The 112,036-nt window shown below is 60.2% G+C and carries 107 protein-coding genes, 1 tRNA gene and 1 pseudogene (2 of these 109 running past the window's edge); 60 read left to right on the forward strand and 49 right to left on the reverse strand.

Annotation, left to right across the window (positions count from 1 at the left end):
* The 3 genes from AB4Z13_RS17510 to rcdA all read left to right on the forward strand — a co-directional run.
* On the forward strand, nt 1–1,248 hold the 3' portion of the coding sequence (locus tag AB4Z13_RS17510) for an MFS transporter (protein WP_113320874.1). 33 nt of this gene lie to the left of the window's left edge; only the last 1,248 of its 1,281 coding nucleotides appear in the window; its start codon lies off the left edge, out of view; the stop codon is at nt 1,246–1,248.
* Nucleotides 1,249–1,370: 122 nt separating this feature from the next.
* Nucleotides 1,371–1,562, forward strand: a complete 192-nt coding sequence (locus AB4Z13_RS17515) for a DUF1192 domain-containing protein (protein WP_037103740.1) — start codon at nt 1,371–1,373, stop codon at nt 1,560–1,562.
* Nucleotides 1,563–1,936: 374 nt separating this feature from the next.
* Nucleotides 1,937–2,452 (forward strand): protease adaptor protein RcdA, encoded by a 516-nt coding sequence (gene rcdA, locus AB4Z13_RS17520; RefSeq protein ID WP_037103737.1) that lies wholly within the window; start codon nt 1,937–1,939, stop codon nt 2,450–2,452.
* Between the two features lie 135 nt (nt 2,453–2,587).
* On the opposite strand, the gene rpmE is transcribed toward rcdA, so the two are convergent.
* The gene (gene rpmE, locus AB4Z13_RS17525) at nt 2,588–2,809 is read right to left on the reverse strand and encodes a 50S ribosomal protein L31 (RefSeq protein WP_007826526.1); all 222 of its coding nucleotides are present in this window, start codon (nt 2,807–2,809) and stop codon (nt 2,588–2,590) included.
* Nucleotides 2,810–3,002: 193 nt separating this feature from the next.
* On the opposite strand from rpmE, the gene AB4Z13_RS17530 reads away from it, so the two are divergent.
* The 5 genes from AB4Z13_RS17530 (at nt 3,003) to AB4Z13_RS17550 (ending at nt 8,109) form a co-directional block, all read left to right on the forward strand.
* The gene (locus AB4Z13_RS17530) at nt 3,003–4,805 is read left to right on the forward strand and encodes an ABC transporter transmembrane domain-containing protein (protein WP_442206384.1); all 1,803 of its coding nucleotides are present in this window, start codon (nt 3,003–3,005) and stop codon (nt 4,803–4,805) included.
* A 135-nt stretch (nt 4,806–4,940) separates the two neighbouring features.
* On the forward strand, nt 4,941–5,930 hold the full coding sequence (locus AB4Z13_RS17535; protein WP_113320876.1) for a tripartite tricarboxylate transporter substrate binding protein: 990 nt from the start codon (nt 4,941–4,943) through the stop codon (nt 5,928–5,930).
* A 158-nt stretch (nt 5,931–6,088) separates the two neighbouring features.
* Nucleotides 6,089–6,277 carry a YegP family protein gene (locus AB4Z13_RS17540; protein WP_113320877.1) on the forward strand — a complete coding sequence of 63 codons (189 nt, stop codon included), beginning with the start codon at nt 6,089–6,091 and terminating at the stop codon, nt 6,275–6,277.
* A gap of 232 nt (nt 6,278–6,509) precedes the next feature.
* Nucleotides 6,510–6,851: a YciI family protein gene (locus tag AB4Z13_RS17545; RefSeq protein WP_113320878.1), complete on the forward strand. Its 342-nt coding sequence runs from the start codon at nt 6,510–6,512 to the stop codon at nt 6,849–6,851.
* A 7-nt stretch (nt 6,852–6,858) separates the two neighbouring features.
* On the forward strand, nt 6,859–8,109 hold the full coding sequence (locus AB4Z13_RS17550) for a DUF6596 domain-containing protein (RefSeq protein ID WP_113320879.1): 1,251 nt from the start codon (nt 6,859–6,861) through the stop codon (nt 8,107–8,109).
* On the opposite strand, the gene AB4Z13_RS17555 is transcribed toward AB4Z13_RS17550, so the two are convergent.
* The 3 genes from AB4Z13_RS17555 to AB4Z13_RS17565 all read right to left on the reverse strand — a co-directional run bounded on the left by AB4Z13_RS17555 (nt 8,090) and on the right by AB4Z13_RS17565 (nt 11,135).
* Nucleotides 8,090–9,118, reverse strand: a complete 1,029-nt coding sequence (locus AB4Z13_RS17555; RefSeq protein ID WP_113320880.1) for a peptidoglycan -binding protein — start codon at nt 9,116–9,118, stop codon at nt 8,090–8,092. The two genes, AB4Z13_RS17550 and AB4Z13_RS17555, sit on opposite strands and share 20 nt — an antisense overlap.
* A gap of 3 nt (nt 9,119–9,121) precedes the next feature.
* Nucleotides 9,122–10,222, reverse strand: coding sequence for a MotA/TolQ/ExbB proton channel family protein (locus tag AB4Z13_RS17560; protein WP_113320881.1), 1,101 nt, complete (start codon nt 10,220–10,222; stop codon nt 9,122–9,124).
* A gap of 112 nt (nt 10,223–10,334) precedes the next feature.
* Complete coding sequence (locus tag AB4Z13_RS17565) at nt 10,335–11,135, reverse strand: inositol monophosphatase family protein (RefSeq protein WP_113320882.1); 801 nt, start codon at nt 11,133–11,135, stop codon at nt 10,335–10,337.
* Nucleotides 11,136–11,347: 212 nt separating this feature from the next.
* On the opposite strand from AB4Z13_RS17565, the gene AB4Z13_RS17570 reads away from it, so the two are divergent.
* Nucleotides 11,348–11,926: a TetR/AcrR family transcriptional regulator gene (locus AB4Z13_RS17570; RefSeq protein ID WP_113320883.1), complete on the forward strand. Its 579-nt coding sequence runs from the start codon at nt 11,348–11,350 to the stop codon at nt 11,924–11,926.
* Between the two features lie 73 nt (nt 11,927–11,999).
* Entirely contained in the window at nt 12,000–12,740 is a 741-nt protein-coding gene (locus AB4Z13_RS17575; RefSeq protein WP_113320884.1) for a 3-oxoacyl-ACP reductase family protein, read from the forward strand.
* Between the two features lie 59 nt (nt 12,741–12,799).
* On the opposite strand, the gene AB4Z13_RS17580 is transcribed toward AB4Z13_RS17575, so the two are convergent.
* The 11 genes from AB4Z13_RS17580 to AB4Z13_RS17630 all read right to left on the reverse strand — a co-directional run bounded on the left by AB4Z13_RS17580 (nt 12,800) and on the right by AB4Z13_RS17630 (nt 26,769).
* A complete protein-coding gene (locus AB4Z13_RS17580) occupies nt 12,800–13,897 on the reverse strand; it encodes a protein-glutamate methylesterase/protein-glutamine glutaminase (RefSeq protein ID WP_310383529.1) in 1,098 nt (365 codons plus the stop codon).
* A gap of 9 nt (nt 13,898–13,906) precedes the next feature.
* The gene (locus AB4Z13_RS17585; protein ID WP_113320886.1) at nt 13,907–14,761 is read right to left on the reverse strand and encodes a CheR family methyltransferase; all 855 of its coding nucleotides are present in this window, start codon (nt 14,759–14,761) and stop codon (nt 13,907–13,909) included.
* Between the two features lie 33 nt (nt 14,762–14,794).
* Nucleotides 14,795–15,271 (reverse strand): chemotaxis protein CheW, encoded by a 477-nt coding sequence (locus AB4Z13_RS17590; RefSeq protein WP_113320887.1) that lies wholly within the window; start codon nt 15,269–15,271, stop codon nt 14,795–14,797.
* A gap of 76 nt (nt 15,272–15,347) precedes the next feature.
* Nucleotides 15,348–17,168 (reverse strand): methyl-accepting chemotaxis protein, encoded by a 1,821-nt coding sequence (locus AB4Z13_RS17595; RefSeq protein ID WP_113320888.1) that lies wholly within the window; start codon nt 17,166–17,168, stop codon nt 15,348–15,350.
* A 170-nt stretch (nt 17,169–17,338) separates the two neighbouring features.
* Entirely contained in the window at nt 17,339–19,402 is a 2,064-nt protein-coding gene (locus AB4Z13_RS17600; RefSeq protein WP_442206385.1) for a HAMP domain-containing methyl-accepting chemotaxis protein, read from the reverse strand.
* A gap of 200 nt (nt 19,403–19,602) precedes the next feature.
* Nucleotides 19,603–21,540, reverse strand: a complete 1,938-nt coding sequence (locus tag AB4Z13_RS17605) for a HAMP domain-containing methyl-accepting chemotaxis protein (protein ID WP_442206386.1) — start codon at nt 21,538–21,540, stop codon at nt 19,603–19,605.
* A 225-nt stretch (nt 21,541–21,765) separates the two neighbouring features.
* A complete protein-coding gene (locus tag AB4Z13_RS17610) occupies nt 21,766–23,478 on the reverse strand; it encodes a methyl-accepting chemotaxis protein (protein WP_113320891.1) in 1,713 nt (570 codons plus the stop codon).
* 30 nt (nt 23,479–23,508) lie between these two features.
* Nucleotides 23,509–24,018 carry a chemotaxis protein CheW gene (locus AB4Z13_RS17615; protein ID WP_113320892.1) on the reverse strand — a complete coding sequence of 170 codons (510 nt, stop codon included), beginning with the start codon at nt 24,016–24,018 and terminating at the stop codon, nt 23,509–23,511.
* Complete coding sequence (locus AB4Z13_RS17620) at nt 24,015–26,078, reverse strand: chemotaxis protein CheA (protein ID WP_442206387.1); 2,064 nt, start codon at nt 26,076–26,078, stop codon at nt 24,015–24,017. Before AB4Z13_RS17620 ends, AB4Z13_RS17615 begins: the two co-directional genes overlap by 4 nt.
* Entirely contained in the window at nt 26,075–26,443 is a 369-nt protein-coding gene (locus AB4Z13_RS17625) for a response regulator (RefSeq protein ID WP_112544064.1), read from the reverse strand. Before AB4Z13_RS17625 ends, AB4Z13_RS17620 begins: the two co-directional genes overlap by 4 nt.
* Complete coding sequence (locus AB4Z13_RS17630) at nt 26,440–26,769, reverse strand: STAS domain-containing protein (protein ID WP_113320973.1); 330 nt, start codon at nt 26,767–26,769, stop codon at nt 26,440–26,442. The genes AB4Z13_RS17625 and AB4Z13_RS17630 overlap by 4 nt, the downstream gene beginning before the upstream one ends.
* A gap of 343 nt (nt 26,770–27,112) precedes the next feature.
* On the opposite strand from AB4Z13_RS17630, the gene AB4Z13_RS17635 reads away from it, so the two are divergent.
* A complete protein-coding gene (locus AB4Z13_RS17635) occupies nt 27,113–28,858 on the forward strand; it encodes a chemotaxis protein (protein ID WP_113320894.1) in 1,746 nt (581 codons plus the stop codon).
* Between the two features lie 12 nt (nt 28,859–28,870).
* On the opposite strand, the gene AB4Z13_RS17640 is transcribed toward AB4Z13_RS17635, so the two are convergent.
* Both AB4Z13_RS17640 and AB4Z13_RS17645 read right to left on the reverse strand, forming a co-directional pair.
* A complete protein-coding gene (locus AB4Z13_RS17640) occupies nt 28,871–29,950 on the reverse strand; it encodes a tetratricopeptide repeat protein (RefSeq protein WP_113320895.1) in 1,080 nt (359 codons plus the stop codon).
* Between the two features lie 10 nt (nt 29,951–29,960).
* Complete coding sequence (locus AB4Z13_RS17645; RefSeq protein ID WP_113320896.1) at nt 29,961–30,614, reverse strand: thiamine phosphate synthase; 654 nt, start codon at nt 30,612–30,614, stop codon at nt 29,961–29,963.
* Between the two features lie 108 nt (nt 30,615–30,722).
* Between AB4Z13_RS17645 and AB4Z13_RS17650 the strand changes: the two genes are divergently transcribed.
* A complete protein-coding gene (locus AB4Z13_RS17650) occupies nt 30,723–31,487 on the forward strand; it encodes a sulfite exporter TauE/SafE family protein (RefSeq protein WP_442206388.1) in 765 nt (254 codons plus the stop codon).
* Between the two features lie 65 nt (nt 31,488–31,552).
* The gene (locus tag AB4Z13_RS17655; protein WP_025669780.1) at nt 31,553–31,813 is read left to right on the forward strand and encodes an ArsR/SmtB family transcription factor; all 261 of its coding nucleotides are present in this window, start codon (nt 31,553–31,555) and stop codon (nt 31,811–31,813) included.
* Between the two features lie 154 nt (nt 31,814–31,967).
* On the opposite strand, the gene AB4Z13_RS17660 is transcribed toward AB4Z13_RS17655, so the two are convergent.
* Nucleotides 31,968–32,141 carry a YdcH family protein gene (locus AB4Z13_RS17660; protein ID WP_007826474.1) on the reverse strand — a complete coding sequence of 58 codons (174 nt, stop codon included), beginning with the start codon at nt 32,139–32,141 and terminating at the stop codon, nt 31,968–31,970.
* A 230-nt stretch (nt 32,142–32,371) separates the two neighbouring features.
* Here AB4Z13_RS17660 and AB4Z13_RS17665 point away from each other — a divergent pair, with 230 nt between their 5' ends.
* The 6 genes from AB4Z13_RS17665 (at nt 32,372) to AB4Z13_RS17690 (ending at nt 36,298) form a co-directional block, all read left to right on the forward strand.
* Nucleotides 32,372–32,575: a YdcH family protein gene (locus AB4Z13_RS17665; protein ID WP_007826473.1), complete on the forward strand. Its 204-nt coding sequence runs from the start codon at nt 32,372–32,374 to the stop codon at nt 32,573–32,575.
* A 16-nt stretch (nt 32,576–32,591) separates the two neighbouring features.
* Entirely contained in the window at nt 32,592–33,086 is a 495-nt protein-coding gene (purE, locus tag AB4Z13_RS17670; protein ID WP_162728560.1) for a 5-(carboxyamino)imidazole ribonucleotide mutase, read from the forward strand.
* Nucleotides 33,083–34,150, forward strand: coding sequence for a 5-(carboxyamino)imidazole ribonucleotide synthase (locus AB4Z13_RS17675; RefSeq protein ID WP_442206487.1), 1,068 nt, complete (start codon nt 33,083–33,085; stop codon nt 34,148–34,150). Before purE ends, AB4Z13_RS17675 begins: the two co-directional genes overlap by 4 nt.
* A 177-nt stretch (nt 34,151–34,327) precedes the next feature.
* Nucleotides 34,328–34,453: a type B 50S ribosomal protein L36 gene (gene ykgO / locus AB4Z13_RS17680; RefSeq protein ID WP_007826467.1), complete on the forward strand. Its 126-nt coding sequence runs from the start codon at nt 34,328–34,330 to the stop codon at nt 34,451–34,453.
* 99 nt (nt 34,454–34,552) lie between these two features.
* Nucleotides 34,553–35,170, forward strand: a complete 618-nt coding sequence (locus tag AB4Z13_RS17685) for a hypothetical protein (RefSeq protein ID WP_442206389.1) — start codon at nt 34,553–34,555, stop codon at nt 35,168–35,170.
* A 78-nt stretch (nt 35,171–35,248) separates the two neighbouring features.
* Complete coding sequence (locus AB4Z13_RS17690; protein ID WP_442206390.1) at nt 35,249–36,298, forward strand: alpha/beta fold hydrolase; 1,050 nt, start codon at nt 35,249–35,251, stop codon at nt 36,296–36,298.
* On the opposite strand, the gene AB4Z13_RS17695 is transcribed toward AB4Z13_RS17690, so the two are convergent.
* Together AB4Z13_RS17695 and AB4Z13_RS17700 are read right to left on the reverse strand one after the other, a co-directional pair.
* A complete protein-coding gene (locus AB4Z13_RS17695; RefSeq protein WP_442206391.1) occupies nt 36,250–37,053 on the reverse strand; it encodes an SDR family oxidoreductase in 804 nt (267 codons plus the stop codon). The genes AB4Z13_RS17690 and AB4Z13_RS17695 overlap by 49 nt on opposite strands.
* On the reverse strand, nt 37,050–37,379 hold the full coding sequence (locus tag AB4Z13_RS17700; protein ID WP_439016524.1) for a nuclear transport factor 2 family protein: 330 nt from the start codon (nt 37,377–37,379) through the stop codon (nt 37,050–37,052). The genes AB4Z13_RS17695 and AB4Z13_RS17700 overlap by 4 nt, the downstream gene beginning before the upstream one ends.
* A gap of 106 nt (nt 37,380–37,485) precedes the next feature.
* On the opposite strand from AB4Z13_RS17700, the gene AB4Z13_RS17705 reads away from it, so the two are divergent.
* A complete protein-coding gene (locus AB4Z13_RS17705) occupies nt 37,486–37,851 on the forward strand; it encodes a winged helix-turn-helix transcriptional regulator (RefSeq protein ID WP_439016525.1) in 366 nt (121 codons plus the stop codon).
* A gap of 4 nt (nt 37,852–37,855) precedes the next feature.
* Here AB4Z13_RS17705 and AB4Z13_RS17710 read toward each other — a convergent pair whose 3' ends face one another.
* Nucleotides 37,856–38,572 (reverse strand): SDR family oxidoreductase, encoded by a 717-nt coding sequence (locus tag AB4Z13_RS17710; protein ID WP_442206392.1) that lies wholly within the window; start codon nt 38,570–38,572, stop codon nt 37,856–37,858.
* A 114-nt stretch (nt 38,573–38,686) separates the two neighbouring features.
* On the opposite strand from AB4Z13_RS17710, the gene AB4Z13_RS17715 reads away from it, so the two are divergent.
* Nucleotides 38,687–39,541 (forward strand): helix-turn-helix transcriptional regulator, encoded by an 855-nt coding sequence (locus AB4Z13_RS17715; RefSeq protein ID WP_442206393.1) that lies wholly within the window; start codon nt 38,687–38,689, stop codon nt 39,539–39,541.
* 62 nt (nt 39,542–39,603) lie between these two features.
* A complete protein-coding gene (gene ggt, locus AB4Z13_RS17720; protein ID WP_113320904.1) occupies nt 39,604–41,346 on the forward strand; it encodes a gamma-glutamyltransferase in 1,743 nt (580 codons plus the stop codon).
* 8 nt (nt 41,347–41,354) lie between these two features.
* Here ggt and AB4Z13_RS17725 read toward each other — a convergent pair whose 3' ends face one another.
* On the reverse strand, nt 41,355–42,062 hold the full coding sequence (locus AB4Z13_RS17725; RefSeq protein WP_113320905.1) for a hypothetical protein: 708 nt from the start codon (nt 42,060–42,062) through the stop codon (nt 41,355–41,357).
* Between the two features lie 149 nt (nt 42,063–42,211).
* On the opposite strand from AB4Z13_RS17725, the gene AB4Z13_RS17730 reads away from it, so the two are divergent.
* The 3 genes from AB4Z13_RS17730 to AB4Z13_RS17740 all read left to right on the forward strand — a co-directional run bounded on the left by AB4Z13_RS17730 (nt 42,212) and on the right by AB4Z13_RS17740 (nt 45,475).
* Complete coding sequence (locus AB4Z13_RS17730) at nt 42,212–43,270, forward strand: helix-turn-helix domain-containing protein (protein ID WP_442206394.1); 1,059 nt, start codon at nt 42,212–42,214, stop codon at nt 43,268–43,270.
* 69 nt (nt 43,271–43,339) lie between these two features.
* Nucleotides 43,340–44,314, forward strand: a complete 975-nt coding sequence (locus tag AB4Z13_RS17735) for a threonine ammonia-lyase (RefSeq protein ID WP_442206395.1) — start codon at nt 43,340–43,342, stop codon at nt 44,312–44,314.
* Between the two features lie 132 nt (nt 44,315–44,446).
* A complete protein-coding gene (locus tag AB4Z13_RS17740; protein ID WP_442206396.1) occupies nt 44,447–45,475 on the forward strand; it encodes an alpha/beta hydrolase family protein in 1,029 nt (342 codons plus the stop codon).
* Between the two features lie 54 nt (nt 45,476–45,529).
* On the opposite strand, the gene AB4Z13_RS17745 is transcribed toward AB4Z13_RS17740, so the two are convergent.
* Nucleotides 45,530–46,327 (reverse strand): SDR family NAD(P)-dependent oxidoreductase, encoded by a 798-nt coding sequence (locus tag AB4Z13_RS17745; protein ID WP_442206397.1) that lies wholly within the window; start codon nt 46,325–46,327, stop codon nt 45,530–45,532.
* 128 nt (nt 46,328–46,455) lie between these two features.
* Between AB4Z13_RS17745 and AB4Z13_RS17750 the strand changes: the two genes are divergently transcribed.
* Entirely contained in the window at nt 46,456–47,400 is a 945-nt protein-coding gene (locus tag AB4Z13_RS17750; RefSeq protein ID WP_442206488.1) for a GlxA family transcriptional regulator, read from the forward strand.
* Nucleotides 47,401–47,434: 34 nt separating this feature from the next.
* Here the strand turns inward: AB4Z13_RS17750 and AB4Z13_RS17755 are convergent, their stop codons facing one another.
* Nucleotides 47,435–48,241 carry a phytanoyl-CoA dioxygenase family protein gene (locus AB4Z13_RS17755; protein WP_442206398.1) on the reverse strand — a complete coding sequence of 269 codons (807 nt, stop codon included), beginning with the start codon at nt 48,239–48,241 and terminating at the stop codon, nt 47,435–47,437.
* Between the two features lie 227 nt (nt 48,242–48,468).
* Nucleotides 48,469–49,401 carry a LysR substrate-binding domain-containing protein gene (locus AB4Z13_RS17760; protein ID WP_442206399.1) on the reverse strand — a complete coding sequence of 311 codons (933 nt, stop codon included), beginning with the start codon at nt 49,399–49,401 and terminating at the stop codon, nt 48,469–48,471.
* A gap of 107 nt (nt 49,402–49,508) precedes the next feature.
* On the opposite strand from AB4Z13_RS17760, the gene AB4Z13_RS17765 reads away from it, so the two are divergent.
* The 3 genes from AB4Z13_RS17765 to AB4Z13_RS17775 are packed head-to-tail and all read left to right on the forward strand — an operon-like array spanning nt 49,509 to nt 50,871.
* On the forward strand, nt 49,509–49,928 hold the full coding sequence (locus tag AB4Z13_RS17765; RefSeq protein WP_113320911.1) for a tautomerase family protein: 420 nt from the start codon (nt 49,509–49,511) through the stop codon (nt 49,926–49,928).
* Entirely contained in the window at nt 49,925–50,323 is a 399-nt protein-coding gene (locus AB4Z13_RS17770) for a cupin domain-containing protein (protein ID WP_442206400.1), read from the forward strand. The genes AB4Z13_RS17765 and AB4Z13_RS17770 overlap by 4 nt, the downstream gene beginning before the upstream one ends.
* Nucleotides 50,320–50,871, forward strand: coding sequence for a DUF4865 family protein (locus tag AB4Z13_RS17775; protein WP_113320913.1), 552 nt, complete (start codon nt 50,320–50,322; stop codon nt 50,869–50,871). The genes AB4Z13_RS17770 and AB4Z13_RS17775 overlap by 4 nt, the downstream gene beginning before the upstream one ends.
* Before the next feature lie 80 nt (nt 50,872–50,951).
* Here AB4Z13_RS17775 and pyk read toward each other — a convergent pair whose 3' ends face one another.
* Nucleotides 50,952–52,391, reverse strand: a complete 1,440-nt coding sequence (pyk, locus tag AB4Z13_RS17780) for a pyruvate kinase (RefSeq protein ID WP_007822873.1) — start codon at nt 52,389–52,391, stop codon at nt 50,952–50,954.
* Nucleotides 52,391–52,864: a DUF1036 domain-containing protein gene (locus AB4Z13_RS17785; protein ID WP_037103631.1), complete on the reverse strand. Its 474-nt coding sequence runs from the start codon at nt 52,862–52,864 to the stop codon at nt 52,391–52,393. Before AB4Z13_RS17785 ends, pyk begins: the two co-directional genes overlap by 1 nt.
* Before the next feature lie 214 nt (nt 52,865–53,078).
* Between AB4Z13_RS17785 and AB4Z13_RS17790 the strand changes: the two genes are divergently transcribed.
* From AB4Z13_RS17790 to AB4Z13_RS17800, 3 genes are all read left to right on the forward strand, one after another.
* Entirely contained in the window at nt 53,079–53,867 is a 789-nt protein-coding gene (locus tag AB4Z13_RS17790) for an N-formylglutamate amidohydrolase (protein ID WP_442206489.1), read from the forward strand.
* Between the two features lie 18 nt (nt 53,868–53,885).
* On the forward strand, nt 53,886–54,191 hold the full coding sequence (locus tag AB4Z13_RS17795; RefSeq protein WP_439016537.1) for a DUF1244 domain-containing protein: 306 nt from the start codon (nt 53,886–53,888) through the stop codon (nt 54,189–54,191).
* A 90-nt stretch (nt 54,192–54,281) separates the two neighbouring features.
* Nucleotides 54,282–54,545: a DUF2312 domain-containing protein gene (locus AB4Z13_RS17800; protein ID WP_007822869.1), complete on the forward strand. Its 264-nt coding sequence runs from the start codon at nt 54,282–54,284 to the stop codon at nt 54,543–54,545.
* A 156-nt stretch (nt 54,546–54,701) separates the two neighbouring features.
* On the opposite strand, the gene AB4Z13_RS17805 is transcribed toward AB4Z13_RS17800, so the two are convergent.
* Nucleotides 54,702–56,579, reverse strand: a complete 1,878-nt coding sequence (locus AB4Z13_RS17805; RefSeq protein ID WP_113320978.1) for a DUF882 domain-containing protein — start codon at nt 56,577–56,579, stop codon at nt 54,702–54,704.
* Between the two features lie 179 nt (nt 56,580–56,758).
* Nucleotides 56,759–58,303 (reverse strand): sigma-54-dependent transcriptional regulator, encoded by a 1,545-nt coding sequence (locus AB4Z13_RS17810; RefSeq protein WP_113320915.1) that lies wholly within the window; start codon nt 58,301–58,303, stop codon nt 56,759–56,761.
* A gap of 311 nt (nt 58,304–58,614) precedes the next feature.
* On the opposite strand from AB4Z13_RS17810, the gene AB4Z13_RS17815 reads away from it, so the two are divergent.
* The 13 genes from AB4Z13_RS17815 (at nt 58,615) to AB4Z13_RS17875 (ending at nt 71,191) form a co-directional block, all read left to right on the forward strand.
* Nucleotides 58,615–60,468: a M3 family oligoendopeptidase gene (locus AB4Z13_RS17815; RefSeq protein ID WP_442206401.1), complete on the forward strand. Its 1,854-nt coding sequence runs from the start codon at nt 58,615–58,617 to the stop codon at nt 60,466–60,468.
* 33 nt (nt 60,469–60,501) lie between these two features.
* Nucleotides 60,502–61,662: an aminodeoxychorismate synthase component I gene (locus AB4Z13_RS17820; RefSeq protein WP_113320917.1), complete on the forward strand. Its 1,161-nt coding sequence runs from the start codon at nt 60,502–60,504 to the stop codon at nt 61,660–61,662.
* Nucleotides 61,659–62,288, forward strand: coding sequence for an aminotransferase class IV family protein (locus tag AB4Z13_RS17825; protein WP_442206402.1), 630 nt, complete (start codon nt 61,659–61,661; stop codon nt 62,286–62,288). The genes AB4Z13_RS17820 and AB4Z13_RS17825 overlap by 4 nt, the downstream gene beginning before the upstream one ends.
* A 2-nt stretch (nt 62,289–62,290) precedes the next feature.
* A complete protein-coding gene (locus AB4Z13_RS17830) occupies nt 62,291–62,575 on the forward strand; it encodes a YciI family protein (protein WP_310383605.1) in 285 nt (94 codons plus the stop codon).
* A 47-nt stretch (nt 62,576–62,622) separates the two neighbouring features.
* Nucleotides 62,623–63,480 (forward strand): heme-dependent oxidative N-demethylase family protein, encoded by an 858-nt coding sequence (locus AB4Z13_RS17835; protein ID WP_442206403.1) that lies wholly within the window; start codon nt 62,623–62,625, stop codon nt 63,478–63,480.
* A gap of 131 nt (nt 63,481–63,611) precedes the next feature.
* Nucleotides 63,612–65,057 carry a homospermidine synthase gene (locus AB4Z13_RS17840; protein ID WP_029868533.1) on the forward strand — a complete coding sequence of 482 codons (1,446 nt, stop codon included), beginning with the start codon at nt 63,612–63,614 and terminating at the stop codon, nt 65,055–65,057.
* A gap of 173 nt (nt 65,058–65,230) precedes the next feature.
* Entirely contained in the window at nt 65,231–65,599 is a 369-nt protein-coding gene (omp10, locus tag AB4Z13_RS17845) for an outer membrane lipoprotein Omp10 (protein WP_442206404.1), read from the forward strand.
* A gap of 30 nt (nt 65,600–65,629) precedes the next feature.
* Complete coding sequence (locus AB4Z13_RS17850; RefSeq protein WP_442206405.1) at nt 65,630–65,950, forward strand: hypothetical protein; 321 nt, start codon at nt 65,630–65,632, stop codon at nt 65,948–65,950.
* A 177-nt stretch (nt 65,951–66,127) separates the two neighbouring features.
* Nucleotides 66,128–68,047, forward strand: coding sequence for a 5'-nucleotidase C-terminal domain-containing protein (locus AB4Z13_RS17855; protein WP_442206406.1), 1,920 nt, complete (start codon nt 66,128–66,130; stop codon nt 68,045–68,047).
* Between the two features lie 126 nt (nt 68,048–68,173).
* A complete protein-coding gene (gene hemH / locus AB4Z13_RS17860) occupies nt 68,174–69,205 on the forward strand; it encodes a ferrochelatase (protein ID WP_442206407.1) in 1,032 nt (343 codons plus the stop codon).
* A 157-nt stretch (nt 69,206–69,362) separates the two neighbouring features.
* Nucleotides 69,363–69,626: a hypothetical protein gene (locus AB4Z13_RS17865; protein ID WP_442206408.1), complete on the forward strand. Its 264-nt coding sequence runs from the start codon at nt 69,363–69,365 to the stop codon at nt 69,624–69,626.
* An 83-nt stretch (nt 69,627–69,709) separates the two neighbouring features.
* On the forward strand, nt 69,710–70,732 hold the full coding sequence (locus tag AB4Z13_RS17870; RefSeq protein WP_442206409.1) for an SPFH domain-containing protein: 1,023 nt from the start codon (nt 69,710–69,712) through the stop codon (nt 70,730–70,732).
* Between the two features lie 3 nt (nt 70,733–70,735).
* Nucleotides 70,736–71,191 (forward strand): NfeD family protein, encoded by a 456-nt coding sequence (locus AB4Z13_RS17875; RefSeq protein ID WP_113320927.1) that lies wholly within the window; start codon nt 70,736–70,738, stop codon nt 71,189–71,191.
* Here AB4Z13_RS17875 and AB4Z13_RS17880 read toward each other — a convergent pair whose 3' ends face one another.
* Nucleotides 71,192–72,187 (reverse strand): KpsF/GutQ family sugar-phosphate isomerase, encoded by a 996-nt coding sequence (locus AB4Z13_RS17880; RefSeq protein ID WP_113320928.1) that lies wholly within the window; start codon nt 72,185–72,187, stop codon nt 71,192–71,194.
* Between the two features lie 143 nt (nt 72,188–72,330).
* Between AB4Z13_RS17880 and AB4Z13_RS17885 the strand changes: the two genes are divergently transcribed.
* The gene (locus AB4Z13_RS17885) at nt 72,331–73,863 is read left to right on the forward strand and encodes an outer membrane beta-barrel protein (protein ID WP_442206410.1); all 1,533 of its coding nucleotides are present in this window, start codon (nt 72,331–72,333) and stop codon (nt 73,861–73,863) included.
* A gap of 6 nt (nt 73,864–73,869) precedes the next feature.
* Here the strand turns inward: AB4Z13_RS17885 and galU are convergent, their stop codons facing one another.
* On the reverse strand, nt 73,870–74,757 hold the full coding sequence (gene galU, locus AB4Z13_RS17890; protein WP_310383622.1) for a UTP--glucose-1-phosphate uridylyltransferase GalU: 888 nt from the start codon (nt 74,755–74,757) through the stop codon (nt 73,870–73,872).
* Nucleotides 74,758–74,961: 204 nt separating this feature from the next.
* Between galU and AB4Z13_RS17895 the strand changes: the two genes are divergently transcribed.
* Complete coding sequence (locus AB4Z13_RS17895) at nt 74,962–76,185, forward strand: lytic murein transglycosylase (RefSeq protein WP_310383624.1); 1,224 nt, start codon at nt 74,962–74,964, stop codon at nt 76,183–76,185.
* Between the two features lie 192 nt (nt 76,186–76,377).
* On the forward strand, nt 76,378–77,589 hold the full coding sequence (locus AB4Z13_RS17900) for an SGNH/GDSL hydrolase family protein (protein WP_442206411.1): 1,212 nt from the start codon (nt 76,378–76,380) through the stop codon (nt 77,587–77,589).
* Between the two features lie 96 nt (nt 77,590–77,685).
* Here the strand turns inward: AB4Z13_RS17900 and AB4Z13_RS17905 are convergent, their stop codons facing one another.
* The 3 genes from AB4Z13_RS17905 to gltB all read right to left on the reverse strand — a co-directional run bounded on the left by AB4Z13_RS17905 (nt 77,686) and on the right by gltB (nt 84,987).
* A complete protein-coding gene (locus AB4Z13_RS17905; RefSeq protein WP_442206412.1) occupies nt 77,686–78,327 on the reverse strand; it encodes a hypothetical protein in 642 nt (213 codons plus the stop codon).
* 257 nt (nt 78,328–78,584) lie between these two features.
* Nucleotides 78,585–80,039, reverse strand: coding sequence for a glutamate synthase subunit beta (locus AB4Z13_RS17910; protein WP_442206413.1), 1,455 nt, complete (start codon nt 80,037–80,039; stop codon nt 78,585–78,587).
* Between the two features lie 223 nt (nt 80,040–80,262).
* Entirely contained in the window at nt 80,263–84,987 is a 4,725-nt protein-coding gene (gene gltB, locus AB4Z13_RS17915) for a glutamate synthase large subunit (protein WP_113320932.1), read from the reverse strand.
* A gap of 544 nt (nt 84,988–85,531) precedes the next feature.
* On the opposite strand from gltB, the gene AB4Z13_RS17920 reads away from it, so the two are divergent.
* A complete protein-coding gene (locus AB4Z13_RS17920; protein ID WP_113320933.1) occupies nt 85,532–86,584 on the forward strand; it encodes a threonine aldolase family protein in 1,053 nt (350 codons plus the stop codon).
* Nucleotides 86,585–86,650: 66 nt separating this feature from the next.
* Here AB4Z13_RS17920 and AB4Z13_RS17925 read toward each other — a convergent pair whose 3' ends face one another.
* Nucleotides 86,651–87,505, reverse strand: coding sequence for a LysR family transcriptional regulator (locus AB4Z13_RS17925; RefSeq protein ID WP_113320934.1), 855 nt, complete (start codon nt 87,503–87,505; stop codon nt 86,651–86,653).
* A 51-nt stretch (nt 87,506–87,556) separates the two neighbouring features.
* On the opposite strand from AB4Z13_RS17925, the pseudogene AB4Z13_RS17930 reads away from it, so the two are divergent.
* A pseudogene (locus tag AB4Z13_RS17930) lies at nt 87,557–88,604 on the forward strand (bile acid:sodium symporter family protein).
* A 71-nt stretch (nt 88,605–88,675) separates the two neighbouring features.
* Here AB4Z13_RS17930 and AB4Z13_RS17935 read toward each other — a convergent pair.
* Both AB4Z13_RS17935 and AB4Z13_RS17940 read right to left on the reverse strand, forming a co-directional pair.
* Nucleotides 88,676–89,146, reverse strand: a complete 471-nt coding sequence (locus AB4Z13_RS17935; RefSeq protein WP_007822816.1) for an Hsp20 family protein — start codon at nt 89,144–89,146, stop codon at nt 88,676–88,678.
* A 325-nt stretch (nt 89,147–89,471) separates the two neighbouring features.
* Nucleotides 89,472–89,996: a hypothetical protein gene (locus AB4Z13_RS17940; RefSeq protein ID WP_439016559.1), complete on the reverse strand. Its 525-nt coding sequence runs from the start codon at nt 89,994–89,996 to the stop codon at nt 89,472–89,474.
* 237 nt (nt 89,997–90,233) lie between these two features.
* Between AB4Z13_RS17940 and AB4Z13_RS17945 the strand changes: the two genes are divergently transcribed.
* Complete coding sequence (locus AB4Z13_RS17945) at nt 90,234–91,205, forward strand: alpha/beta hydrolase (RefSeq protein ID WP_113320937.1); 972 nt, start codon at nt 90,234–90,236, stop codon at nt 91,203–91,205.
* A 105-nt stretch (nt 91,206–91,310) separates the two neighbouring features.
* Here AB4Z13_RS17945 and hisN read toward each other — a convergent pair whose 3' ends face one another.
* Together hisN and AB4Z13_RS17955 are read right to left on the reverse strand one after the other, a co-directional pair.
* A complete protein-coding gene (hisN, locus tag AB4Z13_RS17950; RefSeq protein WP_113320938.1) occupies nt 91,311–92,084 on the reverse strand; it encodes a histidinol-phosphatase in 774 nt (257 codons plus the stop codon).
* Nucleotides 92,085–92,334: 250 nt separating this feature from the next.
* Nucleotides 92,335–93,216, reverse strand: coding sequence for an N-formylglutamate amidohydrolase (locus AB4Z13_RS17955; RefSeq protein ID WP_113320939.1), 882 nt, complete (start codon nt 93,214–93,216; stop codon nt 92,335–92,337).
* A 190-nt stretch (nt 93,217–93,406) separates the two neighbouring features.
* Here AB4Z13_RS17955 and cpdR1 point away from each other — a divergent pair, with 190 nt between their 5' ends.
* The 3 genes from cpdR1 (at nt 93,407) to AB4Z13_RS17970 (ending at nt 94,628) form a co-directional block, all read left to right on the forward strand.
* The gene (gene cpdR1 / locus AB4Z13_RS17960; RefSeq protein WP_003542883.1) at nt 93,407–93,769 is read left to right on the forward strand and encodes a response regulator CpdR1; all 363 of its coding nucleotides are present in this window, start codon (nt 93,407–93,409) and stop codon (nt 93,767–93,769) included.
* Nucleotides 93,770–93,853: 84 nt separating this feature from the next.
* Nucleotides 93,854–93,928, forward strand: a tRNA-Val gene (locus AB4Z13_RS17965).
* A gap of 223 nt (nt 93,929–94,151) precedes the next feature.
* Entirely contained in the window at nt 94,152–94,628 is a 477-nt protein-coding gene (locus AB4Z13_RS17970) for a hypothetical protein (protein ID WP_007822806.1), read from the forward strand.
* Between the two features lie 34 nt (nt 94,629–94,662).
* On the opposite strand, the gene AB4Z13_RS17975 is transcribed toward AB4Z13_RS17970, so the two are convergent.
* The 3 genes from AB4Z13_RS17975 to AB4Z13_RS17985 form a co-directional block, all read right to left on the reverse strand.
* Nucleotides 94,663–95,376 carry a hypothetical protein gene (locus AB4Z13_RS17975; RefSeq protein ID WP_113320940.1) on the reverse strand — a complete coding sequence of 238 codons (714 nt, stop codon included), beginning with the start codon at nt 95,374–95,376 and terminating at the stop codon, nt 94,663–94,665.
* 157 nt (nt 95,377–95,533) lie between these two features.
* A complete protein-coding gene (locus tag AB4Z13_RS17980) occupies nt 95,534–95,710 on the reverse strand; it encodes a hypothetical protein (RefSeq protein WP_310383652.1) in 177 nt (58 codons plus the stop codon).
* Between the two features lie 38 nt (nt 95,711–95,748).
* A complete protein-coding gene (locus tag AB4Z13_RS17985) occupies nt 95,749–95,988 on the reverse strand; it encodes a hypothetical protein (RefSeq protein WP_037103557.1) in 240 nt (79 codons plus the stop codon).
* Between the two features lie 372 nt (nt 95,989–96,360).
* Between AB4Z13_RS17985 and AB4Z13_RS17990 the strand changes: the two genes are divergently transcribed.
* Nucleotides 96,361–97,455, forward strand: coding sequence for a DUF475 domain-containing protein (locus tag AB4Z13_RS17990; RefSeq protein ID WP_442206414.1), 1,095 nt, complete (start codon nt 96,361–96,363; stop codon nt 97,453–97,455).
* A 128-nt stretch (nt 97,456–97,583) separates the two neighbouring features.
* On the opposite strand, the gene AB4Z13_RS17995 is transcribed toward AB4Z13_RS17990, so the two are convergent.
* The 5 genes from AB4Z13_RS17995 to AB4Z13_RS18015 all read right to left on the reverse strand — a co-directional run bounded on the left by AB4Z13_RS17995 (nt 97,584) and on the right by AB4Z13_RS18015 (nt 103,156).
* Nucleotides 97,584–97,754, reverse strand: a complete 171-nt coding sequence (locus AB4Z13_RS17995; RefSeq protein ID WP_439016566.1) for a hypothetical protein — start codon at nt 97,752–97,754, stop codon at nt 97,584–97,586.
* A 177-nt stretch (nt 97,755–97,931) separates the two neighbouring features.
* Nucleotides 97,932–99,839 carry a methyl-accepting chemotaxis protein gene (locus AB4Z13_RS18000; RefSeq protein WP_442206415.1) on the reverse strand — a complete coding sequence of 636 codons (1,908 nt, stop codon included), beginning with the start codon at nt 99,837–99,839 and terminating at the stop codon, nt 97,932–97,934.
* A 274-nt stretch (nt 99,840–100,113) separates the two neighbouring features.
* A complete protein-coding gene (locus tag AB4Z13_RS18005) occupies nt 100,114–101,631 on the reverse strand; it encodes a tripartite tricarboxylate transporter permease (RefSeq protein WP_442206416.1) in 1,518 nt (505 codons plus the stop codon).
* 92 nt (nt 101,632–101,723) lie between these two features.
* Complete coding sequence (locus AB4Z13_RS18010; RefSeq protein WP_037103549.1) at nt 101,724–102,215, reverse strand: tripartite tricarboxylate transporter TctB family protein; 492 nt, start codon at nt 102,213–102,215, stop codon at nt 101,724–101,726.
* Nucleotides 102,212–103,156, reverse strand: a complete 945-nt coding sequence (locus AB4Z13_RS18015) for a Bug family tripartite tricarboxylate transporter substrate binding protein (RefSeq protein WP_037103547.1) — start codon at nt 103,154–103,156, stop codon at nt 102,212–102,214. The genes AB4Z13_RS18010 and AB4Z13_RS18015 overlap by 4 nt, the downstream gene beginning before the upstream one ends.
* Nucleotides 103,157–103,483: 327 nt before the next feature.
* On the opposite strand from AB4Z13_RS18015, the gene AB4Z13_RS18020 reads away from it, so the two are divergent.
* Together AB4Z13_RS18020 and AB4Z13_RS18025 are read left to right on the forward strand one after the other, a co-directional pair.
* Complete coding sequence (locus tag AB4Z13_RS18020; RefSeq protein ID WP_113320944.1) at nt 103,484–104,164, forward strand: winged helix-turn-helix transcriptional regulator; 681 nt, start codon at nt 103,484–103,486, stop codon at nt 104,162–104,164.
* A gap of 192 nt (nt 104,165–104,356) precedes the next feature.
* The gene (locus AB4Z13_RS18025; RefSeq protein ID WP_113320945.1) at nt 104,357–105,190 is read left to right on the forward strand and encodes a class I SAM-dependent methyltransferase; all 834 of its coding nucleotides are present in this window, start codon (nt 104,357–104,359) and stop codon (nt 105,188–105,190) included.
* A 179-nt stretch (nt 105,191–105,369) separates the two neighbouring features.
* On the opposite strand, the gene AB4Z13_RS18030 is transcribed toward AB4Z13_RS18025, so the two are convergent.
* Both AB4Z13_RS18030 and AB4Z13_RS18035 read right to left on the reverse strand, forming a co-directional pair.
* Entirely contained in the window at nt 105,370–106,434 is a 1,065-nt protein-coding gene (locus AB4Z13_RS18030) for an ABC transporter substrate-binding protein (protein ID WP_442206417.1), read from the reverse strand.
* Between the two features lie 68 nt (nt 106,435–106,502).
* Entirely contained in the window at nt 106,503–107,015 is a 513-nt protein-coding gene (locus AB4Z13_RS18035; protein ID WP_310383667.1) for a GNAT family N-acetyltransferase, read from the reverse strand.
* A gap of 233 nt (nt 107,016–107,248) precedes the next feature.
* On the opposite strand from AB4Z13_RS18035, the gene AB4Z13_RS18040 reads away from it, so the two are divergent.
* The 3 genes from AB4Z13_RS18040 to AB4Z13_RS18050 form a co-directional block, all read left to right on the forward strand.
* Nucleotides 107,249–107,926, forward strand: a complete 678-nt coding sequence (locus AB4Z13_RS18040) for a response regulator transcription factor (RefSeq protein WP_113320947.1) — start codon at nt 107,249–107,251, stop codon at nt 107,924–107,926.
* Nucleotides 107,923–109,305, forward strand: a complete 1,383-nt coding sequence (locus tag AB4Z13_RS18045; RefSeq protein WP_113320948.1) for a sensor histidine kinase — start codon at nt 107,923–107,925, stop codon at nt 109,303–109,305. Before AB4Z13_RS18040 ends, AB4Z13_RS18045 begins: the two co-directional genes overlap by 4 nt.
* A 107-nt stretch (nt 109,306–109,412) precedes the next feature.
* Nucleotides 109,413–112,036 carry the 5' portion of a transglutaminase family protein gene (locus AB4Z13_RS18050; protein ID WP_442206418.1) on the forward strand. The gene runs 703 nt beyond the window's last position, so 2,624 of the gene's 3,327 nt are visible here — the first part of the coding sequence; it begins with the start codon at nt 109,413–109,415; its stop codon lies off the right edge, out of view.

Below are 112,036 nucleotides of genomic sequence, written 5' to 3' on the forward strand. Positions count from 1 at the left end.
CTCTTTGGCACGCTCTTCCTTTTCATGGGCAACGGACTGCAGGGCATTCTGCTTCCCGTACGCGGAAATCTCGAAGGTTATGCAACGACCACACTGGGCCTGCTCGGCACCTCCTGGGCGGCGGGCTTCGTCATCGGCTGCCTTGTCGCCCCGAAGATGGTGCGCCGCGTCGGCCATGTACGCGCCTTCTCCGGCTTCATTGCCATTATCGCCATCATCGCGCTGGTCAGCGGCATCATTATCGACCCGGTCTGGTGGGTCATCCTGCGCGCTGTCACCGGCTTCTCAACCGCTGGCACCTCGATGATCATCGAAAGCTGGCTGAACGAGCGGGCGAACAATGAAAGCCGCGGTGCGATCTTCTCGCTCTATATCGGCATCACCCTTCTTGGCGTCGTGGGCGGCCAGTTGATGATCCCGCTGGAAGACGTGCGCACACCAGTGCTCTTCATGATCTGCGGCATCTTTTACTGCATCGCCATGCTGCCGACGACGCTCTCGACCGCCGCTTCGCCGCAGCCACTGAAAGCGGTGAAACTCGATCTGCCTGCGCTCTATCGCAATTCGCCCGTCTCCTGCCTTGGCATCCTGCTCGTCGGCATCGCCAACGGTGCCTACGGTACACTCGGCGCCGTCTTCGGCGCGGGTGCCGGCCTCTCCGACACCTCGATTGCGGTGATGATGAGTGCCACCATCTTTGCCGGTGCCATCATGCAGCTTCCGGCTGGGCGCCTCTCCGACCGCATCGACCGCCGTTATGTGCTGGCGGCCATGTCAGCCATCGCAGCGCTCGCCGGCCTCCTGATCTTCGTGCTGCACCCCTCGTCCCCTGTCTTCCTGATCGGCCTCGTCATCCTCTACGGCGCCGTCGCCAATACGCTCTATCCGATCGCCGTCGCCCATGCGAACGACTTTGCCGCATCGGAGGATTTCGTAAAGGTCTCGGGCGGCCTGCTGCTTCTTTACGGCATCGGCACCGTCATCGGTCCGACGATCGGCGGTCCGGTCATGTCGATCATCAGCCCGCATGCGCTCTTCCTGGTGACGGCGCTCGCCCATCTTCTGATCACCGGCTATGCCATCGTCAGGAGCCGTATTCGCGCAGCCATTCCGGCAAGCGACCGCGATGCCTACACGACGATCCCGACAGCAACATCTCCTACGCTCACGCCGCAAAGCATGTCGCTTGCCGATCGCGGCTCCAACAAGTCTCCCGAAACCGGCGATCCTGCTGTAAAGTTCGGCTGACGAACTGACGCATGTTGCGCAAACTGTGCAGCGGTTTTGCGATAACGACATGCCGGAAACGGAGACTTAAAGCGTGGAGGCGAATCTGAAAGATCGCGACACGGTTTAAAGGAGGAGCGACAATGAGCTTGATGGATGACGACAGGCCTCAGAAGAAGACTGCACACGAGATCGGCTCCGATCTCTCCCTGCTTTCGGTGGACGAGCTGAAGGCGCGCGTGGAACTCTTGAAAGCCGAGATCGCGCGGCTCGAAGCCGAGGCGACCAAGAAGGCTTCCGGCAGATTAGCCGCCGAAAGCCTTTTCCGATCATAAGACTGTGAACGAGCAACTATTGCTTCGAAATTACTTTCGTTAAGTCTTAAATTGGAACGACATTAATAAAAAATTAAGCTTTATAAGATATTACTCAAGCTGTTCAGATCCTTCTGAACCTCAGACAGTTTTCCAAGCGGTGAATTGGTCTGATTTTTCTCCCTGTTTTACCTTGAGAGCCGCTTTTGCGGCTCTTCTTTTTTGCGCTGCCTTAGACCTTTCCACGAAACTGTGGAGATTAACCTTTTCTTAAGAAACGGCTTGCGCAATTAGGCTAAAGATACCATCTTGAAATCATAAAGACCGGCCTGGGAAACTTTTCCGCGGAAACCGGCGTTACCTGATAGTAGATGCGTGCAACAGGGATTCTTTCGATGTCGGAACTTGGATTGAATACAATCAGTTTTGCGGGCCGCGCTGCCGCATCCTCGCAGTTCAAGACGCTGTATGCAGAGGGCATGTCGCTGGTCGAAGAAACCGCATCCTACCTCGACGGCCAGGGCCGCGCAGCCGCTAAGGTGCTGCCGCGCATGGCCTCGGTCCTTTACGCGGCTGAATCGATGCGCCTGACCACCCGTCTCATGCAGATGGCTTCCTGGCTGCTCCTGCAGCGCGCCGTCAACAATGGCGAAATGTCCCGCGATCAGGTTCTGGCAGAGAAGAATAAGGTTCGGCTCGACGGCTTTAATGTCGACCGCAACGCTCCGGGCTGGGGTGACCTGCCGGAATCCTTCCGCGATCTCGTAGAGCGCTCGCTCCGCCTGCAGAACCGCATCGCCTTGCTCGACCGCGAAATCTATCGCCCGACAGAAGCTGCGATCGTTCCTGATAACCAGAACAGCGTCCAGGCTCAGCTTTCCCTGCTGCAGACGGCCTTCGGCAACAACTGATCTTGCATCATAGAATTTCATGAAGCCGGCCGCGGCAACGCGGCCGGTTTTTTGTTTGCTCACCGGTATAGGCCCGGAAAACAAAAAGCCCGGCACAAGGCCGGGCTTTTGAATATTCCGCCAAGCGGAAGCGAATTAGAGGCCGAGGCCGCCGAAACGCTTGTTGAACTTCGAAACACGACCGCCGCGGTCCATCAGCTGCTGGTTACCGCCGGTCCAGGCCGGGTGCGACTTGGAGTCGATTTCGAGGTTCATGACAGCGCCTTCCGAACCCCAGGTCGAGCGGGTTTCGTACTCGGTGCCATCGGTCATGACTACCTTGATGACGTGGTAGTCGGGATGGATGCCTTCCTTCATGACAATCTTCCTGCGATGCCGGGGTTCAATTTGCCGCAGACAGTTGCGGGGAAAGAACCGATTGAATAAATGAAGCCGCAGTCGTGAAGGCTACGGCTTCCCATTAGGATGCGGTGCCTATACATGAAGGGCGCCGGGATAACAAGGGCCAAGGAGCCGCAATACGCGGTCTTTGAGGGCGATCGGAGACGATTTGGCAGAGCAGGCAGAGCTTGGGGAAAAGAAGTCGCGTTCGCTAAGGCCGCTCGGCAGGTTGACACCTTATGTGGCGCGTTATCGCGGCCTAGTCGCGGGCGCTCTGGTTTCGCTGGCGCTCGCCGCCGTCACATCGCTTGCTATACCGCTTGCCGTGCGCCGCATGATCGACCACGGCTTCACCCAGGCCGATGGTACCTTCATCAACAGCTACTTTGCCATACTGATGATCATGGCCATCGTGCTCGCCGTCGCCAGCGCTCTTCGCTATTATTTCGTCATTACCATCGGCGAACGCATCGTTGCGGATCTGCGCCGTGACGTCTTTGCGCATGTCACACGGCTCTCACCCTCGTTCTTCGACGTCAACCAGTCGGGCGAGATCGTCTCGCGGCTGACGGCCGACACCACGCAAATCAAATCCGCCGTCGGCGCCACGGCTTCCGTGGCGCTCCGCAACCTGATCCTCTGTATCGGTGCGCTCGGTATGATGATCATCACCTCGCCGAAGCTCTCGAGCCTCGTCATCGTCGCAATCCCGATCATCGTCTTTCCGCTGGTCGCCGGCGGACGATCGGTGCGCAAGCGCTCCCGCGCGGCACAGGATATGCTGGCAGAGGCCTCCGCCTTCGCTAATGAGACGATCGCTGCAACCCGCACCGTGCAGGCCTTCAACGCCGAAACCGCCGCAGCGGACCGTTACGGCTCGGCTGTCGAATCCGCCTATCAGGCCGCACGTTCCGCCGTCTCCTCCCGCGCCCTGCTGACAGGCATCGCCATTACCCTGATCTTCGGCAGCGTGGTCGCCGTTCTCTGGTTTGGCGCCCATAGTGTCCTCGCCGGCACGCTTTCGGCCGGCACGCTCGGGCAGTTTTTGCTCTATGCGGTCATCGCAGCCGGCTCGCTCGGTGCGCTCTCGGAAGTCTGGGGCGAGCTTTCGCAGGCAGCAGGTGCAGCTGACCGCCTGACTGAGCTTCTCGACGAAGTCTCGCCGATCACCGCCCCCGCAAATCCGCAGCCACTGCCCTCGCCTGCCCAGGGCCGCGTGGAATTCGACGGCGTGCACTTCGCCTATCCGTCTCGTCCAGGCAAATCGGCCCTGCACGGACTGGATTTCACGGTGCTGCCAGGAGAAACGGTGGCAATCGTCGGTGCATCCGGCGCCGGCAAGAGCACGGTCTTCTCGCTGCTGCTGCGCTTCTACGATCCGCAACAGGGTAGCGTGAAGATCGACGGTATCGACGCCCGCCAGGCAGATCCGGACGCCTTGCGACAGCGCATTGCTATCGTACCGCAGGATGTCACCATCTTCGTCGCCTCGATCCACGACAACATCGCTTTCGGTGTTCAAGGCGCCACGCGCGAGCAGGTACGCACCGCTGCGATCGCGGCCCAGGCCGATGAGTTCATTAATCGGCTGGACAAAGGCTACGATACACAGGTCGGCGAACGCGGCATCACGCTGTCCGGTGGCCAGCGCCAGCGCATCGCCATCGCCCGCGCGATCCTGAAGAACACACCTATCCTGCTTCTGGACGAAGCGACCTCGGCCCTTGACGCTGAGAGCGAAACGCTTGTGCAGAGGGCGCTTGACGGGCTTATGCATGGCCGCACTACGATTGTCATCGCCCACCGTCTCGCCACTGTTCTCAAGGCCGACCGCATTCTCGTCATGGATCAGGGCCGTGTCGTCGAGGAAGGCACACATCAGAGCCTGATCCGGCACGGCGGCATCTATGCAAAGCTCGCCAGCCTGCAATTCGATGCAGCCAACGAGGATGTGCTGGCAGCCGCCAAATAGCTGCCTCATACGTCATCGCGACTAAAGTCTGATCGCATAGCTCCCCGGACGCGGTTGCCTTTGCGGCAACCTGCCCTAACCTCCCTATGCCCGAGGTAGGGCCCTTGCTGTTGAAATCTGTGGGAGGAGATTCGAATGGCGCTTTCTGATATTACCCGTCGCATGAGCCTGGCGCTCGGCCTTGGCCTGCTCGCAGCCGCCACAGGCACGGCCGCATCGGCTCAGAGCTTTCCTGACCGATCCATAACCATGATCGTGCCTTTCGCGGCCGGAGGCTCGACCGATGTCGTCGCACGTATCGTCGCGCAGAAAATGTCCGAAGATCTCGGCCAGCAGGTCATCGTGCAGAATGTTGCGGGAGCCGGCGGCAATCTCGGCGCTGACAACGTCGCGCGTGCTGCGCCGGACGGCTATACGATCCTGATGGGCACTGTCGCCACCCACGCGCTCAATCCGCTGATCCTGAAATCGACGCCTTATGATGCCGAGAAGGATTTCGCGCCGATCTCGTTGCTCGTGGTCGTTCCGAATGTGCTGGTCGTCAATCCGGAACTGCCCGCAAAGAACGTGCAGGAATTGATCGCGCTGCTGAAGGCCGATCCGGACAAATACAGTTACGCCTCATCCGGCAACGGCACGCCGCTGCATCTTTCCGGCGAACTTTTTAAAAGCATGGCGGGCGTGAATATGCAGCATATTCCCTACAAGGGCGCTGGACCGGCACTGAACGACGTCATCGGCAATCAGGTGCCGATCATGTTCGACAACCTGCCCTCGTCGTCTAGCCACATCAAGGCCGGCACGCTGCGGGCACTCGCCGTAACGACCGCCGAACGCGCGTCATCCTTCCCTGATATTCCGACCATCGCGGAATCCGGTATCCCGGGATACGAGACCTATACGTGGAATGCGCTCTTTGCACCGGCCAATACGCCGGCCGATGTGATCACCCGCCTCAACGCCTCCGCCAAGAAGGCGCTGACCGATCCGGCCGTTGCCGAGCGGATGAAGGAATTCAGCGCAACGATCGTCGGCTCCACGCCGGAAGAACTCGGCGCCCACGTGAAGGCCGAGCTTGCGAAATGGAAACCGGTCGTGGACGGCGCCCATATCCAGATGGAATGAGCACCAGCGTGCCGTTAGCCCCTTCTCCCGCGCCCGATCCAACCGGCGGCAATTGGACATCATGCAATTGAATTCTAATTAAGGTAGTGGAAAAGCTCGCAATTCTGGGCTAGCTTTCGGAAGGCTGATGCATGATTTCAGCTTACCAGGAGGGATCCATGTACAGATTTGAAGTTTACAAGGATAAGGCCGGTGAATTCCGCTTCCGCTTCAAGGCGTCGAACGGCGAGACCATGTTCTCGTCCGAAGGCTACAAGGCGAAGGCATCCGCAATGAACGCCATCGAATCCATCAAGAAGAATTCGCCTGGCGCTGAGGTAGTGGATCAGACAAAGGCGGAAGCCTGACTGGAAGCGGAGGCGGCATTAGTCGCCTCCAGCACTTTCCGCTCAGCGTATTTTTCGCACGCATTTCCATCTGATCGATTTTTTTCGACCGCAATGTCGAAATGAGGACGACTGAGACCTCATTGTTTCGGAACGGCTTGAGGCCGCGCCACCGGAGCATTGCAGCATGGGCGAATTCGGCTTTAGATGCTGTCTGCCCGGTCAAACGCCCCTAGAGGATCAGGAGTTTCCGATGCAATACGCACTTATCATCCGTGAATCCGCAGAAGACTTCGTCCGCCGCAGCGACCCTGCCTACCGCGACGGCTGGACGGCCTATACCAAGGCACTGGTGCAAGCCGGGATCTTGACCGCTGGTGCCGGCCTGACCCCGCCTGAGACAGGCACGATCGTGCGTCGCAAGGGCGAGAACCATGATGTACAGGATGGACCCTACCCAGAAGGTAAGGAATCGCTCGGCGGTTTCTACGTGATCGACGTGCCCGATCTCGATACGGCGCTCGAATGGGCCACGCGCGTTCCCGTCTCCGAACAGGGCTCGGTGGAAATACGGCCCCGGCTGCAGGTCGCGTGAGGCCGTTGTGACATCAGATGTGGGCCGTGCCGCCGAGAAGGTGGCACGGCAATCCTACGGCAAGCTCATCGCCTTCCTTGCCGCCCGCTCTCGCGATGTTCCGGCGGCGGAGGACGCCCTGTCTGATGCGCTGGCGGCCGCGTTGCGGGTCTGGCCCGAGCGTGGCATTCCCGACAATCCCGAAGGCTGGCTGCTGACTGCAGCCCGCCGCAACCTCATACAGGCGGCCCGCCATCGAACTGTCCGCGACAATGCCAGCGAAACGATTGCGCTGGCCGTCGAGGAAGCCGAGGAGCGTATGAACGATGCACGAAACGCCGACTTTTCCGATGAACGGCTGAAGCTGCTTTTTGCCTGCACGCACCCGGCAATTGACCGGTCCATTCATACGCCGCTGATGCTTCAGACCGTACTCGGCATTGATGCGAAGACAATCGCACAGGCCTTCGTCGTCTTGCCGGATACCATGAGCCAGCGCCTAGTACGCGCCAAGGTCAAGATCCGCGACGCCGGCATTCCCTTCGCCATTCCCGAGCGGCAGGTTCTGACGGAACGGCTGGCAGGCGTGCTCTCGGCAATCTATGCCGCCTACGGGCTCGGCTGGGACGGTCTCGATGGTGAAGGAGACAGTCGCACGGGCTTAACCGATGAGGCGATCTGGCTTGGCCGCGCCCTCATGACCATTCTGCCCGAGGAGCCGGAGGTCATCGGGCTGCTCTCACTGATGCTTTATTGCGAGGCGAGAAGACACGCGCGACGTGATGGCGAGGGCGCCTACATACCGCTTGAGGAGCAGGATACCGGTCTCTGGAACGAAATCATGATGGCCGAAGCCGACGTGTTGCTGCGCAAGGCGGGCACTTTCGACCGCTTCGGTCCGTTCCAGTGCCAGGCGGCGATCCAGTCCGTCCACACCACGCGCCGCCGGACGGGCGCGACGGATTGGAAGGCGCTCGTCACCCTCTACCGAGCGCTCATCGCGATGAAACCGACACTCGGTTCAAAGGTCAGCCATGCCGCCGTCATTGGCAGGGTCGACGGCGCGGCCCCAGCCATCGCCCTGCTGGACGGGTTGGAACAACCGGGCATCGCCAGCTACCAGCCTTACTGGGCGGTGCGGGCGCATCTGCTGGCAGACCTTGGCGAAAGCGATGCCGCGGCAGAAGCCTACAGGATAGCGATCGGCCTCAGCGACAGTCCCGCCGTCCGCACCTTCCTCACCAGCAAACTTCAGGCCGTTATTTCTCGGTCAGCTTGAGCTCGATACGGCGGTTGGTGGCGCGCGCTTCCGGCGTATCGCCGGGTGCGATCGGCTGGAATTCGCCAAAACCTGCCGCAACGAGCCGGTCTGCGGGCACACCCTGCGCGATCAGAAACTTCACGACCGAAATCGCGCGGGCGGATGAAAGCTCCCAGTTGTCGCGGTAGCGGCCTGAGCCCGACAGCGCGACATTGTCCGTATGCCCGTCAACACGCAGCACCCAGTTGATCTCAGGCGGAATTTCCTTGGCAAGGTCGAGCAAGGCGGCGGCAAGCTTTGCCATTTCCGTTTGGCCATCCGGATTGAGGTCGGCTCCGCCAGACGGGAACAGCACTTCCGACTGAAAGACGAAACGGTCGCCGACGACGCGAATGTTCTCGCGATCGGACAGGATTTCGCGCAAGCGGCCGAAGAAGTCCGAGCGGTAGCGATTGAGTTCCTGCACACGCGCAGCCAGCGCCACGTTCAGGCGGCGGCCGAGGTCGGCGATTTTCGTCTGCGAAGTCTGATCCTTCTCCTCGGAAGCCTGAAGTGCTGCCTCGACAGCAGCGATCTGGCTGCGCAACGCCGCGATCTGCTGGTTGAGGAGCTCGACCTGGCTGAGGGCGCGGTCGCTGACCTGCTTCTGCTCATCGAGCTGCTGCGTCAGCGTTCCGATCTGCTGCTTTGCCGCATTCTGGCCGCCGGTACCGGCGCTGAGAAGCGCCTGCAACCGCGTACGCTCGCCCTCGGCACTCGCAAGCGACGCCTGCAGATTGGCGACGGAATCCTGAAGATCCTGATTGCTGCCCTTCTCGAGCGCCAGCAACTGCGTGAGCTCGTTGATCTGACCGTTCAGACGCGTCAGCACCTCGTCACGACCGCTGATTTCGCGGCTGAGAATGAACTGGCCGACAACGAAAACCGTGAGGATGAACATGATGGCGATGAGCAGCGTCGATAGAGCATCGACGAAGCCCGGCCAGTAGTCCACCGCGCGTTGGCGGCGGTTGCGGCCAAGAGGCATGGCTTACTTGCCCTCGCTCTTTTCGACCTGGCCGGACCGTTCGCGCGCTCTGTCGCTGCCGCGGTCTTGCACACCGATGCGTTCAGCCAGACGATCGAGCGTGCGGCGCATCGCCTTTGCCTCGTCCTGCTGGACCTCGATCCAGTCGCGCAGCATCTGCTGCTCGTTGCGCATGTTCTTGACGAGACCCTGAATGCCTTCGGCAAGGCTTGCCATGGCGGCGACCGACCGCTGGCTGGACGCGCCGTCCCCTTCGGCGACCTTTCGCAGATATTCCGACAGGGCCTTCATATCTTCCGATGAGCCACCAGAAACGCCATCCAGCGCCGGCACCGGAATGTCGGAGCCGACATCGGTAACCGAGGAGAGCCAGTTTTCCAGCTCCGTATAGAAACGGTTCTGGGCACGTCCGGCCTGCAGATCGAGGAACCCGAGGATCAGCGAGCCCGAAAGACCGAGCAGCGAGGACGAGAAAGCCTGGCCCATGCCGGAAAGCGGCATCGCAAGCCCTTCCTTCAGCGTCGAAAGCACATCGCCCGTGCCATTCGAGCCGGCATCGAGCGACTGGATGACAGAGCTGATGGAGCCGATCGTGCCGATAAGGCCCCAGAAGGTGCCGAGCAGGCCGAGGAAGACGAGAAGGCCGATAAGATAGCGGGAAACGTCACGCGATTCGTCGAGGCGGTTGGCAATCGAATCCAGAATGGAGCGCAGCGCGGTGGTCGATAATGCAACCCCGGACCTGCTACGATTTCCAATCAGCGCCCGCATCGGCGCAAGCAGCCGCGGATGGCGGTTCACCTTGTCGGCACTGCCAGCAGCACGGAAAGAATTGAACCAGCGTACTTCCGGGCGAAGCGACAGGACATGATTGAAAACGAGAATGATTCCAACGGCAAGAACGCCGACGATGAGACCGTTCAGGCCCGGATTATGCATGAAGGCAGTCTGCGTCTGCCGGAACAGGATCGCCGCGATGAAGCCCACGATGATGAGGAACAACACCATCGTCCAGAAGAACGACATGGGGCTGGAGAGTTTGTAAGTGTAGCCACCGGCCGTCTTCTCGGTCGAGCCGAACTCGGCCACATTCACATTTTCCATAGGTTCCTCGGCCTCCGGACTCATTACAGCCGAAGACTAGATCAACATTGTGCCGAATTGAAGTATGCGCAGGCGAAAAGCCGGACTTTACAACAGGCTGTTGCCCAGATCGTCACTTGGTCGGAACCGGCCGCTTGACGACTTCCGTGAGCGCTTTGTGGATGTGCTCGTTGCCGGCAATGATCGCACCGGTCTCCAGAATTGACGCCCCCCCGTCCCAGTCAGTGGCATAACCACCCGCTTCGCGGATGAGCAGAATGCCGGCCGCCATGTCCCAGGGCGACAGCGCCACTTCCCAGAAGCCGTCGAAACGACCGGCGGCCACATAGGCAAGATCAAGCGAGACTGCCCCCATGCGGCGGATGCCGGCAACTTCGCCCATGACATGGCGCAGCTCGATCAGGAACTTGCCGTGATTGCCGCGGCCGAGATGCGGCACGCCGCAGCCGATGACGCTGTCGGAAAGCACCCGGCGCGAGGCGACGCGCAGGCGGCGATCGTTGAGGAACGCGCCGCCGCCACGCTCGGCAGTGTAAAGCTCGTCCGTCGCCGGATTGAAGACCACGCCTGCGACGATCTCATTGTTGCGCTCGAGTGCAATGGAAACGGCAAAGGCCGGGATACCGTGCAGGAAGTTGGTCGTGCCATCGAGCGGATCGACGATCCAGCGGTGCGCACCATCGGTACCCTTGATCTCTTCGCTCTCTTCGCCAAGGAAGCCATAGGTCGGACGAGCCTTGAGAAGCTCTTCCTTGACGATCTTCTCGGCCTTGCGGTCGGCATTCGAAACGAAGTCGCCCGGTCCCTTCACGGATACCTGCAGGTTCTGCACTTCCCCGAAATCACGCCCCAGCGACTTGCCTGCCTTGATGGCAGCCTGAACCATGACATTGAGAAGAGCTGAACGGGCCATGTGGGCATTTTCCTTGGATAATACGGGACGCGCTGTCAGGGGCGGGATATGTCCCTGAACGCCGGAAGCGACAGCGCTGCATAGATTGGCGGCCTCAAGACCACAAAATCAGGGAAATTTCAAGGGGAATGCCGCATGGCAGGGTTGCAGCAGGAAAGGATAGTTCCTAAATTATTCTGGACAGATCAGTCTGGAAACCTTATTGAGGCGTCATGGCAAGGCATAAGGAATTCGATCGCGACACCGCACTCAAGGCTGCCATCACCGTGTTTACCGAACACGGCTACGAGGGCACGTCCACGGATGCGCTGCTCTCGGCCATGAAGATCAGCCGGCAAAGCATGTACGATACTTTCGGCGACAAGCGCAGCCTCTATCTGGCAGCGCTCGACCGCTACAATCTCGACAGCGTCTCTCAACTCGTGGCCGATCTGCACCGCGATACGACACCGTTGAAAGCTTTGGAAGAGACGCTCATCGCCTTTGCCTCCCGTCCGGAAACCGAAGCCGGCCGTGGCTGCCTTGGCGTCAGCGCCGTATGCGAGTTCGGCCGCACGGACAGTGCGGTCTCTGATCTGACAGACAAGGCATCCCGCCTGCTTTCATCCGCCGTGCAGACAATCCTTGAGGAAGGCAAGAAGCGGGGCGAGGTCGCGGATGATGTCAATACCACCGATGCCGTGCAGTTCCTCGGCTCGACCCTGTCAGGCATGAAGGTCAGCGCCCGCAACGGCGCCCCCCCCGAAGCACTTCGCGGGATAGCCCGCCTCGCCGTTCGAAGCCTCCGGTAAAAACTGGAAGTCCAAACCCGATTTCGCGTGTCCAATTCCAGACTAAACAGTCCAAAAAAGGAAGAAACCCACAATGTCCCAACCACTCTCCGGCAAGATCGCCCTCGTAACCGGTGGCTCGCGCGGTATCGGTGCCGCAATTGTCCGCCGCCTCAGCAGCGACGGCGCGGCCGTTGCGTTCACCTATTCCGCCTCTGGCGACAAGGCGAAGGCCATCGTTGCCGAAATAGAGGCGAAGGGTGCGAACGCGCTGGCCATCAAGGCAGACAGCGCTGATCCGAAGGCCGTTCAGGATGCGGTCGATGAGACCGTCTCGACGTTCGGTGGCATCGACATTCTCGTCAACAGCGCCGGAATTCTCATGTTGAATTCAGTAGAGAATTTCCCCCTCGAGGACTTCGACCGCATGTTTGCGGTCAATGTCCGCGCCGTCTTTGCCGGTACGCAAGCGGCCGCGCGCCACATGAAAGCAGGCGGGCGCATCATCACCATCGGCAGCATCGTCGCCGAGCGGAGCGGTTTCCCGACCTCCTCGGTCTATTCCATGACAAAGGGTGCAGTGGCCGCCATGACACGCGGCCTTGCCCGCGATCTCGGCCCGCGCAGCATCACGGTCAACACTATTCAGCCAGGCCCGACGGCAACGGACATGAACTCGAACGAAGCCAGCCATGAGATGCTGAAACAGTTGATGGCGCTCGGCCGCATCGGCGAGGACAAGGAAATCGCTAGCTTCACCGCCTATCTCGCCAGCCCCGAAGCCTCCTTCATCACCGGCGCCAGCCTTACGATCGACGGCGGTTATCTGGCCTGATGCAGACAATGGAACGGCGGCGCAGATACGCCGCCGTTCCACTGCTTAATGTCCGAAACTCAGGATTTCTGCTGTGTGATCAGCACTTCGCGGGCGATCTGGTCGAGCGGCAGAATACGGTCGACACCGCCCTTGGCGATCGCTTCCTTCGGCATGCCGAAAACAACCGAGGTCGCTTCATCCTGCGCGACGGTATAGGCACCGGCCTGATGCATTTCCAGCATGCCGCGCGCACCGTCGTCTCCCATTCCGGTCATGATGATGCCCATCGCGTTCGAGCCGGCCGAACGGGCAGCGGAACGGAAGAGCACATCGACGGACGGACGGTGGCGGGAAACCAGCGGCCCCGGCTTGACGGACACGTAATAACGCGCCCCCTGACGCTCCAGCAACATATGCTTGTCGCCGGGCGCAATCAGCACATGACCGCGCAACACCGGATCGCCGTCGGCCGCTTCCTTGACCTCGACTTCGCAAAGACCGTTGAGGCGCTTGGCAAAAGCCGCTGTGAATTTTTCCGGCATGTGCTGAACGATGACCATGCCTGGCGCGTTGGCCGGCAGCGCTTCCAGAAATTCGCGCAGGGCTTCCGTTCCGCCCGTCGAAGCGCCGACGCAGACGACCATTTCCGTCGTCTTCGCCATTGCCCGGCCGGTTGGCGGCGGCAACATCGCATCGGCCGTCAGCTTCTTGGCCGGCCCTTCCGCCGAAGCCGAACGGATGCTGCCTGCAGCGCGGCGCACATTGGTAAGCCGCGCATGCGAGGCGCTCTTGACCACTTCACGGATGCGCATGGCATCATCGGCCAGGCTATCCGCCGCACCGATCTTGGATTTCAGGATGACGTCGACGGCACCCGCCTCAAGCGCCTGAAGCAGAGTTTCCGAACCCGCCTCTGTCAGCGAGGAGCACATGACGACCGGGATCGGCCGCTGCGACATGAGCTTGCGCAGGAAGGTGATCCCATCCATGCGCGGCATCTCCACATCGAGCGTGATGACATCAGGGATCTCTTCCTGGATCTTGCGCGCCGCCATGAACGGGTCGGAAGCCACGGCCATGACTTCGATCTCCGGGTCTTCTTCCAGAACCCGAGCCAGCGTCTGCCTGACACTGGCGGAATCGTCGATGATGAGGACGCGGACTTTTTTGGCCATAGGATCCCCTCAGATGCGCTGGAACACCGTATTCGAAACCTGCTTCAAGGGAAGGTCGAAGCCGGTGATCGATTCCGAGTGACCGATAAACATGTAACCGCCCTTCGCGAGGCAATTGCAGAGACGGGTGAGCACTCCGGCCTGCGTCTGCTTGTCGAAGTAGATCAGCACGTTGCGGCAAAAGATCAGGTGCATCATGTCGCCAACAGGATATTTCTCATCCATCAGGTTCATGCGGGCGAAGCCGACACGGCTGCGCAGCTTCGGCGAGATGCGAACCTCGCGGCGGCCCTGCTGCTTGGCCACCATGACATATTTCTTCTGCAGATCACGCGGCACCGGAGCGACCAGATCTTCCGCATAAATGCCCTTGCGCGCTGTCTGTAGCACATCGGTGGAGAGATCCGTCGCCAGCACATTGTAGGAGACATCGCTGCGGTTCTCGACGAACTCGGCCAGCACCATAGCCATCGTATAGGGCTCTGCACCCGTCGAGCAGGCAGAACTCCATGTGCGGATCGTCCGCAGGCCGCTGTCGGCGAGCGTCGGTAGGGCGACCATCTGCATATATTCGAAATGTTTGGCTTCCCGGAAGAAGTCGGTCTTATTGGTCGTCACGACGTCGATCAGGTAGACAGTCTCCTGGTCGAGACCATCCTCGTTGAACAGGAAATCACAATAGTCGTCGAAGCTCGCATGGCGCGTGGCGCGCAAACGCCGGCGCAGCCGGCCCTCCAGCATCGTCAGCTTCGTCGGCGGCATCTTGATGCCGCTATAGTCATAGATGAACCGTGCCAGCTTGTCGAAATTACGCTTGCTGATCCTGTCACCCGGCAATTGGGTTTCTACCGCTGCCATACTCATAAAACGCGACGCTCCGAACAGGTCTTGAGGGCCTCAGGCGGCCGATTGCAGGACAGTTGCATCCTCGCGCGACAGAAGCCGGGCGAGGTCGACGATGACGACGAAGCCGTTCTCGCGGCGCACGACACCAGCAATATAATCCGACCGCCAGCGTACGCCGATATCGGGTGCAGACTCGATCTGATCGCGACGGAAGGGCGTCACTTCGAAAACGCGGTCGGCAACGAGGCCGAGCGTCAGAAGGCGATTTTCCATCGGAACGTCGAGAACCAGCACCCGCGTGTGCGGCGTCGGCACTGTCTTCGACATGCCGAGCTTCAGGCGCAGATCGATCGTCGGAACGCCCTGGCCGCGCACGTCGCGCAGGCCGAGCAGATAGTCGGGACCATTCGGAATCTTGAATGCTTCCGCATAGTCGAGGATTTCGCGCACCACCTCCACCGGAACGGCGAAGATCTCCTCGCCGAGGCTGAAGGTCACGAATTGGGCTTCCAGAGATGTTGTTGCCATGATCAACCGCTTTCCTTGGATTCGGGCGCCCCGATTATCGGAGACGCCTGTTAACATATTGAAAGGACCCGGATGCTCAGGCGCTTTCCTTGAACTCGGCATCCCCATCATCAGGGCCACCCATGGAGAGGTCGAGAGCAAAGCCCTTGGCGCGGGCCTGCTGGGCGGCGACCGAATTGGCGGCCGTGGTCTTCTTGCCGACCGGCTTGCGGCCTCCGGTCGGAGCGGGCGTGCGCACCGTGACCTTGGCAGCCGGAGCGCGGGACAGGCGGTTGCCGGCCATGTCCACCTTGAAGAAGGCGATGGAGGCCTGCAGTTCCTCAGCCTGGGTCGCCAGCTCTTCGGAGGTCGCCGACATCTCTTCGGAAGCGCCGGCATTCTGCTGGGTCACCTTGTCGAGCTGCTGGATCGCTTCGTTGATCTGGGCTGCACCAATATCCTGCTCGCGGCACGCCGAGCTGATCTCGGAGACCAGTTCGGCAGTCTTGCGGATGTCAGGAACCAGGCGACCAAGCATGTCGCCGGCTTCCTGCGCTGCCTTGACTGTATCGCCGGACATCGCACTGATCTCAGCGGCGGCCGACTGGCTGCGTTCTGCAAGCTTGCGCACTTCCGAGGCGACAACCGCAAAGCCCTTGCCGTGTTCACCGGCACGCGCAGCTTCGACGGCGGCATTCAGGGCGAGCAGGTCGGTCTGGCGGGCGATTTCCTGAACGATGCCGATCTTCTCGGCAATCGTGCGCATCGCAGCCACCGCACGGTTGACGGCATCGCCGGAATTCTCCGCATCCTTGGCGGACTGGCGGGCGATCTTTTCGGTCTGGGCGGCGTTGTCGGCATTCTGCTTGATGTTTGAGGCCATCTGCTCCATCGAAGCAGAAGCCTCTTCAGCCGAAGCCGCCTGTTCGGTTGCGCCCTGCGAGACCTGCTCGGAGCTGGCTGACAGTTCCTGGCTGCCGGACGAGACGTTTTCCGCAGCGGCGATTGCATCAGCGACGACACCACGCAGACGCTCCACCATCTGCTCCAGAGCGATACCCAACGTATCCTTTTCGGACAGAGGTTTCGGAGACACGGTAAGGTCGCCGTTCGAGATCTGGTTGGCGATCTGCGCCGTGTTACGCAGGTTGCCGGTCATCCTCGTCATGGAATTGACCAGGTCGCGGATTTCGTCATTGCTCTTATGCTCGATGTCCTGTTCGAGCTCGCCGATGCTGACGGCATCCGCGAGCTGGACTGCACGCTTGAGGCCACGGGAGATATTGAGCAGGATCCAGATGGCAGCAGCAGAGGATATGATGATCAGACCTATCGTCATCATCACCAGCATGTTGCGCGACTGGGCATACTGGTCGTTGGTAGCGGCGTCGGTTTCGGCGACATTGCCGGTCACGGTGTCGTTCAGCTTGGTGAGAATGCCGAGAAGCTGGGTCGTCACCGCCTGGCCTTCGCCCATCGAAATGACGCCGGCCTGGGTGTTGGATTCGGTGGTGTTCTGCTTGGCGAGGTCGGCAACACGATCCTGCAGCGCCGTCCACTTGCCGTAGAGATCGCCGAACTGAGCCATGCCATTCCTGATGTCAGGGTCTTCCGAAGCGGCAAGGCGAGCCTGCAGTGTCTTGATCTGCTCGCGCTGCTGCGAAATCTCATCGACATAGCCGGCGATCTTGGTCGCATCGGTATTGATGATCGCATCCTTTTCGGCGCGGATGGAACGCATCACGGCATCGGAGAGATCACCGGAATCGCGCAGATTGGCGACCGGACCGGCAACCATGACCGAGATGTCGCTATTCAGCGACGAGAGATTGTAGATCGAAAGACCGGCCATCGCGCAGGTCAGGAGAACGATGAAACCGAACACCAGGCCCAGTTTGAGTTTAATCGTGAAGCGCATTCCAAGACCCCTTTAGGACTGCAGCGGATATCCCGCGAAATGACACATTGTGCCGCCGTAAAAACGCTTCATGCGTTGCCGGCCGAGCCGGTGTGCCCCGGCGCTTCCATGCGCCGGCCGTAACGGGGCCGCTGTTGCCGCGGCCCCAATGCCTGTCCGCCGGGAAGCGCTTACGCGCTTTCCCGGAAATCATCGTCCGCCGTGTCCGGTCCACCCATGGACATGTCCAGGGCAAAACCCTTGGCGCGGGCTTGCTGAGCGGCAACGCCGTTGGCGGCAGCCGCCTTGACAGCCGGCTTGCGAGCTGCGGATGGAGCCGGGCTGCGTGTGGTCACCTTGGCAGCCGGTGCGCGGCCCTGGCGGGCACTCGTTGCGATTGCCTTGCCACCCGCCGTATCCACCTTGAAGAAGGCGATAGACGTCTGCAGTTCCTCGGCCTGGGCAGCGAGCTCTTCGGAGGTTGCAGACATCTGCTCGGAAGCACCCGCATTCTGCTGGGTTACCTTGTCGAGCTGCTGGATCGCCTCGTTGATCTGCGACGCACCGACATCCTGCTCGCGGCATGCAGAGCTGATCTCCGCCACGAGTTCCGCCGTCTTTCTGATGTCAGGCACTAGGCGGCCGAGCATGTCCCCGGCTTCCTGGGCGGCAGTGACGGTATCGCTCGACATGGCGCTGATTTCCGCTGCCGCCGACTGGCTGCGCTCTGCAAGCTTGCGCACTTCCGAAGCGACGACCGCAAAACCCTTCCCGTGTTCGCCGGCACGGGCCGCCTCCACCGCGGCGTTGAGGGCAAGAAGGTCGGTCTGGCGGGCAATTTCCTGAACGATGCCGATCTTCTGGGCGATCGTACGCATGGCTTCGACCGCGCGGGAAACAGCACTTCCGCTCATCTCCGCATCCTTGGCGGATTGCCGCGCGATCTTTTCCGTTTGGGCGGCATTGTCGGCGTTCTGCTTGATGTTGGCTGCCATCTCTTCCATCGAGGAGGAGGCTTCCTCGGCCGCCGAAGCCTGCTCGGTCGCGCCCTGCGATACCTGCTCCGAGCTCGCCGAAAGCTCCTGGCTGCCGGCCGAAACATTCTCGGCGGCTGCAATTGCGTCGGCGACGACATCGCGCAAACGCTCCACCATCTGTTCGAGCGCAGTGCCAAGTGTATCCTTGGCCGAAAGCGGCTTCGGAGACACCGTCAGGTCGCCGGCAGCAATCTGCGTAGCAATATCGGCAGTGATGCGAAGGTTGGCGACCATGCTTTGCATCGCAATGCCGAGCGTATCCTTCGCCGAAAGCGGCTTGACCTCTACCGAGAGGTCGCCTTCTGCGATCTGGTTGGCAACATCGGCGGTGGCGCGCAGGTTGTTCACCATGCCGAGCATGGCGATGCCGAGCGTATCCTTGTCGGAGAGCGGCTTCGGCGTGACGCTGAGGTCACCGTTCGAAATCTCGTTTGCGATGCCAGCGGTATTGCGCAGATTATCCGTCATGACGTTGATCGTGTTCACCAGATCCTTGATCTCGTCGTTGCTCTTGATCTCGACCTTCTGGTTCAGATCGCCGATGGCAACGGCGCTGGCGACGTTCATGATCTTGCGCAGGCCGCTGTTGATGCCGAGCGCGATCCAGAGCGCGGCAGCAAAAGCGATGACGGAAGCGCCGATGGCGATGCCGATCAGCAAATTTCTGGTGTTGCCGTAGAGGATTTCCGTATCGTCGTCGGCCTGGGTCATCGACTTCTGCTGAAGCGCGACGAGCGCCGTAAAGACGTCTTCCAGCTCCGTGACGATGGCGCGAACCTCTCCACCGGAATAGGCCGTGGCCGCTGCCCTGTCGCCACTTTCCTGGATCAAGGCAACTTTGTTGGAACCTTCCACGAAACGTTTGCTCAGCTCGACCAGCCTATCCCACGTCGGCTTGCCGTCAGCCGTTGCAAGCTGCTGGCCGCCTGTCGCGAATGTGAGCATTTCATCCATGCTCTTTGCCGAGTTTTGGAAGTGTTTCTTGGCTGCTTCAGGATCCATTTCCAAAAGGGCGTTCTTCTGCCACCGGATGGCATCGAGTTCGGCAGCTTTGGCTTCCAGCGCCAGCTCCAGTCTTTTTGAAGGACCTGCGATCAGGTTGCCGACGGCATCGTTCAGCGAGCTGAGGCTGATAATTCCAAAGACTGCACTACCCACTAGCAACAATATGACAAAGCCGAACGCGGCTGCGAGCTTGAGCTTGATCGTGATACGCATCGCAATACCCCTATTTGAAAGCGACGGAATAAGTGTGGACCGGTGGTTTCCTGGGCGCGGCGTCACGCAGCAAAAACATTCCGGAGGCGAAGACAGTTATCGAAGAAATTGCGATCTTGCGTCCGGCGTTCCTGGGCACCGAATGCTTGTGGTCAGGGGCCATAAGCCTGGTCCCTGACGGTATTGGAGCGAGAAAGCGCTCAGGCGCTTTCGCGGAAATCATCGTCGCCGGCGTCCGGGCCGCCCATCGACATATCCAGGGCAAAGCCCTTGGCGCGTGCCTGCTGGGCGGCAACCGTATTGGCGGCAGTGGTCTTCTTGCCGGCAGGCTTACGGATTGCTGCCGGAGCCGGGCTGCGGACCGTGACCTTGGCGGCCAGCACGCGGGACTGGCGGTTGCCGGCCATGTCCACCTTGAAGAAGGCGATCGACGTCTGCAGTTCCTCGGCCTGGGAGGCGAGCTCTTCCGAGGTTGCGGACATCTGCTCGGAGGCACCGGCATTCTGCTGCGTCACCTTGTCGAGCTGCTGGATCGCCTCGTTGATCTGGGCAGCCCCGATATCCTGCTCGCGGCACGCCGAGCTGATCTCGGAAACCAGCTCCGCCGTCTTGCGGATGTCCGGCACCAGGCGGCCGAGCATATCGCCCGCCTCCTGGGCGGCTTTCACCGTATCACCGGACATGGCGCTGATTTCAGCGGCGGCCGATTGGCTGCGTTCGGCAAGCTTGCGCACTTCCGAGGCGACGACCGCAAAACCCTTGCCGTGCTCACCGGCACGCGCCGCTTCGACGGCGGCATTCAGCGCGAGAAGGTCGGTCTGGCGGGCGATCTCCTGGACGATGCCGATCTTCTGCGCGATCGTGCGCATGGCGTCGACGGCGCGGGAGACGGCTTCGCCGCTGGCTTCCGCATCCTTGGCCGACTGGCGGGCGATCTTCTCGGTCTGGGCGGCATTGTCGGCGTTCTGCTTGATGTTTGAGGCCATCTCTTCCATCGAGGCCGAAGCCTCTTCGGCGGAGGCGGCCTGCTCCGTCGCACCTTGAGAAACCTGCTCGGAGCTTGCCGAGAGTTCCTGGCTGCCCGCAGAGACGTTCTCGGCAGCCGAAATCGCATCGGCAACGACGCCGCGCAGGCGCTCGACCATCTGCTCGAGCGCAGTGCCGAGCACATCCTTTTCCGAAAGCGGCTTCGGTGAAACGGTCAGGTCGCCGTTCGAGATCTGGTTGGCCACTTCGGCAGTTGTGCGCAGGTTGGTCACCATGCTCTGCATGGCGATGCCGAGAGCATCCTTGTCCGACAGCGGCTTTGCGTCGATCGAGAGGTCCCCCATGGCGATCTTGTCGGCAAGGGCCGCAGTGCTGCGCAAGTTGGCGGTCATGATGTTGACCGTGTCGATCAGATCCTTGATCTCATCATTGGTCTTGATCTCGACCTTCTGCTCGAGATCGCCTTTCGAGACGGCTTCCGCGATGAAGGCAACCTTCTTCAGGCCACGGTTGATACCGAAAGCGATCCAGACCGCGATGGCCGTCGAGAAAACGAACAGCACCACCGCCATGCCGATCAGGGCACTGCTGGAATTGTCGTATTGGACATTCGTCGCTACATCGGTGGCGTGAAGATCTTCAACGATATGATTGTTGAGTTCACCCAGGATCTTCAGGAGATTATCGGTGATCTTGGCACCTTCGCCCATGGAAATCTGAGCGGCATGCGCGTTGCTTTCAGCAGTGTTCTGGGTCGCCAGATCAAGGATCTGGTCCTGCATCCGTGTCCAGTTCGGATAGACCGAACGGAATTCTGCAAGCTTGCTGACGACTGCCGGATTGGTCTCCTTGTCGAGCTCGGCCAGCCGGTCGTCGATAGTCTTCCGTTCCTGCGCGACCGTGTCCCGATATCCGGTGATGGCAGCCGGATCCGTGTTCATAACGGCATTCTTCTCGGCGCGGATCGATGCGGCGACCGCATCAGAAAGCCCGCCCGAATTCAAAAGGTTCTTGGCAGGACCAGCAACGATATCGCTGATGGCGGCATTGAGTGAATAAAGATTGGAAATGGCAAGACCTGCCATCCCAAGCGCCAGTAATATTACGAGACCAAAAGCAATACCTAGCTTCATTTTAATGGTGAAACGCATCTCTATCCCCTGAAAGCGGAAAATACTGTCTCGCAAGGCGGCCCGTGAGCAGATCGCCAGTAAGTAAAACCAATGAAGAGCCAAAAAAGGGGGACAGCGAGTGATTCACTTCCCAGCAGTCGGACATCTAGTGATCACGACGCTAACGCATACACACGTTGCGGGATATTTCGGTCCGAGGCCGCCGAAGCGGCCGCGGAGAGTTTCGGTTGACTGCGAAGCCGCTTAAGCGCTTTCGCGGAAATCGTCGTCACCGGCGTCGGGGCCGCCCATCGACATATCCAGAGCAAAGCCCTTGGCACGTGCCTGCTGGGAAGCGACGGTGTGGCCGTGATTGTGGTTCTGCGTAGCCGGAGCTGGCTTGCGTGGGGCAGCGGCCGGAGCCTTGACCACCTTGGCAGCCGTCTTTGCAGCGATCTTCCGTACGCCAGCACGGGTCGCGCCTGCCGTATCGACCTTGAAGAAGGCGATTGAAGCCTGCAGTTCCTCGGCCTGAGCAGCAAGTTCCTCCGAAGTAGCCGACATTTCTTCCGAAGCACCGGCATTCTGCTGCGTCACCTTGTCGAGCTGCTGGATCGCTTCGTTGATCTGCGAAGCGCCGATATCCTGCTCGCGGCAGGCGGCGCTGATCTCGGAGACCAGTTCGGCAGTCTTGCGGATGTCAGGAACCAGGCGGCCGAGCATTTCGCCGGCATCGCGGGCGGCCTTGACCGTGTCGCTCGACATGGAGGAGATCTCCGCGGCTGCCGATTGGCTGCGTTCCGCGAGCTTGCGCACTTCCGAGGCGACGACCGCAAAGCCTTTTCCGTGTTCGCCAGCACGAGCGGCTTCTACGGCGGCGTTCAGGGCGAGCAGGTCGGTCTGGCGGGCAATCTCCTGAACGATGCCGATCTTCTCGGCAATCGTGCGCATTGCATCGACGGCGCGGTTGACGGCATCGCCGGAAGCTTCCGCGTCCTTGGCGGACTGGCGGGCGATCTTCTCGGTCTGAGCGGCGTTGTCGGCGTTCTGCTTGATGTTGGCAGCCATCTGCTCCATCGAAGCAGAGGCCTCTTCAGCGGAAGCCGCCTGTTCGGTCGCACCCTGCGAAACCTGCTCGGAGCTGGCCGACAGTTCCTGGCTGCCCGAAGAAACGTTGTCGGCGGCAGACAGGGCATCGGCGACGACACCGCGAAGGCGTTCGATCATGATATTGACGTTGCCGAGCAGTTCGCCGATTTCGTCATGCGTGGTGATTTCGGCCATCTTCGTCAGGTCGCCTTCGGCAACTTCGCGGACAACGGTGTTGGCACGGCTGAGACCCTTGCTGATGGTATTCGCAATCCAGAAGGCAGTGAGGACAGCAATCAGCAACGCTGTCGCGGCAACCGCGATCATCATCGTGCGCGTCGTGCCGTACTGCTGCTCGGCGTTGTCATCCGCATCCTGCATGCGCTTTTTTTCTAGCGCCAGAATTTCATCGAGTGTGGAGTCGATCGCGTTGGCTGCCTGGCGAGCCGTCGTGACCGAGACAGTGTTGGCACCATCCGTATTGCCGCCCTTGATGAAATCGCGGATCTGGTCGTCGGCGTCATTGAATGTCTTGGAGAGTTCGGCAACGCGTTCCCAACGCGCTTTGCCTTCCTCGGTCGCAAGCTTCGTCACGGCAGCGAATGCATCGGCGAAGTCCTTGCGGGCCTGGTTGCCCTTTTCGATTGCACCGGAAGCATCGTCGTCATTGCGTGCTGTCAGAAGGTTCTTCTGCTGGCGGATGGCTTCGAGCTGGGCGATATTGATCTGTTGCGCCAGGTCCAGGCGCGCGGCGGGGCCTGCAAGAAGATTGCCGATCGTATCGTTCAGCGAACCGAGGCTGAAGATACCGTAGGCAGCGGTGCCTATCAGCATAAAAATGATGAAGGTGAACGCGCTCACCAGTTTGGTCTTGATCGTCAATCGCATCGTCTTAACCCCTCAATGATTGGCCCCCGGCTAGTTGACGGCCCCCGCCGTCTCATGCCTCGATGAGAAAATCGCCTGCAAATTCGGAAGGATGATGAACTCGCCCCCCCTCTTGACCAGGCAGTTGATGTAATCTGCGCGCCAGCGCATACCCACGCTTGGCGGCGGTTCGCTGGCGCCTTTCGTCAAGGTCGTCACCTCGTTCACCTTGTCGGTACGCATTCCGACGAGAGTCTGCTCCCCCTGCAGATCGACCTCGATGACGATGATGCGGCTATCGATCGTCGCTTCCGAAGCTTCCATCCCAAAGGCGAGACGAAGATCGGCAAGCGGAATGACCTTGCCGCGGAAGTTGATGACGCTGGCGACGAAGGGCTGGCTGCCCGGCACCGCAGTCTCGGGAAGCAGATCCAGGATCTCCTGGACTATGACCGCTTCCAGCGCGAAGGTTTCGCCATTGAGATCGAAGGTCAGAACTTCGATTTCGTCGGCGTAATTCCAGTGCTTGTCGAATTTTTCGGCTGTTGCTGCTGTGCTCATCCTGCCACGCGCAATTGCGCCTCCTGTTGCTGACCCGCGGCAACGAGATGCCCGACGTCAAGAATGAGGGCGACGCTGCCGTCGCCGAGAATGGTGGCGCCAGAGAAGGTCGCCACGTCGTTGTGCAATTTCGACATCGACTTGATGACCGTCTGGTGGTCGCCGATAATCTGATCGACCACGAGGCCGACACGTTCGGTGCCCGTCGAGATGACGACCACCTTCTGATGCACGTCCGGCTTGGTGCCGGTGCGGAAGAGATCGCGAAGCCTCAGGAACGGCACCAGGCTGTCGCGCAGCGAGATGAAGCTGCGCCCACGCGAGCGGAGGTCTTCTTCCAGCGACAGTTCGAGGCATTCCTCGACCGCCGAGAGCGGGATGACGTAACGGCCGGAACCGACACGAACGAGCAGGCCATCGATGATGGCGAGCGTCAGCGGGATGCGGAGAGAGACTTCCGAGCCCTGCCCCGGCAGGCTGACGATCTCGATCGCGCCACGCAGCGCCTCGACTGTCTTCTTGACGACGTCCATGCCAACGCCCCGACCGGAGAGATTGGTGATCGTTGCAGCAGTGGAGAAGCCCGGCGCGAAAATGAGCTGCAGCAGTTCCTGATCGGAAAGCGGCTGGCCGGGCGCAATCAGGCCCGAAGATTCCGCCTTGGCGCGAACCCGCTCGCGGTTGATGCCGCGGCCGTCATCCTTGATCGAGATGATGACTTCGCCGCCGGACTGGTGGGCGGACAGCGTCACGGTACCGGCTTCCGTCTTGCCTGCGCCAAGGCGTTCGGCTGGCGGCTCGAGGCCATGGTCGATCGAATTGCGGACCAGATGGACAAGCGGATCGGCAAGACGCTCGATGACGGTCTTGTCGACTTCGGTCGTTTCGCCCTCGGTGACGAGTTCGATGACCTTGCCGGTTTCGCGGGCGAGATCGTGTACGAGGCGACGGAAGCGCGAGAAGAGCGTTCCGACCGGCACCATGCGCAGCACCATCATCGTGTCGCGCAGCTCACCGGAGAGACGTTCGATTTCTTCCGAAACCGAGCGTAGGGCAATATCCGAACTGGAGCTTGCCAGCTGGCTGAGGCGCGACTGGGCAATGACGAGTTCGCCGACACGGTCCATCAGCTCGTCGAGCCGCTCTGCCGGAACGCGGACGTTTTCCTGTGCCTTTGCCTGGGCTGCCGCCTGAACAGGCGCTGGCGTTTCACGCTTCACCGGAACCGCCTCGACCGGGCGGAATTCTGGAGCAGAGGCGGGCACCGGTGCGACAGGTGCTGCGGCAACCGGAACGTCCGGAGCAGGAGCGACGTCCGTCTTTGTCTCGGCCGGTGCGGCTTGCGGGCCGGAGATTTCCTGAACGTCGAGCTCCATGTCATCCATGACGAAGATGAACACGTCGTCGATGGCCGAACGGTCCTGTTCGCTTGTCAGAATGACGTCCCAGGAAACGTAAAGCTCAGTCGGGACCAGATTATCGAGCGGCGGAATGCCTGATGTGTTTGCACGGACTGTGCATTCGCCGAGATCGCGCAGTTCATCCAGAAGGCCGAGCGGGTTGGTGCCGTTGGCCATGGAATTTGCCGGCAGGCTGAAACGGATGCGCCAGGTCGTTTTCTTCTTGGTGGGAGCGGCGACGGCAGGGGCTGCAGCGGCAAGCGCGACAGCCTCCTTGACTTCGGCCTTGCCGCCGACGGCGGCCTGGAGCTGGGCAAGCAGCTTGTGGCCGGTATCGCCGTGATCGGCATCGGGCTGTTCGACGAGGGCGCGCATATGATCCTGCGCGGCAAGAACGGCGGCGACGAGCTCGGCGGTTGCCGGAACCTCACCCTTGCGGACACGGTCGAAGGCCGTTTCGCAATGATGGGTGAAAGCGGCAAGCGCCTCGAAGCCGAACATCGCACCCGAGCCCTTCAACGTATGAAGGCCGCGGAACACGGCGTCGACGAGGTCCTTGTTTTCGAGGTCGTGGTTGAGGTCGAGAAGGCCGGCTTCGATCGCCTCGAGGCATTCGGCCGCTTCGGTACGGAATACTGCGACTGGATCAAGCGAGCTCATCTGCCAAGAACCTTCTTCACGATCTTAACGAGATTTTCCGGATCGAACGGCTTGGTGAGCCAGCCAGTGGCACCGGCGGCCTTGGCGCGGGCCTTGAGGTCCGCATCGGATTCCGTCGTCAGGAAGATGATCGGCACGCCGGCCTGAGCGGGCAGCTTCCGCAATTCTTCGATCATCGTCAGCCCGTCCATGACAGGCATATTGAGGTCGGTGACGATCAGGTCGAAATTGCCGCTCTTGGCTGTTGCCAGACCCTCGGCGCCATTGACGGCTTCGGTGACCGTGTAGCCGGCATTGGTCAGCGTGACCTTGGTAGTCAGGCGGATGCTGGCGGAATCGTCGACGGTCAGGATGTTTGCGCTCATAACGTCACCTCTTTATGCAACCAGAACTTCTTGTCTTCTTCATCGAAGGCCTCGGTAAATCCGGCCCGCTCAAGGACCTTGAGAAGCGGACCGCTGGCCGGAGCCGAAAGGGTAAAAGTCTTGCCTTCGGCCTTTGCCTGACGGCGGGCGGCTTCGATGAGCTGAAGAAAACTCAGATCCGCTTGCGTGTTTTCGGGAAGACTTAGAGTAATATTATTATTGCCGCGAAATCGATCAATAATATTCGAATATACTTCCGAAGCATTACGAATGCTCAGAACTTCCGGAAGGGATATAGATTCACAATATTGTGCCTGAGTATCCAATGCAGCCTCCATGGTCGGAGAAATACTTAACGACCATAAAAGGACTCTCATGACAGGCTTAACAGTGCGTAAACGGCGGTTGTAGGAAAGTGCAATTACCGCGAGTCTGGACTCCCTGAATTATCATCCAGGATAACTTATACTGAAGCTTTCTCATATGGTAAAATACCATGAAAAAACAGATAGATAAGCTGGACCCGCCGCAGAACCTATCAATTCTTGCCGAATGCCTTCATAGGTTGTTAATCACAACGTTTACGAGTCTGTGGCGTTTACCTGCCGTTTCCATCCTGCCCGTAAAAATAGAGTCAAATTGCCTGTGTTTATAAGTAAAGGTACAAAAGTGGCAAACGCGACGGCATCAGCACAGACTGCGCACTACGCATCAGGTTCGGATATCAGCCGCACCCTGGAATCGGCCCGCGCCCAGGTCGAGGAACGCTTCCTCGAAGGTGGCACCGTCCTGCTGTCCGTGATGGATGTCCTCAATCGTCTGTTGACGTCACTGGATCAGATCACCAAGGCGCTGGACAACAATGAGGCGAGTGACACCAGCGCCGATCTCAATGCGACCGTCCAGAATCTGATCGAACTTCCTGGCGCTGAGGAAAACCGCCAGCAGGCTCTGGCGGCACTTGCCCAGACCGGCTCGGAACTGCACCGGCATGTCGCGGATATGCAGGAAACGATGCGCTATTTGCGCACCTTCGCGGTCACGGTAAAGATAACGGGTGCAGGCCTCGCCGAATTCGCGGGCTTCGCCCAGGAAATCCTCGAGCGCATCTATTCGGGGACGGACGAAGTCAATCGCTTCGCCACCCATCTCGACAGCCTGCAGAAGGAGGTTAAGCTCGCCCTCTCCTTTGGCAACAGTCTCTCCAAAAGCTATGCCGACACGGTTCCTGCCGTCGCCAGGGCGCTTAAGGACGACGCAAAGAAGATTGCCGATCACCGCCAGAACCTCGGCGCCATCGCCCGAGACGTAGGCGCCATCGCTCGCGGCGTACAGGGCAAGGTCGCATCTACGCTTTCGGCGCTGCAGATCGGTGATATCACCCGTCAGCGCATCGAGCATGTGCAGAACACCTTTTCGCTGCTGGAGGATTTCTTCGCGAGCGAAGACGGCGCCAAGCTTGATGGCGATGCGCACAAGCGGCTGCAGAACGTCATTCACCACCTGACGGCCGCGCAGATGGCAGACATGTGCACCGACTTCCAACGGGATTCCCGCAATGTCGTAAAGACCATCGCGAGCTTCAGCCAGGATACGCAACAAATTCTGAGGTTGCGCGACCAGATGAGCGGTCAGAGCGACGGCAGCGGCGGCAATTTCATGCGTGCGCTGGAATCAAGCGTCTCTGCTGCCCACGAGATCGTCAAGCAGGTCGATACGGCAAGCCGTCAAGCCGACCAGGTCAGTCAGTCGACGCTCGGCACGGCCGCAACGCTTCTGCAGTCCATCGAGGCGATCCGCGCGGTCAAGACTGATATCCACTATATGGCGCTGAATACCAACCTGCGCTGCAGCCGTCTCGGTGAAGAAGGCAAGTCGATCAACGTCGTTACCGCCGAGTTGCGCATCTTTGCCGGCAAGCTCGATGATTCAGCCGATGCCATCGTCAATGGCCTGCCGGCGCTCGAGGCTTCGGCCGGACGTGTCGCCCCTGCTGCCGGCACCAAGAATGGAGGCCTTGCCGAAAGCCTCACCTCGGCCGTCGGCACGATCCGCGCTGCTGCCAACCTCATGGAAGACGAGCTCAAGGTACTTGCCGAACATGGCCGCGAGGTCGCGACCAAGATCAACCTGCTGATCGGCAAGCTCGATTTCCAGCATGATCTCGGCGACGTGCTCGCCCGCTGCGCCGACGTGCTGGAAACCGTGGCCGGCGACCAGATCGCCGATATTTCCGACATTGCCGAAGCAATCGCCCCGCTCGACCGCAGGATCTTCAAGCTCTACACCATGGTACAGGAACGAAATGTCCATCGCGACATCATTCCCGCCACCGAGGAAACAACCGCAGCGGCTCCTGCTGAGCCCGCCAAGGCCCAGAGCGACGAGGATCTGTTCGAGGACGCCCTTTTCTAGAAAGACCGCGGGTTAGTTGATGCGGCGGAACTTGTTCGCCGCTTCAATCGCCGCCTTCTGCTGGTCGTCCTCGATGCCGAGATAGAAATCCTCGAGCGACGGGTCGCTCAACCCTGCCCGCCGCGACAGGACATACCATTTGGCAGCCTCGACCGGATCTGGCGCCGTACCGATCGCATTGATGTAGAGATGCGCGAGCTTGTTTTGTGCAGCGACATTGCCCCTATTGGCGGCAATCTTCAGCCATTCGAAGCCGCGCACGTAATCCTTCGGCCCGCCGACGCCGTTGACCAGCCAGATACCCATGTCGAGTTGGGCCGTATCGAAGCCCGCTCGCGCCGCGCGCGCCATCCACTCGCGGGCCAGCTGCTTCTTGTCTTCGGGCAGGTCTGGTACCTGCTGATAGATCTGCGCTACCGCATATTGCGCGTCTGCGATGCCCTGCTCCCCCGCCTTTTCATAATAAGGCAGGGCAAGTTTCAATCCCTTGTCGCCGGGATTGTCGGCAACGAGCGTCTGCGCCCAATTGAATTCTGCGGATGAATTTCCGGCATCGGCCGCCTTGCGCATATATTCGTCGGCCTTCGCCTTGTCGCGCGTGACGTTATTGCCCTCCATGAGGAGCAACGCATATTTGAACATGGCAGTCGGATCGCCGCCCTCCGCCGCCTTGCCGTACCAGAAGGCGGCGTTCTTCATGTCCCGCTTAACGCCGAGGCCCTGCGACAGGATTTCGGCGATCAGGGTCTGGGCCGCTGGATCGCCGAGTTGCGCCCGTGGCAGCGCCTTGTCCATAGCGGTCAGATAATAGCCACGCTGATAGGCGCCGAACGCCTCGTCGATTTGACCCTTATATTCCTTTTCAGGTGGCAGGTCGGGCAGCTTCGCGCCCATGCGATCGAAAACCCCGACACCATCAGACGGCACAATACCCTGCGGCTGCGCTCGGTCGGTACGGAATGTCTGGCTGGGTGTCGCCGAGGGCTCGGTAGTCGCCTCATTTGCCTGCGCCGGCGCAAATTCCGGCCGGACCGCCAGCAAGACGGTCATACAAAGGAGAGCGCATCTCGAAAAGCGGGCGGGGATCGGCATAGGCGCGATATCAATCCTCAAACCGTGGCGCTTTTTCGTCAAGCAAGGCATTGATCTGAGCCACGATCGAGGGCGCCTGAGCCGGCTCGGCAAACACGCCCATGCGCATCGCCACAAACTCGGCCCCAGTCTCCGCAACGGCAAGCGCGGAAGCCGGATCAGTGCCGCCCATGACGATGCACGGGATTTCGATCATCGACGCCCACCACTCGGCAAGCGCCAGGTTCTTCGGATGCGCCTCCGGCTTGATGTCGCCGTCGAGCTTGCCGAAGAAGATATAGTCGGGCCGTTCCTCGCCGACTGCGAGCGCTGTATGCCGGTCGGCGGCATTGCCGCCGCCGACGATCAGCTTGTCCGCATAACGATCGATCGCGTCGGCAATCTCGCTTGCCGGTCCGGCAATGTGCAGGCCATCGGCCTTCGAACGGCCGACAACGCGGCTGTCGCCTGCGATCAGCGCCGCGGCACCAGCATCCTGAATGACGGGCACGAGCTTTTCAGCGTGTCTCTGGAAGCTGCCGTCATCGAGACCGTATTGCGGCAGGATAACGGACGCAACATCGCCGCCCTTCAACGCATCGGCAACGATCTTCGCCCTTTCATCGGCATCGGCGATATCAGGCACAACGAGAACAAGGCGGCAGCGGTTTTCCGGTTCGGTCATGAAGTCTTTCCATCTGCGGCGGTTTTTCCTGCTCTATGGCGGATCCGCACTCGTTTTGAGTGAGTAATTCCGATAGAGGGGGCTTGCAAGGGGAGGAACTTCAAAAGCATGCCGCAAGATCTGTCATTCTACTACGCCGCAATCCCGGCTGTCATTCTTGTCGGGCTTGCCAAAGGCGGGATGGGCGACGCTTTGTCGCTGATCGGCCTTCCCTTTCTCGCCCTCGTCGTAGCACCCGTCGAAGCCGCCGCGATCCTGCTCCCCATCCTCGTCTTCATGGACATGATATCGCTGGTCATCTGGCGCCAGCACGGCGACTGGACGACGCTGAAGATCATGCTGCCGGGCGCCCTTCTCGGCATTGCTTTCGGCTGGGCCACCTCTGCTCTCGTGCCGGGCAGCATGCTGCGCATTCTCATCGGCGCCGTCACCGTTGCCTTCTGTCTGCGTTATTTCTGGAACAATTTCGGCCCCGGCAAAGGTATAGTCATCCCGCCACGACCTCAGCGCCCGGTGCTGGCAAGCCTTTGGGGCACGTTTTCCGGTTACGGCAGCTTCGTTGCCCATGCCGGCGGCGCGCCTTTCCAGATCTACGCCCTGCCGCTCAAGCTGCCGCCACGCGAATTCACCGGCACCAGCGTGCGCTTCTTCGCCATTCTGAACGCTGTAAAGCTCGTTCCGTATTTTGCGCTCGGCCAGCTCGACACCCGCAACCTTCTGGCCTCTGCCACGCTCTTGCCCTTCGCCCCGCTGGCAACGATTGCCGGTGCATGGTGTGTGCGGCGCATGAAGCCGCAGATATTCTACCCCTTCATGTATGTCATGGCGCTGATCGCTGCTTTCCTGATCCTGCGCGAAGGCTTGCTCGAATAGGGTTGTGTTCCGTTGCGATGCACAATTTCCTTGCTGCAAGAGCCTGTTTGACGTAGCTTTTTGTGATGTCGAACACGGACCCCTTCGCTGCGATTGCCGATCCGAACCGGCGGTTCTTGCTGGAGGAATTGCGGCGCGCGCCGAAGACGGTCAATGAGCTTGCCGAGGGCCTACCGATCAGTCGTCCTGCCGTGTCGCAACACCTGAAAGCGCTGCTCGAAAGCAACCTCGTTTCCGTGACCTCGGAAGGAACGAAGCGCATTTACACGGTCAATAACCGTGGCTTCGACAAGCTCAATCTCTGGCTGGATCAGTTCTGGGCCTAGGGCGCCCCTCATCGTAAAAACGCCAGCCCGATGCCGCATGCAAGGGACTGGCGCTTGATTTCGGTTATTCACCGGGTCTTGCTTGATGGTCTAGAAAATTGGGGAATTTACCTTTTCTTTCACAAGACAGATGTCCGGCGATAGCCTGGAAAGATCAATGGACGGATGACTTGAGACGCTCGATCTCGTCCTTGATGCGCAGCTTACGGCGCTTGCATTCGGCAAGTTCAGTATCGGAAATAGAGGGAGATGTTCTCAGGGCATGCAACTCCTCCTCGAGAGCGACATGCTTTTTCTGGAGCGATTCAAGATGAGCTTGAACAGTCATTTGACCCTTCCTTCCTCTTACCCTTCCCCAGCCATCCATTGCTGGAGATCCAAGGTGTCAACCAGCGGACTGTGACACATTTTTAAAGGCTTGTCGAAGGCCAAAAGATGGAGACTAAGCGGCAAATTCATGATCAACACTAACTTCCCGTTACCTCTATTTGGTGATAGGAGCTTGCGGAAATTATCGGCAGACCGGACAAGGTCCGAAGACGACTATGGGGAATATAAATGGCCGATCAGGAACAGGCGGAAATCAGGCTCATGGTGGCGCGTCTGCGCCAGGAGCACGAGGATTACGACGCCGCGATCAACGCCATGATTGAGACGGGCTGCGATGCCCTGCGCATCCAGCGCATGAAGAAGAAGAAGCTGGTCATCAAGGACAAGCTCTCCAAATTAGAAGACCAGATCATCCCTGATATCATCGCCTGAAGGAACGATTGTGACGATGACAGACAGACCACCAGTCGCCATTATCATGGGCAGCCAGTCCGACTGGGAAACCATGAAGAATGCTGCCGATACGCTGGAGGCGCTGGAAATCGAGTATGATGCGCGCATTATCTCGGCTCATCGCACACCCGACCGGCTCGTAACCTTCGCCAAGGGCGCACGTGCCGAAGGCTTCAAGATCATCATCGCAGGCGCAGGCGGCGCGGCGCACCTTCCGGGCATGACGGCGGCAATGACGCCGCTGCCGGTCTTCGGCGTGCCCGTGCAGTCAAAGACAATGTCCGGCCAGGACAGCCTGCTGTCCATCGTTCAGATGCCGGGCGGCATCCCCGTCGGCACGCTTGCCATCGGCAAGGCCGGCGCGATCAATGCAGCACTTCTTGCTGCGGCAGTCCTTGCCCTCTCGGACGAGGAAATCGCAGAGCGCCTCGACGAATGGCGCGAGCGCCAGAGCGCCTCCGTCGCCGAATATCCGATGGACGATCTCTGATGGTCAGGACAATAGGCATCATCGGCGGCGGCCAGCTCGGCCGCATGCTTGGCATGGCCGCAGCCCGGCTGAACTTCCGCACAATCATATTGGAGCCGCAGGCCGACAGCCCTGCCGCTCAGCTCGCCAACCAGCAGATCGTCGCCGCCTATGATGACCCATCAGCGCTCGCCGAACTGGCTGGGCTCTGCGATGTCGTAACCTACGAATTCGAGAACGTGCCCGTCGCCGCTGCCGAAATGCTGGCAAAGAGAGTGCCCGTCTATCCCCCGCCGAGGGCATTGGAAGCTGCGCAGGACCGGCTCGTCGAAAAGCGCTTCATCAATGGTTGCGGCATCCCGACGGCTCGTTTCCATGCCATCGACAGTCAGGCCGATCTCGATTCGGCGCTAGCGGATTTCGGCAGCCAGGGCGTACTCAAGACCCGCCGCCTCGGTTATGACGGCAAGGGCCAGAAGGTCTTCCGGTCAGCAGCCGACAGTGCTGAGGGCGCCTATGCGGAACTTGGCTCGGTGCCGCTCATCCTCGAAAGCTTCGTCGCCTTCGAACGCGAGGTCTCGATCATCGCCGCCCGCGCCACCGACGGCACTGTGCTCTGTTTCGACCCGGCCGAAAACGTGCACCGCAACGGCATCCTGCATACGTCGACAATTCCGGCGACAATCTCCGCCGCCACCGCCGATGCGGCGCGCAAGGCTGCCGAACAGATTCTCACCGCGCTCGATTATGTCGGCGTCATCGGCATTGAGTTCTTCGTGCTGGCCGATGGCAGCCTGATCGCCAACGAGATGGCGCCGCGCGTACACAATTCCGGCCACTGGACGGAAGCCGCCTGCATCGTCTCGCAATTCGAGCAGCATATCCGCGCCGTCGCCGGCCTGCCGCTCGGCAATCCGCGCCGCCATTCCGATTGCGTGATGCAGAACCTGATCGGTGACGATATCCTTGCCGTTCCGGACTGGCTGAAGCGTGACGACACGCTGGTGCACCTCTACGGCAAGACCGAGGCGCGCGTCGGCCGGAAGATGGGCCACGTGACGACGCTGACGGGCAAAGCCTGCTGAGCCGTTTGCCCGGCCGGCACCTGAAACCCACGGAAAAAAGCCTTCACGTGGTTGACACAAGGCGGAGGTCGGGTTATCTGCTCCCCCACCTAAAGAGCGCGCCCAGCCGGCGCGCTTTTGATTGTTAAAAGACACGGGCGAATGTGAATTCCCCCAGAAACATCGCGGATCAGAAAAATGAAGATCAAGAATTCGCTCAAGTCGCTCAAGGCGCGTCATCGTGACAACCGTCTCGTTCGCCGCAAGGGCCGCATCTACATCATCAACAAGCAGAACCCGCGCTACAAGGCTCGTCAGGGCTGATTGCGCGTATCCGGTTTGCCTGCCCTCAGGCGGGCATATCGGTTGGTCGCTTCGGTGATCACGCCAAATTTGTTTGATCTTCAGCGATGGCGGGCTAATATGTCCGCCATGCGCTTTTTTGCCTTGACCTCAGCGGCTCTGCCGCTTGCCCTCACCCTGTTCGCTCCTGCTCTTCCCGCTATGGCTCAGCAGAAGGACGTTATCGTCGAACAGCCGGCCGATTCCGATTCGTCTCCCAAGCAACGGCTCGACCAGCTCTATGGGCAGCTGAAGCGTGAGCGCGACCCCGACAAGGCAAGCAGCATCGCCAATCAGATCCGCATGGAATGGAACGATTCCGACAGCGCGACGATCAATCTCCTGATGCAATGGGCCGACAAGGCGATCGAGGAAAAGCGCAATCCGGCAGCGCTCGATTTTCTCGATGAAGCCATCGCCCTGAAACCCACCTATGCCGAAAGCTGGAACCGTCGTGCAACGCTGAACTTCGTGCTCGGCAACTATCGCAAATCGATGGCCGATATCGAACAGGTGTTGAAGATCGAGCCCCGCCATTTCGGCGCCCTGTCAGGCATGGCGGCTATCCTCGCCACCACGGGCAATGACCAGATCACCCTCAAGGCCTGGGAGCGCGTTCTGGATGTCTACCCCGCCGATCGCACCGCGCAGGAGCAGGTCAGCACGCTCTCGGAAAAGCTTGCCGGCAGCCGCACCTGACAGATCCGGCGCGCACTTGACGGCGTAGGAAGGCGCACAATCTTAGCTCAATGATATCGTCACTGTGCGGTTAGTGCCATGCTTGCCGAAATCTCTGCCCTCCTCGCCCCCATCGCCGCCGCCATCGGCTATTCCTCCTACAAGGCCCGCCAGTTCGAACACGCCTATCCCAATATCGGCGAACTGACTGATATCGGCGGCTATAGCTTGAATGCCGTGCATGTTCCGCGCCCAGACACTGCCGATCTTCCGCCGCTGGTCTTCATTCATGGAGCAAGCGGCAATTTGCTAGACCAGACCGGCGCCTTCCGCGAACCACTGGAGGGCCGCGCCGAGATGCTCTTCGTCGATCGACCCGGTCACGGCTACTCGGAACGTGGCGGGCCGGAAAACGCGCTGCCCTCAGGCCAGGCCGATGCCATTGCCAAGCTGATGGAAAAGCGCGGCATCGAAAAGGCTGTTATCATCGGCCATTCCTTCGGCGGCGCAATCGCCGCGGCCTTCGGTGTCCACCATCCCGACAAGACAGCCGGCCTGCTGTTCCTCGCGCCGGCCTCCCATCCATGGCCAGGCGGCATCGACTGGTATTATCATGTCGCGACAACACCGCTTGTCGGCTGGCTCTTCAATCATGCGGTCGTCGTGCCCCTCGGCCTGCAGCGGTTGGAACGCGGGACGCTGAACGTCTTTCATCCCAATCCGCGACCCCTCGATTACGTCGCCAAGACTGGTCCGTCGCTGGTGCTGCGGCCGCGCGCCTTTTACAACAACGCCAGCGACTTCAAACGGCTCCATGAATATCTGACGGCCAACGCGCCACACTATTCCGAAATCTCAGCGCCAACCGTCATCATCACCGGTGACAAGGACGAGATCGTCTGGGAGCATCTGCATTCGCGTGGATTGGCGCGGGATATCAAGGGGGCGGAACTTATCATGGTCAGGGGCGTCGGCCACAAGCCTGACTATCTTGCAACCGACGTCGCCATTGCCGCCATGGAGAAGATTGCCGGCAAGGCGCGTGACCTTGCGGCGATTGCCCGCAAGGCGGAAGAGCGGCTTGCCGGCTCTTCCATCAATCAGACGGTTGGAACGGTACCGCCGTCGATCGTATATTCCGCGCCATGAATGGAGGCGGCGCGGGGCGAGGCCAGGAACGCCACGAGCTCCGCCACCTCTTCCGGGCGGCCCGGCCGGCCGATCGGTATGCCGCCCAGCGATTCCATCAGCAGCCTGCGGCCACCATCTTCATCGGTGCCCGCCTCATCAGCGATGCGCCGGATCAGGGCGGTGGCAGCCGTGGTCTCGATGAAACCCGGCGCGATCGTATTCACCCGAACGCCCTTCGGCCCGACCTCTTTCGACAATCCCTTGCTGTAATTCGACAATCCTGCCTTGGCCGCCGCATAGGCGAGTGTGGCTTCATATAGCGGCAGCCGCCTCTGGATCGAGGAAATATGGATGATGACGCCGTGGCCGCGCTCGATCATGCCGGGCAGGAATGCCCTGTCGAGCCGCACCGGCGCGAGCAGATTGGCATTGATATCCGCCTGCCAATGCGCATCCGTCAGCGCAGCAAAACCGCCGCTTGGTGCCGATGAACCGCCGACATTGTTGACGAGAACATCGAGACCGCCGAAGACCTCCAGCACCCTCGACGCGACGCTATTCACGCCTTCCGCCGTGCCGATATCTGCCTGAATGAAGAGCGCCGGCACCTGCCCCTCGGGCAGCGGCGAACGTGCGGTCGTCGCGACCCGTGCGCCGGCTGCGGAAAGTCGCCGCACGATCGCTTCACCCATGCCCTTCGTGCCGCCTGTGACAAGAACACGCTTGCCGATGAACTCGTTCGGATCGAACGAAAATGCCGATACGACAGTCATGCACTGATCTCCAGATGCGTGATTATGCCGCCGGCAAGCGTGAAGTGATAGTATAGTGTGACAGGGCTACCCGGAAAATTCCCGGAGACCAGCGCAGCCACAACCGGCTTGTCTGCGTCGCCGGAAATCTCCCTGGCATCGACCGTCACACCATATTTGCGCGTCGTCTCCTCCATCCATTCGCGGATGTCGACATGACCGCGCCTGTCGTCGCCCTCATCGCGCACGCTGGCATCTGCCGCAAAGCAGGCAAGCATGCCGTCGATATCCTTCTGATTCTTGGCGGCGTAATAGGCGGCCAGCGGTTTCGGAAGCTCGATACTCATTCGGAAACTCCTCTTCGGTTGCTTCGCGAAAAGAATGGGCATAGGCTTACCAGATGACAAGAACCTACAAAAAAGTCAGGTACTTACCTGAAAGTAAGGTACTGCGATGACACCCTATTCCGCAGCGACCGGCGTCGAAAACGTGCTGAAGATTCTGGAAGGGCGATGGAAGCTCATCATTCTTTTCCACCTCTTCGGCGGCAAGGTGCTGCGCTTTTCCGATCTCGAACGCGCCATTCCCGCCATCTCGCAAAAGATGCTGATCCAGCAGCTCCGCCAGATGGAAAACGACGGTATCGTGCTGCGCATCGTCCATCATCAGGTGCCGCCCAAGGTGGAATATCGCCTGACGGATTGGGGTCAGGCCCTTTGCCCCGCTTTGGACGCCCTGCTGAAATGGGCGACCCTGAGGGACAAGGACCTGACCGGCATGGTTTTCGCACCCGAGGAAGCCGTCGACGGTACTGTCTGAGCGTTCAAGCCGCGAGGTGAATGCCACCATCGCAGGTCAGGACGTGACCGCTCACGAAGCCGTTCGAGACCAGGAAAGCGACGGCCTTGGCGACATCATCGGGCTGGCCGATGCGACCGACCGGCGTGCGCCCGGCAAAATCCTGGAACACTGCCTGACGCTGTTCGGCTGGCAGGAAATCCCACCACGGCGTATCGATCACACCAGGCGAAACGCCATTCACGCGCAGTGGCTTCAACTCGGCAGCAAGCACCCGCACCATCGCCTCGATCCCCGCATTGATGGCGGCAAGGCCTGCAGTTCCCGGCATCGCGGCCTGCGCACTAACGGCGGACACGAAAGTAATGCTGCCGTCTGGCCGCAGGAACGGCAGAGCCGCCTGCGCCGTCGCCGCATGCGGGATGAGCTTCGTCTGGAAGCCGGCAACCAGGTCGGCCATGTCAAGCGTCGCGAAGGGACCGGCGCCATGGCCGCTGCCCAGCGCCAGCACGAGATGATCGAAGGATCCGAGACTTTCGAAGGCCTGCTTCACCACGACGGGATCTCGGGCATCGATGGCGATCATTCCGATCTCGCCGGAAAGATGATCAGCCGATGCCTTGAGCTTCGCCTCGTCCCGTGCAGCGATGGTGACCCGAAACCCTTGTTCCAGAAGCAGTCTCGCCGAGGCGAGGCCGATACCGGAAGAGCCGCCGATAACGACTGCGTGCTGCAATGACATGAGAATACTCCTTTGGATGATCGAACTTCCGGCTTTCGTTGCCGGGTGCGCTCTCATCTTGCGGAGTCCCAAAATCGCAAATAGGCCTGATTTTATCCTGGTATCGATACTGATATGATCGTTGCGATGGATCAGAAGCTGGACACGTTCGAAGCCCGCCGTCGCGAATTCGCGGCCTTCCTGCGCTCGCGCCGTGAGCGCCTCCGCCCGGCCGATGTCGGCCTGCCCGACGGTTTTCGCCGCCGCACGCCGGGGCTCAGGCGCGAAGAGCTCGCCATGATCGCCGGTGTCGGCACCACCTGGTACACCTGGCTGGAACAGGGGCGCGACATCCGCCCCTCCCCGCAGGTGCTGAATGCGCTCTCGGATGCGCTTCGTCTTGATGAGGCCGAACGCCTGCATCTCTTCACCCTAAACAGCCGCCAGTCGCCGCAGCCGCTTTCGTCAGCGGCGGAAGTGGTCGATGAGCCGCTGCGCCGGATGCTGGATAATCTGACTCAGCAGCCGGCCTATGTGCTGGGTCGCCGCTGGGACGTGCTGGCCTGGAACCGTGCCGCCGATCTGCTCTTCGGCGGGTATGACCGGCTGGGGCCGGACGAGCGCAACACCATGCACCGGCTGTTTGCCGATGATCTCCATCGCAGCCTGCTGGTCGACTGGGAGGCCGTCGCCCGCGTCTCGCTCGCCATGTTCCGCGCCGACAGCGCCCGCTATGCCGGCGACCCGGATTTCGAGCGCCTCATCGCCCTGCTCAAGCAGACAAGCCCGGAATTCCGCGCCTGGTGGACGCGCCATGAGGTTGTGGCTCCGCTCACCGGCGTGAAGCGCCTGAACCATCCGGTCAAGGGCCTGATGTCTTTCGAACATACCGGCCTTACGCTGATGAGCCAGCCGGATATGAAGCTGATCGTCTACACGCCTCTCGACGAACACGACACGAACAGGAAACTCGCCGAGCTTCTTGCCTGATCATTGTCTGCCGCAGAAGCGACGCCATATCTTTCCCATCGCCGTCCTTTGAGGGGAAATTCATGGATCGCCTTCCCAGACACTCCGCCGCCATTCTCGCCGCCATTTCGCTTTGCCTTGCGCCGTTGCCGGCTTTTGCCGCCTCGCCGGCACCTGTCGAAGCTGAGCATGGCATGGTCGTCACCGCCCAGCATCTGGCAACCGATGTCGGCGTCGATGTCTTGAAGAGTGGCGGTAATGCCGTCGATGCCGCGGTCGCGGTGGGCTACGCGCTGGCCGTTGTCTATCCGACAGCCGGTAATCTTGGCGGCGGTGGGTTCATGACGATCCGGATGAAGGATGGAAAAACAACCTTCCTTGATTTCCGCGAACGCGCACCGCTTGCGGCAACCAAGACCATGTATCTCGATGCTAAAGGCGACATTGTCCCACGCGCCAGTCTCGACGGTTATCTCGCCGTCGGCACACCGGGTTCGGTCATGGGCTTTGAGACAGCCCGCGAGAAATACGGTACCAGGAAGCGTGAAGAACTGATCGCCCCAGCTTTAAAATATGCGAAGGAAGGCTTTACGCTCGAGCAGGGCGATGCAGCCACTTTCGCGACCAGCGCCAAACGGCTCGCCAAGGATGAAGAGGCCGCCAAAATCTTCCTGAAGGCCGGTGGCAGCCCCTATGCGTCGGGCGAAAAGCTGGTGCAGCCGGATCTTGCGGCTGTCCTGCAATCCATCTCCGAAAAAGGCCCCGATGCCTTCTACAAAGGTGCGCCTGCCGAGGCAATCGTCAATGCCAGCCAGGCCAAGGGCGGCATTCTCGCCAAGGAGGATTTCGAGCAGTACAAGGTGCGGGAACTGAAGCCGATCGAGTGCAATTACCGCGGCTATGACATCATTTCCTCGCCGCCGCCCTCCTCCGGCGGCGTCATCATCTGCGAGATCTTGAACGTCCTCGAAGGCTATCCGCTTTCTTATCTCGGCTACGGATCGGCAGAAACCGTTCACATCATGGTCGAGGCCATGCGTTATGCCTATGTGGACCGCAACGCCGCACTCGGCGACCCTGACTTCATCGACAATCCCGTCTCCAAACTGCTGGACAGAAGTTATGCGGCGTCAATTCGTGCCAAGATCGATCCGTACAGGGCCGGCACTTCGGCCAATCTGAAGCCGCTGGGCGGCAAGGAAAGCACCGAGACGACCCATTATTCGATCATCGACGACGAGGGCAATGCAGTCGCCGTGACCTATACGCTGAACGGCTCCTTCGGCGCTGGCGTCGTTGCACCCGGCACCGGCGTGCTGCTCAACAACGAGATGGACGACTTCACCTCCAAGCCCGGCGTGCCGAACCTCTATGGCCTCGTACAGGGCGAGGCCAATGCCATCGCGCCGAAGAAGACGCCGCTTTCTTCCATGAGTCCGACGATCGTCACCAAGGATGGCAAGCCCTTCATGGTGATCGGCAGCCCCGGCGGTTCGCGCATCATTACGATCACCCTGGAAGCAATCCTCAACGTCGTCGATTTCGGCATGAACATCAGCCAGGCGGTCAACGCACCGCGCGTCCATCATCAGTGGCAGCCGGACACCGTCTACCTGGAGCCTTTTGCGCTCTCGCCGGATACCGAAAAGGCGCTCGCCGCAATGGGCTACAAGCTTGATGGCGGAAATGATGCACCGGTCTGGGGGCAGGCCGCCGGTATTCTCGTCGGTGGCAAGAGCCTTGCAGCCATCCAGAAGGGCGGCGGCGCCCGCTACAACGGCGCAATGGACAACCGCGCGACCGAAGGCTCAGCCAACGGTTATTGAACAGCCGCCTAGCGGATCCTGACCCGAACGAAATCGCCATCGATCTCGACGCGTGGCATCGCGCCCGACACGCTTGGCTTCAGGGCATCGACCCAGGAAGCCTTTGCCGTCACCTTGTAATCGACCGACGCGCTGTCTCCGAAACCAAGATAGGCGTCGAGAGCACGAGCGCGGATCGATACTCTCTCGTCCGCTTCGACCCTGTCGAAATCGAGGGAAGCCCGCACGGCGTCTGCGCGAATATCGATGCCCCCGGCATGGCCGTCCAATGTGATGTCGGCCGCCTTTCCGGCAATCGCAAGCTCGGAAAAATGCCCAGTGAGCCTCGCCGTGAAAGCGCTCTGATCGATCCGGAGAGCAGCACCAGCAGGCACATTGGCATTGACCTCGATCATGCAATCGGACGGGTCCAGCCACGACGATGCGGCGATATCGATATGCAAGACCGTGCCTTCCACCCGCATGTCGCTATTGTCGCGGCAATCGGCAAAATACCAGCTTGAATACCAGGACGAGAACCAGCCCTTCCGTCGCCCGCTGAGCGATGCGCCATAGGGCTGGTCGCTTCGCGTGGTGATGTTGATCGAGCTTGCGTCACCACTGATGGCAATCGCACGCACGCCGGAAAGATCGGGAATTGCAGTTGTCGACACCTTGTCCGGCAGAGCGGCTACAGAAGCTACCAGAAGCACCGGCATGACAAGAAGAATGATCATCGGAATCCGTCCATGAATGAGGCCCTCCCGTCGAGGACACTTTCAGGATGGATTTTCAGCCCCTATTTGGAGACCTCGATCACGATCCGGGTCGACCGCGAACGCAATCGGGTTCATTCTGGAATCATTGTTGCTGCCGGATATCGCCGATGATCTTCGTTCCCTTGCCCTTCGTCGTGGCTCTGCTGCTTGCCATCCTGCTGATCCGCATGCTGCGGCAGGGAGATGGGGCGCTTGCCGAAAAGCGGCCTTTCCTATTGCTGATCGGGTTCTACATCCTCCAATCCGTAGTGATCGGCATCCGCTGGGGTTACGACGTCATCGCGATCATGCCGATTCAATCGTTGATCGCGACAACAATCGCGGCCCTCGCCTGGGTCTGCTTCAAGGGGCTTGCTGTGGAAGAGCAACCCACCCTTTCCCGTTTCTGGCCACATCTTCTGCCGACAGCCGCAATCGCAGTCTTGATCGCGCTCTATCCAGAGCCGATCAGTCTCGCCATCATTCTGATCTTCCTCTTCTATGGCGGCGCGCTGCTCTGGCTTGCCCGGCATGGACCTGATGTTCTCGTATCCTCCCGCCTCGACGGTGCAGTGCTGTCCTATCGTTCGCTGCAGATAACCGGCTTTGCCCTCATCGCCTCCGCCGTCACCGACGTCATCATCAGCTTCGATTTCACCAAGACCGGCGGCATTCATGCGGGCGCCATCGTCGCACTCGGTAATGTCATTGCGCTGCTGATCCTTGGCACCGCTGCTTCGGTGGCGAGTAGCGGCAGCAGCATGGAAGCAACATCTGAGGAGCCACCGCCGCCGCCAGCAACAGAAGAAGACGAGGCCGTCGCCGCTGCCCTCGATACGCTGATGCGCGCCCGCCAACTCTATCGGGATCCCGATCTCAATCTCACCCGCATTGCCCGCAAGATGAATCTCCCGGCCCGGCGCGTCTCCACGGCCGTCAACCGCATCCACGGCATGAGCGTCTCGCAATATGTGAACGACTTCCGTATCCGCGCCGCCTGCGAGCAGCTGGTCGGCACCGATCATCCGATAACGCAGGTGATGTTCGACTCCGGCTTCATCAGCAAGTCCAATTTCAATCGCGAATTCGCGCGCATGAATGGCGAAAACCCCACACAATTCAGAAAGCGGCGCGTCCCGCGGGAATCGGGTGGCGCGGCGTCCAATGTCATATTCATGTCACCGTGACAAAGTCGCCGTTCACAAGCAAAGATGCGCGCTCTATGCATGAGCGGCATTAAAGCAGAAGAGATTCCCATGGCCTCCATTGAAATGATCGTTGCCGCCAGGGCCCGCCTGCGCGGACATGCGCGGCGCACGCCGCTTCTCTCCTCCCCCTTCCTCGATGAAATCGCCGGCCGGCGGGTGCTCGTGAAGGCCGAATGCCTGCAGCATTCCGGCTCCTTCAAGTTCCGCGGCGGCTGGTCTGCCGTCTCGGGCATTGATCCCGAACTGCGCAAGAAGGGAGTCATCGCCTTCTCCTCCGGCAACCATGCTCAGGGTGTCGCGCTGGCCGCACGCATGCACGGCGTTCCCTCTGTCATCATCATGCCAAGCGATGCGCCGAAGCTGAAGATTGCCAATACGCGCGCCTTCGGCGCCGAAGTGGTGCTCTATGACCGCGCCAATGAAGACCGCGACGAGATCGGCGCGAGACTTTCGGCCGAACGCGGACTGACTCTCATCAAGCCTTTCGACGAACCGCTGGTCATTGCCGGCCAGGGCACGACCGGGCTGGAAATCGCCGAACAGGCGGAGGAGGAAGGTGTCAGGAATGCCGAAGTCCTCGTTCCCTGCGGTGGTGGCGGGCTGAGTTCGGGCATCGCGCTGGCATTGGAAGCGAGTGCGCCGGGCTTCCGTGTCCGTCCCTGCGAACCAGAAAATTTCGACGACACCACGCGATCGCTTGCATCGGGCAAGATCGAGCGCAACGCCACCATGAGCGGGTCGATCTGCGATGCGATCGTCACGCCGCAGCCGGGCAACATTACCTTCCCGATCCTCAAGCGTCTGGCCGGACAGGGTATTGTCGTGACGGATGATGAGGCGCTGCGCGCCGTAGCCCTCGCCTTCACCCGCCTCAAGATCGTCGTCGAGCCGGGCGGAGCCGTTGCCCTTGCTGCCGCCCTCTTCCACGGCAACCAGCTGGAGAGCGACACGGCCGTCGTCGTCACCTCCGGCGGCAATATCGACGCCGACGTGTTCACCACTGCACTCGAACGCTTCGGCTAACGCTCGACAACGCTCTCGAAGACCCTGATCGCGATCGGCGACGACCTCGATCATGATCGGGGTCTCGCTCACCTGAAAAACAGCGAAAACCTCGTCTCGCCGCCATATGGCGGTCTTCGTTCCGAGGTTTCCATGAGACATCTTCTCACCCTGCTGCTGTCGGCCTGCCTTCTTGCTGTCAACACTCCGGCACATGCGGCCGACCCTGTCGGTCTGTCCTTTCTTTCGCTTCCGGTACCCGAACGCCACGGCACCATGGAGATCTCACTCTGGTATCCGGCCTTAGCAGGCGGAACGCCCATCCTGATCGGAGACAGTCCGCTTTTCAAAGGCGAGACCGCGCAACGGGACGCACCGGCCGTCGCCGGCGACTATCCGCTGATCCTGCTTTCCCATGGCGGTCTGAAATCCGGCCCGTTCATCGGCGCCTGGATGGCAGCACGCCTTGCTTCGAAAGGCTTCGTGGTGGCAATGATGCGCCAGCCGGATCCTCGGACGATGACGACTGAGGAGAGCGTTCATGAAATTTGGCTCCGGCCCGCCGATCTCTCAGCCGCCCTGACCGCGATCGAGAAGGACAGCACACTACCTGCAAAGATAGACCGAAACCGTATCGGCGTGCTGGGCTTCCTCATCGGCGGAACATCCGCACTTTCGCTTGCGGGCGGCAGCCTGGATCCGGAAAGCTTTGCGCGTTCCTGCGGTCCCAATGGCGCCGGCGTCGACTGCGCCGAGTTCGCCAGAGCCGGTATCGATCTCCACTCCGTCGACAGGCAGCAGCTCAGCCGCTCTCATCTAGACACGCGGGTGAAGGCGGTCGTCGTCATCGATCCTGAATTCGGCGCCAGTTTCACACCCGAAAGCCTCAAGCGCATATCGATCCCGGTCCGCCTCACCAATCTCGGCACGCCGGCGACCATCTGGCCTGGGCTGCGGCTATCAGGCCTAGAGGACGCTATAGCCAACGCGCGCTACGATCTCCTGGGCGATGCTTCGCAATATAGTGCCTTCAGCGAATGCAAACCGGGAGGCGCTGCGATCCTTCGGGAAGAAGGTGAAGAACCTCTCTGTGACGATCCCCGGGAAACGAGCAGGGCCACTATCCACGATCGCCTCGCTGAGAATGTCGCAGCGGCCTTCCGCACGGATCTTCCCCAATAGAAAACATCGTCCGCAGCGACCTGCCGCGGACGATGTCTTCGCTATCGATCGTCTTCAGGCGATCTTGTAGCGCGCAGCCGGAGCCGAACGCGACAGGTTTGGCATCAACGCCTGGCGGGCCTGTTCATAGGCAGCAAGCAAGCCGGCATCTTCAAGCGCCGGGATCGTCGCAAATTCTCCCTCGGTGAGACCTGCCAGCGAGGCATCGACCATGTTTTCCGCCGACATGACGATCTCGCCCGGCAGATGTTCGACCGGCGTGCCGGCAATGCCCCAGAATTCGGTAGCCGTGGCACCCGGCAGCACGACTTGAACGCGAATATTCTTGTCGGCAAGCTCGTGCTTCAGCGACTGGCTGAAGGCGAGCACGAAGGCTTTGCTACCGCCATAGACACCGTTCAGGACCTCGGGCGCGATTGCGACGATCGAGGCAATGTTGATGATTGTGCCGCCACCGCGGGCAACGAGACCTGGAACCGCAGCATAGGTCAGCCGCGTCAATGCCGTCACGTTGAGCTCGATCATTTCCTGCATCTTGTCGACGTCGGACGCGAGCAGCGGCGCCGTGCCGCCGAAGCCGGCATTGTTGACGAGCAGGGTAATGCTCTGATCTTCCTTCAGCACCTTCTCGACCTTGGCAAGATCGTCCTTCTTGCCGAGATTGGCGGACAGCGTCTCTACGGTCCGGCCCGTCTCATCGGTCAGCCGGCTTGCCAGTGCCTTCAGCCGATCACCGTTGCGGGCGACGAGGATGAGATTGTAGCCCTGCCTCGCCAGCCGGTGTGCATAGATCGCGCCAATGCCCGAAGAGGCGCCCGTCACCAGTGCCGTACCCTTGTCTTCATGTGCCATGATCGTTTCTCCATTTCGTACGCCGGCCCGATGCCTTGCGCTTGAGGAGAGTTTTACGCCCGATTGCCGACGTCCTAAATGTCATATATACCACCTTTTAGGACATCCACTTTCAGGACACGATGACCATGCAGCAAATCGGCTTCCTGCTCTTTCCCGGCTTCCAGATCATGAGCCTTGCCGCCGTCTCGGCCTTCGAATTCGCCAATATCGAGATCGGCGAGAAAGTCTACGACATCCATTATCTCTCGGAGACCGGCGGTCCCATCGCCAATTCGCTGGGCATGATCGTCGAAACGGAAGCCTTCGGCGATCCCGGTTTCGACACACTGATCGTCGCCGGCGCGCCTGACATCAAGCTGCCCAACGAAGCCGAGGCGGATTTCATTCGCGCCGCCCTCCCCGCTGTCCGCCGCCTCGCCTCGATCTGTACCGGCGCCTTCCTGCTTGCCGATGCCGGCGTTCTTGATGGCCGCCGCGCCACGACCCACTGGTATCGCGCCCGCGAACTGCAGAGCCGTTACCCTGAAATCAGGATGGAAGAGGACCGCATCTACATCATCGACGGTTCCGTCTGGACCTCGGCAGGTATGACGGCGGGTGTCGATCTGGCTCTGGCCATGGTCGAGAAAGATCGTGGCCTGGAGATCGCCCGCGCTGTTGCCCGCAAGCTGGTCGTCTATCATCGTCGCGCCGGCGGCCAGTCGCAGTTTTCCGCCCTTCTGGAACTGGAGCCGAAATCCGACCGCATCCAGAAGGCGCTTGCGCATGCCCGCAGCAATCTGAAATCCACCCTCTCGGTCGAGGAACTGGCCGAGGCTGCACATCTGAGCCCCCGCCAGTTCAGTCGTACCTTCCGCGCCGAAACAGGTCAGTCCCCCGCTAAAGCAGTCGAGAACCTGCGGCTGGAGGCGGCCCGCCTGATGATGGAGCAGGGCCGCCATCCGATCGAGGTCGTCGCCCGCGAGACCGGCTTTGCCGATCGCGAGCGCATGCGACGCGCCTTCCTGCGGGCTTTTGGCCAGCCGCCACAAGCGATTCGCCGGGCGGCACAGCAGGAACTGCTGGCGTGATGCACCCGGCAAAGCCGGATGCATCTTCTCTGTCCTAGCCTTGTTGAAGCGCCCTGCGGATGGCGATCTCGACAGGTGAGTAGGCGCCGTCCTCACGCGTAAGCCGCAAGGGTTCTGAAGGCGCAAGGCCGGGCTGCGCCATGAAGCGCGGTTCCTTGCCGTGATGCATCTGCGCGGCATGGATCAGGAACGGGTGGCACAGATAGACCGTGCCCGCCTGCCCCGTTGCAAGAGCAAGCGGCCTCTCCTCACCGACATGCTCCAGCCACAGATGCGCCATGCCAGCTTCGCCAGCCGGCTCCAGTAGCTTCGCGATATCCTTGTGCGACCCGACCCGGATACGCGTCGGCGCATCGTTCTCCCCGACATCAGAGAACAGGAAAAGCATCAGGAGTGCCCGTCCGCGCGAGGTGATGTTCACCCGCCAGACGGAAAAATCCCGCTGTTCATTCGGATCGCCTTCGTCCCCCGGAAAGCTCAGGTCCACATGCCAGCCGGCATCGCCGGGATCGTCCGGATGCGGAAAGCGGACCGGGAAGCTGCCCAGACCGCTGCGCGGCTCCCAGCGTCCCTTGCCGACGAGCTGATCGAAAGCCGAATGCAGCAGGGGCGTGTTGACCGCCGTTTCGAACGGCCCGCCGCCATAGCCGGCAAGCCGCACAACCGGCCGCACCCAGCTTTTCGGATCGTCGGCATCGAAGGGAATATCCCGCCACATGATGGCGCGGGCTTCCTCGGCCACATCGCGGGGAAAAGCATCATCGACACGTACGAAGCCGTCCTCGATGAATTGCTCGATCTGCACGGCGCTCAGCGCCGGCGGGTAACCAGTGGATGTCATGAAATATCTCTCTATCGCCAAACCCTGCCGGCACGGTCCATCGGCCGAATTCAGGGTGGTTACAGTCCACGGCAACGTACCAGCTAGGAGGCTGGTGAAGCGGCCGCACCTTCTCTTTGCCCGAGGGCAGAGCCTTAGAGGCTCAAGAAGAAGACCGTAGCGATATTGAGAGCGATCATTTTCATAGCGATGGGAGGCTACCGGCTTCCAAGGGGAGGGTCAACACTTCACCCGAACCTTCGCAGCGCCTTCTCCTGATCGGAGGGAATAGAAATATCTCGCACTGCCTCGTGCACCGACTGCAGCACCAGTTCCGCCAGCCGGCTCGTTGCAGAATCCGGCTCCGCTTCCGCTCGATGCAAGACCAGCCCCAGCTTCGGCAGTTCCGGCAGGCCGGCTTCGCCTGACGCCAGCATCCGCACCTTGGCAGGCAGCCCTATAGGCGTGCGCACCGTAATACCCAGTCCTGCAGCGGTTGCCGCCCAGAGGCCGCTGAGGCTTGGACTGACGAAGGACAGCCGCCAGGAGATACCGGCCTCGTCCAGCACATTCGTCGCGGCATTCCTGAGCAGGCAGGGCGCCTCGAGCGAGGCAAGCTGCATCGGCTCACCGCTTCCAGTCGCCCATGTCGGCAAGCCATTCACCGGGCCGATCCAGCGCATCGGCACGTCGGCAATATGCTCGCAATGGGCGGTCAAAGTGCCGGCGCTCCAGGCGAGCGCAAGATCGAGCTTGCCCGTCGTCACCCGTTCCAGAAGCTCGGCATTGCGCACCACACGCGCTTCGATCCGCACCTTCGGATGCGCTCGAGCAAAGCGTCCGAGCACCTCGGGTAGCAAGTTCTCACCGAAGTCCTCCTGCAGGCCGAGCCGCACCCAGCCTTCCAGCTCGACACTCTGCATCGCAGCGACTGCCTCGTCGTTCAGATCGAGCAATCGCCGGGCGTAGGCAAGCATCATCTCTCCGGCTTCCGTCAGCGCCAGTCCGCGCCCGGATTTGCGGAAAATCGGCGTGCCAGCCTGCTCCTCCAGCTTCTTAAGCTGTGCGCTGACCGCCGAGGTCGAGCGCCCCAGGCGATCCGCCGCCCTGGCGAAATTGCCGAGATCCATGCCGGTCGCGAATGTCCTCAGGACATCCAGGTCGAATGTAATCCGTCGCATTTCACGATCCCGATTTCCAGGATAATTCATCCATAAAATTCTGATTTTCCGCACCATGGTGTCGTGGCATGCTTCTCCTGTCAAGACAAAGAACAAGGAGGCATCCAATGCCATTCGCTCGCATTTCCCTTCTGAAGGGCAAATCGCCGGACTATCTGCGTGCGCTCTCGGACAATATCCACAAGGCCATGGTCGAGACCTTCAATGTGCCGCCGGCCGACCGCTTCCAGATCATCCACCAGCACGAGCCGGGCGAGCTGATCTTCGATCGCAACTACCTTGCCGGTCCGCGCTCGGATGATTTCGTGCTGATTTCGATCACGACCGGCAAGCCGCGCACAACGGAAATGCGCAAGGCTCTCTTCCGCCGAACCGTCGAATTGCTCCAACAATCGCCCGGCTTGCGCCCCGAAGACGTGATGATCGTCATCTCGACCAGCGAACCGGACGAATGGTCCTTCGGCGACGGCTTGGCGCAGATGGCCGAACCCGGATGGGAAGCGCGCGCCAGGGGAGTTCCGGCATGAGCACCGCCAATCCGAGGACGATGACGATCCGCCGTCCCGGCAGTGCCGTCCGTTCTCCCGAAGGCATTTCGAATGCACCCTTCTGGGTCGAAATCCTGCTCGACAGTGAGATCGATGGCGAGAACACCGCCATGCGCGCAACCCTCGATCCCGGCACGGTCACACACTGGCATACGCATCCGCGCGGCCAGCTTCTTTATGTCCTCTCCGGTGTCGGTGTCGTGCAGCGGGAGGGTGAACCCGTCGAGGAAGTCAGAACCGGCGATGCAATATGGTTCGCCCCGGACGAGCTTCACTGGCACGGGGCAACAACTGACAGCCCTTTCGGATATCTTAGCATCCAGGGTTTTGAGAAGGGACGCTTCGTCGACTGGTCTGAGGAGACACAGCCATGATGGCCATGCAATATTCCTTCACCTTGCCGGCAGATTACGACATGCAGATCATCGATCGCCGCATCCGCGACAAGGGGCCGGCGATGGACGGCTTCCCCCACCTCGGTTTCAAGGCTTTTCTGAGCGCTCGCCGCGGTGAATTCGGCAGCCGGGAAAATCTGTACTCGCCCTTTTATATCTGGGACCAGCCGGAAGGCGCCAGCAACTTCATCTGCGGTCCCGGCTTTGCCGCGCTGACGGACGCCTTCGGTCGGCCGCTCATTCGCCATTGGATCGTCTGGCATACGCATGTCTCACCGGACCCCGCCAACGCCCGCTTTGCTTACAGCGAACACCTCCCTATCGAACCGCATGTATCTCTGCCCAACTTACGGCAGGAAGAGGTTGATCTGGCAAAGCAGGAAGCCGGCGGCAGACATCTGCTCGCCCGCATTACCGCCTTTGACCCGCATGACTGGACGATGGTCCGTTTTGGACTTTGTGCGGAAGCCCCGCCCGCGTCAGGCACCAACCAGATCTATCGCGTCGGTCACCTCTCCCGCGGCTAAGAGCACCAAAGGCAGAATCGGAAACCAAAAAAAGCGCCCCTCTTTCGAGGAGCGCTTTGTTTTTTCAGGCCTGAAAGCGATCAGATGCCACTCTGGCCGTCGGAGCCGATATAGGCGATACGCAGCATGTTGGTCGCGCCAGGTGTGCCGAGCGGCACGCCAGCGGAGATGATGATGCGATCGCCCGGCTTGCCGAAACCTTCTGCAGCGACGATGCGGCAGGCGCGGTTGACCATGTCGTCGAGGTCGGTCGCGTCATGCGTGACGACGCAATGCATGCCCCAGACGACGGACAGACGGCGCGCGGTCTTGATGATCGGCGACAGAGCGATGATCGGCACCTGAGGACGCTCACGCGAGGCGCGCAGGCCGGTCGTGCCGGAAGACGTGTAACAGACGATAGCCGACAGCTTCAGCGTCTCGGCGATCTGGCGGGCGGCAAGCGAGATGGCGTCGGCGCCGGTTGCTTCCGGCTGGGCGCGCTGCGCGTAGATGATGCCCGGATAGTGCGGATCCTTCTCCACGGTGCTCGCAATCGAGGCCATCATCGAGACGGCTTCGACCGGATAAGCGCCGGAAGCCGACTCGGCCGACAGCATGATTGCATCCGCGCCTTCGAAGACGGCGATCGAAACGTCCGAAACTTCGGCACGTGTCGGAACCGGCGAGGAGATCATCGATTCCAGCATCTGCGTGGCGACGATGACAGGCTTGCCCGAACGGCGGCAGGAGCGGATGAGCTGCTTCTGGATACCCGGAACGGCTTCGAGCGGCATTTCAACGCCGAGATCGCCGCGGGCGACCATCAGTGCGTCGGAAAGCTCGATGATTTCTTCGATGCGTTCCAGCGCCTGCGGCTTCTCGATCTTCGACATAATGCCGACGCGGCCACGGGCGATCTTGCGCACTTCAGCAAGGTCGTCGGGACGCTGGACGAAGGAAAGCGCCACCCAGTCGACATCGTCGGTCGCGAGAACGGCGTCGAGGTCGACACGGTCCTTGTCGGTCAGCGCGCCAACGCCAAGCAGCGTATCGGGCAGGCTGACGCCCTTGCGGTCGGAAATGCTGGTACCGGCGATGACGGTCGTGACGATGCTCTTGCCGTCGCACTTTTCTGCGCGGAGAGCCAGTTTTCCGTCGTCGATCAGCAGGCGATGGCCCGGCTGCACGGCTTCGAGAATTTCAGGATGCGGCAGGAACACGCGGGTGTTGTCGCCGGGGGTATCGTTGTTGTCGAGCGTAAATGTCTGGCCGGGCTTCAGCTCGACCTTAACATCGGCAAACTTCCCGACGCGAAGCTTCGGACCTTGCAGGTCGGCCAGAATACCGATCGGCCGACCCGAGCGGGCTTCGACGGCGCGAATGCGCTGCACGAGCGTGCGCATCACGTCATGGCTCGCATGGCTCATATTGATGCGGAAGATATCCGCACCCGCCTGGTGCAGCTTCTCGATCATCGACTCCTCGGAGGAGGCGGGGCCGAGGGTGGCGAGGATTTTAACTTTGCGGTTACGCTTCATCAATTCTGGCTTTCTTGCGTCCCTGGGGTGTCGGAGAGTTGAACCATCCAGCTTCCCTGGCGGCCCGTATCATATTCCTTGAATCCCATTTTCTGATAACCCCGGGCGTAGCAGTCCTGCACACCCGTGATCTTGAATTCGTTTTCCGCCACGCACATCTGCACGTCACCCGTCCATCGGCCTCCCCGGGCGGCGTCTTCAGCATAGAGGTAATAATAACGCGACTGTAACTCTCCCTCGATCAGCGTGGCGCAGGTCGTTGCCGGCACCTGCCACCAACCCTCCGTGACCCAGCCATCCTTCGCTCTATATCCGATCGCAACGCCAACCAGATTTTGCGTACCGTTGCATACACGGAAATCCGCGCGCGCGGCATCGGCAATGAAGAACGGCGAGACGGCTGCAAGAGCGAACAATGCGAGACGGACCAGCGGCCCGGACCGCGTGAGGAAACTTGGCGCGGCTTGGATCAACACGGCTCCCAAATAGCTCCACGGTTATTCGTTATCCGTGTCTTCTTGCGCCGCCATCAGGCGAAAGTCAACGCAATGCTAATCGATTATATTTCCTTTCATAACCGCCGATCGGGCGCATCTTGTCGCGTTGGTCCGCCCATCACGCTTGAACCGGCCGAACGCGCATGCAATCACTGGGCGAAGACGCGAAATGACAATTGGCAATTTCCTGATGGATCACTTCCAATCCTTTGAAATCCTATCTGGCCAACATGACAAAGGCATGGTGATCCTTGGCGATCATGCCATGAACCGTCTGCCCGAACGATATGGCCGGCTCGGCCTACCGGAAAGTGCCTTCTCCAGGCACATCGCTTATGACATCGGCATTCAGGGCCTTGCCCGCAAGCTGTGTGCACAGCTGGGCGTGCCGGGCGTGCTCGGCGGTTTTTCGCGCTTGCTGATCGACCCCAATCGCGGCGAGGACGACCCGACACTGATCATGAAAATCTCCGACGGCGCCATCATCCCCGGCAATCATCCGATTACTGAGGAGGAGTGGAACTACCGGATCGAAACCTTCCACAGACCCTATCACAAAGCCGTGTCGGAGACGATTGATAGGGTGGCGAACGCGACCGGCAAAGCGCCGCTGGTACTGTCCCTCCACTCCTTCACGCCTGCCTGGAAGAGCGTTCCCCGCCCCTGGCATGCAGCAGTGCTCTGGGATAGTGACCACCGCGCCGTCGCCCCATTGCTTGAAAAACTGCGGGCTGATCCCGATCTCGTCGTCGGTGACAACGAACCCTATGACGGTGCCCTGAAGGGCGACACCATGTATCGTCATTGCATGATGACGGGCATCCCGCACGCGCTTCTAGAAGTGCGTCAGGACCTCATCGGCAACGAGGCCGGCATCGAGGAATGGGCGGCGCGCCTGGCGCCCATTTTTGCGGAGATGAATGACGATCCGGCCCTTCATGCATACAGCGTGCACGCTTCCCGCACCGGCCCCTATTGAGTGAAAAGGACTTGGCCCATGACCACGCTCAGCAAGGAACAACAGACGGAATTCGAGGCAGCCGCCTTCCGCCGGCTCATCACGCATCTTCGCGAACGAACCGACGTGCAGAACATCGATCTGATGAATCTCGCCGGCTTCTGCCGCAACTGCCTCTCCAACTGGTACCGCGAAGCTGCGGAGGCCGAAGGCGTCACTATGACGAAGGACGAATCGCGCGAGATCGTTTACGGCATGCCCTACGAAGACTGGAAGAACCTTCACCAGACGGAAGCATCGCCTGTGCAAAAGGCGACTTTTGAGGTGAACAACCCGCACAAATAGTCCACCCGCTCTCAAATCGTCTTGACGCTGGCGGCACTTCGCGGCAGTCACTGGCAACCCGAATGCATATCCCGAAATCAGGAGAACACGATGTCTGATGCACATGGCGTCGCTCGCGATCAGCTTCGCGCTTTTGTCGAGCGCATTGAACGCCTGGAAGAAGAAAAGAAGACCATCGCCGACGACATCAAGGACGTCTATGGCGAAGCCAAGGGCATGGGCTTCGACACCAAGATCCTCAAGAAGGTCGTTGCGCTCCGCAAGAAGGACGAGCAGGAACGCATGGAAGAAGATGCGATCCTCGATACCTACCTGCACGCTCTCGGCATGATCGAATCCCCGCCGGAAGGCTGAGGATCATCCAACCGCATTTTCAGAGAGCCGCCGTTTCGGCGGCTTTTCTTTTGATCTCATCAAAGTACCAGCGCCGTTTTCGCCGTGCCGCCGGCCCAAAAACGAAAGCCGCCGGAGACGATCCAGCGGCTTTTGCTTATTCGAAATATGGCCGGATCAGCGCGTGTTGAACTTACGCACTTCCATGAAATTGACGGCCGTGCCGCTGAAGCGACCAGGGTCGATCGAAGCAGTCTTCTGGAAGCCTTCGGCATAAACCGAGGTCGGCTGGGCGCGCAGCTCCTGGCTGACAAAGCGCGGTGCCTGCACCTTCTTGGACGCCATTTCCAGGCGGGCATTGGTAAGAGCCCACTGCGAGATCATCTTCTGGGTCAGCTTCGGCTCCGTACGCACTGTCTGACGGCTTTCGTCAGCGGCTACAGCTTCCTGCTTCGTCGGACGACCACCCTTGGTGGGAAGGCCCTGCGCGACCGGGCTGTCGACGGTGACAGGCTTCGGTGCTGCGGGAGGAGCAGCAAAGCTTGCAGACTTCGTCATCGGAGCAAGTGCCGCAAGCTGCAGCGGCGGCTTGTCTAGTGCCGGCGGATTCTTCGGTGCGGCGGCGTTGATTGCCTGCTCGACAGTCTGCGGCTCAGAAGGTGCGTTCATAGCTACCTCAGTGCCACCGCTCTGATCCTGCTGCTTTGCAAGTGCTGCCGCCATGGCGGGCGAAAGCGTGTCCTGATCAGCTTCGTCTTCACCCGCTTCAGGATCGGCATTCTGTGCAGCAAGCAGGTTTTCGGCAACGGCCGGACGTTCGGCTGGGGTCGGAACGCTCGTCGACATCAGGCTCGGATCGACAGAGGCAAGTTCTGCATCACCCGGCGCACGACGCTGCCCAAGGAGCGACGGAACCGGAATGCTGTAACCGCTGAGATCGGCGAAATGCTCCGGTTCCTGCGGCTGGCCTGCGGGCATGGCGGCAAGCGCCTGCTGAGCCGCATTACCTGCAGATGGCGGCACCAGAGCATTGGCAACCTCGTTGCCGGCAAGCTGGTTGCTGAAGGCCGGGCGAACCTGCGGCACTGGTGCATTCACGCTCGCAACTTCGGTCTGCGGCTGCGGTTCATCAGCTGCTGGGACAGCCTCAGCCTTCGGCGGCGTTGCCTTGGCGACAGCCACCGGTGTGCTATCCTCCGAATTATCCTCTTCCTCGTCAGCGCCGCCACCAAAGAGGTAGGCAAACAGCGTCTTCTGCTTGCGAGGTTCGTCATCGGAAACGGAAGCGCCGGCGCTAGCCATCATGATCTGGCTGCCGTTCGCCATGCGCCGCTTGTAATCGGCCATTGCCTGCTGGTAGCCTGGCAGCGGCTTGCCATCGGCGGGAATATGAATGGTATTGCCGTCAGGGAAGAGCCTGACCAGTTCGTCGCGGCTCATGCGCGGCCAGGCGCGAACGCCGCCGACATCCATATGCACGAAAGGCGAACCGGACTTTGGATAGAAGCCGACGCCGCCGACCTGCATCTTCATGCCGATACCGCGCAGCGTGGCGAGCTTTACGTCTGGAATGAAGAAGTCCATCGCCTTGCCAAGCATATGCTGGCTCTTTTCGGCGACACCGGATTTACGCGAACGACCGCGCAGCATCTCGTTGGTAGCAGGCGAGCGGAAACCGCAGACGACGTTGATGTAATCCCTGGAGCCGGACTGGCGGTAAACTTCCCAGATGAGGTCGAAGAGGCGCGGGTCCATCTTCGTCGGCTGATTCTTGCGCCAGTCGCGCAGGAAACGGTTGAGCTGCTCAAGACCTTTGGGGTCGAATTTGCCGTTTCGCTTGTAGGTGATGACGGCCTTTTCGCCGGTATGAATGAAATAGAGCTTCAGGCTGCGGGTATCCCCGGCAGCCTGAGACGGTGTGCTTACGAATACCGGTGAGGAAACCGCGAGTGCAAGAAGGGCGGCCGCTGCCGTCCTAATTGCCTTTCCGCCAATCTTGGCGCACAAACGCCAACTCAAGCGCGAAAGCTTGGTATTCCCATTCAGATTCTGCAACTCGATCCCCGTCAGACAGTCAATGTCCAATGCTGTCTCAAATGGCTGTCAAATGCGGTCACACGATGGCAAAAATGCCACACATGATCAACCTTTTCTTTATAGAGTGAACGAGCTGCTAACAAGTGGTTTATGGACGGTAACCAAATGTGGTTGCCTTATTCTTAATAAAAATGCGCTTATGCCGCATCTTTCTGAGGATTATCGGGGTCGATACCGTAGTCCTTGAGCTTTCTGTAAAGTGTGGATCGCCCGATACCTAGCTTTCTTGCCACTTGACTCATTTGCCCTCGGTAGAACTTCAAGGCAAAACGAATCAGTTCTTCCTCGACATCAGCAAGACGCCGAACATCACCGGACTGATTGACGCTCGATATCGCGTTATCGGAAGCCTCGGTCCCGCGGCGCATCGTCTCGGCGACTGATTCCGCCTGATAATCCTCGGGGAATTCCGCGTCAGGATCGAGGTGCGAATTGTCGGCAACGAGCGCCAGATGGTCCACGACCTCGTAGTTCGGAAGCTGGGCGGCGATCTGCGGGAAGTCCGCCTCAGTCAGCTCCGGACCTTCGGCAAGCACAACGGCGCGGAAGATCGCGTTTTCGAGCTGGCGGATATTGCCCGGCCAGTCATAGGTGGTCAGCAATGCCAGCGCGCCGGCATTGACCGTCATGCGGCGGCCGTTCTTCTGTTCGCTGGAGAAGCGGTCGGCAAAGACGCGCACCAGATGCGGAATGTCCTCCTTGCGCTTGCGCAGCGCCGGAATGGTGATCGGGAAGACGTTCAGGCGATAGTAGAGATCTTCGCGGAAGTGGCCGTTCTTGACCTCTTCGATCAGATCCTTGTTCGTCGCTGAGATGAGGCGAACATTGACCTTGTGCGCAGTGCGCGCACCGACGGTCTCGATCTCGCCTTGCTGAACGGCGCGCAATAGCTTCACCTGCACCTCGAGCGGCAGATCGCCGATCTCGTCGAGGAAGATGGTGCCACCATCGGCTTCCATGAACTTGCCGATATGCTTTTCGGTCGCGCCGGTAAACGCACCCTTTTCGTGACCGAAGAGGATGCTTTCGACGAGATTGTGCGGAATGGCACCGCAATTGACCGTCACGAACGGTTTGGTGGCGCGATCGCCCCCCGACTGGATGGCGCGCGCCACCAACTCCTTGCCGACACCCGATTCGCCTTCGAGCACGACCGGGATGTTGGACTGCGAGGCGCGCTGCGCCAGATCGATGACACGGATCATCGCCGGGCTTGCCGAAACGATGTCGTCGAAGCCGACGGAGCCCGAGCGTGAACGGCGACCGGTACGGGCCTTCACCTCACGCTGGTCGAGCTTCATCGCATTGGAGATCGACGTATTGATACGCTCCGGAGAAACCGGCTTGACGACAAAATCGAAAGCCCCGGCGCGCATGGCCTGCACCACCGTTTCGATGCCGCCCTGCCCCGTCTGGACGATGACCGGAATCTGGGTGCCGAAATCATGCAATGCTTCGAGGAATTCGAGGCCGGTCATTTCCGGCATCATCAAATCGAGCACGATGACGTTGAAAAGGCCGGGATCGCGCTTCACCATCTCCAGCCCGATGCGGCCGTTTTCGGCCTGATGCACCACATGGCCGCTACGCTCGATCGCGTTCTTGAGCAGACGGCGCTGGACGGGATCGTCCTCGACCACAAGGATCTGCCCTGCCCCTTTGAGCTCATTGTAACCGGTCATTGTCGCCTCACTTCATGCGAAACCATAGAGCGCACTCTGACAGAAAGGCTTGAACATCCTGTTTTGAGAAACAATTGCATTTTAACTGTTCTGACAGGCCGTTTTCGTGCCGTTACGAGCCCTTTCACACGCCGAAAACCCCTTGATGCTAGACCTTTCGGCGCCCAGAGCGCCGCGCGTCCATTCGGACGCGCAAAGGACGTCTCTCTTTTTGAAACTGCGCAATCAGCCTTTCCGAAAATCGATTCCGATTTTCGGGCCGATGCTGTAGACAGTCAGACCTGTTATAAAAGAGGAAGAGGAACCGCCCCATGAGACATATGCTTGCGCACGCCGATCTTCACCTTTCGGCAACGGCTCCCGCTGCAGCATCGGACCCGGCTCTGGGCGAGCTTCCCTCCTGGCGGCTGCAGGATCTCTACCCCTCGGCCACCTCCACCGCCTTCGTCGCCGACATGGAAAAAGCCGGCAAGGCCGCTTCCGCTTTTGAAGAGAAATGGAAGGGCAAACTTGCCGAAGCAGCCGCCAAGAAGGGCGAGGAAGGCATCGGCCAGGTGCTGAAGGAATATGAGGCACTCGACGATATTATGGGCCGCCTCGGCTCTTTCGCTGGCCTTACCTATTTCTCGGATACGTCCAACCCGGCAAACGGCAAGCTCTATGGCGACGTCCAGGCCAAGCTTACCGACTATTCCGGCCGCTTGCTGTTCTTCGCTCTCGAACTCAACCGCATCGACGATGCCGTGATCGATGCCTGCATGGCGAACGATCCGCTTGCCGGCCATTACCGCCCCTGGCTGGTCGACCTGCGCATGGACAAGCCCTACCAGCTCGAAGACCAGCTCGAGCAGCTCTTCCTCGAAAAATCGATGACATCAGCTGCCGCCTTCAACCGTCTCTTCGATGAGACGATGGCGGAGCTGCGCTTCGAGATCGACGGCGAGAAGCTGCCGCTCGAAGTGGCATTGAACATGCTGCAGGAAAAGGATCCAGAAGTGCGCCGCAAAGCGGCAATGGCGCTCGCCGAAACCTTCAAGACCAATATCCGCATCTTCACGCTCATCACCAATACGCTCGCCAAGGACAAGGATATCTCCGATCGCTGGCGCAGCTTCGAAGACATTGCCGACAGCCGCCATCTGGCGAACCGCGTCGAGCGCGAAGTGGTCGATGCGCTTGCTGCGGCGGTGAAGGAAGCCTATCCGCGCCTTTCGCATCGCTATTACAAGATGAAGGCCAAATGGCTCGGCATGGAGCAGATGAACTTCTGGGATCGCAATGCGCCGCTTCCGGAAACCTCAAGCGCCATCATCTCCTGGACCGAAGCCAGGGACACAGTGCTGTCCGCCTATGGCAATTTCGCGCCGGAAATGGCTGCGATCGCCAAGCGCTTCTTTGACGAACAGTGGATCGACGCCCCCGTGCGCCCCGGCAAGGCGCCCGGCGCTTTTGCGCATCCGACCGTTCCGTCGGCCCATCCCTATGTGCTCGTCAACTATATGGGCAAGCCGCGCGATGTGATGACGCTCGCCCATGAACTCGGTCACGGCGTGCATCAGGTACTTGCCGGCGCGCAAGGCGCGCTCATGTGCCAGACCCCGCTGACGCTTGCCGAAACCGCTTCCGTCTTCGGCGAGATGCTGACCTTCCGGGCATTGCTGAACCGGACGACTGACAACCGCGAACGCAAGGCCATGCTTGCCCAGAAGGTCGAAGACATGATCAATACGGTCGTGCGCCAGATCGCCTTCTACGAGTTCGAGCGCAAGGTTCATACCGCCCGCAAAGCCGGCGAACTGACCGCCGACGACATCGGCGAACTCTGGCTTTCCGTCCAGTCGGAAAGCCTTGGCCCGGCGATCAAGATTTCCGAGGGTTATGAGACCTACTGGGCCTATATCCCCCACTTCATCCATTCGCCCTTCTATGTTTACGCCTATGCTTTCGGCGACTGCCTGGTGAACTCGCTCTATGCCGTCTATCAGAAGGCCGAGAAGGGCTTTCAGGACAAGTATTTCGAGATGCTGAAGGCCGGCGGCACCAAGCATCATTCCGAACTGCTGAAGCCCTTTGGCCTGGATGCAACCGATCCTTCCTTCTGGAGCAAGGGCCTGTCGATGATCGAAGGCCTGATCGACGAACTCGAGGCACTGGACAAGGCATAAAACCGCCCAAACCGCGGCTTCGCTGGAAAGGCAATGGCAGCGTCCGAACCCTTCATCCTGTTCCGGGACGACACGACCGGCGAAGTCATGCTCTTCGCCGGCCCGGTAGACATGATTATCGCCCGCACGAAGGCGGAATTCGTGCCTGCGCTCAAGCGGATGGAAGAGGCGCGACAGACCGGCAAATGGCTTGCCGGTTACATCGCTTATGAGGCTGGCCATTTCTTCGAAGAAAAGCTTGCTCCCTTCGCGGAAGAGAACCGCGAGACGCCGCTGCTGCTGTTCGGTGTCTTCGATGCGCCGCAGCCAGATGACCATCCTCTCGCAAGGCCACGGCAGCGCCACGAAAACGAGGAATTCCTGACTGCACCGAAGGCAGCCTGGAACTTCGCTATATATAAAGAGCGTTTCGAAGACCTCCACCGGCATCTGCGCCTCGGCGATATCTATCAGGCCAACCTGACGATGCCGATCGAAGCCCGCTGGAGCGGCGATCCGCTTGCCGCTTTCTGGTCGCTGATCGACCGCCAACCCGTGAAATATGGCGCGTTTGCCGATCTCGGCGGTCCCATCATTCTTTCCCGCTCACCGGAACTGTTTTTCCGCACCGACGAAGATGGCTGGATCGAGACGCACCCGATGAAAGGTACGGCCAAACGCGGCGCGACACCGGCCGAAGATGCCGAAATCGTCGAAGCCATGAAGGCCGACATCAAGACGCAAGCGGAAAACCGCATGATCGTCGACCTCTTACGCAACGATATCTCGCGCATCACCGAAGTCGGCACGCTCGACGTTCCAAAACTCTTCGAAATCGAGACCTATCCCACCGTCCACCAGATGGTCAGCCACGTTCAGGCGAAGCTCCTACCCGATCTTTCCATCCGCGACATCTTTGCCGCCCTTTTTCCCTGCGGCTCGATCACCGGCGCGCCGAAGATCCGCGCCATGGAAATCCTCCACGACCTCGAGGATGGTCCGCGTGATGCCTATTGCGGCGCAATCGGCATGATCGCGCCCAACGGCGCGATGCGCTTCTCCGTTGCCATCCGCACAATGACGCTCTTCGACGGCGGCAAAGCAGTCTTCAACGTCGGCGGCGGCATCGTCTTCGATTCCACGGCTGAAGCCGAATATGAGGAATGCCTGCTCAAGGCCCGCTTCGCCATCGGCGACCAATGGATTGCCCGATGAAGGATTTTTCGCTGATCGAAACCCTGCGCTGGCAACCGGACGAAGGCTTCATTCGCCTGCGCCTTCATCTCGCCCGCCTCTCCCGCTCCGCCCGCCGCATCGGTTTTCCCGAACCGACGGATGTGGTCGCGAAGCTGGAAGATGCGGTAAAGGATGATAAGGAGCCGCGTCGTGTCAGGCTGACTTTCGACAGCCAGGGCCGGATCGATATTGCCACCGCGCCCTTCACGCCGCTGCCGCAAGACACGGTCTGGAAATTCCGTATCGCTAGCACGCGTCTCGATTCCACTGACAGGCTGCTACGTATCAAGACCACATGCCGGGCCGTGTATGAAGCGGCGCGCGCCGAGTTTACGCCGCAGCAAGCGGATGAAGTCATCCTGCTCAACGAACGGCAGGACGTCTGCGAGGGAACCATTACGTCTGTCTTCCTTGATGACGGCTCCGGCATTCTCAGGACACCGCCGATCTCCTGCGGCCTGCTCGCCGGCGTGCTCCGCACCGAGCTCATCTGCCAGCGAAAGGCCCGCGTCGGTCGCATCACGCTCGATGATCTGGACAAGGGTATGCTTTACGTTGGAAATTCGCTACGCGGCCTGATCCGCGCCACGCTGCAAAAGGACTGACCATGCTGATCCTCTCCCTGACCTATGTGAAGCCCAATGAAGAGGCCGACAAGCACATGGAGCCGCATATGGTCTGGGTGAAGGAAGGATATGCGAAGGGCTGGTTCCTCGCTTCCGGCCGGAAGGTACCACGCACCGGCGGAGTCGTTCTCGCCATCGGCGACCGCGCCCAAATTGAAGCCTATGTCGCAGCCGACCCTTTCACCATCCATGGTGTTGCCGAATATGACATCACAGAAGTCGCGCTGACGACGGTGACGGAAGGGTTGGAGGCTCTGAAGCGCTGAGTTACAAACCGCACCCGGCAAATCGTCAGGCTCGAAAAGGAGCGGCGATGAAACGTCCGACCTACACGCCCTATGACGGCTCGGCCCGGCCCTTCACGATCGGTCTGATGCCGTTCGATCCCGCCCGCTGGATCGAACCCGACGAAGATCTCAACCGCTACCTCAAGGAAAAGGCGCGGCTGGCAGGCGAGTGCCTCGACGACATCTTCGTCGCAGAGGATGGGACGGAAGCAGCCCAGCAGGAGGCGCTGAATATTCTCCTCGCTCACCTTGCCGATCGGCATCCGGCGATGCTCCGGCAGGATACATCCGATCTGCCGCCGCTCTTCAAGGCCGGTTCACTCATCCAGGATGATCTTGTTCTGATGCGCCGCAAGGCCGATGGCTGGCATCTCGTTGCCGCCCATGTCGCCTTTCCCTCCTCGTGGTCACTGCATGAGAAATTCGGTCGGCCGATGCACGAGATCCATGGGGATGTGCCGGGCTTCGGCGAAGGCACGCGCAATGCCGCACTGATTACCCGCATCTTCGACGGCCTGCAGAGTGCCCAGCCGGTCGAGCGGCTGAACTGGTCGGTCAACGCCACTGATGATCTCTTCCTTCCCGTCTCGAAACATCGCCGGCCGCCTTACGTCGAGGCCTTCACGCTCGAAGAGCGTTTCGTCCGCGTCGAGCGCCAGACCCTTCGCAAGCTGCCTGTCTCGGGCGACATTCTCTTCACCATCCGCATCTATATCGATCCGGTCGCCGTCATTGCCCGGCATCCGCAGGCGCGGAAACTCGCAGCCAGCTTTGCCGACCAACTGGAAGCACTCGACGTCCAGCAGACCGTCTACAAAGGGCTGACCCTGCAGCGGACGGAACTCGTGCGGAAACTGCGAGCACTTTGCAGCGCCGATATTTGACCTTTGCAGGGGAACGCTCTTTATTGTGACGCCATTTTGTGATTAGAGCCGGTCACTTCGCGAGCTTCGCGGCATTTTCACATGAATTCTTTAGGCTGAAAGCCTTCGTTCCCTTCCAATAGGAGAAAAGAATGACGGAACAGAACTATCCGGTATATGGCGAAATTACCGGTCCGATCGTCATGATCGGCTTTGGCTCCATCGGCCGCGGCACGCTGCCCCTGATCGAGCGCCACTTCAAATTCGACAAGAGCCGGATGGTTGTCATCGACCCGCGCACGGACGATGCCCACATTCTGGAAAAGCACGGCGTCAAGCACATCCAGGCGCATGTGACGAAGGACAACTACAAGGAGCTGCTGAAGCCGCTCCTGACTGAAGGTGAAGGCCAGGGCTTCTGCGTCAATCTCTCGGTCGACACCTCGTCGCTCGACATCATCAAACTCTGCCGCAAGCTTGACGTGCTCTATATCGATACCGTCGTCGAGCCCTGGCTCGGCTTTTATTTCGATAAGGACATGAAGAACGAGGAACGCACCAACTACGCGCTGCGCGAAACCGTTCGCAAGGAAAAGGCGAAGAACCCCGGCGGCACCACGGCCGTTTCCACCTGCGGCGCAAATCCGGGTATGGTCTCCTGGTTCGTCAAGCAGGGCCTGCTGAACCTTGCCCGTGATATGGGCCTCAAGTTCGATGAGCCGGGCCAGGACGACCGCGAAGAATGGGCAAAGCTCATGAAGAAGGTCGGCGTCAAGGGCATCCACATCGCCGAACGCGACACGCAGCGCACCATCCACCCGAAGCCGCTCAACGTCTTCTGGAACACCTGGTCGGTCGAAGGCTTCATCTCCGAAGGCCTGCAGCCGGCAGAACTCGGCTGGGGCACCCACGAAAACTGGATGCCGAAGAACGCCAAGAAGCATAAGAAGGGCTCCAAGGCCGCCATCTTCCTGGAACAGCCCGGCGCCAACACCCGCGTGCGCACCTGGTGCCCGACGCCCGGCCCGCAGTATGGCTTTCTCGTCACCCACAATGAGTCGATCTCGATCGCCGACTTCTTCACGGTGAAGGACAAGGACGGCGACGTCTCCTATCGTCCGACCTGCCACTACGCCTACCATCCTGCCAATGATGCCGTTCTCTCGCTGCATGAGATGTTCGGCAACGGCGGCAAGGCACAGCCGGTTCTCCACGTTCTCGACGAGAACGAACTGGTCGATGGCGTCGACGAGCTCGGCGTGCTGCTCTACGGCCACGACAAGAACGCCTACTGGTATGGTTCGCGTCTGTCGCTGGAAGAAACCCGCCGCATCGCCCCCTACCAGAACGCGACTGGTCTGCAGGTAACCTCTGCCGTTCTCGCCGGCATGGTCTGGGCTCTTGAAAACCCGAAGGCCGGCATCGTCGAAGCCGATGAGATGGATTACAAGCGCTGCCTCGAAGTGCAGCTGCCCTATCTCGGCCCGGTCGAAGGCCACTACACCGACTGGACCCCGCTCGACGGCCGTCCGGGCCTGTTCCCGGAAGACATCGACACCAAGGATCCGTGGCAGTTCAAGAACATCCTCGTTCGCTGAAGCCTGCCCTAACGCTTTCGAAGATGCCCGCTGTTAGGCGGGCATTTTTGTAACGCCTGCTGTCTAAATGCCGGCCGACCCACGTCGAAGGCTTGCCTTCGCGGAAGGCCCGCGCCATGTTTTTGGCGGACTGTCGCGGAAAGCTTCCGCTTAGATTCGCCGGGAGAAGCCTTATGAAAGTCAGAACTGGTCTCGTTCTTGCGGTTGCATCGGCAGCTCTTGCCGCCTGTGTTTCCTCCGGCCCGCGCCCCCTCCCCGTTGCATCAGCACCCACTCCTACCGGTGTCGAAGGAACCTGGGCCGATCCGAACGGCATCGTCTCCACCTTCCAGTCCGGCACTTTCACGACGCGCACGACCGACAGCAACCAGCTTCTGGCCTCCGGCACCTATACCAAAACCTCGCCGACGCTGGTGGAAATCAACATGACCTCGCTGGTTCGCAACACTCAGTCGAAGGTCAATTGCGCCCTCGTTACGACGAGCCAGCTGAATTGCACCTCGGATGCCGGCGCACAGTTCGTCCTGACCCGCCGCAGCTGAATAGAGCAGATGAGGTGAAGGCTAAGCACCATGCGGGCTTTCGCTGGTTACCTCGTCCTGTTGCTCGCAACGCCGCTTGCCGCACTTGCGGTCATTTTGCCGGCTAATGTCTATCGTGCCCAAGGTATCGCCGCCCCCGATTGCGACGGGCCGCTGCAGGTGCTGATCTTCGCCGCGCCGGCAGTCCTGATCTACGGCGCAGGCGTAGTCCTTGCCTATCGGGCCGGCCGGCGCTTTCACCGCATCGTTTCCCTTCTTTGCTTGATTGTCGCGCTCGCCACATTTCCGAATATTGCAGAGGCCATGCGCGAACTCTACCGAAACGCTGCCGCCGGAGAATGCGTGGGATAACCAGTCGGCTTTTTTGCCCGGTTCCCCCTTGGAAAGCGGCTCTCCTGGCCCAGCTTTCCCTTGCGGCGGCGCATCGTCTGATGGAACATCCGCATGCCGGGAAACCGCCCGGGCTGACCATGGAAGGGACTGGCGAGGATCAGGGGGATCTTCGCCCTTTTAATCAGGAGAACAGGGATGACGAAGTCTTTCAGCTTCGGTCTTTTGACCGCGTCCATGCTGGCGCTGAGCACAGGCGCCGCTTTCGCGGATTACGAACTCAATATTCTTCATATCAACGATTTCCATTCACGCATTGAATCGATCAACAAGTTCGACTCCACCTGCTCGGTCGAGGAGGAAGGCAAGAACGAATGCTTCGGCGGCGCCGCCCGTCTGAAGACCGCTATCGACCAGCGCCGTCAGGCTCTGACGGGCAAGAACGTGCTGCTGCTCAACGCCGGCGACAATTTCCAGGGCTCGCTGTTCTACACGACCTACAAGGGCGCGGCCGAAGCCGAAATGCTGAACCTCATGAAGTTCGACGCCATGACGGTCGGCAATCATGAATTCGACGACAGCGAGGATGGGCTCGCAACCTTCCTCGACAAGGTGCAATTCCCCGTCGTCGCCGCCAACGTCAAGGCAAGTGCTGCCTCCAAGCTTGGCGACCGCGTCAAACCTTCTCTCGTGCTTGACGTCAGCGGCCAGAAGATCGGTATCGTCGGCGCCGTCACCAATGACACGCCGGAGCTTTCCTCGCCCGGCCCGAACGTGACGATTGCCGATGACGTCCAGAGCATCACGGCAGAGGTTCAGAAACTGAAGGGCGAAGGCGTCAACAAGATCATTGCGCTCACCCATGTCGGCTACCCGCGCGACCTCGCGATGATCGCCAAGATCCCTGATGTCGATGTGGTCGTCGGTGGCCATTCACACAGCCTGCTGTCGAACACCGATCCGAAGGCCGAAGGCCCCTATCCGACGATGGTCGACAATCCCGGCGGGTACAAGGTACCGGTGGTGCAGGCAGCCTCCTACAGCAAATATCTCGGCGATCTCGTCGTTAATTTCGATGATAATGGCGTCGTCAAGGAAGCCAAGGGTGATCCCATCCTGATCGATTCTTCCTTCACGCCTGATCCGGCTGTCACGGCACGCATTGTCGAACTGGCAAAGCCGATTGAAGACCTGCGCAAGAAGGTGATCGGCTCCTCCGAAGGCCCCATCGAGGGCGACCGCAAGGTCTGCCGCGTCAAGGAATGCTCGATGGGCAATCTGGTGGCCGATGCTATCCTCGACCGTAGCAAGAACCAGGGCGTGACCATTGCCATCCAGAACGGCGGCGGCCTGCGCGCCTCCATCGATGGCGGCGACGTCACCCAGGGCGAAGTCATCACCGTGTTGCCCTTCCAGAACACGCTCGCAACCTTCCAGCTGACCGGCGCCGATATCATCAAGGCGCTCGAAAACGGCGTCAGCCAGATCGACCAGGGCGCCGGCCGTTTCCCGCAGGTCGCCGGTCTGAAATTCACTTTCGACCAGTCGAAGCCGGTCGGCAGCCGCGTCAGCGACGTCCAGGTCAAGGACGGCGACAATTTCGTGCCGATCGACAATGCCAAGACCTATAGCGTCGCCACCAACAACTTCATGCGCGCCGGCGGCGATGGCTATGTCGCCTTCAAAGACGGCCAGAATGCCTATGACTACGGTCCGGACCTGGCCGACGTGACAGCCGAATATATTGCCGCGCACTCGCCCTATAAGCCTTATACGGACGGCCGCATCACTGAAATTGCGCAGGCGGCACCTGCTCCCTCCGCAGAGCCGGCTCCCGCAACACCTGCGCCCGCGGCCCCGGCTCCATCTGCCGAACCGACCCCAGCTACTGCAGCACCAGCCCCAGCCGCTCCCGCTCCGGCAGTTGAACCTACCCCGGCAGCCTCCGCACCGGCTGCGCCTTCGACCCATATCATCGCTGCCGGCGATACTTTCTGGGATCTCGCCAAGACCTTCTACGGCGATGGCGCCGAATGGCACAAATTGTCGGAAGCCAATGGCAGCCCGAACCCGCGCCATCTGCGGGTCGGCGAGGAAATCCAGGTTCCCGCCAAGTAAGACGATTTGTCCTGATCATCAGAGCCGGTCCGGGGTTCCCCGGGCCGGCTTTTCTTCTTATAGGGTGAACCGTGATCGGCCGGCTGCGTATGATCCGGCGAGACACGAAAGCGCGTTGGGGCCAGAATGACAGATACTTCACTCCGCCCGGCGGACCATCCCGCCGTCAAGTTCGGCAAGGTCGGCGTCCTGCTGGTCAATCTTGGTACGCCGGATGGTACTGATTACACCTCCATGCGCCGCTACCTGCGCGAATTCCTGACCGACAAGCGTGTCATCGAATGGTCGCCCTGGAAATGGTATCCGATCCTGTTCGGCATCGTCCTCAACACGCGCCCGCAGAAGGTGGGCAAGGCCTATGAGACGATCTGGAACAAGGATCTGAATGAAAGCTGGCTACGCACCTATACCCGCAACCAATCGGACTTCATGGCCGAACGGCTGCGCGACCTGCCAAACGTCAAGGTCGATTGGGCAATGCGGTATGGCACGCCATCGATCCGCTCGCGTATCGAAGCGCTGAAGGACGAGGGTTGTGACCGCATCCTGCTCTTCCCGCTCTATCCGCAATATGCGGCGGCTACCACCGCGACCGTCAATGACAAGGCCTTCCAGAAGCTTCTAACCATGCGCTGGCAACCGGCGTTGCGCACGGTGCCTGATTATCACGACGACGAGACCTATATCGAAGCGCTCGCCAAATCCGTCGAGCGGCACCTTGCCACCCTCGACTGGAAGCCCGAGATGCTGCTCGCCTCCTTCCACGGCATTCCGCTCTCCTACTTCCAACAGGGCGATCCCTATTACTGCCAGTGCCAGAAGACCGGCCGGCTGCTGCGCGAACGCCTCGGGCTGACAAAGGAAAATTTCATGGTCACCTTCCAGTCCCGCTTCGGACCGGAGGAATGGCTGCAGCCCTATACCGACAAGACCGTCGAGAAGCTGGCGCAGGACGGCGTCAAGCGCATCGCCGTCATGAATCCCGGCTTCGTTTCCGACTGTCTGGAGACGCTGGAAGAGATTGCCGAACAGGCCGCCCATTCTTTCAAGCACAATGGCGGCGAACAGTTCACGCATATTCCCTGCCTGAATGACAGCGAGGACGGCATGCAGGTGCTGGAAAAAGTCGTGCGCCGTGAACTGCTGGGCTGGGCATGACAGACGCGGCCCCAGATTTTCTGGCGCCCTGCAATAGATAAAAATATCCCGCGCGCCAGATCTAAAGAATGGCCGATAGGCGATCGCAATCGCGCCAGAGGCGCGGCTGCGGCCCGCAGATTCGTGGCCTGCTGCTTTATCGATCTGGACGTACTTTATGATTTCGGCTTTCAGAAAATTGATTGTCCTCGCATGCTTGCTCGTCATCGCAGGTGGCGGTTATCTCGCGTGGGAACGCTATCAGCGGGTCTATGCCAACGCCCCTCCCAAAGGCATCGTCGGTCAGGTCGCATGTCAGCTTCGCCTCCGCGACGTCAAAACCGGCAATCTGAAGCCGGACGATCAGCCGTTTCTCACCAATTGCCTGATGGGCGGCTATATCACAAAGAGCGAGCTCGATGATGCCGGCCTATCACCCTGATTTGACAGGCGAGGCCGTCATTCCTTCCTTGCAAAGAACGTGATAACTCACCACGTCAGATAGGTGGGCTTAGGGAGGAATACATGCTGCTGGGCGGCTTCGATATCGTCGTGATCGTATTGGTGGTTTTTGTCATCCTGGTGCTCTTTGCGGGCATCAAGACGGTTCCACAGGGCTACCGTTATACGATCGAGCGTTTCGGCCGCTATACGCGCACGCTGGAACCCGGCCTGAACCTGATCACCCCTTTCATCGAACGTGTCGGCGCCAGGATGAACGTGATGGAGCAGGTGCTGAACGTGCCGACCCAAGAGGTGATTACCAAGGACAATGCCTCGGTCTCAGCCGATGCCGTATCCTTCTACCAGGTGCTGAATGCCGCTCAGGCCGCCTATCAGGTTTCCAATTTGGAAAATGCCATCCTGAACCTCACCATGACCAATATTCGCTCCGTCATGGGCTCTATGGATCTTGATGAACTGCTCTCCAATCGTGATGCGATCAACGACCGGCTGCTGCGCGTCGTGGACGAAGCCGTACAGCCTTGGGGCATCAAGGTCACCCGCGTCGAGATCAAGGATATCCAGCCGCCGCGCGACCTCGTCGACGCGATGGCCCGCCAGATGAAGGCCGAGCGCGAGAAACGTGCCCAGGTGTTGGAAGCTGAAGGTTCGCGCAACGCGCAGATCTTGAGAGCAGAAGGCGCCAAGCAGTCCGCCATCCTTCAGGCCGAAGGGCAGCGCGAAGCCGCCTTCCGCAATGCCGAAGCCCGCGAACGCTTGGCAGAAGCCGAAGCCAAGGCGACGAAGATGGTCTCGGAAGCGATCGCCGCCGGCGACGTCCAGGCAATCAACTATTTCGTTGCCCAGAAATACACCGAGGCGCTCGCTTCAATCGGCTCGGCGCCCAACTCCAAGATCGTCATGATGCCGATGGAAGCGTCTTCCATTCTCGGCTCGCTTGGCGGCATCGGCGCGATTGCCCGGGAGGTCTTTGGGGAAGGCAACAATCAGCCGCCTCCGCCTCCCCGGGCAGTTCCGGCGCGCTCCACGCCGTCGGTCGGCCCGGCTCCGGCCAATCCCTTCAATCCCAATCCGGAGCGATAAGCCATGCTGGCGAAGATCGTCGGCGAACTTGGGCCGTGGAGCTGGTGGGTGGCAGGCCTCGTGCTGCTTGCAGCCGAGATGGTCGTGCCGGGCTTCTTCCTGGTCTGGATCGGGCTTGCCGCACTTGCCGTCGGTGTTTTGTCGCTGCTCTTCTGGGATGCCGCTTTCTGGATCTGGGAGCTTCAGGCGATCCTCTTCGCCATCCTCGCGGTCGCAGCCACGCTCATCGGCCGGCGGCTGACACTGCGCAATGCCACGACGGATGAGCCGTTCCTCAATCAGCGCGGCGCGAGCCTCGTTGGCCGTACCGCGACGCTGCGCGAGCCGATCCGCGAAGGCCGCGGCCGCATTCGTCTCGATGACACGACGTGGCAGGTCATGGGGCCGGATCTTCCGGCCGGAACGCAGGTCAAAGTGGTTTCGAGCAACGGCCGCGACCTGACGGTCGAACCGACCTGATCAAGCCACACCGATCCGCAACAGATCATGGAAGTGAACGAGCCCGATTGGGCGCTGCTCGTCATCGATGACCATAAGCGCACCGATCTTGTATTGTTCGAGCAGTGCCAGGGCTGCAGTCGCCAGTATCGTCGGCCTGACCGTCTTCGGCGCGCGCGTCATGATGTCATCGACTGTCAACTCCGCGAGATTGCGGCTGAGGTTGCGGGACATGTCACCATCAGTGACGATGCCGCAAAGCCGACCCTCCGCATCCAGCACGCCGACGCAGCCGAAATGCTTGTGCGACAGAACCTTGATCGCCGCCGGCACGGACGTGCCTTGCGCGACCAGCGGCAGGCGGTCACCGGTATGCATGACGTCGGCAACATGCATCAGGCTCGCGCCCAGCTTGCCGCCAGGATGGAAAACATGGAAATCGGTCGCCGTGAAGCCACGCGCGTCCAAAAGCGCAATCGCCAGTGCATCACCGAGCGCAAGCTGCATCATCGTCGATGTGGTTGGTGCCAGCCCGTTGGGACAGGCCTCTTCCTCATTGGGGATCAGCAGCACGATATCTGCGGCCGTCGCCAGTGAGGACTGTGGGCTGCAGGTCATGGCGATCAGCGGAATGGAAAAACGCCGCGTGTAGGAAATGATGCTCTTCAGTTCGGCGCTTTCACCACCCTTGGAGATCGCCAGCACCAGATCATCGCCGGCAATCATGCCAAGATCGCCGTGATTGGCTTCCGCCGCATGCACGAAAAAGGCAGGCGTTCCCGTTGAAGCGAAGGTGGCTGCGATCTTCGTGCCGATATGGCCGCTCTTGCCGACGCCGGTCACGATCACACGGCCGGTATTCTCGCCAATCATCTCGACCGCACGAGTAAAGGGGCCCGCCAGCCCATCATCGAAGGCACGTTCCAACGCCTCAAGGGCACGTCTTTCGATGCTGACGGTGCGCTTGCCCGACTCCAGCACGCTGTTTTCGACGAGTTTTACCGCTCTCCTGATCATGGCAATGCGTTAGACCTTTTCACTTTACCTGTCCACCCGACAATGTTTCCCATGTATGAACGCGCACCCCGCACGGCAACGAATGGTTAACCACAAGGCTTTACGCTTGGGTAAGACTTCGAAGCATTTCAGGCGCGGATTGAATGGGCCAGGGAAAACAGACGAGCAGTGTGACGCCGCTCCGCGCCATGAGCCATGCCGTCTCCATCGTGGCTATCGGCCTGCTGGTCGTGCCCGCCGCTTTCGCACAGCAGACGACGTCTCAACAAGCACCGGCAAGCACGGCAAATTCCCGCACGACAGCCACACAGGGCGCAACCACGTACAATGCGGCGCCGGATTTCGGCGATACGAGCGATGCCGCGACCACTCCTGCCAACAATGTCCGGGATCAGGATTCGGACGCAGCGGCTGGCCGCACTCCGACAACACAGCCCGACGATGAGATTACCGGCGCGATCCTCGACGAGGATATGCGCAGGCTGAACACCCGCGAACCGCGCCTGGACGAAACGCCGGCGCGCAAGGTACCGGAAAGTATCTCGACCGAGCAGACGCCCGGCATCCCTCTCGGCAGCTTTGTCCTGCGCCCGAGCGTCACCCAAACGATCAATACCGAGACCACGAAGGACGGTGGAACGAAAAAGAGCCGCGGCTTCCTCGAGACCGATATGGGCGCGACGCTGACCTCCGACTGGAGCCGGCATCAGCTGACCGTCACCTCCGAGGGCGCCTGGCAAAAGAACATCAGCGGCGAGGGTGAAGAACAGCCATCCTTCAAGATCAATGGCGATCTGCGCCTGGACCTGACGCGCGATACCGTCGGCCACATCACTGGTGGCTATAATTTCTACCGCGAAGACACTGATGATCCGGATGCGATCACCAACGCCGATCAGCAATCCGATGTGCAGGAATTTACCGGCGGCGCCTCCATTGAGCACGACTTCGGCATCCTGCGGGGAACCGCCGCCGTTGCGCTTTCGCGCTCGATCTATTCCGATGCCGAACTCTCCAACGGCACGACAGTCTCCATGAGTGACCGCAACCAGACCACGGGCACGGTGCGCGGCCGCATCGGCTATGAACTCTCGCCGGCACTCATTCCCTTCATCGAGGCGTCGATCGGCAAGACCAACTATGATGAACGCACCGATTCCTCCGGTTATCGGCGTTCGGGGGACAGCTACGGCGCCAAGGGCGGCGTTCAGGTCGATATGGGCGAAAAACTCAAGGGCGAGGTCGCGGTCGGCTATGCGACGGCGGATTTCGATGATGACAGGCTGAAATCGATCGATACGGCGACACTCGATGCTAGCCTGCTCTGGTCGCCGATCCGCGGAACGAATGTCAATCTGGACCTCCAGACCAGCATCCAGCCTTCCACCGCAGCGGGTGAAAGCGGCTATGTCTCGCATCAATTAACGTCTACCGTCGATCATCAGCTGCGCGACAATCTGGTGGCGACGGTCATCGGCGGCGTGACGCTGCGCGATTATCCGAGCGGCAGCACGATAAACGACGAGACGGTTTACACCGCCTCGACAGGTCTTGTCTGGAACATCAACCGCTACCTCGACTTCACCAGCACGCTTGGCTACGAGCTGACGACACGCAAGGAAGGCGACGACTCGCAGCAATGGCGAGCCGGCGTCGGTCTCAAGGTGAAGCGCTGAAGGGCCTTAGTTCAGGCCGGCGAGAAGGTCCCTGAAGCCGCCCTCAACCGTCGGACGGATATCCGCACGCTCAAGAGCGAAGGCAACGTTGGCGAGGATGAAGCCATCCTTGGCGCCGCAGTCGTAAGTTTCACCCTTGAAGTGGTAGCCAGCGAAATCCTGCTCCTTGAGCAGCTTCAGCATGCCGTCGGTGAGCTGGATTTCGTTACCTGCGCCGCGTTCCTGGGTTTCCAGGATTTTGAATATCTCCGGCTGCAGGATGTAGCGACCGTTGATGAAGAAGTTTGAAGGAGCCGTACCCTTGGCAGGCTTTTCAACCATGCCGGTGATCCGGAAGCCTTCGCCGATAGCTTCGCCAACGCCGACGATGCCATATTTGTGAGCCTGGTCGGGAGCGCATTCCTCGACAGCGATGATATTGCCGCCGCTGTGTTCGTAGAGCTCGATCATGCCCTTCATGCAGCCCTTTTGATCCTTCATGATCATGTCGGGAAGAAGCAATGCGAAAGGTTCGTCGCCGACGATCTCGCGGGCGCACCAGACGGCGTGGCCGAGGCCGAGCGGCTCCTGCTGACGGGTAAAGCTCACCGTGCCTGCCTTGGGAAGCTGCTGCTGCAGCAAGGTGATCTCCGCCTTCTTGGCGCGCTCCTTGAGCGTCTGCTCAAGTTCGAAATGAATATCGAAGTAATCTTCGATGACGTGCTTGTTACGACCAGTAACAAAAACCAGATGTTCAATGCCTGCTTCAAGTGCTTCGTCGACAACATACTGAATGATTGGTTTATCGACGACCGTCAGCATTTCCTTTGGAACCGCTTTAGTGGCTGGAAGGAACCGCGTTCCCAGACCTGCGACTGGAAATACTGCCTTGCGAACTTTCTTATTCAGAGCCACACCGACCTCCTGTTTTGACTATACCGCTTTTAACGAAACGCTACATCGATTTGAACTAGTATAGAATTGCTACCGTTTTGCAAATGGTGACTGGACCGGCCGGGCATGGTAAAGAATTTGTTGACTCCGTTCCTGTAATTTCGGCGTAGGACGGACATGACGTACCGCCCAAGCTAAAACTGAAGATGACGGATACGACTGCCGATGACCCAGAAATATATAAACTCCCTTCGTGGTCTTGCTCTCGCCCTCGTTGTCGCCACCGCGACCGGACTGGCCCCCAATAACGCAAAAGCTGATGCCCGGTTCCAGAAGTGGATCGCGGACTTCTACCAAACTGCCGCGCAGAGTGGCATCAGTAAGGCAACGTATCAGAAAGCCTTTTCTGGGGTAAGCGAACCTGACCCCACTGTGCTGGAAAAGGCGACTTATCAGCCTGAATTCACATCGAAGATTTGGGATTACATCGATTCCCGCGTCAATCCCTACACTGTGGAAATCGGCCGCAAGATGGCCGCCAAGCATGCCAAGACGCTGGATGTGATCCAGCGCCACTTCGGCGTCGACAAATCGATTCTGCTCGCCATCTGGTCGATGGAATCAAACTACGGCGCAGTTCTCGCTAAGGATGAGCGCCTTCACTATGTGCCGCGCGCATTGGCAACGCTTGCCTTTGCCGATCCCAAGCGTGCCAAGTTTGCCAAGAAGCAGTTGATCGCAGCCCTGAAGATCCTGCAGAACGGTGACGTGCCCGCCAAGGAAATGACCGGCTCATGGGCTGGCGCCATGGGCCACACCCAGTTCATCCCGACAAGCTATCTTCTCTATGCGGTGGACGCTGACGGCAACGGCCATCGCGACATCTGGAATTCCGTGCCCGACGCGCTGGCGACCTCGGCCAATCTCCTCATGAAGAACGGCTGGGACGCCGGCAGAACCTGGGGCTACGAAGTCGCAGTACCGGCATCTGCCGCGCAGCAGGTCGGCAAGACGCGCACGCTCGCCCAGTGGGCAGCCCTTGGCCTGAAGCGTCCGAATGGCAAGCCTTTCAAGGATGGCGACACCCGCGCCATGCTGAAGATGCCGGCAGGTAGCGATGGTCCGGGCTTCCTGATGACGGCGAACTTCTTCACCATCAAGAACTACAATGCCTCCGACAGCTATGCGCTCGCCGTCGGCCTGCTTGCAGACCAGATTGCCGGCTTTGGCGGAATGCAGCAGCGCTGGCCGCGTCCGGAAGGTGCGCTCGACATCACCGAGAAGTTCGAATTGCAGACACGCCTGAAGACGCTCGGCTATTACAGTGGTGATGTCGACGGCAATTTCGGCTCCGGCTCCAAGGCAGCCATCGCCGCTGTTCAGGAGCGCATCGGCATGCAGCCGGATGGTGAGCCTTCACTTTCGCTTCTCGACGCGCTGCGCCGTTAGCGCGTCGTGCGTCCATTTGGACGCACAAAGGACATTCTAACTCCTTGAATCTACGTATCGTGCTTTCCGAAAATCATTCCGATTTTCGGGCCGATGCTGTAGAAGCGGGGAAAGCCTGACCTAAATAATATTGGTGGTGTGGACGGAAAGCAGCTGCCTATGCAAGATGCCCGGCAGATGCGGAACTGCCCGATGACAAGACAAATTGACCGGACCCGATGGATTCGTGGGCTTGCGCTTGCTGCAGCCACGCTTTCCCTTTGCCTTGGTTCGATGCTGCCGGCCGACTATGCTGAGGCGCAGGAGCTTCGCTATCAACGCCGCTCCATCCTCGATTTCTTTCTCGGTCGCCGTTACATCGATGAGAACCCGCAGCCCGAAATGCGCGGCCAACCGCGGCGGCAACAACAGCAACGTAGGCGCGCACCCGCGCAGAAGGCCGTGACGCCAATGCGCACGGCGCCGGTCGCGCCCGCTGAACCCGTGGTCCAAAAGCTGGACAATGCCCAGAAAATCCTGATCGTCGGTGATTTTCTCGCCGGCGGCCTGGGCGACGGCCTCACCGCCGCCTTTGAAACCTCGCCCGGCGTCGTGGTCGAGGCCCGCAGCAATGTCTCTTCCGGTCTCGTGCGCGACGACTATTACAACTGGCCCGGCGAATTGCCGAAGATGATCGACGAGCTGAAGCCGGCAATGGTCGTTGTCATGATCGGCGCCAATGATCGCCAGCAGATGGTGACCGATGCTGGCAAGGAAAAATTTCGGACCGACGGCTGGTTTACCGAGTATCAGCGCCGCGTGCTGGCCTTCGGCAAAGAGATCACGAGCCGCAAGATCCCGCTGCTCTGGGTCGGACTTCCTGCCTTTGAATCCGATTCGATGACGGCCGATGCCGTTCAGATGAACCAGCTCTACCGCAACCAGATGGAAAGCATCGGTGGCGAATTCGTCGACATCTGGGACGGTTTCGTGGACGAGAACGGCAAGTTCATCGTCACCGGCTCCGATGTCAACGGCCAGCAGGTGCGCCTGCGCACCACTGACGGCATCAACCTGACCCAGGCCGGCCGCCGCAAGCTCGCATTCTACGTGGAAAAACCGGCGCGCCGCCTCCTCGGCACCCAGGCAAGTCCCGATCTCGTGCGCCTCGACCCCGGCAACCTGCCGGCACTGACGCTGCCCACCAATCCGGTGGAACACACGCAGCCGATCAGCCTGTCCGACCCGAACCTCGATGGTGGAGCGGAATTGCTTGGCGCCAGCAAGACGCCGCCGGCAACACTGACCAAATCGCCACGTGATCTGCTGGTCGAACAGGGAGAGATGGCACCGGCGCCGGCAGGCCGTATCGACGACTATCGCATGCCGACGCTGAAGACGACGGCGGAAGTTTCCGTGAAATGAGAAACGGCCGTTAGAGCGCCGTGCGCCCATTCGGACGCATTAGGGACGCTCTAACTCTTTGAATCTACGCATCGACCCGAAAATCGACGGTCCGGATTACTTGGCTGCCGCCTGCGGCCAAGTCAGATAGTAGAAGTTAGAGCCGATCTGGCCGAAATAGGCATTGCTGTTGTCGACCTTATCCACATAGTGACCGGCCTGCTTGACGAACGAGGCATCATCGCCGCGCTTCAGATGCGCGTTGAGAAAGTCGTTCCAGCCGCTGGCGTCGATATCGGTGCCGGGCTTGCTGTCCGTATTCGCTTCATCCGGATTTTCGACATCCCAGGCGGCGATGGAAACGCCCTGCGTCGGATCGGAGACCGTCAGCGTACCGTTTTCAAGAGCTGCCAGCATATCATGTGCCGTACCATCGGTGCCTTCCTGCTGGGCCGCCTCTTCAAGCTGCTTTTTTAGCATGGCCATGAAGGACGAACTCGTCACATCGGGATTTTCGCTCCATGTGTCCGTCGTCTCGTCGGTCTGATCGTTCTGCGTCGAAAGCGTATCGAGCAGGCTTGCAAGCGCATTGTTGGAAAGCAGCGAAGACGTGTCCGGGTCCAGACCGTAGCTGCTGAGAATGCTGGCAGCGCTGGAGGATTCGGTGGCACTCTGACTGCTGTCCTCATCGGAACCGCGCAGGTTCTTCAGGGCGTATTGGGCTGAGACCAGCCGCGTACTGTCGATTGCGGAAACCATGGTTTGTCCTTTGTGATGGTCCGCAGCAACCATGTCCCTTGCGCCGCGGCCAACAGTGAAACGCCTCACGACTGAACGGGCGGGGGCATGTCCGGCCAGTCGCCGCAGGCCGGTTCGGGCCTGCATACGCAGGAAAACTGCAGCTCGGGAATTGCATGAAGCTTGCCGGAAGCCGCGGCGCGTCAACCGGTCGCACCACGAAAAACTCCGCCGGAATGCGGCGGAGTTTTATTGCTCGACGAATTGTTTGTGGCCGATCAGCGCGGCAGGACGGTGGAGCCCATCAGCGCCTCGTCGATCGCGCGCGCGGCCTGGCGGCCTTCGCGGATTGCCCAGACCACCAGCGACTGGCCGCGGCGCACGTCGCCCGCCGTCCAGAGCTTGTCGATCGAGGTCTTGTAGTCAAGGTCGTTGGCAACGACGTTGGTCGATCCGCGCTTGTCGATATTGAGTATCAGCTTGCCGTCGAGCTCCTTCAGCACGCTGTCGTTGAACGGACCGCTGAAGCCGATGGCGATAAAGGCAAGATCTGCCTTGATGACAAAATCCGTACCCGGAACCGGCCGGCGGCGCTCATCGACTTCACAGCACTTCACGCCTGTCAGGACACCATCTTCGCCGACGAATTCTAGCGTGGCGACCTGGAATTCGCGGATCGCGCCTTCGGCCTGCGAAGAGGAGGTACGCATCTTCGTGGCCCAGAACGGCCAGACGGCGAGCTTGTCTTCCTTTTCCGGCGGCTGCGGACGAATGTCGAGCTGGGTCACCTTGACCGCACCCTGACGGAAGGCCGTGCCGACGCAGTCCGACGCCGTATCACCACCGCCGACAACGACGACATGCTTGGCTCCGGCCAGGATCGGATCGGACGGCCAACCGGTGCTGTCGATATTCTCGCGGCCGACGCGCTTGTTCTGCTGAACCAGATACGGCATTGCATCGTGAACACCGGTGAGATCGATACCCGGAATGCCGGCAGCACGCGGCGTCTCGGAGCCGCCGCAGTAAAGCACGGCATCATAATCCGCGAGCAGCTGCTCGACCTTGACGTCGACGCCGACATTGACGCCGCAATGGAACGTCACGCCCTCGCCTTTCATCTGCTCCACGCGGCGATCGATGAAGTTCTTCTCCATCTTGAAATCCGGAATGCCGTAACGCAGCAGGCCGCCGGGCTTCGTCTCACGCTCGTAGACATGCACGTCATGGCCGGCGCGACCGAGCTGCTGGGCGGCCGCCATGCCGGCAGGGCCGGAGCCAATGATTGCAACCTTCTTGCCGGTATGGATCGTTGCCGGCTGCGGACGGATGAAGCCGAGCTCGTAAGCCTTGTCGGCAATCGCCTGTTCGACCGTCTTGATGGCGACCGGCGTATCCTCGAGGTTCAGCGTGCAGGCCTCCTCGCAAGGCGCGGGGCAGACCCGGCCAGTGAACTCAGGGAAGTTGTTGGTCGAATGCAGGTTCTGGATCGCTGCTTCCCAGTTGTTGTTGTAGACGAGGTCGTTCCAGTCCGGAATCTGGTTATGCACCGGGCAGCCGGTCGGGCCGTGGCAATAGGGGATGCCACAGTCCATGCAGCGGGCTGCCTGTTTCTGCACTTCCGGGTCCGACATCGGGATCGTGAATTCGCGGAAATGACGGATACGATCCGACGCAGGCTGATACTTCGCTACCTGCCGGTCGATTTCCAGAAAACCTGTAACCTTACCCATATTTTCGTCCCTTACCCTCATGACCGCCTCGCCCGCGGCCAGTTGTCTGTTCAGCCTCGATCGCGGAGGCAGGTTGTTTGTCTTGACCGTCATTCGAACATATCCCCTGTCGCCATCCACGCAGTTGCACAAGCTTCAAGCTCGTGGCTCATCGTCGTGTGTCATTGAGATATTTCAGTCACCCGCCACGCGCTTTTCAGGCGTGGCGGATTGTTCGGTGCAACTACTCGGCAGCGATGCCCATCCGGCTGCGCTCCATTTCCTCAAGCGCGCGACGGTATTCAACCGGCATGACCTTGCGGAATTTCGGGCGGTAGTCAGCCCAGTGCTCAAGGATTTCCTTGGCGCGGGTGGAGCCCGTGTAGTGCAGGTGGTTTGAGATCAGCTGGTATAGGCGCTCCTCGTCGTGACGCGTCATGTCGCCGGAGACGTCGACACGTCCCTTATGCATGAGGTCGCCGCCGTGATGGTGCAGTTTCTCCAGCATGTCATCCTCTTCCGGAACCGGCTCGAGCTCGACCATGGCCATGTTGCAGCGGCTGGCGAAATCGCCGGCCTCGTCGAGAACATAGGCCACGCCGCCCGACATGCCGGCCGCGAAGTTGCGGCCCGTTTCGCCGAGCACGACGACCACGCCGCCCGTCATATATTCACAGCCGTGATCGCCCACGCCTTCGACGATGGCGATCGCACCGGAGTTACGAACTGCGAAACGCTCACCCGCGACACCGCGGAAGTAGCACTCGCCCTCGGTCGCACCGTAGAGAACGGTATTGCCAACGATGATCGAGTTCTCAGCGACGATCCTCGAGTTTTCCGGCGGACGGATGATGATCTTGCCGCCCGAGAGGCCCTTGCCGACATAGTCATTGCCGTCGCCGATCAGGTTGAAGGTCACGCCGCGTGCCAGGAATGCGCCGAAGCTCTGGCCTGCTGTTCCTTTGAGGGTGACGTTGATCGTGTCTTCCTTCAGGCCGCGATGGTTATAACGCTTGGCCACCTCGCCCGAGAGCATCGCACCGGCGGAACGATCGACGTTCCTGATGTCGACTTCGAAGGCAACGGGCGTCTTCGATGCCAGCGCCGGCTCGGCCGCCGCAATCATCTTGCGGTCGAGAATGTCGTCGATCGGGTGCTTCTGACGCGTCGTCCAGTAGGTCTCCTCCTTCGGTGCATCGACCTTGTGGAAGATCTTCGCGAAGTCGAGTCCCCTAGCCTTCCAGTGCGCCAGCATCTCGTCCTTCTCGAGCAACTCCGAAGCGCCGATGATCTCATCGAGCCTGGTGAAGCCGAGGGAGGCCAGAATTTCGCGCACTTCGTTGGCGACGAAGAAGAAGTAGTTGATGACGTGCTCCGGCGTGCCCTTGAAGCGCTTGCGCAGGACGGGATCCTGCGTCGCCACGCCGACCGGACAGGTGTTGAGATGGCACTTGCGCATCATGATGCAGCCGGCAGCGATCAGCGGAGCCGTCGCGAAGCCGAATTCATCGGCACCAAGCAGCGCGCCGATGACGACGTCGCGGCCGGTCTTCAGACCACCGTCAACCTGTAGGGCAACGCGCGAGCGCAGACCGTTCAGCACCAGCGTCTGCTGGGTTTCGGCAAGGCCGATTTCCCAGGGAGAGCCTGCATGCTTCAACGAGGTGAGCGGTGAAGCGCCCGTGCCGCCGTCGAAACCGGCAACCGTGATGTGGTCGGCGCGCGCCTTGGCAACACCGGCGGCAACCGTGCCGACGCCGACTTCCGAGACAAGCTTGACCGAGACATCCGAGGTCGGGTTGACGTTCTTCAGGTCGTAGATCAGCTGCGCCAGATCTTCGATCGAATAGATGTCATGGTGCGGCGGCGGCGAAATCAGGCCGACGCCCGGCGTCGAATGACGGGTCTTGGCAACGACCGCATCGACCTTATGGCCGGGCAGCTGGCCGCCTTCGCCGGGCTTGGCACCCTGCGCGACCTTGATCTGCAGCACGTCGGCATTGACGAGATATTCCGTCGTCACGCCGAAACGGCCGGACGCGATCTGCTTGATGGCCGAGCGCTCGGGGTTCGACGAACCATTCGGCAGCGGCATGTAGCGATCGCTCTCTTCGCCGCCCTCACCGGTGTTCGACTTTCCGCCGATCCGGTTCATGGCGATCGCCAGCGTTGTATGCGCCTCGCGGCTGATCGAGCCGAAGGACATGGCGCCCGTGGAGAAGCGCTTGACGATATCGACCGCCGGCTCGACGCTGTCGACCGGCACCGGCTTGCGGCCGAGTGCCTCGGCGCTCTTGATCTTGAAGAGGCCGCGGATCGTGTTCATACGGAGCGCCGACGTGTTCACCATCTCGGCGAATTCGCGGTAGCGATCCTCGGCATTGCCGCGAACCGCATGCTGCAGGGCAGCCACGGCATCCGGCGTCCAGGCATGGCTTTCGCCGCGCATGCGGTAGGCATATTCGCCGCCGATATCGAGCGTGCTGGCGAGCAGCGGATCGCGGCCGAAGGCTGACTTGTGGCGGATGACCGTCTCGCTGGCGATTTCCTCCAGGCCGACGCCTTCGATGGTCGTCGCCGTGCCGAAGAAGTACTTGTCGACGAATTCCGACTGCAGGCCAATCGCATCGAAGATCTGCGCGCCGCAATAGGACTGATAGGTCGAGATGCCCATCTTGGACATGACCTTCAGGATGCCCTTGCCGACAGCCTTGATGTAGCGATAGACGACTTCGCTGGCGTCGACTTCCTTCGGGAATTCGCCCTTGGCATGCATATCCAGCAGCGTGTCGAAGGCGAGATAGGGGTTGATCGCTTCAGCACCATAACCAGCCAGCAGGCAGAAATGGTGCACTTCGCGCGGCTCGCCGGTTTCGACGACGAGACCGACCGAGGTGCGCAGCCCCTTGCGGATCAGGTGATGGTGCACGGCAGCGGTCGCAAGCAGCGCCGGGATCGCGATACGATCGGGGCCGATCTGGCGGTCGGAGAGCACGATGATGTTGTAACCGCCCTTGACGGCCGCTTCCGCCCGTTCGCAGAGGCGGTCGAGCATCTCGGGCATGCCTTCGGCGCCACGCTCCACATCATAGGTGAAATCAAGTGTCTTTGTGTCGAAACGGTCTTCCGTGTGACCGATCGAGCGGATCTTCTCGAGATCGCCATTGGTCAGGATCGGCTGGCGCACCTCGAGACGCTTGGCGTTTGCCATGCCTTCGTGGTCGAGGATGTTCGGACGCGGACCGATGAATGACACAAGGCTCATGACGAGTTCTTCACGGATCGGGTCGATCGGCGGGTTCGTCACCTGCGCGAAGTTCTGCTTGAAATAGGTGTAAAGCAGCTTCGACTTCTCGGACATGGCCGAGATCGGCGTATCCGTGCCCATCGAGCCGATCGCTTCCTGACCCGTCGTCGCCATCGGCGACATCAGGATCTTGGTGTCTTCCGTCGTGTAGCCGAAGGCCTGCTGGCGATCGAGCAGCGAGACGTCGCGGCGAAGCGCACGCGGTTCGACCGGCTTCAGGTCTTCAAGGATGAGCTGCGTGCGGTTAAGCCAGCTGCGATAGGGATGCGCGTTTGCAAGCTGCGCCTTCACCTCGTCGTCGGAGATGATGCGGCCTTCTTCCATGTCGATCAGCAGCATCTTGCCTGGCTGCAGGCGCCACTTCTGGATGATGCTCTCTTCGGCAACCGGCAGCGTGCCGGCTTCGGAGGCGAGGATAACGCGATCATCGTCTGTGACGAGATAACGAGCGGGACGCAGGCCGTTGCGGTCGAGCGTCGCGCCGATCTGCTTGCCGTCGGTGAAGGCAACGGCAGCCGGGCCATCCCAAGGTTCCATGAGAGCAGCATGATATTCGTAGAATGCCTTGCGCTCCGGCGACATGGACTGGTTACCAGCCCAGGCTTCCGGGATCAGCATCATGACCGCATGCGAAAGCGAATAGCCGCCGCGCAAGAGGAATTCGAGCGCGTTGTCGAAACAGGCCGTGTCCGACTGGCCTTCATAGGAGATCGGCCAGAGCTTGGAGATATCTTCGCCGAACAGCGGAGAGGAGACAGAGGCCTGGCGCGCCGCCATCCAGTTGACGTTGCCGCGCAGCGTGTTGATTTCGCCGTTATGGGCGACCATGCGGTACGGGTGCGCAAGCTTCCAGGACGGGAAGGTGTTGGTCGAGAACCGCTGGTGTACGAGTGCCACGGCGCTCTCGAAGCGCGGGTCCGCCAGGTCCTTATAATAGGCGCCGACCTGATAGGCCAGGAACATGCCCTTGTAGACGACGGTCGTGCTCGACAGCGACACCGGATAGAAGTGGCTCTCCTCGCCGTCGAACTCGTCATAGATGCGGTTGGAGATCACCTTGCGAAGCGTGAAGAGCCGGCGCTCGAATTCATCGTTCGTCGCGGCATCCTTGCCGGCACCGATGAAGACCTGCACGTGATGCGGCTCGGTCGCGGCAATTGCCGGCGCCTTGGAGAGCGAGGAATTGTCGACCGGAACGTCACGGAATCCGATGAGGACCTGGCCTTCTTCGGTGATGACGTCCTTGATCACCTTCTTGAAGTGCTCGATCTGCTTTTCGTCGCGCGGCATGAAGATATGGCCGACACCATATTCGCCGGCCTTCGGTAGGGTGATGCCCTGCAGGGCCATTTCCTCGCGGAAGAAGCGATCGGGGATCTGCACGAGGATGCCCGCGCCGTCGCCCATCAGCGGATCGGCGCCGACGGCACCGCGGTGCGTCAGGTTTTCAAGAATGAAGAGACCGTCTTTGACGATCTGATGCGACTTCTGGCCCTTCATATGCGCAACGAAGCCGACACCGCAGGCATCATGTTCATTGCGCGGATCGTAGAGCCCCTGTTTTTTCGGCAAGCCGGAGGCGAATTTACGCGTATTGGCCGTTGCGCGCACGTTTGCTGCTGCGAACTGGTCAATCTGCGTGGATGGCGTCTTCTTCGTCATCGTCTTCCTCCTGTCGAAGCCCGCGGGGCTGCGGGCGGCTTTTCGTCGCGCACCGCACCCTTTAAGATAGGTCCGGCGCGTGACAGCGCTGTTGCATCGTGAAGATCCGGTCGCAGACGTCTGCTTTTCAAGGAAAGCAAACCGTCGCGTTCCGCGCCTGCCATTCGCCTCCGCGCGCCGCCATGTGAAGGCTCAGCACTCGAAAGAACTATAGCGTGAAAGCCGCTCTGTTCCAGGGCTTTCGGCGCCTCTTCGGCCGGGAAGGCCAAAATAGGACAGCAACCCTGTCCTAGTTCATCAGTTCAATGACAGAAACAATTCCTCTTCGCAAGAGTGTGCTCTTAAAAAAACGCCAATTTGCGACGGAAGATTGCCAAATCAGTCGAAACCACGACATAAAATTGCTCATCGAGAAAGTATTTTGTTTTTTGATTACGCGGTTCAATTTCTGTGATGGATCAGGACTTCCGCGCTTGATCCTGTGAAGCTTTGGCGTAATGTCCCTTTCCTAACTCCCGCCCCATCATTTTCAATGGTTTCTTCCATGTTTTTTGCTTCCGACAACTGGGCTGGCGCCCATAAATCCATTGCCGAGCGCCTGCTGGCTGAATCTGCCGATTTTGCCGCCGCCTACGGCAACAGCGACTACGATAAGAAGGTTGAAGCCCGCTTCTCCGAAATCTTCGAACGCGAGGTCTCGGTCTTCTTCGTCGCCACCGGCACCGCCGCCAACTCGCTTTCGCTCGCAAGCGTGCAACGCCCCGGCGGCATCGCCTTCTGCCATCAGGAAGCCCATGTCGCCCAGGACGAATGCGGCGCCCCCGAATTCTTCTCCGGTGCATCCCGCCTGATGCCGGTCGCCGGCGATTTCGGCAAAATCGATCCGGCAGAACTGTCCGCGAAGATTGCCGCCTTCCCTGAGGACGCGGTCCATCATGGTCGTGCAAGTGCCGTCACCATCACCCAGGCGACTGAAATCGGCACCGTCTATTCTCTGCCGGAAATCGGCGAAATCTCCGCCATCGCCAAGAAGCGCAATCTGCCGCTGCACATGGATGGCGCCCGCTTCGCCAATGCGCTCGTCGCACTCAATGCAACGCCTGCCGAAATGACCTGGAAACGCGGCGTCGACATTCTCTCCTTCGGCGGCACCAAGAATGGCTGCTGGTGCGCGGAAGCGATCATCTTCTTCAATCCGGAGCAGGCGAAGGAAATGCCCTTCATCCGCAAGCGCGCCGCCCAGCTCTTCTCCAAGTCGCGCTTCATCTCCGCCCAGTTCGACGCCTATTTCGAAAATAGCCTCTGGCTCGATCTCGCCCGTCACTCCAACGGCATGGCCGAGCGTCTGCGCGCAGGCATCGGCGCCAGCAACTCGGCTCGGCTCGCCTGGCCGACCGCCTCAAACGAAGTTTTCGCAGTCATTCAGAAATCAGCGGCAAAAACGGCTGAGGGCAGAGGCGCAAAATTCTACGAGTGGCCGATCCCGGCCGGCATGCCGGACCTCGTTTCGGAGGGCGAAACGCTCGTCCGTCTCGTCACCAGTTTCGCCACCAACGAAGCTGATGTCGATGGCTTCCTGAAGTGCCTGGCGGCCTGAGTTCCTGCGACGGCAACCATCACGGTCACAAAACAAGATCCCGCCAGTATCGGCGGGAATTTTGTTTCAAGCCGACCGCAAGTTCCTGACCTTCTTCAGAATATCATTCGAAAGTGCCGCCACCAGCGCCTGATCGGCCCCCTTGCGCGGCACCAGCACGAATTCGACATCCTCGAGAACGGGCAGCCTGCCGACAGCAATCTCCTTCAGCCCCGAAGGCGCCATGCTGCGCGGCTGCACCAGCACGCCCATGCCGGCGCGCGCCGCAGCCGTCAGCCCGCTCAGGCTGCCGCAGGTACAGACAATCCGCCAGGGCACGCCATGCCGCCCGAGTGCCTCGAGCGCAATGGCCCGCGTCACACTTGGCGGCGGAAAGGCGATCAGGGGTAGCGGACCGGCGGCGAGTACATGTTCCGGATCACGCGCCAGCCAGACGAGCGGCTCGCGATAGACGAGCTTTCCATGCTCATCGCCGAGCCGTCGTTTCGCCAGCACCAGATCGATGACCCCCGCATCCTGCATTTCATAGAGCACGCCGGACAGTGCCACCGTCAGCTCCAGATCGACCGAGGGATGCGAGCGCACGAAATCTTCCAGCACCGCCGGCAACTGGCTCGTTACGAAATCCTCGGAAACGCCGAGCCGCAGCCGCCCGCGCAGGCTGCCGCCCTTGAACAGCGACTGCACCTGTCCTTCGATCAACAACATGGCGCGCGCATGCGAAAGCAGGGCCTCGCCATCACCGGTCAGGACGACCTTATGCGTATCGCGCTCCAGCAGCCGTCGCCCCAGCGAAGTTTCCAGCCTTTGGATATGCTGGCTGACCGTAGACTGGCCGAGGCCCAGCCTCTCGGCGGCCAGCGTGAAGCTACCCATCTGCTCGACGGTGACGAAACTGCGTAGCTGTGAGAGGTCCAGCATGAGGCGAATCCAGATTCGCGATAACTGTTATTCCTTGCATCCTGTATCATAATGAGCGACAAAACAATGACTCATTTATCTCAGCGAGACCGCCATGCGCCGCTTCTTACCCGACACATTCACGATCCTGCTCGTCTGCACCGTCATCCTCGCCTCGATCTTCCCAGCAAGCGGCGCCTTTGCCGGCTGGTTCGGTGTGGCGACTGATTTTGCCATTGCGCTGCTGTTCTTCCTGCACGGCGCGCGACTCTCGCGTGATGTTGTCATCGCCGGTCTGCTACACTGGCGGCTGCATCTCGTCATTCTGCTGACCACCTTCGGACTCTTCCCGATCCTCGGCCTGGCGATAGGCTTCATCCCGGATTCGATCCTGCCGCAGCCGCTTTATCTCGGCATCCTCTTCCTCTGCGTGCTGCCGTCGACTGTGCAGTCCTCGATCGCCTTCACCTCAATGGCGGGTGGTAATGTGCCGGCAGCGATCTGCTCGGCTTCGGCTTCCAATATTTTCGGCATGTTCCTGACGCCGTTGCTCGTCGGCCTGCTCTTTTCGGTCGGCGGCCACGGCGGCTTTTCCTTCGATGCGCTCGAACAGATCCTGCTCCAGCTCCTCGCCCCCTTCGTCGTCGGCCAGATCCTGCAGCCCTGGATCGGCGAATGGATCCGCTCCAAGAAGAAGATCCTGATGCCGGTCGACCGCGGCTCCATCCTGATGGTCGTCTACCTGGCTTTCTCGACGGCCGTCGTCGAGGGCCTGTGGCACACCTTCTCCATCGGCGACATCGCCGCCGTCATCATCGCCGACATGGTACTGCTGGCGCTCGTTCTCGTTATCACCATGTATGGCAGCCGCTGGCTCGGCTTCAACCGGGCCGATGAGATCACCATCACCTTCTGCGGGTCGAAGAAGAGCCTCGCAAGCGGCGTTCCGATGGCAAACGTCATCTTCGCCGGCCAGTCGATCGGCGCAATCGTCCTGCCGCTGATGCTCTTCCATCAGATCCAGCTGATGGTCTGCGCCGTCATCGCCCAGAAATATGCCGCCGCCGCAGCCCGCCGGGCCACCGAAAAGCAGCTTGAAGAAGCGGCAAGCCCAGCCTGATTGAACAGAATGACCGCAAACAAAAACGGCGCCCGCGAGGGCGCCGTTTCCGTCTGATCCGTCAAAGCGGATTAGTTGTTGACGACCTGTGCTTCGATCGCCTTCGGAGCCTCGACCGGCTCGGCAGCAATAGCGATCTTGCGGGGCTTGAGAGCCTCCGGGATGCTGCGCAGAAGGTCGATGTGCAGGAGGCCGTTCTTCAGCGAAGCGGCGGTCACTTCGACATGGTCGGCAAGCTGGAAGCGGCGCTCGAAGGCGCGCTTTGCGATGCCACGATATAGGAACTCGCTGCCATCAGCATTTTCTTCGCGCTTTTCACCCTTCACGATGAGCGCGTGGGCATGCGATTCGATGGAGAGTTCGGTTTCGTCGAAGCCGGCAACGGCCATGGTGATACGGTAGGTGTTCTCACCGGTCCGCTCGATGTTGTACGGCGGATAGCTCGGAACCTGCTCCGGCTGGGAGAGGCTGTCGAGCATGGTAAAGAGGCGGTCGAAACCGACGGTGGAACGATAAAGGGGAGAGAAGTCTACGTGACGCATGATGTCCTCCTAGGGAAGCGACGTGTTGCGATATCATGCCCTGAAACCCCGTTCTTGGCGGCTTCGGGACGGTTGCGCGGACCCTTCTGGCGTCCGCAGAGTTCAGATGGGTATGGCTTTCTGGGACTTCAAGCCCTCTTCAAAGCACCCGGGATGGCTGCGTGAACCCCGCATGAACGGCAGGTTCGGCGAAGGTTCAGGCGCTGCTGTCTAGAGATAGAGGCATCGGGTGACACTGGCCCGAAGGCTGAAGTGTATCGTCCCTTCTTCTTCAGCCTAAATTCGGCCGGCCAAGAGCTCCCTCAGCTCCGCCGGCCTTTTTTCTTCAGGCGTAAAGCTCTGCAAGCTGATCCTGCGTCGCATCCAGCCTATCAGCCGCGGCATCCTGATGGCTCAGCATGAGAGCGCTGACGATGCGCGACAGCGCAGCTGAATCACTGCTTGAAAATATCGACAAAGGACTGCTGTCCTCTTTGCCGCCGCTGTTTGAAGGCGGCACCTCGGCAACGATGGAACCGCCGCCCGGCAGCTTCGTGCTGATCGTGAAACCCTCCGCCGGAAAGGCGTCGCGATTGTCAACGATCATCTGCTCGAGCGCAAGGAACTGGCCGTTTTCCGGCGAAATGTCGGCATTCTGCGGCATTGCCATGACGGCAGAATATTCCCGCGCGAAAGCTGCCTGCGACTTCGAATTGTCGCTGAGCAGTTTCAGGATCGCCGGATGCACATCCGGCGGATCGATATCGAGATAGTCCGACTGCAAATAATCGAGAATGGACTCCGGCCGCTGCGGACCGGTTGATTGGTGGACGCCGGAATTGACAGGCCCGACGGAAGAAACCGAACTCATGGCCAGCCTCCCGGCGCCCCAATCTTCAGTCATGAACGTGCGGATAACCGGCCTCATGCCGGGACAAATCTTTCGTTCGCACTAACCATAGCGTGTCTCTGCTTTCGCGAAGCTTGCCATATAGAAAAATCTTAATGTATTATACCTCGCTTATATTAAGCCACAATTTCGCCATTGATTTTCCCGGCCTCTGCGCTATCCCCTAGTATATCTCTCACGCGAAGAAACATTCTGCCTATGGAACAGGTTCTTTACTCGACCCCAGACAATCCGGCGCCAGAGAACCGCACCGAAGGTTTTTTCGAGACCTACGACGGCCATAGGTTGCGTTATGCCGTCTTCCGGTCGCAGGCACCGGTCGCCCATGGAACGGTGGTGCTCCTGCACGGGCGCAGCGAATATATCGAGAAGTATTTCGAGACGATCCGAGATCTCACCGCCAAGGGCCTCTGGGTCGCGACTTTCGATCTGCGCGGCCAGGGTGGTTCGCCTCGGCTGATTAAGAAACGCAATCATGGCCACATCCGCCGCTTTTCCGATTACGAGCGCGATCTCGATGCCTTCCTCGAAAAGGTCGTGCTCCCGGATACCCGCCTGCCCTTCTATATGCTTGCTCATTCCACAGGCGCGCTGATTGCGCTTTCCGCCGCACCCTATCTCTCGACGCGTATCGAGCGCATGGTGCTCTCTGCCCCTTTCCTCGGCCTCATCGGCCAGGCCGCCTCCCAAGGCGTCATCCGCACGGTATCGAGCTCACTCTGTGCTGTTGGCCTCGGCGGGATGCCGCTCGGCAAGATGAAGGAGCTGCAATTCCTTGATAATCCGCTCACATCGGACGAAACGCGCTTCGAGCGCAATGCGGCTATAGCAAAAGCCCACCCGGAGCTTGCGCTGGGAGCGCCGACCGCGCGCTGGATGTATGAATGCATGAAGGCGATCGACCGGGTGACCCAGCCCTATCATCTCTTTTCGATCACCATTCCCTCTGTCGTCATCGCCCCGACACGCGACGGGCTGGTGCCTTATACGGTGCAGGAGAGGCTTTCGCGTTATTTCCGCGCCGGTCAGCTCGTACCGATCAACGGCGCCCGCCACGAGATATTCCAGGAAAGGGATATGTATCGTACCGCAGCACTTGCCGCCTTCCACGCCTTCATTCCCGGCAGCGACGCCGAGGCGACCGATGACGTGACGGCGATCGGCGTCTGAAACTTAAACCCATCGCGGTCTCCAGGATTCGCTCGCCATGCTTTAAGTTCTTATTTTACGCATGTGGTTATCGCAAAACCGCTGCACACTTTTGCACGACGCGCGTTAGCGCTGCAGGATGGCGATCGCCTCTTCATAGACCGCCCTGCTGCCGGCAGCGATAATGGAGCCGCCGTTTTCCGGCCGTCCGCCGTCCCAGGTGGTCATGATGCCGCCGGCGCCCTCGATGACAGGAATGATCCCACCGACATCATAGGGTTTGAGGCTGTTCTCGATCACGAGATCGACATGGCCTGCCGCCAGCAGCGCATAGGCATAACAGTCACAGCCATAACGGAAGAGCCGCACCTGACTTTCGATCTCGCGATATTTCTCCATCTCCTCGCCGACGAAGAGATGCGGCGAGGTCGTGAAGAGGATGGCATTGGAAAGAGCGCCGCAGTCACGCACCTGCAGCCGGCGTTCGCCCTCAGGCCCGCTATAGGTCGAACCGTTTTCGTCGCCGAAGTAACGCTCGCCGGTGAAAGGCTGTTCGATCATGCCGGCAACCGCCCGGCCATTCTTCTGCAGGCCGATCAGCGTACCCCAGACCGGAACGCCGGAAATGAAGGCGCGCGTACCGTCGATCGGGTCGATCACCCAAACATGCTCGCGGTCGAGGCCGACATTGCCATGTTCTTCGCCCAGAATACCGTGCTCCGGGAAATGCGCTTCGATCAGCGCACGGATGGCTGTCTCCGCCGCCCTGTCGCCTTCAGTGACGGGATCGAAGCCGGACGACAGCTTGTTGGTGACATTGGTGCCCGAGCGAAAACGCGGCAGGGTTTCCGCCTTGGCAGCTTCGGCGAGACGGTTGAAGAACGAACGGTCAGGAAGCATGGAGAAATCCACATAGCTGGCGGGAAATGGCGTTTTTCATAGCGAAAAACCGGCGGAATGCAAACACAACAGGCAATTTCCGATTAGCTGCCTAAATATTTTGCAGTGCAATATATTGCTTGACAATTGTGCAATGCAGCAGTAGTTTCTTACCTACAGTCTTCTGACTGTAAATACCCTCCTTGGGTGTTTCCTCCCTAGACTTAGCCGCGCTGACAAAGCGCGGTTTTTTTTGACCTGAAGGCAGAAATCACTCGGCCGCAAGCGCCCGGTCGCCGGAGAATTTCTCGACATACTCAGCCATCTGCCGCATGAACGACGTGACGGCGGTTGCAACGATGTCGAAATCGGGCCGCTTCTCCAGCGTGACCTCATCGACGTAGATCGAACGGTTGACCTCGATCTGCAGCGCATGCAGCCCGCGTGACGGGCGGCCATAATGTTCGGTGATGAAGCCACCGGCATAGGGCTTGTTGCGGATCGCTGCAAAACCCATTTCCTCGAGGATGCCGATTGCCGTACGCGAAAGCTCTGCCGAAGCGCTGGTGCCGTAGCGATCGCCGATGATGAAATCGGGCCGCGCATTGCTGCCGGCAACGCGCACGTTGCCCGGCATGGAATGGCAGTCGATCAGGACGCCGAAGCCAAACTGTACATGGGTGCGTGCAATCAGCCGCCGCAACGTCGAGTGATAGGGCTTGTAGACGCTTTCGACACGTTCCAGCCCCTCCTGAACGGGCAGCCGGCGCGCATAGATTTCCATGTTCTCGGCCACGATGCGCGGAATGGTGCCAAGTCCACCCGCAACCCTTAGCGAGTTGATATTCGCATAGGGCGGCAACAGCCCGTCGAACATGCGCGGATCGAGCTCATAAGGCTCACGGTTGACGTCCAGGTAGGCGCGCGGGAAATTCGCAAGGAGGAGTGGCGCACCAAGATCCACGGCAGCGCCGAACAGCTCGTCGACATAATGGTCTTCAGACCGGCGTATCGAGATACCTTCCAGCCGCGACTGCGCGATGAATTCCGGTGGATAAACGCGACCGCTATGAGGGGAGTTGTAGACGAAAGGAATGGTCTGCGACACGGGCTCATGCACTTCAAAAAGCTCGTATTCGCGTATTTCCGGCACTTTCTGCCCTCTTTACCATGTCATCAAGTGGCTATGACGGCTATGTTGCCAGTTGCCTGCCCTTAAGTCCATACTACATAGAAGGGATGGCGGTCGTGGCTAGGGTGATTTCACCGGTTGTTTACCGGGCGAAGTTTAGTGTAGACGGCTGGTATCCTAGAAAAACATCAGTGATCAGCGGTCCGGATTAATGACTCAGAAGATACTTCTCGCCGAAGACGACAATGACATGCGCCGCTTCCTCGTGAAGGCGCTCGAAAAGGCCGGATACAAGGTCCTTTCCTACGACAACGGCGCTAGCGCTTATGACCGCCTGCGTGAGGAGCCGTTCTCGCTGCTGCTGACCGATATCGTCATGCCGGAAATGGATGGCATCGAGTTGGCGCGCCGTGCGACCGAACTCGATCCTGACCTGAAGGTCATGTTCATCACCGGCTTCGCAGCCGTTGCACTGAACCCTGATTCGAAGGCTCCGAAGGATGCAAAGGTCCTTTCCAAGCCTTTCCACCTGCGCGATCTCGTTGACGAGGTCAACAAGATGCTTGCCGCATAAGGCTTCTTGGCGGCTCGTCACAAAACTTCAAAAAAGCCTATTGACGGCTCCGGAGGTTTTGTGATCTATGCGCCGCCATCGGATGGGCGTGTAGCTCAGCGGGAGAGCACTACGTTGACATCGTAGGGGTCACAGGTTCAATCCCTGTCACGCCCACCATCCTAATTCGCTGAAAAGCAAAGGCCTTTCGAGAAATCGAAAGGCCTTTAGTTTCCGGTTTTAAGTTGCCGGATTCGCATTCCAGACCAAGCCACCTGTACCGGCTCGTCTCAAATCTTATCCGAAGGGATCGAAACCAAATTCGGACACAGAGCCATGCCATGCGCGACAATAGAGCCCGAGGCGTTGATTCGCCTCGTCAGGACATGGGGTTCGAATCGAAATGAAATTATCCGCGCTTGCCATCGCCGCCTTCTCCACCCTCGCTTTTGCAGCTGCAGCGCAGGCCGACGACAATTTTCCGGGTGCGCCCGGCGTCATTGCCCTTGGTGGCAAGTGCCAGAAGCTCGTCGTTGCCAAGTTCGATGCCACGAAGGGCTGCAAGGGAGAGCTGGCAAGCGTGACGCTCGTCAACGGCACCGTGACCTTCATCTTCACCTCTGATGGTAAGCTGCTGGGCTTCCAGGGCGATGGGAAGGGCATCAAGCCCGCGTCCAATGGCAATGCCCGACTGCCGCTCAGCCTCGTCACCACGGGCGTTGGAAATAAGATGACAGGTGAGGTGAAGGTTGCCGGCTCGTGCACCTTCGGCAATCCTTATTCCGGTAAGCCGACTGCCATCGAATGCACGGCCGAAAGCAAGGATTCGGCCTTCACCGGCAGCTTCCGCACCAGCGGCAAGGCGCCAGCACGGAAATAACACGCGAAAATAAGCGATCGTCAGACCGGGGGCCTCAAGCGCACCAGGAACCGCCGGCAGATCCCGGCTTCCTGGCCAGGCCCTCATTGATAAGCCGCGTGCCGAAAGAGCGCCCGTCGCGCGAAATGACACGCGGCGCACCCCGGTCATCTGCCTTGCCGACAGCATTCATGTCGAACGGACCGGCATTCAGCAGCGCAAGCAAACGCGATTTGGCAGCAAAGGCAATCTTCCGTTCGTCTTCGCAGCGTGCACGGTCCACGTCCGGGCTGACCATATCGGCGATGACGATCTTCTCGCCCTTATACCAGAAGGTACCTGCGTCACCGACGCAATTGATATGCTCACCCTGCCCGCAATATCCGAAAGCCGCCTTGGCGGTTTCCGACGAGGATGGGGTAGCAGGAGAAATAGAGGCCGGCACGATCTTTGCCGCCGGCACCGGAGCCGAGGGGATCGCTGCAGGTGGTACTGGATCGTTTGTCTGGCGTGGCTTGACAGCAGGAGCCGCAACGGCAACCTGCTTCGGCGCTTCCTTGGATGTCTGAGGTTTGCCTTCAGCCGCCTCACTGATGACGGCGGCAGGTGCCTTGCCAAGCATCGGGCGGATGCTCTTCCAATTGTCATAGGCGGCAATGGCGCCCACCGCCGCGATGCCTATCACCATCCAAGGCATCGCGCCGCTGGAGGACGCACTGCTCTTCCTTTTTGCCGGCGCCTTGCGGCGGCGTGTCGCTGTCTTGGCCATCGATCCGATTCCCTTGAATGGGCCGGATTATCGCTGTCCAATCCTTTCGGAAAGGTTGGCAAGATATGGCCGTGGGTCGCTTTCCCAGACCAGAACTCGTCGGAAAAGAAAACGCCCGGCGCGTGGCCGGGCGTCTCATTCAAATTCTGCCCTGTGTTCAGCAGCCTTGCGCTGCCGAGGTTGCAGCAGCGGGCCTTGCGGTTTGCCCGCTTGACTGCGCGGATGGCGTCTCGCGCTTGCCTATATCGAGCCGGCGTTCGGCCGCCTCGCGCACGGCCTGCCACTCATATTCGTGCTGGATGAAGATATCCCGCGGCACAAGATTGATCGTCATTCGTATTTCACCTGTCTTATCGGTTGCGAAACTGGTTTTCAGCGCACAGGCTTTGCGACGTTGGCATCGTCGCTCTTGATATCAAGCCCGCCCTTGGAAAGGTCGCTGCCGGTCATATGCGCCGGCACATGAATGTCGTGTATTGCGCCCGGGGTCAGCGTCAGGTCCACTTGGTGCGGGGGCAGAACCTGCGCCCTCTGCATGCGATTGGGTTTCGCCCGCTTCATACGGTCCGACGCTTCCGTGCGCTTGTCGGGAACATGGGTCGAATTGTGCATCGTCGCCCTCCTTCAAGAGTATCTGAGATGTTTCATCGGCTCAGCTAGGACGGAACGGGTGAGCGCCAGTATGGTTCCAAAGAAATCGATAACCTTGCCCGTCCGTGCATCTTGACTGGCGCAGCAACATGACTACCTAGTGGAGCACCCGCCGCCTCATCCAGACATCGGCTGCGGGGGAACCCTGGTGCCGGGCCCCTCTGGCGAGAGTTTTTACGGCGCTCTCGTGATGTCGGTACCGCCTGCAAATTAGCCGGCGGATTTTTCATCGATGAAAAAGCTCACCATGCCAATAGCGCATGCCCTATGTGGTATGCGTTTTTCTGTTTTCACCCCATCTTCAGAAACGGTTTGCGGCTGCGAGGTGCAGCCATGAACCAGCTTCAATCCCACAAATCCTCGCTCGGCTATTTCCGCTGGGCCTTCATCGTCACCGCACTCGGCCTGGCACTCGGCGCATTTCTCGGCTGGCAGTCGACCGGCACGCTGAGTGGCATGGCCACTGTTTTCTTCATCTGCACGGTACTGGCTGTGCTGGAGATCTCGCTCTCCTTCGACAACGCCATTGTCAATGCCAATAAGCTGAAAGAAATGACCCCTGTCTGGCAGCATCGCTTCCTGACCTGGGGTATCGTTATTGCCGTCTTTGGCATGCGTATCGTCTTTCCGCTGGCAATCGTCGCCATCGCGGCAAAGATCGGCCCGTGGGAAGCGCTCGTGCTTGCCGCGCGTGAACCTGCCGAATATGCCCGCATCATGAATGATGCGCATCTGCCGATCGCAGCCTTCGGCGGCACCTTCCTGATGATGGTTGGCCTCAGCTACTTCTTCAACCATGAGAAGGAAGTCCACTGGATCGGCTCGCTGGAGCGGCTGATGGCGCGTTCGGCTACCATCAAGGGTGTCGAGATCGCCTTCGTGCTCCTGCTGATCCTGCTGTTCTCCTATCTCCTCGAAGGCGAAGACGCGACCACCTTCGTCTACTGCGCCATCTACGGTCTTGTGACCTTCCTAGTGGTAGAAGTCATCGGCGGCCTTCTCGATGCATCGCAGCGTGCGATGAGCGAGGCGGCAAAGGGTGGCCTCGGCGCCTTCATCTATCTGGAAGTGCTGGATGCCAGCTTCTCCTTCGACGGCGTCATCGGCGCCTTCGCACTGACGCAGAACCTCTTCATCATCGCGATCGGCCTCGGCATCGGCGCCATGTATGTGCGCTCCATGACGATCATGCTGGTGGAAAAGGGAACGCTGGCCGAATACCGCTATCTGGAACACGGCGCCTTCTACGCCATTCTGATCCTCTCGGTGATCATGTATGTGCAGACCTTGACGCACATTCCCGAGGTCATCACCGGCCTTGGCGGCGCAGCCCTGATCGGCATCTCGCTCTGGTCCTCGATCCGCTACAACAGGCAAGAGCGGCAGAAGGAAGCTGATGTCCCCGAGCGGGAGCGCCTGCACGCCTGACAATTAAAAAGCCGCTGTGGTCTGGTGCTGCGGCTTGCATAGTCCAAAAAACAAAGCCCGCGACCAACGGTTGCGGGCTTATTCATTCAATAGATGATCTGACACTCAATCTACGCATTCGGCACGTCTTACCGGATGACACGGCCAAAGCTTACCGGATCGATACCGAGTTCCTGCAGGTCACGTGCGCGCGGCTTGCGGCCACCTTCGACAGCGGCGCTGACTGCGTTTGCGGCACCGAGCGCTGCAATGGCGCGGGCCAGGAAACCATTATGGATCGACTTTCTGAAAGCGGACATCTTCTTTTCCTCTCGCTCTTTCGTTGACCCTTCCTAGATGGGGAAATCCGGATGCACCTACAACGCGCAAGAAATCACCGCTGCCATGCAAGAAGCGCATATTTCTTTCGCCGGCAAACGAAAAACGGCTCAGGTTCGCTCCGAGCCGCTTCGGAATTCGACTAACAATTCAGCCGGTTAGAACTCTGACCATTCCTGCTTCAAGGCGACATTTCCGACACTCACGTATCCAGCCGTGCGCGTAGCCGCCGGCTTGGCCGATGCAGAAGGCGGAGTAGCGGTCCGGTGCGTCGAAGCATTGCCCTGACCGAGATCGAAGCGGGCAATCAGCTCGCGCAGTCTGCGGCTTTCGGTTGCCAGCGTGGCACTCGCCGCGTTGCTCTCCTCGACCATCGCAGCATTCTGTTGTGTCACCTGATCCATCTGGTTGACAGCAGAATTGACCTCCGTCAGTCCCGTGGACTGCTCCCGTGCTGACGTGGCAATTGCTTCCATGTGCTTGTTGATCGTCACGACATAGTCGCCGATCGTGCTCAGAGCCCCACCCGTTTCACGCACCAGCTTCACGCCGACGGCAACCTCACCTGTCGAGGCACTGATGAGATCCTTGATCTCGCGAGCCGCCTGAGCAGAGCGCTGAGCGAGTTCGCGCACTTCCTGGGCGACAACCGCAAACCCCTTGCCCGCTTCGCCGGCACGAGCGGCCTCGACACCGGCATTGAGCGCCAGCAGGTTCGTCTGGAAGGCGATGTCATCGATGACGCCGATAATATTGGAAATCTGGCTCGAAGACTGTTCGATCCGCTCCATTGCGTGGACGGCATCAGCGACGACGGCACCGGATTTTGCTGCGCTGTCGTTTGCCTGGATTGCCACCGACTTGGCTTCATCGACGCGCTTGGAGGAATTCGCGACATTGACGGTGATTTCGTCAAGCGCTGCCGCCGTCTCCTCCAGAGAGGAGGCTTGCCGCTCGGTACGGCGGGAGAGGTCGTCTGCACTCTGGCTGATCTCGCGGGTTCCGCTGTCGATGGATGAGGCGCTGGCGGCGACGGCACGCATGACATCGGCGAGTTGTGTAACCGACGAATTGAAATCGGCACGCAACGATTCAAAATCGGCGGCAAACGGTTCCCTCAATTGAAACGTGAGGTCACCGGCGGAAAGGTGCTTCAGACCGTCCCCGAGGCCAGCCGTGGCCCGTCGCATCTCCTCAGCCTTGATATGTTCGTGTTCGGCGCTGCGACGACGCTCTTCCTCTGTGAGATTGCGCTGTGCCTCGCCCTCCTGCTCCAGACGGCGATTGGCGACGGAATTGGCGCGGAAGATTTCGACAGCCCCAGCCATGTCGCCGATCTCGTCGGAACGGCCCGGGAAGGGAATGGCGCTATCCGTATCGCCGGCTGCCAGCTTCTTCATCGAAGCCGTGATCATCTCGATGGGGCGGGCAACGCCGATGATGGCAAACGCCACTGCAGCCAGCAGGATCGCAGCACAGACTGCAATCAGGATAGCGGCTGCCAGAACCGTCGTCTGGAAGACCGAGATGCCATCGCGGTAGATCTTGTCGGAGCTTGACGTATTGAAGTCGAGCAGGTCCCTGAGATAACCGGACGCCTTGTCGAGCTTGGTGCGCATGTCGCCGGAAAGCAGCGCCTTCGCTTCCGCTTTCTTGCCGGTACTCGATAGAGAGATCATCTGCACCGCAACCTGCTTATAGTCGGCGACGCCGCCTTCGATAGCCTTTAGAAGTTCACCACCGCGCTGGGTGGTAACGAGTGGTCGGTACTTTTCAATCTGCTGCGAAAGCGTGTCGGTGCGTTGCGCGATCTCGGTCTCCGCAGTCTTCGTTGCTTCGGGCGTATCGGCCAGGATATGCTCGAAATAGGCCGAGTTCAGCCGATAGAAAGCACTCTCAATGCTTTTGCCGGTAGCGATTTTCGGTATCCAGTTGGTCGCGATGACTTCCGTCTGGCGGTTCAAGAGCCGCATGCTGCTGATCGACATCCACGCAAGCAGGCCGAACATGATGGCAATGACGGCAAAGACAACGGAGAGTAATAATTTTACGCGTGGGCGTCTCATACAATGTTCCTGATAGAAGAGGGGAAGCGGCAGGCTGATGAGGGCTTCATGCCTGCATCCAGGGCAGTGGTGATGCAAAATATTGGGAGATTCGCTTAAATTTAAATTAAACGTCGGCTGGATCTGTCACTGCGAAATTACCGCGCCACAGAACAAGAGCCATACTTATTAGCTTTTCTTCAGGACGAAATTGCACAGGCTGTGAAAGGCAAAGAAAAGGCCGGCCATGTTGCCACGGCCGGCCTGAATTAGGGGTCGGGGTCGTCTTTTTGTTTTAGTCTTCATTTGCCGCGAGCTGAGAAAGAACCTGGCCGCGGCCACGCAATCTCAGGATCAGCGGAATGAGGAAGGCCGCAGCGGCGACGATCAGCAGGCCGCAGGCGATCGGCGACATGACGAGCGTGGTCACGTCGCCCTGGCTGATCGAGAGCGCTCGGCGAAGCTGCTGCTCGGCCAGCGGCCCGAGGATGAGACCGACGACGGTGGGCGCGATCGGATAGCCGAAGATCCGCATGATATAACCGAGCACGCCGAAACCAAGCAGCATGCCGAGCTCGAAGACCGAAGGATTGGCCCCGATAGTGCCGAGCGTGGCAAACAGCAGGATGCCGGCATAGAGCCACGGCTTTGGAACCGTCAGCAGGCGAACCCAGAGACCGATCATCGGCAGGTTCAGGACTAGGAGCATCGCATTGGCGATGAGCAGGCTGGCGATGAGACCCCAGACGAGCTGCGGGTTGGTCGCAAACAGCAGCGGACCCGGCTGCAGGCCGTATTGCTGGAAGCCGGCCAGCATGATCGCCGCTGTCGCTGACGTCGGCAGGCCAAGCGTCAGCAGCGGCACCAGCGTGCCGGCGGCCGATGCATTGTTGGCAGCCTCGGGACCGGCAACGCCTTCGATGGCGCCATGGCCGAATTCCTCGGGGTTCTTCGACAGGCGCTTTTCCGTGGCGTAGGAGAGGAACGTGCCGATTTCGGCGCCGCCCGCCGGCATCGCGCCAATGGGGAAGCCGATGATCGTGCCACGCAGCCACGGCTTCCAGGAGCGTGCCCAGTCCTGCTTGTTCATCCAGAGCGAGCCACGAACCGCTTCCACCTTGTCCTCGCCGCGCTTTCCTTGAGCGGCGATGTAGAGCGTCTCGCCAATGGCGAACATGGCAACAGCCAGCGTCGTCACCTCGATACCGTCGAGCAGGTCGGGTATGCCGAAGGAAAGGCGCGCCTGGCCCGTCTGCTGGTCGATCCCGACCATGGCGAACGCAAAGCCGATGAAGAGCGAGGTGAGGCCACGCAACGCCGAATCCCCAAAGGCCGAAGAGACGGTCACGAATGCCAGCACCATAAGTGCGAAATATTCGCGGGGACCGAAGATCAACGCCAGTTTCACGATATAGGGGGCGACGAAAGCAAGTCCGAGCGTGGCGATGAGACCGGCGACGAACGAGCCGATGGCCGCTGTCGCCAATGCCGGTCCGCCGCGACCTGCACGCGCCATCTTGTTGCCCTCGAGCGCGGTGACGATCGAAGCGCTTTCACCCGGCGTATTCAAAAGGATCGACGTGGTCGAGCCGCCATACATGCCGCCGTAGTAGATGCCGGCAAACATGATGAGCGAGCCGCCCGGATCGAGCTTGTAGGTGGCGGGCAAGAGCAGCGCGACCGTCAGTGCCGGGCCGATGCCCGGCAGTACGCCAACCGCGGTGCCAAGGGTCACGCCGATGAAGGCGTAGAGCAGGTTGATCGGCTGCGCAGCAACCAGAATGCCCTGCCATAGGAATTCGAATGTGCTCATGGTTTTATCCCAAGCGGCGGCTCCTGAGGGGGCACAGGACCGTCCGCGCAAAAACTAGAGAACTGAAAGCGCCCGGCGCGAGGCGAGCGCTATCAGAAGAACAGATGTTCGAGCGGCCCGGCTGGCAACGTGAGCTGCAGGAGCTGCGAGAAGATCGCCCAGACGATGAAGCTCATGATGATGCCGATCGGCAGCGAGAACCAGATCTGGCGCTTGCCGAAACCGCGCGCGGTCAGCGCAAAGAGCACGCCGGTCGCAATTGAGAAACCGGCGATGCGCAGGAGCAGCATCTGCCCGGCAAGGCCTGCGACGATCCAGATGACGGGTGCCACTTCCTGATGCTCGCGTTCCGGAAAATCGCCGCGCCAGGCTTCGATCGCCGTCCAGATGCCGAGACAGAACAGGCCGAGAGCGACGACTTTCGGCACCGTCGACGGGCCGATGCGGTCATATTGCGCAATCGTCTTCAGATGCGAGGCATCCCAGAACACCACGACAGCGACGGCAATGAGGAAGACGGCAATGACCAGCGCCGCCCAATCAGGGCGGCGCTTCGTTGCCGATGAGATGTCGGCTTCGCTCATTGAACGAGACCGATGTCTTTGAGAATGCCTTCGGTGGCCGAGACATCCTTTTCGAGCTGTGCCTTGAACTCGTCACCTGCGAGATAGGTGTCGGCCCAGCCCTTGGTCTTCAGGGTTTCCTGCCAGGCAGCAGACTTGTGGAGCTTGTCGAAGTCTGCTGCAATCGAGGCGACTTCTTCATCGGTCAGGCCCGGGGCGGCAGCGACCATGCGCCAGTTCTGGATGGAAACGTCGGTACCGGCTTCCTTGAAGGTCGGCGCATCGACGCCGGCGATGCGGGCATCGCTGGAAACGCCGAGCAGACGCAGCGTGCCGGCCTTGACCTGCGATTCGAACTCGCTGTAGCTCGAAATGCCGGCCGTGACCTGGCCACCGAGGATAGCGGCGAGTGCTTCGCCGCCGCCAGAGAAGGCGACATAGTTGATCTTTGTCGGATCGACACCGGAAGCCTTGGCGATCAGGCCGACGGCGATGTGGTCCGTGCCGCCGGCAGAACCGCCGCCCCAGGAAACGGCGCCGGGATCAGCCTTCAGCTTGGTGACGAGATCGGCGAGCGTCTTAATGTCGGATGCGGCCGGAACGACGATGGCTTCGTACTCGCCGGTCAGGCGGGCAATCGGGGTAACGTCCTTCAGCGTGACGACGGACTTGTTGGTCAGCAGTGCGCCGACCATGACGTAGCCGCCGACGATGAGAGCGTTCGGATTGCCGGCACTCTGGCTGCTGAACTGGGCAAGACCGATAGAGCCGCCGGCGCCCGGTACGTTCTGAACCTGGACGCTTTTGGAGATACCTTCCTGCTGCAGCACCGTCTGCAGCGAGCGGGCCGTCTGGTCCCAGCCGCCGCCGGGCGCTGCCGGAGCGATGATGGTATAATCAGCCGCATAGGCCGGCAGCGCAATGGCCGCTGCTAAAAGGGTTGCGATGAAAGTGTGCTTCACGATGTGTCCTCCGTGCTGCGGCTGAGCGGACCGCCTGTGCTATTTTTGAAAATGAGGAGAGATCACCGATCGGTGGACGCAATTGTCCTGATAGCGAGCGGAAGTCCTCCCGGAAAATCTTCAACTCTCCGCCTCCACGGAGAGGAAGTAGCCCAAGCCATCATATGAAGCTGTCATTTAGCTGACATCGGCGGGATATCCAGTGCGGCAAGACACTTTTTTGCCGTAATTCGACTACCTTCCCGCGAAATGCGACTGGACTAGTACATTGTCAGTACTGGACGCTCTCAGGAACTTGGCCGATACTCGGCCGCGGAGGGCGATCCGATGGCAAATGGCGGTTACAACCAGTTTTGTCCGGTTTCCAAGGCGTGCGAGCTGCTCGAGCCGCGATGGACCTTGCTGCTGCTCTGCGAAATGTGGTCCGGCTCCACACGTTTCAACGAGATCCGACGCGGCGTACCGGGAATGTCACCGACCCTCATGGCAAAACGGCTGCGCGAGATGGAGGCAAACGGCCTCGTCACCCGCTCGGAAAACCGCATCACGGGTGAGATCGTCTATCGGACGACCGAGATCGCCAACGAGTTGGAGCCGATCGTGCATGCGCTCGGCACCTGGGCGCATCGCAATATCGACGCCAACGTAACCCTCGAAAAGCTCGATGCCCGCATTCTGATGTGGAACATGCGCCGCAAGGTCAATGCCGCCGCCCTGCCCTCGCGCAAGCGCAGCGTCATCCAGTTCACCTATCCCGAATTGCCGCGTGACGAACGGCATTACTGGCTCGTGGCGCGGCTAGGCACGCCTGTGGACCTCTGCCTCACAGATCCCGGTTACGATGTCGACCTCTTCGTCACCGCCGATTTGAAGGCGATGACCTCGGCCTGGATGGGCCATTCCAGCCTCGATACCGAGATCGCCAGGGAACGCATCTCCTTCATCGGCGACATGTCGCTCGCCACAAGCATCGGAAACTGGATGGTGCGCAGCTCCTACGCCGCCTGATCCATTTTCTGTATCGGTTCCAGTCCATTTTCTACACTAGGCCGATTGCCCAACCCGAGGCACGATCTACCTGCGAGCGGACCTGGGGCACTCCAAGAGGCTGGTCGAACGCTGCGCTTATATCTGGATATCAAAAACCGGCGGGCGCTCGCGGCTCTGGCCTTCGTTCGCCGAGACGAGAGGAGACATTCCATGCAAACCACAGCGAATGCCGTGACACAGCCCACACCCGATCTCGCCGCGTTGAAGTCGCGCCAGCAGGTCGCCTGGGCTTCTGGCGATTATTCCGTCATCGGCGCCCGGCTGCAGATCGTCGGCGAAAGCCTGTGCGAAGCCCTGGACCTGCGCTCCGGCGAAAAGGTTCTCGATATCGCCGCCGGCAACGGCAATGCGACGCTTGCCGCTGCGCGGCGTTGGGCCGAGGTGACCTCGACCGACTACGTGCCGGAGCTTCTGGAGCGCGGCCGCGAACGGGCGATGGCAAACGGTCTGGCGGTGGAGTTCCAGCAGGCCGATGCCGAGGCCCTGCCCTTCAAGGATGCAAGCTTCGATGTCGTCGTCTCCACCTTCGGGGTCATGTTCACGCCGGATCAGGACAAGGCGGCAAAGGAAATGCTGCGCGTCTGCCGGCCAGGCGGGCGCATCGGCATGGCGAACTGGACGCCGGAGAGCTTCATCGGCCAGGTCTTCAAGACGATAGGCAAGCATATTCCACCGATGCCGGGCCTCAGGTCGCCGGCGCTGTGGGGCACGAAGGCAAGGCTGGAAGAAATGTTCGGCGGCCAGGCCAGCATCGAGGCGACGTCACGTATGTATAATTTCCGCTACCGCTCACCCGCCCACTGGCTGGAAGTGTTCCGCACCTGGTACGGCCCTGTCCACAAGGCCTTCGAAGCTCTGCCACAGCCGGGCAAGGCGGCTCTCGAAGAGGATTTCCTTGCGCTCATCGCCCGCTTCAACCGCGCCAAGGACGGCACCATGGTCGTGCCGGCTGAATATCTGGAAGTGGTGATACGCAAAGGCTGACCGTAGCTGCCGTCACGGCATAAATGCGAAAGGGCGAGGTTCGCTAGCAGCAACCTCGCCCTTTATATTCTTGAGTTAGAGCTCGGACCATTCCTGCCGAATGGATCAGCGCTTAGTCATTGAGAACATGTGATTTATTTTGGTCAGCCCACAGGTTTCCTACTGGCCGAGCGAGGTTTTTACTGCGTCCGCAGCACCTCATTCCAGTGCGCAATCAGCCGAGCCCGCTTCACCTGATCGAGATAGACCATCAGACCGGGGCTGACAGGCACCGGACGCAACTGTGCGCCGAGCAGTTCCTGCAACGTATTGGCGGTATTCTCGCCCGCCACTTCCGGGCTGACGGCCGGGATCTGCAACTCGCGGGCCATGATCGTCTGACCTTCCTTCGACATGAAGAAGGCAAGGTAGCGCCGCCCGAGTTCCGGCTCGGCGGCAGCCTGCGGCACCAGGCCAATGCGCGACATCACGACCGTATAATCCTTCGGCAACACGATGCCGACGTCAGGATGACGCGAGGCCCAGTCGGCCGCATAAGAGCCGAGGATATTGTAGCCGAGCACGAAGCGCCCATCAGCCACCCGCTCGAGGATTGCCGAACTCGTGGAGTAGAGCTTCACGCCGGCGGCCCCCATCGCCCCGATCACCGACCAGATATCGCCGAACTGTTCCTGATCGCGCGCCATGAACAAAAAGCCCACGCCGGAACGTTCAATGTCATAGGTCCCGATCCGCCCATAAACCACATTGCCCTTGCGTTTCAAATAGTCGACGAATTCCGCCCGCGAGCTCGGCACCGATTCATGAACAAAGCTCGGCTTGTGATAGACGAAGACGGCAGGTTCGAAGGTCAGCGCATAGGCGGTGTTGCGCCAGTTCGCCCATTTCGGCCATTGGGCGCTCATCGGCAGGTTGCTCACCTGCGCATAGCCGTCGTTCGAAAGCTTCACCTGCAGGTCCATCGCAGAGGAGAAGGCGAAGTCCGCCGTTTTGTGACCGGTATCCGTTTCCTTGACGATGCGGTCGTAAATATCCCCGGTCAGCATGTCCTCGTATTTGACTGCCACATCCGGATTGGCCTCCTGAAAGCCGCGGATCATCGGCTGCGCCAAGGGCTCGTCGAGCGAGGAATAGACTGTCAGCACCGGCGCATCGGTATTGCCCGACTTCGCCGGATAAAAAACCTGATCCGCTGCCGCAAAGCCGGGCACCAGACACAGGAACAGAATGAAAAGGCTCCTCATCGCGCAAGAATGCCCGAGCCGCACAAGCCAGACAAGGGTCGGCTTCCAGTGGTGGCTACAGCCAGACCTCAAAGCTCGCGCTCGAAGAACATCAGGATCGGCTTCAGATCATCAGGGATCTCGTAGTAGGCGTCTCGCTCGCGAAAACCCAGGCGGCGATATAGCTTCTGGGCAGCGACCTGCCGATGGCCGGTATCGAGCCGCATCATCCGGTAGCCATCCTTCTTGGCCTGCGCGAGGGACGCTTCGCAAAGCGCCAGTGCTGCGCCACTGCCGCGTGCCTGCTCGGAAACGAAGAGCCGCTTCATCTCCGATATGCTCGGCGCGATCTCATGCTGCATCACGCAGCCGACAATCTCTCCATCCAGCCGCGCCAGGAACATTGCCCCTTGTGGCCTTGCATGGATCTTCGGCAGGTCGGCGAGCATAGCCTCGAATTTTTCCGGACTGTAGTAAAGTTCTATCTGCGCCCGCTCGTCGGGATAGTTGTCGTAAAGCCATTGTCGGAAGGCACGGCTGAGATGCCGAACGGCATCGATCTCTTCCGGGCTTTCCACAAGCCCGACCGACAGGTTCCGCATCTGCAAAGCCTCCCCAAACTCCCCTTGTCCTTACCACGACGGTCTGCGCCCCGCCATCGACATCTCGGTGCGGATCGAAACCGGCCCATGGCGTCGTGGCGATCGGGCTGATGATGCGCAGGGCCGGAAGGCGAATAAAATCCTGCTATCCTCCATTCACCAATTCCCAGAATCGCTGTGACATCGGGCTGTCATCCCTGATAAACTCCCCGAAAAATCGAGGGAAACATCCGTTGCGCATCCTGCTTACCGAAGACAATATCGCGTTGGCCGACGGCCTGTCGGCGATCTTGCGCGGCACGGGCCATGCAGTGGATGTCGTCCATGACGGGGCTTCGGCCAATGCCGTCATCGCAGCGGAAAATTTCGATCTCGTCATTCTCGATCTGAACCTTCCCGAAATGGACGGCCTTGATGTGCTGCGCGCCATGCGCGCCCGCGGCAGCCGGGCTGCCGTGCTCGTCCTGACGGCCCGCGGCTCGCCGGAAGAGCGTGTGAAAGGCCTGGATCTCGGTGCTGACGACTACCTCATCAAGCCCTTCGACATTGCTGAATTCGAAGCGCGTGTGCGCGTGCTTCTGCGCCGCCAGGCCGGGCTGCATTCCTCGACAGTCAGCTTCGGATCGATCTCACTCGACCTGAATTCTCGCGCCTTTTCGGCCGGTGCCACGCCGCTCGACATCCCCTCCCGCGAGCTCGGCCTGCTCGAAATTCTTTTCATGCGCGCCGGCAAGGTCGTCGCCAAGGAGGCGATCATGCAGTCGCTGACTGCCTTCGATGACGACATCTCCGCCAATGCCATCGAGCAATATGTCAGCCGCCTGAGAAAGAGGCTTTCACCGCACGGACTGACGGTTAGGACCGCCCGCGGCATCGGTTATTATCTCGACAAGCTGCCCGAGCCCTCATGACGGCGGCCTATTCGCTCCGGCGCCGACTGCTTTTCTGGCTGCTTGTTTCGACTGCCGTTATCGGCACGCTGGCGCTCGCCGATACCTGGCGCGAAGCCGTCCAGACCTCGAACATCGTTTCTGACCGCGTATTGGCCGGCTCGGCGCTGGCCATCGCCGAACGTGTCGTCGTCGCCGAAGACGGCACGCTCGAGGTCGATATTCCCTATGTCGCGCTGGAAATGCTGACATCGGCGGCACAGGACCGCGTCTTCTACCGTGTCGACGGCCCACCCGGAAATTTCATCACCGGCTACCAAGCGCTGCCGGTGCTGAAGGAAACGCAGGGCGATACGGCCGCCTTTGCCGACGACATCTTCCGCGGCGAGCCGATCCGTGTGGCGACATTGGGACGCTCCGCCTCGACCGGCATCCGCTCTGTGCCCTTCGTCGTCACCGTCGCCGAAACCACCATTGCCCGCCGTCATCTGGCGCAGGCAATCCTCGTCCGCTCGGCGCTGCGCCTCGCCGTCATGATAGCCGGTGCCGCCGTTATCGTCTGGATTTCCGTTACGGTGGCGCTACGGCCGCTCTACAAGCTCGGCGACGCTATCGGCGAGCGCAACCCGGGCGACTTGCATCCGATCGAGCAATCCGTTCCGAGTGAGGTGCAGCCACTTGTCGATACGGTCAACTCCTTCATGGTGCGCTTGCAATCGGCGCTCGATGCGCTGCGCAATTTCACCGGCAATGCCAGCCACCAGCTCCGCACGCCGCTCACGATCATCCGCACACAGCTTGCTCTTTCAGCCCGCGCCGGTTCTCTCGACGAGGCGCAACATGCCGCACTCAAAGGCGATCAGGCTGTTGCCCATGCCGAGCGCATCCTTGCCCAGCTTCTGCTGATGGCCAAGATCGATGCCGCGACCGCCAAGGAAGCACTGACGGTCTCGGCCATCGATCTCACGGCCATTGCTCAGGAGATCACCGGCGAGCAGATCCCCCGCGCTGCCGAAGCCGGCATCGATCTCGGCTTCGAGGGCGAAGGGCCTGCGATGATCCGCGCCGAGCCGCTGCTGATCGGCGAGATGCTGCGCAATCTCGCCGGCAATGCCATCGCCTATGCCGGCAAGGGCGCGGAAGTGACTGTCCGTATTATGGAGGATGCGGAAACGGTCAGACTGGAAGTCGAGGATAACGGTCCGGGTATTCCGCCCGAAAAGCTGGAAGCCGTCAGAAAGCGTTTCTCCCGCGGGAATGAGTCCGGCGCACCCGGTGCCGGCCTCGGCCTGCCGATCGTCGAGGAAATCGCTAATCTTTTCAATGCGAGACTTGTACTGATACCGGGGCGCGGCGGTAGGGGTCTGAAGGCATCAGTGACGTTCAACAGAGCCGCCTGAATGCCGTCACCGCGTTAACCTTTCCGCCTTGCATTCTTTCGCTGCATTGCACACACTGGCTTTGGGAACAGCTAAGCCGATCAACGGCAAGCAGATAAAAGAGCAATATGTCGATCAAAGCCAGCATCTATCATCTGACCCATTATCAGTATGACAAACCGGTCCGCCTCGGCCCACAGATCATCCGTCTGAAACCGGCCTCGCATTCGAAGACGCGGGTTTTGAGCCATTCTCTGAAGGTCACGCCGTCGAACCACTTCGTGAACCTGCAGCAGGATCCTTACGGCAATTACCTCGCGCGCTTCGTCTTTCCCGAACCGGTGACCGAATTCAAGATCGAGGTCGATCTCGTTGCCGACATGACGGTCTACAATCCCTTCGATTTCTTCGTCGAGGAGGAAGCGACGAAGTGGCCCTTCAACTACCCGGAATCGCTCCGTGAAGATCTCTCGATCTACATGATGCCGGAGCCGGCTGGCCCGCGCCTAAAGGCACTCCTGCCGACGCTCGACTGGTCGCCCGATCAGCCGACGGTCGACATGATCGTCGGTCTCAATGCCCGTCTGCAGCGGCAGATCGGTTATGTCATCCGCATGGAAGCCGGCGTCCAGACGCCGGAGGAGACGCTGGAAACCGCCAAGGGCTCCTGCCGCGACACCAGCTGGCTGCTCGTGCAGATCCTGCGCCATCTCGGGCTCGCCGCCCGCTTCGTCTCCGGCTATCTCATCCAGTTGGCGCCAGACCTGAAGGCCCTCGACGGTCCTTCAGGTACCGAGGTCGATTTCACTGATCTGCATGCCTGGGCGGAGGTCTATCTGCCCGGCGCCGGCTGGGTCGGTCTCGATCCGACCTCCGGCCTGCTGACCGGCGAAAGCCATATTCCGCTCGCCGCCACGCCGCATTTCAGCAATGCCGCCCCGATCTCCGGCGGTTATTTCGGCGAGGCCGAAACCGAATTCGCCTTCGACATGAAGGTCTCCCGCGTCGCCGAGCACCCGCGCATCACCAAACCCTTCTCTGATGAGAGCTGGGACGAGCTCAACCAGCTCGGCGAGAAGGTCGACCGCGTCCTCGAAGCCGAGGATGTACGCCTGACGATGGGCGGCGAGCCGACTTTCGTCTCGATCGACGATTTTCAGTCCGAGGAATGGAACACCGCCGCCGTCGGACCGACCAAACGCGAAAAGGCCGACAGCCTGATCCGCAGGCTGCAGGAGCGCTTCGCGCCCGGCGGCTTCCTGCATTACGGCCAGGGTAAATGGTATCCCGGCGAAAGCCTGCCGCGCTGGACCTTCTCTCTCTACTGGCGCCGTGACGGCAAACCGATCTGGCAGAACCTCGACCTGATCGCCGCTGAAGGCAAGGATACCGGCGTCAAGGCCGAGGATGCCGAAAAGCTTCTGACGGCGATCGCCAGGGAACTGGCAATCAAGCCGGATATGGTGCAGCCGGCCTATGAGGATCCTGCAGACTGGATCATCAAGGAAGGCAGCCTTCCCGAAAATGTCGATCCGTCCAATTCGAAGCTGAAGGACCCCGAGGAGCGCAACCGCATTGCCCGCGTCTTCGCCCGCGGCCTCACCGTGCCGACGGGTTATATCCTTCCCGTTCAGGTATGGAATGCCAAGGCTGCCGCAAGCCGCACCTGGGTCAGCGAAATATGGCGCACGCGCCGCGGAAAGATCTTTCTCGTACCGGGTGATAGCCCGATCGGCTATCGCCTGCCACTCGGCACGCTGCCCTATGTCCCGCCGGCGCGCTACCCTTATATCCACCCCGCAGATCCGTCGATACCGCGCCCGCCGCTGCCTGATGTCTTCGTACCCGCCGGCCGCGCCATGCCGGAAGCATCATTCCAGACGGACGAAAGCCACGCCGTCCGTGTCGAACAGACCCTTGGCGACATAGGTGGTGCCGTGCGCACTGCCTTGTCGGTCGAACCGCGCGAAGGCAGGCTCTGCGTCTTCATGCCGCCGGTGGAGCGCGTCGAGGATTATCTGGAACTGATCGCCGCTGCCGAAAACGCCGCTGCCGAACTCAAGCTTCCCGTTCACATCGAAGGCTATCCGCCGCCGCAGGACGAGCGCATCAACGTTATCCGCGTCGCTCCCGATCCAGGCGTCATCGAAGTCAACATCCATCCAGCTTCCAACTGGCAGGATTGCGTCGACATCACCACGGCGATCTACGAGGAAGCCCGCGCCACCCGGCTCGGCGCCGACAAGTTCATGGTCGATGGTCGCCACGCCGGCACCGGCGGCGGCAACCACGTTGTCGTCGGCGCCGCCAATCCAAACAACAGCCCGTTCCTGCGCCGCCCGGACCTGCTGAAAAGCATCATTCTCCACTGGCAACGCCATCCCTCGCTCTCCTACCTCTTTTCCGGCATGTTCATCGGGCCGACCAGCCAAGCGCCGCGGATTGACGAGGCCCGCCACGACAGCCTCTATGAGCTGGAAATCGCCATGGCGCAGATCGGAGCGCCGGGTCGCGGTCAACTGCCGTTGCCCTGGCTCGTCGACCGGCTGTTCCGAAATCTTTTGACCGATGTCACCGGTAACACGCACCGTGCCGAGATCTGCATCGACAAGCTGTTCTCGCCGGATGGCCCGACTGGACGGCTCGGCCTCATCGAGTTCCGCGGCTTTGAGATGCCGCCGAACGCGCGTATGTCGCTTGCCCAGCAATTGCTGGTGCGCGCGCTGATCGCCCGCTTTTGGAAGAACCCCGC

The sequence above is a fragment of the Rhizobium sp. YAF28 genome, from assembly GCF_052113285.1.
GTDB lineage: Bacteria > Pseudomonadota > Alphaproteobacteria > Rhizobiales > Rhizobiaceae > Rhizobium.

Bases quoted from the DNA above. Each gene is read 5' to 3' on its own strand.
- AB4Z13_RS17515 (WP_037103740.1), top strand. From the start codon at position 1,371: ATGAGCTTGATGGATGACGACAGGCCTCAGAAGAAGACTGCACACGAG.
- rcdA (WP_037103737.1), top strand. From the start codon at position 1,937: ATGTCGGAACTTGGATTGAATACAATCAGTTTTGCGGGCCGCGCTGCC.
- rpmE (WP_007826526.1), bottom strand. From the start codon at position 2,809: ATGAAGGAAGGCATCCATCCCGACTACCACGTCATCAAGGTAGTCATG.
- AB4Z13_RS17535 (WP_113320876.1), top strand. From the start codon at position 4,941: ATGGCGCTTTCTGATATTACCCGTCGCATGAGCCTGGCGCTCGGCCTT.
- AB4Z13_RS17540 (WP_113320877.1), top strand. From the start codon at position 6,089: ATGTACAGATTTGAAGTTTACAAGGATAAGGCCGGTGAATTCCGCTTC.
- AB4Z13_RS17545 (WP_113320878.1), top strand. From the start codon at position 6,510: ATGCAATACGCACTTATCATCCGTGAATCCGCAGAAGACTTCGTCCGC.
- AB4Z13_RS17555 (WP_113320880.1), bottom strand. From the start codon at position 9,118: ATGCCTCTTGGCCGCAACCGCCGCCAACGCGCGGTGGACTACTGGCCG.
- AB4Z13_RS17560 (WP_113320881.1), bottom strand. From the start codon at position 10,222: ATGGAAAATGTGAATGTGGCCGAGTTCGGCTCGACCGAGAAGACGGCC.
- AB4Z13_RS17565 (WP_113320882.1), bottom strand. From the start codon at position 11,135: ATGGCCCGTTCAGCTCTTCTCAATGTCATGGTTCAGGCTGCCATCAAG.
- AB4Z13_RS17570 (WP_113320883.1), top strand. From the start codon at position 11,348: ATGGCAAGGCATAAGGAATTCGATCGCGACACCGCACTCAAGGCTGCC.
- AB4Z13_RS17575 (WP_113320884.1), top strand. From the start codon at position 12,000: ATGTCCCAACCACTCTCCGGCAAGATCGCCCTCGTAACCGGTGGCTCG.
- AB4Z13_RS17580 (WP_310383529.1), bottom strand. From the start codon at position 13,897: ATGGCCAAAAAAGTCCGCGTCCTCATCATCGACGATTCCGCCAGTGTC.
- AB4Z13_RS17585 (WP_113320886.1), bottom strand. From the start codon at position 14,761: ATGAGTATGGCAGCGGTAGAAACCCAATTGCCGGGTGACAGGATCAGC.
- AB4Z13_RS17590 (WP_113320887.1), bottom strand. From the start codon at position 15,271: ATGGCAACAACATCTCTGGAAGCCCAATTCGTGACCTTCAGCCTCGGC.
- AB4Z13_RS17595 (WP_113320888.1), bottom strand. From the start codon at position 17,168: ATGCGCTTCACGATTAAACTCAAACTGGGCCTGGTGTTCGGTTTCATC.
- AB4Z13_RS17600 (WP_442206385.1), bottom strand. From the start codon at position 19,402: ATGCGTATCACGATCAAGCTCAAGCTCGCAGCCGCGTTCGGCTTTGTC.
- AB4Z13_RS17605 (WP_442206386.1), bottom strand. From the start codon at position 21,540: ATGCGTTTCACCATTAAAATGAAGCTAGGTATTGCTTTTGGTCTCGTA.
- AB4Z13_RS17610 (WP_113320891.1), bottom strand. From the start codon at position 23,478: ATGCGATTGACGATCAAGACCAAACTGGTGAGCGCGTTCACCTTCATC.
- AB4Z13_RS17615 (WP_113320892.1), bottom strand. From the start codon at position 24,018: ATGAGCACAGCAGCAACAGCCGAAAAATTCGACAAGCACTGGAATTAC.
- AB4Z13_RS17620 (WP_442206387.1), bottom strand. From the start codon at position 26,078: ATGAGCTCGCTTGATCCAGTCGCAGTATTCCGTACCGAAGCGGCCGAA.
- AB4Z13_RS17625 (WP_112544064.1), bottom strand. From the start codon at position 26,443: ATGAGCGCAAACATCCTGACCGTCGACGATTCCGCCAGCATCCGCCTG.
- AB4Z13_RS17640 (WP_113320895.1), bottom strand. From the start codon at position 29,950: ATGCCGATCCCCGCCCGCTTTTCGAGATGCGCTCTCCTTTGTATGACC.
- AB4Z13_RS17645 (WP_113320896.1), bottom strand. From the start codon at position 30,614: ATGACCGAACCGGAAAACCGCTGCCGCCTTGTTCTCGTTGTGCCTGAT.
- AB4Z13_RS17650 (WP_442206388.1), top strand. From the start codon at position 30,723: ATGCCGCAAGATCTGTCATTCTACTACGCCGCAATCCCGGCTGTCATT.
- AB4Z13_RS17655 (WP_025669780.1), top strand. From the start codon at position 31,553: ATGTCGAACACGGACCCCTTCGCTGCGATTGCCGATCCGAACCGGCGG.
- AB4Z13_RS17660 (WP_007826474.1), bottom strand. From the start codon at position 32,141: ATGACTGTTCAAGCTCATCTTGAATCGCTCCAGAAAAAGCATGTCGCT.
- AB4Z13_RS17665 (WP_007826473.1), top strand. From the start codon at position 32,372: ATGGCCGATCAGGAACAGGCGGAAATCAGGCTCATGGTGGCGCGTCTG.
- purE (WP_162728560.1), top strand. From the start codon at position 32,592: ATGACAGACAGACCACCAGTCGCCATTATCATGGGCAGCCAGTCCGAC.
- ykgO (WP_007826467.1), top strand. From the start codon at position 34,328: ATGAAGATCAAGAATTCGCTCAAGTCGCTCAAGGCGCGTCATCGTGAC.
- AB4Z13_RS17685 (WP_442206389.1), top strand. From the start codon at position 34,553: ATGTCCGCCATGCGCTTTTTTGCCTTGACCTCAGCGGCTCTGCCGCTT.
- AB4Z13_RS17690 (WP_442206390.1), top strand. From the start codon at position 35,249: ATGCTTGCCGAAATCTCTGCCCTCCTCGCCCCCATCGCCGCCGCCATC.
- AB4Z13_RS17695 (WP_442206391.1), bottom strand. From the start codon at position 37,053: ATGACTGTCGTATCGGCATTTTCGTTCGATCCGAACGAGTTCATCGGC.
- AB4Z13_RS17700 (WP_439016524.1), bottom strand. From the start codon at position 37,379: ATGAGTATCGAGCTTCCGAAACCGCTGGCCGCCTATTACGCCGCCAAG.
- AB4Z13_RS17705 (WP_439016525.1), top strand. From the start codon at position 37,486: ATGACACCCTATTCCGCAGCGACCGGCGTCGAAAACGTGCTGAAGATT.
- AB4Z13_RS17710 (WP_442206392.1), bottom strand. From the start codon at position 38,572: ATGTCATTGCAGCACGCAGTCGTTATCGGCGGCTCTTCCGGTATCGGC.
- AB4Z13_RS17715 (WP_442206393.1), top strand. From the start codon at position 38,687: ATGATCGTTGCGATGGATCAGAAGCTGGACACGTTCGAAGCCCGCCGT.
- ggt (WP_113320904.1), top strand. From the start codon at position 39,604: ATGGATCGCCTTCCCAGACACTCCGCCGCCATTCTCGCCGCCATTTCG.
- AB4Z13_RS17725 (WP_113320905.1), bottom strand. From the start codon at position 42,062: ATGATCATTCTTCTTGTCATGCCGGTGCTTCTGGTAGCTTCTGTAGCC.
- AB4Z13_RS17730 (WP_442206394.1), top strand. From the start codon at position 42,212: ATGATCTTCGTTCCCTTGCCCTTCGTCGTGGCTCTGCTGCTTGCCATC.
- AB4Z13_RS17735 (WP_442206395.1), top strand. From the start codon at position 43,340: ATGGCCTCCATTGAAATGATCGTTGCCGCCAGGGCCCGCCTGCGCGGA.
- AB4Z13_RS17740 (WP_442206396.1), top strand. From the start codon at position 44,447: ATGAGACATCTTCTCACCCTGCTGCTGTCGGCCTGCCTTCTTGCTGTC.
- AB4Z13_RS17745 (WP_442206397.1), bottom strand. From the start codon at position 46,327: ATGGCACATGAAGACAAGGGTACGGCACTGGTGACGGGCGCCTCTTCG.
- AB4Z13_RS17750 (WP_442206488.1), top strand. From the start codon at position 46,456: ATGCAGCAAATCGGCTTCCTGCTCTTTCCCGGCTTCCAGATCATGAGC.
- AB4Z13_RS17755 (WP_442206398.1), bottom strand. From the start codon at position 48,241: ATGACATCCACTGGTTACCCGCCGGCGCTGAGCGCCGTGCAGATCGAG.
- AB4Z13_RS17760 (WP_442206399.1), bottom strand. From the start codon at position 49,401: ATGCGACGGATTACATTCGACCTGGATGTCCTGAGGACATTCGCGACC.
- AB4Z13_RS17765 (WP_113320911.1), top strand. From the start codon at position 49,509: ATGCCATTCGCTCGCATTTCCCTTCTGAAGGGCAAATCGCCGGACTAT.
- AB4Z13_RS17770 (WP_442206400.1), top strand. From the start codon at position 49,925: ATGAGCACCGCCAATCCGAGGACGATGACGATCCGCCGTCCCGGCAGT.
- AB4Z13_RS17775 (WP_113320913.1), top strand. From the start codon at position 50,320: ATGATGGCCATGCAATATTCCTTCACCTTGCCGGCAGATTACGACATG.
- pyk (WP_007822873.1), bottom strand. From the start codon at position 52,391: ATGAAGCGTAACCGCAAAGTTAAAATCCTCGCCACCCTCGGCCCCGCC.
- AB4Z13_RS17790 (WP_442206489.1), top strand. From the start codon at position 53,079: ATGGATCACTTCCAATCCTTTGAAATCCTATCTGGCCAACATGACAAA.
- AB4Z13_RS17795 (WP_439016537.1), top strand. From the start codon at position 53,886: ATGACCACGCTCAGCAAGGAACAACAGACGGAATTCGAGGCAGCCGCC.
- AB4Z13_RS17800 (WP_007822869.1), top strand. From the start codon at position 54,282: ATGTCTGATGCACATGGCGTCGCTCGCGATCAGCTTCGCGCTTTTGTC.
- AB4Z13_RS17810 (WP_113320915.1), bottom strand. From the start codon at position 58,303: ATGACCGGTTACAATGAGCTCAAAGGGGCAGGGCAGATCCTTGTGGTC.
- AB4Z13_RS17815 (WP_442206401.1), top strand. From the start codon at position 58,615: ATGAGACATATGCTTGCGCACGCCGATCTTCACCTTTCGGCAACGGCT.
- AB4Z13_RS17820 (WP_113320917.1), top strand. From the start codon at position 60,502: ATGGCAGCGTCCGAACCCTTCATCCTGTTCCGGGACGACACGACCGGC.
- AB4Z13_RS17825 (WP_442206402.1), top strand. From the start codon at position 61,659: ATGAAGGATTTTTCGCTGATCGAAACCCTGCGCTGGCAACCGGACGAA.
- AB4Z13_RS17830 (WP_310383605.1), top strand. From the start codon at position 62,291: ATGCTGATCCTCTCCCTGACCTATGTGAAGCCCAATGAAGAGGCCGAC.
- AB4Z13_RS17835 (WP_442206403.1), top strand. From the start codon at position 62,623: ATGAAACGTCCGACCTACACGCCCTATGACGGCTCGGCCCGGCCCTTC.
- AB4Z13_RS17840 (WP_029868533.1), top strand. From the start codon at position 63,612: ATGACGGAACAGAACTATCCGGTATATGGCGAAATTACCGGTCCGATC.
- omp10 (WP_442206404.1), top strand. From the start codon at position 65,231: ATGAAAGTCAGAACTGGTCTCGTTCTTGCGGTTGCATCGGCAGCTCTT.
- AB4Z13_RS17850 (WP_442206405.1), top strand. From the start codon at position 65,630: ATGCGGGCTTTCGCTGGTTACCTCGTCCTGTTGCTCGCAACGCCGCTT.
- AB4Z13_RS17855 (WP_442206406.1), top strand. From the start codon at position 66,128: ATGACGAAGTCTTTCAGCTTCGGTCTTTTGACCGCGTCCATGCTGGCG.
- hemH (WP_442206407.1), top strand. From the start codon at position 68,174: ATGACAGATACTTCACTCCGCCCGGCGGACCATCCCGCCGTCAAGTTC.
- AB4Z13_RS17865 (WP_442206408.1), top strand. From the start codon at position 69,363: ATGATTTCGGCTTTCAGAAAATTGATTGTCCTCGCATGCTTGCTCGTC.
- AB4Z13_RS17870 (WP_442206409.1), top strand. From the start codon at position 69,710: ATGCTGCTGGGCGGCTTCGATATCGTCGTGATCGTATTGGTGGTTTTT.
- AB4Z13_RS17875 (WP_113320927.1), top strand. From the start codon at position 70,736: ATGCTGGCGAAGATCGTCGGCGAACTTGGGCCGTGGAGCTGGTGGGTG.
- AB4Z13_RS17880 (WP_113320928.1), bottom strand. From the start codon at position 72,187: ATGATCAGGAGAGCGGTAAAACTCGTCGAAAACAGCGTGCTGGAGTCG.
- AB4Z13_RS17885 (WP_442206410.1), top strand. From the start codon at position 72,331: ATGGGCCAGGGAAAACAGACGAGCAGTGTGACGCCGCTCCGCGCCATG.
- AB4Z13_RS17895 (WP_310383624.1), top strand. From the start codon at position 74,962: ATGACCCAGAAATATATAAACTCCCTTCGTGGTCTTGCTCTCGCCCTC.
- AB4Z13_RS17900 (WP_442206411.1), top strand. From the start codon at position 76,378: ATGACAAGACAAATTGACCGGACCCGATGGATTCGTGGGCTTGCGCTT.
- AB4Z13_RS17905 (WP_442206412.1), bottom strand. From the start codon at position 78,327: ATGGTTTCCGCAATCGACAGTACGCGGCTGGTCTCAGCCCAATACGCC.
- AB4Z13_RS17910 (WP_442206413.1), bottom strand. From the start codon at position 80,039: ATGGGTAAGGTTACAGGTTTTCTGGAAATCGACCGGCAGGTAGCGAAG.
- gltB (WP_113320932.1), bottom strand. From the start codon at position 84,987: ATGACGAAGAAGACGCCATCCACGCAGATTGACCAGTTCGCAGCAGCA.
- AB4Z13_RS17920 (WP_113320933.1), top strand. From the start codon at position 85,532: ATGTTTTTTGCTTCCGACAACTGGGCTGGCGCCCATAAATCCATTGCC.
- AB4Z13_RS17925 (WP_113320934.1), bottom strand. From the start codon at position 87,505: ATGCTGGACCTCTCACAGCTACGCAGTTTCGTCACCGTCGAGCAGATG.
- AB4Z13_RS17935 (WP_007822816.1), bottom strand. From the start codon at position 89,146: ATGCGTCACGTAGACTTCTCTCCCCTTTATCGTTCCACCGTCGGTTTC.
- AB4Z13_RS17940 (WP_439016559.1), bottom strand. From the start codon at position 89,996: ATGAGTTCGGTTTCTTCCGTCGGGCCTGTCAATTCCGGCGTCCACCAA.
- AB4Z13_RS17945 (WP_113320937.1), top strand. From the start codon at position 90,234: ATGGAACAGGTTCTTTACTCGACCCCAGACAATCCGGCGCCAGAGAAC.
- hisN (WP_113320938.1), bottom strand. From the start codon at position 92,084: ATGCTTCCTGACCGTTCGTTCTTCAACCGTCTCGCCGAAGCTGCCAAG.
- cpdR1 (WP_003542883.1), top strand. From the start codon at position 93,407: ATGACTCAGAAGATACTTCTCGCCGAAGACGACAATGACATGCGCCGC.
- AB4Z13_RS17970 (WP_007822806.1), top strand. From the start codon at position 94,152: ATGAAATTATCCGCGCTTGCCATCGCCGCCTTCTCCACCCTCGCTTTT.
- AB4Z13_RS17975 (WP_113320940.1), bottom strand. From the start codon at position 95,376: ATGGCCAAGACAGCGACACGCCGCCGCAAGGCGCCGGCAAAAAGGAAG.
- AB4Z13_RS17980 (WP_310383652.1), bottom strand. From the start codon at position 95,710: ATGACGATCAATCTTGTGCCGCGGGATATCTTCATCCAGCACGAATAT.
- AB4Z13_RS17985 (WP_037103557.1), bottom strand. From the start codon at position 95,988: ATGCACAATTCGACCCATGTTCCCGACAAGCGCACGGAAGCGTCGGAC.
- AB4Z13_RS17990 (WP_442206414.1), top strand. From the start codon at position 96,361: ATGAACCAGCTTCAATCCCACAAATCCTCGCTCGGCTATTTCCGCTGG.
- AB4Z13_RS17995 (WP_439016566.1), bottom strand. From the start codon at position 97,754: ATGTCCGCTTTCAGAAAGTCGATCCATAATGGTTTCCTGGCCCGCGCC.
- AB4Z13_RS18000 (WP_442206415.1), bottom strand. From the start codon at position 99,839: ATGAGACGCCCACGCGTAAAATTATTACTCTCCGTTGTCTTTGCCGTC.
- AB4Z13_RS18005 (WP_442206416.1), bottom strand. From the start codon at position 101,631: ATGAGCACATTCGAATTCCTATGGCAGGGCATTCTGGTTGCTGCGCAG.
- AB4Z13_RS18010 (WP_037103549.1), bottom strand. From the start codon at position 102,215: ATGAGCGAAGCCGACATCTCATCGGCAACGAAGCGCCGCCCTGATTGG.
- AB4Z13_RS18020 (WP_113320944.1), top strand. From the start codon at position 103,484: ATGGCAAATGGCGGTTACAACCAGTTTTGTCCGGTTTCCAAGGCGTGC.
- AB4Z13_RS18025 (WP_113320945.1), top strand. From the start codon at position 104,357: ATGCAAACCACAGCGAATGCCGTGACACAGCCCACACCCGATCTCGCC.
- AB4Z13_RS18030 (WP_442206417.1), bottom strand. From the start codon at position 106,434: ATGAGGAGCCTTTTCATTCTGTTCCTGTGTCTGGTGCCCGGCTTTGCG.
- AB4Z13_RS18035 (WP_310383667.1), bottom strand. From the start codon at position 107,015: ATGCGGAACCTGTCGGTCGGGCTTGTGGAAAGCCCGGAAGAGATCGAT.
- AB4Z13_RS18045 (WP_113320948.1), top strand. From the start codon at position 107,923: ATGACGGCGGCCTATTCGCTCCGGCGCCGACTGCTTTTCTGGCTGCTT.